General features: G+C 68.2%; 109 protein-coding genes and 3 pseudogenes (2 of these 112 only partly in view). 56 read left to right on the forward strand and 56 right to left on the reverse strand.

What is annotated here, in order from left to right:
- The 5 genes and pseudogenes from MRS60_RS15835 to MRS60_RS15855 all read left to right on the forward strand — a co-directional run.
- A protein-coding gene (locus tag MRS60_RS15835; RefSeq protein WP_105389560.1) for an EAL domain-containing protein crosses the window boundary here: on the forward strand, positions 1 to 974 show its 3' portion. It extends 877 nt beyond the left edge of the window; the window shows 974 of its 1851 coding nt (coding positions 878–1851); its start codon lies off the left edge, out of view; its stop codon occupies positions 972 to 974.
- Positions 975 to 1352: 378 nt separating this feature from the next.
- Entirely contained in the window at positions 1353 to 2372 is a 1020-nt protein-coding gene (locus MRS60_RS15840; protein ID WP_034179221.1) for a LacI family DNA-binding transcriptional regulator, read from the forward strand.
- The gene (locus MRS60_RS15845) at positions 2369 to 3649 is read left to right on the forward strand and encodes an AGE family epimerase/isomerase (protein ID WP_105389559.1); all 1281 of its coding nucleotides are present in this window, start codon (positions 2369 to 2371) and stop codon (positions 3647 to 3649) included. The genes MRS60_RS15840 and MRS60_RS15845 overlap by 4 nt, the downstream gene beginning before the upstream one ends.
- Positions 3646 to 4553 (forward strand): annotated as a pseudogene (locus tag MRS60_RS15850) (carbohydrate kinase family protein). Before MRS60_RS15845 ends, MRS60_RS15850 begins: the two are co-directional and overlap by 4 nt.
- A gap of 149 nt (positions 4554 to 4702) precedes the next feature.
- Positions 4703 to 4924 (forward strand): hypothetical protein, encoded by a 222-nt coding sequence (locus MRS60_RS15855; RefSeq protein ID WP_034179224.1) that lies wholly within the window; start codon positions 4703 to 4705, stop codon positions 4922 to 4924.
- A gap of 25 nt (positions 4925 to 4949) precedes the next feature.
- Here MRS60_RS15855 and MRS60_RS15860 read toward each other — a convergent pair whose 3' ends face one another.
- On the reverse strand, positions 4950 to 5144 hold the full coding sequence (locus tag MRS60_RS15860) for a DUF2905 domain-containing protein (protein ID WP_031399528.1): 195 nt from the start codon (positions 5142 to 5144) through the stop codon (positions 4950 to 4952).
- Between the two features lie 7 nt (positions 5145 to 5151).
- The gene (locus MRS60_RS15865) at positions 5152 to 6348 is read right to left on the reverse strand and encodes a class I SAM-dependent methyltransferase (RefSeq protein WP_131946109.1); all 1197 of its coding nucleotides are present in this window, start codon (positions 6346 to 6348) and stop codon (positions 5152 to 5154) included.
- Between the two features lie 13 nt (positions 6349 to 6361).
- Here MRS60_RS15865 and MRS60_RS15870 point away from each other — a divergent pair, with 13 nt between their 5' ends.
- From MRS60_RS15870 to MRS60_RS15910, 9 genes and pseudogenes are all read left to right on the forward strand, one after another.
- Positions 6362 to 7105, forward strand: a complete 744-nt coding sequence (locus tag MRS60_RS15870) for an SDR family oxidoreductase (RefSeq protein ID WP_243564976.1) — start codon at positions 6362 to 6364, stop codon at positions 7103 to 7105.
- Positions 7106 to 7180: 75 nt separating this feature from the next.
- Complete coding sequence (locus tag MRS60_RS15875) at positions 7181 to 7585, forward strand: dihydroneopterin aldolase (RefSeq protein ID WP_034179227.1); 405 nt, start codon at positions 7181 to 7183, stop codon at positions 7583 to 7585.
- The gene (ttcA, locus tag MRS60_RS15880) at positions 7582 to 8574 is read left to right on the forward strand and encodes a tRNA 2-thiocytidine(32) synthetase TtcA (RefSeq protein ID WP_034179228.1); all 993 of its coding nucleotides are present in this window, start codon (positions 7582 to 7584) and stop codon (positions 8572 to 8574) included. Before MRS60_RS15875 ends, ttcA begins: the two co-directional genes overlap by 4 nt.
- Before the next feature lie 134 nt (positions 8575 to 8708).
- Positions 8709 to 10070 (forward strand): bifunctional UDP-N-acetylglucosamine diphosphorylase/glucosamine-1-phosphate N-acetyltransferase GlmU, encoded by a 1362-nt coding sequence (gene glmU / locus MRS60_RS15885; RefSeq protein WP_243564977.1) that lies wholly within the window; start codon positions 8709 to 8711, stop codon positions 10068 to 10070.
- Between the two features lie 54 nt (positions 10071 to 10124).
- Entirely contained in the window at positions 10125 to 11942 is a 1818-nt protein-coding gene (gene glmS, locus MRS60_RS15890; RefSeq protein WP_105389554.1) for a glutamine--fructose-6-phosphate transaminase (isomerizing), read from the forward strand.
- A gap of 130 nt (positions 11943 to 12072) precedes the next feature.
- Positions 12073 to 12435: pseudogene (locus MRS60_RS15895) on the forward strand (type II toxin-antitoxin system RelE/ParE family toxin); the annotation flags it as partial.
- Positions 12431 to 12751, forward strand: a complete 321-nt coding sequence (locus MRS60_RS15900) for a helix-turn-helix domain-containing protein (RefSeq protein ID WP_243565626.1) — start codon at positions 12431 to 12433, stop codon at positions 12749 to 12751. The pseudogene MRS60_RS15895 and the gene MRS60_RS15900, both read left to right, overlap by 5 nt.
- 92 nt (positions 12752 to 12843) lie before the next feature.
- Positions 12844 to 13323: a hypothetical protein gene (locus tag MRS60_RS15905; protein WP_243565627.1), complete on the forward strand. Its 480-nt coding sequence runs from the start codon at positions 12844 to 12846 to the stop codon at positions 13321 to 13323.
- A complete protein-coding gene (locus tag MRS60_RS15910; protein ID WP_034179233.1) occupies positions 13323 to 13541 on the forward strand; it encodes a hypothetical protein in 219 nt (72 codons plus the stop codon). The genes MRS60_RS15905 and MRS60_RS15910 overlap by 1 nt, the downstream gene beginning before the upstream one ends.
- A gap of 91 nt (positions 13542 to 13632) precedes the next feature.
- Here the strand turns inward: MRS60_RS15910 and MRS60_RS15915 are convergent, their stop codons facing one another.
- Together MRS60_RS15915 and MRS60_RS15920 are read right to left on the reverse strand one after the other, a co-directional pair.
- Positions 13633 to 14469: an FTR1 family iron permease gene (locus tag MRS60_RS15915; protein ID WP_243564978.1), complete on the reverse strand. Its 837-nt coding sequence runs from the start codon at positions 14467 to 14469 to the stop codon at positions 13633 to 13635.
- A gap of 12 nt (positions 14470 to 14481) precedes the next feature.
- Positions 14482 to 14814: a cupredoxin domain-containing protein gene (locus MRS60_RS15920; RefSeq protein WP_034179235.1), complete on the reverse strand. Its 333-nt coding sequence runs from the start codon at positions 14812 to 14814 to the stop codon at positions 14482 to 14484.
- Positions 14815 to 15161: 347 nt separating this feature from the next.
- On the opposite strand from MRS60_RS15920, the gene MRS60_RS15925 reads away from it, so the two are divergent.
- A complete protein-coding gene (locus MRS60_RS15925) occupies positions 15162 to 15362 on the forward strand; it encodes a heavy-metal-associated domain-containing protein (protein WP_021162112.1) in 201 nt (66 codons plus the stop codon).
- Between the two features lie 49 nt (positions 15363 to 15411).
- Here the strand turns inward: MRS60_RS15925 and MRS60_RS15930 are convergent, their stop codons facing one another.
- Both MRS60_RS15930 and MRS60_RS15935 read right to left on the reverse strand, forming a co-directional pair.
- Positions 15412 to 16902, reverse strand: a complete 1491-nt coding sequence (locus MRS60_RS15930) for an aldehyde dehydrogenase (protein WP_034179236.1) — start codon at positions 16900 to 16902, stop codon at positions 15412 to 15414.
- A gap of 83 nt (positions 16903 to 16985) precedes the next feature.
- The gene (locus MRS60_RS15935; RefSeq protein ID WP_034179449.1) at positions 16986 to 17537 is read right to left on the reverse strand and encodes a cupin domain-containing protein; all 552 of its coding nucleotides are present in this window, start codon (positions 17535 to 17537) and stop codon (positions 16986 to 16988) included.
- 413 nt (positions 17538 to 17950) lie between these two features.
- Here MRS60_RS15935 and MRS60_RS15940 point away from each other — a divergent pair, with 413 nt between their 5' ends.
- The 11 genes from MRS60_RS15940 (at position 17951) to MRS60_RS15990 (ending at position 30864) form a co-directional block, all read left to right on the forward strand.
- Positions 17951 to 18175, forward strand: a complete 225-nt coding sequence (locus MRS60_RS15940; RefSeq protein ID WP_072437498.1) for a hypothetical protein — start codon at positions 17951 to 17953, stop codon at positions 18173 to 18175.
- 292 nt (positions 18176 to 18467) lie between these two features.
- Positions 18468 to 19253, forward strand: coding sequence for a gamma-glutamyl-gamma-aminobutyrate hydrolase family protein (locus MRS60_RS15945; RefSeq protein ID WP_243564979.1), 786 nt, complete (start codon positions 18468 to 18470; stop codon positions 19251 to 19253).
- A 28-nt stretch (positions 19254 to 19281) separates the two neighbouring features.
- On the forward strand, positions 19282 to 20619 hold the full coding sequence (locus MRS60_RS15950; protein WP_034179238.1) for a glutamine synthetase family protein: 1338 nt from the start codon (positions 19282 to 19284) through the stop codon (positions 20617 to 20619).
- Between the two features lie 38 nt (positions 20620 to 20657).
- Complete coding sequence (locus MRS60_RS15955; protein ID WP_243564980.1) at positions 20658 to 22091, forward strand: aspartate aminotransferase family protein; 1434 nt, start codon at positions 20658 to 20660, stop codon at positions 22089 to 22091.
- A gap of 61 nt (positions 22092 to 22152) precedes the next feature.
- Positions 22153 to 23268, forward strand: coding sequence for a polyamine ABC transporter substrate-binding protein (locus MRS60_RS15960; RefSeq protein ID WP_034179240.1), 1116 nt, complete (start codon positions 22153 to 22155; stop codon positions 23266 to 23268).
- 188 nt (positions 23269 to 23456) lie between these two features.
- On the forward strand, positions 23457 to 24611 hold the full coding sequence (locus MRS60_RS15965; protein ID WP_034179241.1) for an ABC transporter ATP-binding protein: 1155 nt from the start codon (positions 23457 to 23459) through the stop codon (positions 24609 to 24611).
- A gap of 10 nt (positions 24612 to 24621) precedes the next feature.
- The gene (locus MRS60_RS15970) at positions 24622 to 25608 is read left to right on the forward strand and encodes an ABC transporter permease subunit (protein WP_243564981.1); all 987 of its coding nucleotides are present in this window, start codon (positions 24622 to 24624) and stop codon (positions 25606 to 25608) included.
- Positions 25605 to 26444 carry an ABC transporter permease subunit gene (locus MRS60_RS15975; RefSeq protein WP_034179243.1) on the forward strand — a complete coding sequence of 280 codons (840 nt, stop codon included), beginning with the start codon at positions 25605 to 25607 and terminating at the stop codon, positions 26442 to 26444. The genes MRS60_RS15970 and MRS60_RS15975 overlap by 4 nt, the downstream gene beginning before the upstream one ends.
- Before the next feature lie 101 nt (positions 26445 to 26545).
- Positions 26546 to 28120, forward strand: coding sequence for a DUF3138 family protein (locus MRS60_RS15980; protein WP_034179244.1), 1575 nt, complete (start codon positions 26546 to 26548; stop codon positions 28118 to 28120).
- A 112-nt stretch (positions 28121 to 28232) separates the two neighbouring features.
- Positions 28233 to 29537, forward strand: a complete 1305-nt coding sequence (locus tag MRS60_RS15985; RefSeq protein WP_243564982.1) for an NAD(P)/FAD-dependent oxidoreductase — start codon at positions 28233 to 28235, stop codon at positions 29535 to 29537.
- 25 nt (positions 29538 to 29562) lie between these two features.
- Positions 29563 to 30864, forward strand: a complete 1302-nt coding sequence (locus MRS60_RS15990; RefSeq protein ID WP_243564983.1) for an NAD(P)/FAD-dependent oxidoreductase — start codon at positions 29563 to 29565, stop codon at positions 30862 to 30864.
- A gap of 123 nt (positions 30865 to 30987) precedes the next feature.
- On the opposite strand, the gene MRS60_RS15995 is transcribed toward MRS60_RS15990, so the two are convergent.
- From MRS60_RS15995 to MRS60_RS16035, 9 genes are all read right to left on the reverse strand, one after another.
- Positions 30988 to 31653, reverse strand: coding sequence for a DUF799 domain-containing protein (locus MRS60_RS15995; protein ID WP_034179247.1), 666 nt, complete (start codon positions 31651 to 31653; stop codon positions 30988 to 30990).
- 10 nt (positions 31654 to 31663) lie between these two features.
- The gene (locus MRS60_RS16000) at positions 31664 to 32107 is read right to left on the reverse strand and encodes a DUF4810 domain-containing protein (RefSeq protein WP_034179248.1); all 444 of its coding nucleotides are present in this window, start codon (positions 32105 to 32107) and stop codon (positions 31664 to 31666) included.
- A 66-nt stretch (positions 32108 to 32173) separates the two neighbouring features.
- Positions 32174 to 32845: a CsgG/HfaB family protein gene (locus tag MRS60_RS16005; protein WP_200882387.1), complete on the reverse strand. Its 672-nt coding sequence runs from the start codon at positions 32843 to 32845 to the stop codon at positions 32174 to 32176.
- 393 nt (positions 32846 to 33238) lie between these two features.
- On the reverse strand, positions 33239 to 34594 hold the full coding sequence (gor, locus tag MRS60_RS16010; protein ID WP_243564984.1) for a glutathione-disulfide reductase: 1356 nt from the start codon (positions 34592 to 34594) through the stop codon (positions 33239 to 33241).
- 244 nt (positions 34595 to 34838) lie between these two features.
- Positions 34839 to 35066 carry a hypothetical protein gene (locus MRS60_RS16015; RefSeq protein WP_034179450.1) on the reverse strand — a complete coding sequence of 76 codons (228 nt, stop codon included), beginning with the start codon at positions 35064 to 35066 and terminating at the stop codon, positions 34839 to 34841.
- 374 nt (positions 35067 to 35440) lie between these two features.
- Positions 35441 to 36562 carry a porin gene (locus MRS60_RS16020; RefSeq protein ID WP_034179251.1) on the reverse strand — a complete coding sequence of 374 codons (1122 nt, stop codon included), beginning with the start codon at positions 36560 to 36562 and terminating at the stop codon, positions 35441 to 35443.
- A gap of 494 nt (positions 36563 to 37056) precedes the next feature.
- Complete coding sequence (locus tag MRS60_RS16025; RefSeq protein WP_243564985.1) at positions 37057 to 37776, reverse strand: YoaK family protein; 720 nt, start codon at positions 37774 to 37776, stop codon at positions 37057 to 37059.
- A gap of 58 nt (positions 37777 to 37834) precedes the next feature.
- The gene (locus MRS60_RS16030; protein WP_034179253.1) at positions 37835 to 38362 is read right to left on the reverse strand and encodes a chromate transporter; all 528 of its coding nucleotides are present in this window, start codon (positions 38360 to 38362) and stop codon (positions 37835 to 37837) included.
- On the reverse strand, positions 38359 to 38985 hold the full coding sequence (locus MRS60_RS16035) for a chromate transporter (RefSeq protein WP_034179254.1): 627 nt from the start codon (positions 38983 to 38985) through the stop codon (positions 38359 to 38361). The genes MRS60_RS16030 and MRS60_RS16035 overlap by 4 nt, the downstream gene beginning before the upstream one ends.
- 96 nt (positions 38986 to 39081) lie before the next feature.
- On the opposite strand from MRS60_RS16035, the pseudogene MRS60_RS16040 reads away from it, so the two are divergent.
- Together MRS60_RS16040 and MRS60_RS16045 are read left to right on the forward strand one after the other, a co-directional pair.
- Positions 39082 to 39964: pseudogene (locus MRS60_RS16040) on the forward strand (transcriptional regulator GcvA).
- A gap of 700 nt (positions 39965 to 40664) precedes the next feature.
- Positions 40665 to 40997: a hypothetical protein gene (locus MRS60_RS16045; protein ID WP_243564986.1), complete on the forward strand. Its 333-nt coding sequence runs from the start codon at positions 40665 to 40667 to the stop codon at positions 40995 to 40997.
- A 45-nt stretch (positions 40998 to 41042) separates the two neighbouring features.
- Here MRS60_RS16045 and MRS60_RS16050 read toward each other — a convergent pair whose 3' ends face one another.
- The 13 genes from MRS60_RS16050 to flgB form a co-directional block, all read right to left on the reverse strand.
- The gene (locus MRS60_RS16050; RefSeq protein WP_034179259.1) at positions 41043 to 42350 is read right to left on the reverse strand and encodes a solute carrier family 23 protein; all 1308 of its coding nucleotides are present in this window, start codon (positions 42348 to 42350) and stop codon (positions 41043 to 41045) included.
- Positions 42351 to 42621: 271 nt separating this feature from the next.
- A complete protein-coding gene (flgL, locus tag MRS60_RS16055; RefSeq protein ID WP_034179260.1) occupies positions 42622 to 43857 on the reverse strand; it encodes a flagellar hook-associated protein FlgL in 1236 nt (411 codons plus the stop codon).
- Positions 43858 to 44158: 301 nt separating this feature from the next.
- On the reverse strand, positions 44159 to 46090 hold the full coding sequence (gene flgK, locus MRS60_RS16060) for a flagellar hook-associated protein FlgK (protein ID WP_034179261.1): 1932 nt from the start codon (positions 46088 to 46090) through the stop codon (positions 44159 to 44161).
- A gap of 193 nt (positions 46091 to 46283) precedes the next feature.
- Complete coding sequence (locus MRS60_RS16065; protein WP_034179262.1) at positions 46284 to 47039, reverse strand: flagellar brake protein; 756 nt, start codon at positions 47037 to 47039, stop codon at positions 46284 to 46286.
- Positions 47040 to 47283: 244 nt separating this feature from the next.
- Complete coding sequence (flgJ, locus tag MRS60_RS16070; protein WP_034179263.1) at positions 47284 to 48282, reverse strand: flagellar assembly peptidoglycan hydrolase FlgJ; 999 nt, start codon at positions 48280 to 48282, stop codon at positions 47284 to 47286.
- On the reverse strand, positions 48283 to 49461 hold the full coding sequence (locus MRS60_RS16075) for a flagellar basal body P-ring protein FlgI (RefSeq protein WP_175749015.1): 1179 nt from the start codon (positions 49459 to 49461) through the stop codon (positions 48283 to 48285). It abuts the gene before it with no gap.
- 5 nt (positions 49462 to 49466) lie between these two features.
- Positions 49467 to 50156, reverse strand: coding sequence for a flagellar basal body L-ring protein FlgH (gene flgH / locus MRS60_RS16080; RefSeq protein ID WP_034179264.1), 690 nt, complete (start codon positions 50154 to 50156; stop codon positions 49467 to 49469).
- A gap of 21 nt (positions 50157 to 50177) precedes the next feature.
- Positions 50178 to 50966: a flagellar basal-body rod protein FlgG gene (gene flgG, locus MRS60_RS16085; RefSeq protein ID WP_034179265.1), complete on the reverse strand. Its 789-nt coding sequence runs from the start codon at positions 50964 to 50966 to the stop codon at positions 50178 to 50180.
- A gap of 318 nt (positions 50967 to 51284) precedes the next feature.
- Entirely contained in the window at positions 51285 to 52043 is a 759-nt protein-coding gene (gene flgF, locus MRS60_RS16090; protein WP_034179266.1) for a flagellar basal-body rod protein FlgF, read from the reverse strand.
- 19 nt (positions 52044 to 52062) lie between these two features.
- On the reverse strand, positions 52063 to 53304 hold the full coding sequence (gene flgE / locus MRS60_RS16095) for a flagellar hook protein FlgE (RefSeq protein WP_034179267.1): 1242 nt from the start codon (positions 53302 to 53304) through the stop codon (positions 52063 to 52065).
- Positions 53305 to 53331: 27 nt separating this feature from the next.
- On the reverse strand, positions 53332 to 54072 hold the full coding sequence (gene flgD / locus MRS60_RS16100) for a flagellar hook assembly protein FlgD (RefSeq protein WP_243564987.1): 741 nt from the start codon (positions 54070 to 54072) through the stop codon (positions 53332 to 53334).
- A 55-nt stretch (positions 54073 to 54127) separates the two neighbouring features.
- Complete coding sequence (gene flgC / locus MRS60_RS16105) at positions 54128 to 54553, reverse strand: flagellar basal body rod protein FlgC (RefSeq protein ID WP_006485701.1); 426 nt, start codon at positions 54551 to 54553, stop codon at positions 54128 to 54130.
- 42 nt (positions 54554 to 54595) lie between these two features.
- Positions 54596 to 55084, reverse strand: a complete 489-nt coding sequence (gene flgB / locus MRS60_RS16110; protein ID WP_034179269.1) for a flagellar basal body rod protein FlgB — start codon at positions 55082 to 55084, stop codon at positions 54596 to 54598.
- Positions 55085 to 55288: 204 nt separating this feature from the next.
- On the opposite strand from flgB, the gene flgA reads away from it, so the two are divergent.
- The 3 genes from flgA (at position 55289) to MRS60_RS16125 (ending at position 57576) form a co-directional block, all read left to right on the forward strand.
- Complete coding sequence (gene flgA, locus MRS60_RS16115; RefSeq protein ID WP_243564988.1) at positions 55289 to 56611, forward strand: flagellar basal body P-ring formation chaperone FlgA; 1323 nt, start codon at positions 55289 to 55291, stop codon at positions 56609 to 56611.
- 118 nt (positions 56612 to 56729) lie between these two features.
- A complete protein-coding gene (gene flgM / locus MRS60_RS16120) occupies positions 56730 to 57059 on the forward strand; it encodes a flagellar biosynthesis anti-sigma factor FlgM (RefSeq protein ID WP_243564989.1) in 330 nt (109 codons plus the stop codon).
- A gap of 76 nt (positions 57060 to 57135) precedes the next feature.
- Positions 57136 to 57576, forward strand: a complete 441-nt coding sequence (locus MRS60_RS16125) for a flagella synthesis protein FlgN (protein WP_034179272.1) — start codon at positions 57136 to 57138, stop codon at positions 57574 to 57576.
- 49 nt (positions 57577 to 57625) lie between these two features.
- Here MRS60_RS16125 and MRS60_RS16130 read toward each other — a convergent pair whose 3' ends face one another.
- On the reverse strand, positions 57626 to 59476 hold the full coding sequence (locus MRS60_RS16130) for a M24 family metallopeptidase (protein ID WP_243564990.1): 1851 nt from the start codon (positions 59474 to 59476) through the stop codon (positions 57626 to 57628).
- Between the two features lie 430 nt (positions 59477 to 59906).
- Between MRS60_RS16130 and MRS60_RS16135 the strand changes: the two genes are divergently transcribed.
- Positions 59907 to 60707 (forward strand): helix-turn-helix domain-containing protein, encoded by an 801-nt coding sequence (locus MRS60_RS16135; RefSeq protein ID WP_243564991.1) that lies wholly within the window; start codon positions 59907 to 59909, stop codon positions 60705 to 60707.
- Positions 60708 to 60758: 51 nt separating this feature from the next.
- Here MRS60_RS16135 and MRS60_RS16140 read toward each other — a convergent pair whose 3' ends face one another.
- The 4 genes from MRS60_RS16140 to MRS60_RS16155 form a co-directional block, all read right to left on the reverse strand.
- Positions 60759 to 62000, reverse strand: a complete 1242-nt coding sequence (locus MRS60_RS16140) for a multifunctional CCA addition/repair protein (protein ID WP_034179275.1) — start codon at positions 61998 to 62000, stop codon at positions 60759 to 60761.
- Positions 61997 to 62644 carry a glutathione S-transferase family protein gene (locus MRS60_RS16145; RefSeq protein ID WP_034179276.1) on the reverse strand — a complete coding sequence of 216 codons (648 nt, stop codon included), beginning with the start codon at positions 62642 to 62644 and terminating at the stop codon, positions 61997 to 61999. The genes MRS60_RS16140 and MRS60_RS16145 overlap by 4 nt, the downstream gene beginning before the upstream one ends.
- A 64-nt stretch (positions 62645 to 62708) precedes the next feature.
- A complete protein-coding gene (locus MRS60_RS16150) occupies positions 62709 to 63668 on the reverse strand; it encodes a complex I NDUFA9 subunit family protein (RefSeq protein WP_105389535.1) in 960 nt (319 codons plus the stop codon).
- A gap of 348 nt (positions 63669 to 64016) precedes the next feature.
- Positions 64017 to 65969 (reverse strand): lytic transglycosylase domain-containing protein, encoded by a 1953-nt coding sequence (locus MRS60_RS16155; protein ID WP_034179278.1) that lies wholly within the window; start codon positions 65967 to 65969, stop codon positions 64017 to 64019.
- A gap of 8 nt (positions 65970 to 65977) precedes the next feature.
- Here MRS60_RS16155 and MRS60_RS16160 point away from each other — a divergent pair, with 8 nt between their 5' ends.
- Entirely contained in the window at positions 65978 to 66586 is a 609-nt protein-coding gene (locus MRS60_RS16160) for a 5-formyltetrahydrofolate cyclo-ligase (protein WP_051983605.1), read from the forward strand.
- A gap of 86 nt (positions 66587 to 66672) precedes the next feature.
- Here the strand turns inward: MRS60_RS16160 and MRS60_RS16165 are convergent, their stop codons facing one another.
- Positions 66673 to 67185, reverse strand: a complete 513-nt coding sequence (locus MRS60_RS16165) for a winged helix DNA-binding protein (RefSeq protein ID WP_034179280.1) — start codon at positions 67183 to 67185, stop codon at positions 66673 to 66675.
- 148 nt (positions 67186 to 67333) lie between these two features.
- Between MRS60_RS16165 and pxpB the strand changes: the two genes are divergently transcribed.
- Genes pxpB through pxpA form a run of 3 tightly spaced genes read left to right on the forward strand, consistent with a single transcriptional unit; the run spans position 67334 to position 69874 of the window.
- A complete protein-coding gene (pxpB, locus tag MRS60_RS16170) occupies positions 67334 to 67990 on the forward strand; it encodes a 5-oxoprolinase subunit PxpB (RefSeq protein WP_034179281.1) in 657 nt (218 codons plus the stop codon).
- Positions 67987 to 69054 carry a biotin-dependent carboxyltransferase family protein gene (locus MRS60_RS16175; protein ID WP_243564992.1) on the forward strand — a complete coding sequence of 356 codons (1068 nt, stop codon included), beginning with the start codon at positions 67987 to 67989 and terminating at the stop codon, positions 69052 to 69054. The genes pxpB and MRS60_RS16175 overlap by 4 nt, the downstream gene beginning before the upstream one ends.
- 55 nt (positions 69055 to 69109) lie before the next feature.
- Complete coding sequence (gene pxpA / locus MRS60_RS16180; RefSeq protein WP_034179283.1) at positions 69110 to 69874, forward strand: 5-oxoprolinase subunit PxpA; 765 nt, start codon at positions 69110 to 69112, stop codon at positions 69872 to 69874.
- Between the two features lie 559 nt (positions 69875 to 70433).
- Here the strand turns inward: pxpA and MRS60_RS16185 are convergent.
- The 10 genes from MRS60_RS16185 to MRS60_RS16230 form a co-directional block, all read right to left on the reverse strand.
- The gene (locus MRS60_RS16185) at positions 70434 to 71579 is read right to left on the reverse strand and encodes a TraB/GumN family protein (RefSeq protein ID WP_034179284.1); all 1146 of its coding nucleotides are present in this window, start codon (positions 71577 to 71579) and stop codon (positions 70434 to 70436) included.
- Entirely contained in the window at positions 71572 to 72588 is a 1017-nt protein-coding gene (locus MRS60_RS16190; RefSeq protein WP_034179285.1) for a peptide ABC transporter ATP-binding protein, read from the reverse strand. Before MRS60_RS16190 ends, MRS60_RS16185 begins: the two co-directional genes overlap by 8 nt.
- Positions 72585 to 73583 carry an ABC transporter ATP-binding protein gene (locus tag MRS60_RS16195; protein ID WP_034179454.1) on the reverse strand — a complete coding sequence of 333 codons (999 nt, stop codon included), beginning with the start codon at positions 73581 to 73583 and terminating at the stop codon, positions 72585 to 72587. The genes MRS60_RS16190 and MRS60_RS16195 overlap by 4 nt, the downstream gene beginning before the upstream one ends.
- Positions 73584 to 73585: 2 nt before the next feature.
- On the reverse strand, positions 73586 to 74503 hold the full coding sequence (locus MRS60_RS16200) for an ABC transporter permease subunit (RefSeq protein WP_034179286.1): 918 nt from the start codon (positions 74501 to 74503) through the stop codon (positions 73586 to 73588).
- Positions 74504 to 74507: 4 nt separating this feature from the next.
- On the reverse strand, positions 74508 to 75518 hold the full coding sequence (locus MRS60_RS16205; RefSeq protein WP_034179287.1) for an ABC transporter permease subunit: 1011 nt from the start codon (positions 75516 to 75518) through the stop codon (positions 74508 to 74510).
- Positions 75519 to 75636: 118 nt separating this feature from the next.
- Positions 75637 to 77265: an ABC transporter substrate-binding protein gene (locus MRS60_RS16210; protein WP_034179288.1), complete on the reverse strand. Its 1629-nt coding sequence runs from the start codon at positions 77263 to 77265 to the stop codon at positions 75637 to 75639.
- Between the two features lie 321 nt (positions 77266 to 77586).
- Positions 77587 to 78894, reverse strand: a complete 1308-nt coding sequence (locus tag MRS60_RS16215; protein WP_111015898.1) for an MFS transporter — start codon at positions 78892 to 78894, stop codon at positions 77587 to 77589.
- Positions 78895 to 79081: 187 nt separating this feature from the next.
- Positions 79082 to 79393, reverse strand: coding sequence for a high-potential iron-sulfur protein (locus MRS60_RS16220; RefSeq protein ID WP_014895772.1), 312 nt, complete (start codon positions 79391 to 79393; stop codon positions 79082 to 79084).
- Positions 79394 to 79531: 138 nt separating this feature from the next.
- Positions 79532 to 80641 (reverse strand): NAD(P)/FAD-dependent oxidoreductase, encoded by a 1110-nt coding sequence (locus tag MRS60_RS16225; protein WP_131947910.1) that lies wholly within the window; start codon positions 80639 to 80641, stop codon positions 79532 to 79534.
- Between the two features lie 145 nt (positions 80642 to 80786).
- Positions 80787 to 81767 (reverse strand): AAA family ATPase, encoded by a 981-nt coding sequence (locus MRS60_RS16230; RefSeq protein WP_034179292.1) that lies wholly within the window; start codon positions 81765 to 81767, stop codon positions 80787 to 80789.
- 229 nt (positions 81768 to 81996) lie between these two features.
- On the opposite strand from MRS60_RS16230, the gene MRS60_RS16235 reads away from it, so the two are divergent.
- The 8 genes from MRS60_RS16235 to MRS60_RS16275 all read left to right on the forward strand — a co-directional run bounded on the left by MRS60_RS16235 (position 81997) and on the right by MRS60_RS16275 (position 90127).
- The gene (locus MRS60_RS16235) at positions 81997 to 82716 is read left to right on the forward strand and encodes a nitroreductase (RefSeq protein WP_207921107.1); all 720 of its coding nucleotides are present in this window, start codon (positions 81997 to 81999) and stop codon (positions 82714 to 82716) included.
- Positions 82717 to 82862: 146 nt separating this feature from the next.
- Entirely contained in the window at positions 82863 to 83351 is a 489-nt protein-coding gene (locus MRS60_RS16240) for a hypothetical protein (RefSeq protein ID WP_034179293.1), read from the forward strand.
- Between the two features lie 5 nt (positions 83352 to 83356).
- Complete coding sequence (locus MRS60_RS16245) at positions 83357 to 84172, forward strand: endonuclease/exonuclease/phosphatase family protein (protein ID WP_034179294.1); 816 nt, start codon at positions 83357 to 83359, stop codon at positions 84170 to 84172.
- Between the two features lie 342 nt (positions 84173 to 84514).
- Positions 84515 to 85285 carry a ferredoxin--NADP reductase gene (locus MRS60_RS16255; protein WP_034179295.1) on the forward strand — a complete coding sequence of 257 codons (771 nt, stop codon included), beginning with the start codon at positions 84515 to 84517 and terminating at the stop codon, positions 85283 to 85285.
- Between the two features lie 416 nt (positions 85286 to 85701).
- A complete protein-coding gene (gene rqpS / locus MRS60_RS16260; protein ID WP_243564993.1) occupies positions 85702 to 86517 on the forward strand; it encodes a quorum system sensor histidine kinase RqpS in 816 nt (271 codons plus the stop codon).
- Between the two features lie 7 nt (positions 86518 to 86524).
- On the forward strand, positions 86525 to 87181 hold the full coding sequence (gene rqpR / locus MRS60_RS16265; RefSeq protein WP_034179297.1) for a response regulator transcription factor RqpR: 657 nt from the start codon (positions 86525 to 86527) through the stop codon (positions 87179 to 87181).
- 226 nt (positions 87182 to 87407) lie between these two features.
- Complete coding sequence (locus tag MRS60_RS16270) at positions 87408 to 88814, forward strand: amino acid permease (RefSeq protein WP_034179298.1); 1407 nt, start codon at positions 87408 to 87410, stop codon at positions 88812 to 88814.
- 287 nt (positions 88815 to 89101) lie between these two features.
- On the forward strand, positions 89102 to 90127 hold the full coding sequence (locus tag MRS60_RS16275; RefSeq protein WP_034179299.1) for an XdhC family protein: 1026 nt from the start codon (positions 89102 to 89104) through the stop codon (positions 90125 to 90127).
- 76 nt (positions 90128 to 90203) lie between these two features.
- On the opposite strand, the gene MRS60_RS16280 is transcribed toward MRS60_RS16275, so the two are convergent.
- From MRS60_RS16280 to fliE, 6 genes are all read right to left on the reverse strand, one after another.
- On the reverse strand, positions 90204 to 90938 hold the full coding sequence (locus MRS60_RS16280) for a PepSY-associated TM helix domain-containing protein (RefSeq protein WP_243564994.1): 735 nt from the start codon (positions 90936 to 90938) through the stop codon (positions 90204 to 90206).
- Positions 90939 to 91207: 269 nt separating this feature from the next.
- A complete protein-coding gene (locus MRS60_RS16285; RefSeq protein ID WP_034179301.1) occupies positions 91208 to 91525 on the reverse strand; it encodes an EscU/YscU/HrcU family type III secretion system export apparatus switch protein in 318 nt (105 codons plus the stop codon).
- Positions 91522 to 92880, reverse strand: a complete 1359-nt coding sequence (locus MRS60_RS16290; RefSeq protein ID WP_243564995.1) for a flagellar hook-length control protein FliK — start codon at positions 92878 to 92880, stop codon at positions 91522 to 91524. The genes MRS60_RS16285 and MRS60_RS16290 overlap by 4 nt, the downstream gene beginning before the upstream one ends.
- 137 nt (positions 92881 to 93017) lie before the next feature.
- On the reverse strand, positions 93018 to 93350 hold the full coding sequence (locus MRS60_RS16295) for a flagellar protein FliT (RefSeq protein ID WP_034179303.1): 333 nt from the start codon (positions 93348 to 93350) through the stop codon (positions 93018 to 93020).
- On the reverse strand, positions 93347 to 93781 hold the full coding sequence (gene fliS / locus MRS60_RS16300; protein WP_034179304.1) for a flagellar export chaperone FliS: 435 nt from the start codon (positions 93779 to 93781) through the stop codon (positions 93347 to 93349). The genes MRS60_RS16295 and fliS overlap by 4 nt, the downstream gene beginning before the upstream one ends.
- Positions 93782 to 94082: 301 nt before the next feature.
- Positions 94083 to 94427 (reverse strand): flagellar hook-basal body complex protein FliE, encoded by a 345-nt coding sequence (gene fliE, locus MRS60_RS16305; protein WP_034179305.1) that lies wholly within the window; start codon positions 94425 to 94427, stop codon positions 94083 to 94085.
- A 250-nt stretch (positions 94428 to 94677) separates the two neighbouring features.
- On the opposite strand from fliE, the gene fliF reads away from it, so the two are divergent.
- From fliF to MRS60_RS16335, 6 genes are read left to right on the forward strand one after another with little or no spacing between them, the layout of a single operon-like run.
- Positions 94678 to 96444: a flagellar basal-body MS-ring/collar protein FliF gene (fliF, locus tag MRS60_RS16310; protein ID WP_034179306.1), complete on the forward strand. Its 1767-nt coding sequence runs from the start codon at positions 94678 to 94680 to the stop codon at positions 96442 to 96444.
- Entirely contained in the window at positions 96434 to 97429 is a 996-nt protein-coding gene (fliG, locus tag MRS60_RS16315; protein ID WP_034179307.1) for a flagellar motor switch protein FliG, read from the forward strand. The genes fliF and fliG overlap by 11 nt, the downstream gene beginning before the upstream one ends.
- Positions 97422 to 98105, forward strand: coding sequence for a flagellar assembly protein FliH (fliH, locus tag MRS60_RS16320; RefSeq protein WP_034179308.1), 684 nt, complete (start codon positions 97422 to 97424; stop codon positions 98103 to 98105). The genes fliG and fliH overlap by 8 nt, the downstream gene beginning before the upstream one ends.
- The gene (fliI, locus tag MRS60_RS16325; protein ID WP_243564996.1) at positions 98099 to 99652 is read left to right on the forward strand and encodes a flagellar protein export ATPase FliI; all 1554 of its coding nucleotides are present in this window, start codon (positions 98099 to 98101) and stop codon (positions 99650 to 99652) included. The genes fliH and fliI overlap by 7 nt, the downstream gene beginning before the upstream one ends.
- A 5-nt stretch (positions 99653 to 99657) precedes the next feature.
- Positions 99658 to 100116: a flagellar export protein FliJ gene (gene fliJ / locus MRS60_RS16330; RefSeq protein WP_072437578.1), complete on the forward strand. Its 459-nt coding sequence runs from the start codon at positions 99658 to 99660 to the stop codon at positions 100114 to 100116.
- Between the two features lie 31 nt (positions 100117 to 100147).
- Complete coding sequence (locus tag MRS60_RS16335; RefSeq protein ID WP_243564997.1) at positions 100148 to 101527, forward strand: flagellar hook-length control protein FliK; 1380 nt, start codon at positions 100148 to 100150, stop codon at positions 101525 to 101527.
- Positions 101528 to 101581: 54 nt separating this feature from the next.
- Here MRS60_RS16335 and MRS60_RS16340 read toward each other — a convergent pair whose 3' ends face one another.
- A complete protein-coding gene (locus tag MRS60_RS16340) occupies positions 101582 to 103222 on the reverse strand; it encodes a GMC family oxidoreductase (RefSeq protein ID WP_243564998.1) in 1641 nt (546 codons plus the stop codon).
- A 223-nt stretch (positions 103223 to 103445) separates the two neighbouring features.
- Here MRS60_RS16340 and MRS60_RS16345 point away from each other — a divergent pair, with 223 nt between their 5' ends.
- Both MRS60_RS16345 and MRS60_RS16350 read left to right on the forward strand, forming a co-directional pair.
- The gene (locus MRS60_RS16345) at positions 103446 to 103910 is read left to right on the forward strand and encodes a hypothetical protein (RefSeq protein WP_243564999.1); all 465 of its coding nucleotides are present in this window, start codon (positions 103446 to 103448) and stop codon (positions 103908 to 103910) included.
- Between the two features lie 39 nt (positions 103911 to 103949).
- Positions 103950 to 105392 (forward strand): coniferyl aldehyde dehydrogenase, encoded by a 1443-nt coding sequence (locus MRS60_RS16350; protein WP_034179314.1) that lies wholly within the window; start codon positions 103950 to 103952, stop codon positions 105390 to 105392.
- Between the two features lie 72 nt (positions 105393 to 105464).
- Here the strand turns inward: MRS60_RS16350 and MRS60_RS16355 are convergent, their stop codons facing one another.
- Together MRS60_RS16355 and MRS60_RS16360 are read right to left on the reverse strand one after the other, a co-directional pair.
- Complete coding sequence (locus MRS60_RS16355) at positions 105465 to 106487, reverse strand: serine/threonine protein kinase (protein ID WP_081938356.1); 1023 nt, start codon at positions 106485 to 106487, stop codon at positions 105465 to 105467.
- Between the two features lie 56 nt (positions 106488 to 106543).
- The gene (locus MRS60_RS16360; RefSeq protein ID WP_011353523.1) at positions 106544 to 106756 is read right to left on the reverse strand and encodes a hypothetical protein; all 213 of its coding nucleotides are present in this window, start codon (positions 106754 to 106756) and stop codon (positions 106544 to 106546) included.
- 814 nt (positions 106757 to 107570) lie between these two features.
- Here MRS60_RS16360 and MRS60_RS16365 point away from each other — a divergent pair.
- Positions 107571 to 108452, forward strand: a complete 882-nt coding sequence (locus MRS60_RS16365; protein ID WP_105389634.1) for a DMT family transporter — start codon at positions 107571 to 107573, stop codon at positions 108450 to 108452.
- A 302-nt stretch (positions 108453 to 108754) separates the two neighbouring features.
- Entirely contained in the window at positions 108755 to 108940 is a 186-nt protein-coding gene (locus MRS60_RS16370; protein WP_014895742.1) for a hypothetical protein, read from the forward strand.
- A 108-nt stretch (positions 108941 to 109048) separates the two neighbouring features.
- Here the strand turns inward: MRS60_RS16370 and mgrA are convergent, their stop codons facing one another.
- The gene (gene mgrA / locus MRS60_RS16375; protein WP_243565000.1) at positions 109049 to 110092 is read right to left on the reverse strand and encodes an L-glyceraldehyde 3-phosphate reductase; all 1044 of its coding nucleotides are present in this window, start codon (positions 110090 to 110092) and stop codon (positions 109049 to 109051) included.
- Between the two features lie 186 nt (positions 110093 to 110278).
- On the opposite strand from mgrA, the gene MRS60_RS16380 reads away from it, so the two are divergent.
- On the forward strand, positions 110279 to 110485 hold the full coding sequence (locus MRS60_RS16380) for a DUF3185 family protein (protein ID WP_034179318.1): 207 nt from the start codon (positions 110279 to 110281) through the stop codon (positions 110483 to 110485).
- Positions 110486 to 110629: 144 nt separating this feature from the next.
- Here MRS60_RS16380 and MRS60_RS16385 read toward each other — a convergent pair whose 3' ends face one another.
- Positions 110630 to 111403, reverse strand: a complete 774-nt coding sequence (locus MRS60_RS16385) for a phytanoyl-CoA dioxygenase family protein (RefSeq protein ID WP_243565001.1) — start codon at positions 111401 to 111403, stop codon at positions 110630 to 110632.
- 353 nt (positions 111404 to 111756) lie between these two features.
- Here MRS60_RS16385 and MRS60_RS16390 point away from each other — a divergent pair, with 353 nt between their 5' ends.
- On the forward strand, positions 111757 to 112098 hold the full coding sequence (locus tag MRS60_RS16390) for a hypothetical protein (protein WP_034179320.1): 342 nt from the start codon (positions 111757 to 111759) through the stop codon (positions 112096 to 112098).
- Positions 112099 to 112208: 110 nt separating this feature from the next.
- Here MRS60_RS16390 and metK read toward each other — a convergent pair whose 3' ends face one another.
- On the reverse strand, positions 112209 to 112723 hold the end of the coding sequence (metK, locus tag MRS60_RS16395; RefSeq protein WP_006482984.1) for a methionine adenosyltransferase. 673 nt of this gene lie beyond the right edge of the window; only the last 515 of its 1188 coding nucleotides appear in the window; its start codon lies beyond the right edge, outside the window — the gene reads right to left on this strand; the stop codon is at positions 112209 to 112211.

Raw genomic sequence — 112723 nt, forward strand, 5'->3', positions numbered from 1 at the left:
ACGCGACCAGCAACGACGTGCTCGACCTGTTCAACCGGATGCCCGACCTGCACGCGGTCGCGCTCGTCGAACGCGGGCGGCCCGTCGCGCTCGTGAATCGCCGCGGCTTCATCGACCGCTTCGCGCTGCCGTATCACCGCGAGGTGTTCGGGAAGAAGCCGTGCCTGCAGTTCGCGAACGACGCGCCGCTGATGATCGACAACGCGACGACGTTCGAGCAGCTCGCGATGCTGCTCGCGAGCCACGACCAGCGCTATCTCGCGGATGGCTTCGTGATCACCGAACACGGCCGCTACGTCGGGCTCGGCACCGGCGAGAGCCTCGTGCGCGCGGTGACCGAGATGCGCATCGAAGCCGCGCGCTACGCGAACCCGCTGACGTTCCTGCCCGGCAACATCCCGATCAGCGCGCATATCGACCGCCTGCTCCAGCGCGATGCCGGCTTTCATGCGTGCTACGTCGACCTGAACCAGTTCAAGCCGTTCAACGACCAGTACGGCTATTGGCAGGGCGACGAAGTGCTGAAGTTCGCGGCGACGGTGCTGGCCGGCGTGTGCGACCCGCAGCGCGACTTTCTCGGGCACGTCGGCGGCGACGATTTCCTCGTGCTGTTCCAGCGCGACGACTGGCACGTGCGCGCGACCGACGCGATCGCGCGCTTCAACGACGGCGCGCAGCGCTTCTACACGCAGGCCGACCGGCAGGCAGGCGGGCTGCGCGGCGAGGACCGACACGGCAACCCGGCGTTCTTCGGCTTCGTGACGATGGCGATCGGCGCGGTCGGCGTGCCGGCCGGCGCGCATGGCGCGAAGCGCTACGGCAGCGACGAGATCGCGTCGGTCGCGGCACTCGCGAAGCGGCGCGCGAAACAGCAGCCGGGCGGGCTCGCGGTCGTCGATCTCGACGCGGGCCGCGCCGCGCTGCGCAATCGCGGCGAACTGCCGGCCGCAGCGGTGACGGTGGCGGCGGACTGAACGGCGGGCAATCGTCGAGCGCGGATACGGCTGCGCTCCGGGCGACGGAGACGGGTGCCCGCCCGTCAACCAGCCGAATCGCTGCGCATCGGCTGCCGGCTGCCCGTACAGGTCGCCGGGCACGCTGCGCAGACGCTCGAAACAGCCCGTTTTCCAGCATATTCCCGCCCCTTTCCCGCCAGTCGCCCGCGCCGCCGGGTGCACGCACGACTACCTTGCCTTTTTCGCGTTTTGTTTAGTATTTTTAGTAACGGCGTTTTCGCAGATTAGCGCTTAAAAACCCGTTACTCACGGGTATTCCCCGGTTATCCGGCCCGAATTTCGCGATATGTTTTACTATACAATCGCTTTCACCCTAAACAAACCGAACCCCGAACGATGGGCACCACCATTCGCGATGTCGCGCGGGCGGCAGAGGTCTCGATCGGCACCGTCTCCCGCGCGCTGAAAAACCAGCCGGGCCTGTCGGAAGCAACGCGTGCGCGCATCGTCGAGATCGCGCAGCAGCTCGGCTACGATCCCGCGCAGTTGCGGCCGCGCATCCGCCGGCTCACCTTCCTGCTGCACCGCCAGCACAACCGCTTTCCCGCGAGCCCGTTCTTCTCGCACGTGCTGCACGGCGTCGAGGACGCATGTCGCGAGCGCGGCATCGTGCCGACGCTGCTCACGGTCGGCCCGAACGACGACGTGCTGCGCCAGATGCGCCCGCACGCGCCCGACGCGATCGCGGTGGCCGGCTTCATCGAGCCCGAGACGATCGAGGCGCTCGCCGCGACCGGCCGGCCGCTGGTGCTGATCGACCTGTGGGCGCCCGGGCTGCGCTCGGTCAACATCGACAATGCGACGGGCGCCGCGCTCGCGATGCGCCACCTGCTCGCCACCGGGCGCTCGCGGATCGCGTTCATCGGCGGCTCGCCCGCGCACTACAGCATCGCGCAGCGCGCGATCGGCTACCGGCGCGCGTTCTTCGAGGCCGGGCGGCTGTTCGATCCCGCGTACGAAGTGACGATCGACGCGGGGCTCGATCCCGACACCGGCGCCGCGCGCGCGATGGAGCAATTGCTCGACGCGCCGGGCCCGCGCCCCGACGCCGTCTTCGCATACAACGACGCGGCCGCGCTGGCCGCGCAGCGCGTGTGCACCGCACGCGGCCTGCGGATTCCGGACGACATCGCGATCGTCGGCTTCGACAACATCCCGGCCGCCGCGCACGCGAGCCCGCCGCTCACGACGCTGTCGGTCGACAAGGAAGCGCTCGGCCGCCGCGGCGTCGAACTGCTGCTCGCCGAAGCGCCCGAGCGCACCGAGATCTCCCTGCCCGTCGAGCTGATCGTGCGGGCCAGCAGCCAGCCCGCCGGCTCTCCGGCACTCGATACCGCCACGGTCACCGAATCATGAACATGCCCCCGGTCCAACCCTGCACGGCCGCGCCGGCCGCCCACACGCAAGCCGCGCCGCTCGTCGCGAATTTCCGCGATCCGTCGTTCCTGCTGTCGCATATCGAAGACACGCTGCGCTTCTACGCGACGAACGCGTTCGACCCGACGGGCGGCTTCTATCACTACTTCCGCGACGACGGCAGCATCTACAACCGCACGTCGCGCCACCTCGTCAGCAGTTGCCGGTTCGTCTTCAACTACGCGATGGCGTACCGGCATTTCGGCGATCCGCGCCATCTCGACTACGCGCGCCACGGGCTGCGCTTCCTGCGCGACGCACACTGGGACGACGAACTGCAGGGCTACGACTGGGAACTCGACTGGCGCGACGGCGCGAAGCGCGCGACGCTCGACGGCACGCGCCACTGCTACGGGCTCGCGTTCGTGCTGCTGGCGGCCGCGCACGCGACGATGGCCGGCATCGACGAGGCGCGTCCGCTGATCGCGGCGACCTACGAACTGGCCGAGCACCGCTTCTGGGATGCGGCCGCGGGCCTGTATGCGGACGAAGCGACGCCGAACTGGATCGTGTCGTCGTACCGCGGCCAGAACGCGAACATGCACATGACGGAGGCGCTGCTCGCGGCCTACGAGGCGACCGGCCACCTCACGTACCTCGATCGCGCGGAAAAGCTCGCAAGCCACGTCACGCAGCGCCAGGCCGCGCTGTCGGGCGGGCTCGTGTGGGAGCACTACCATGCGGACTGGTCGGTCGACTGGGACTACAACAAGGAAGACAGCTCGAACATCTTCCGCCCGTGGGGCTTCCAGCCCGGGCACCAGACCGAATGGGCGAAGCTGCTGCTGATCCTCGAGCGGCACCGCCCGCTCGACTGGCTCGTGCCGCGCGCGGCCGAACTGTTCGATGCGGCGCTCACGCACGCATGGGACGCCGATCACGGCGGCCTGTACTACGGCTTCGGTCCCGACTTCACGATCTGCGACCACAACAAGTACTTCTGGGTGCAGGCGGAAACCTTCGCGGCGGCCGCGATGCTCGGCGCGCGCACCGGCAGCGAGCGCTTCTGGGACTGGTACGACGAGATCTGGCGCTATAGCTGGGCGCATTTCGTCGACCACCGCTACGGCGCGTGGTACCGGATCCTCACCTGCGACAACCGCAAGTACAGCGACGAGAAGAGCCCGGCCGGCAAGACCGACTATCACACGATGGGCGCGTGCTACGACGTGCTCGCGACCCTCGCGCGCGCGGCGCGCAGCGAGCCGACGCAATGAGCGGCGGCACGTTTCCGGCTTTCGTGTCGGCAGGCGACATCCTGACCGACATGGTGCGCGCGGGCGATGCGCAGTGGACGTCGGTGCCGGGCGGCGCCGGCTGGAATGTCGCGCGCGCGGTCGCGCGGCTCGGCGTGCCGAGCGCGCTCGCGGGCTCGATCGGCGAGGACTGCTTCTCCGACGTGCTGTGGCGCACGAGCGACGCGGCCGGGCTCGACCTGCGCTTCCTGCAGCGCGTCGCACGGCCGCCGCTGCTCGCGATCGTCCACGAGACGCGCCCGCCCGCGTACTTCTTCATCGGCGAAGCGAGCGCCGATCTTGCGTTCGATCCCGCGCGGCTGCCGGCCGGCTGGACCGACCACGTGAAATGGGCGCATTTCGGCTGCATCAGCCTCGTGCGCGAACCGCTCGCGGGCACGCTGGCCGCGCTCGCGGCCGACCTGCACGCGCGCGGCGTGAAGATCAGCTTCGACCCGAACGTCCGCAACCTGATGACGGCCGCGTACCGGCCGACGCTGGAGAAGATGGCTGCGCTCGCCGACCTGATCAAGGTGTCCGACGAGGACCTGCGGCACCTGTTCGGCGGCGACGGCCCCGACGCGGTTGCGGCGGTGCGCGCGCTGAACCCGCGCGCGGCCGTGCTCGTCACGCGCGGCGCGCAGGCGGCGACGCTCTACGCGGACGGCGACGTGCACGAGGCCAGCCCGCCGCGCGTCGAGGTGGCCGACACCGTCGGCGCGGGCGACGCGTCGATCGGCGGCATGCTGTTCAGCCTGATGGCCGCGCCGCAGCGAGCGTGGCGCGAGCATCTCGCGTTCGCGCTGGCGGCGGCGCCGCCGCGTGCCGGCACACGGGCGCGCACGCGCCGACGCTCGACGAGGTCGTCGCGCTGATCGAGGGCTGATCGTCGAAGGATGATCGGACGGCGACCGGGCGCTGACCGGCCGCCGCGACCGGACACCGCGACCGGACACCGTTCGGTCACCGATAAGCCGCGCTGTACATGCTGCGCCGCAGTGCTACGATGAAGTGTCCTTTTGCGGGAGAGGCACGATGGACACGAACACGTTCACGAAGGGCATCTACACGGCCAAGGCGCATACCCAGCATTCGGCCAACGGGCAGTTCCAGGGTTACGTGATCCTCGCGCGGGACGACGGGGACGACACCGAGAACACGCGCTACGACGTCCACTCGACGAGCCCCAGCGAGGAAGAAGCGTTCGACGAGGCGAAGGCGCTCGCGCACCGGATCCTCGGCGAGATCGAGATGTAACGCACACCGCCCTTTCCGGCGCGGCTCAGAGCAGCCGCGCCACCATCGATACCAGCATCGTCAGCACCAGCGTCGACATGAACGGGAACGGGTAGCGCCGCCCGCCGAGCGTCAGCGTGACGTCGCCCGGCATCCGCCCGATGCCGAGCTTGCCGAGCCACGGCCAGCAGCGCGTCAGGATCATCACCGCGACGAACGACGTCATCAGCCAGCGCAGCATGCCGGCCTCAAAGCACGTGCGAGCGGTCGCCGCGCGCGAACGCGTCGAGCGTGCCGTCGATGCCGCGCGAAAAAGCGATCACCTTGAACAGCTCGCCCATCTCGGCTTCGGAGATCAGCTTCTGCACCGCGTTCGCGGCCGGCAGAAACTGCCGGATATCCGACGGATCGATCGCGGCCAGCGCGTCGGTGATGCCCGCGTTCAGCAGGAAGCGCGCCTGCGACGTGTAGCCGAGCAGGTCGGCGCCGGCGGCGACGGCCGCGTCGTAGATGCCGGTGAATTCGACGTGCGCGGTGATGTCCTGCAGGCCCGGGTACAGGAACGGGTCGTCGTGCGCGTGGTGGCGGTAGTGGCACATCAGCGTGCCGCGGTCGCGCTGCGGATGGTAGTACTCGTGCGCGGGAAAGCCGTAGTCGACCAGCAGCACCGCGCCGCGCGCGAGCATCGTGCAGACGGTGCGCGTGAACGCCAGCGCGGCCTCGTGCGTCTCGGTCACGTAGCCGTCGGCGACATCGTCGATAAGCCCCGCGAGCACCGGCGGCCGGCTGGCCGGCGCGGCCGGCCGGTCCTCGAACACGAACGCGTGCCGCGCGTCGAGCGCGACGCCGCGCTCGTGCCATGCGCCGCCTGCCTTCGCGAACAACCGCACCGGCATCGCATCGAGCACCTCGTTGCCGACCACGACGCCCTCGAACCGCTCGGGCAGCGCGTCGAGCCAGCGCACCTTCGCGGCGAGCGCCGGCGCGGCGGCCGCGATCGTGTCGCGCTGCCGTTCGCGCAGTTCTCCGGACAGGTCGACGATCAGGTATTCGTCGAGTGCGGCGCCCAGCGCGTCGAGCGCCGCGAGCAGCCCGGCCGCGAGCTTGCCCGTGCCGGCGCCGAATTCCATCACGCGGCGCGTGCCGCTCGCCGCGAGCGCTTCCGCGACCGGTTGCGCCAGGGTTTGCGCGAACAGCGGCGACAGCTCGGGCGCGGTGACGAAGTCGCTGCCGTCGTCGGCGCGGCGCCCGAACTTGCGTGCGCCGCCGCTGTAATAACCGAGGCCCGGCGCGTACAGCGCACGCTCCATGAAGCGGTCGAACGGCAGCCAGCCGCCGGCCGCCGCAATCTCGTCGCGCAGTTGCGCGGCAAGGGTTTCGGACTGCGCGAGCGCGTCAGGGCCGGGAGCAGGTAAACTAGCGGGTTCGTGAGCTTTCGGGTTCATCCCGGCATTGTAAATGACCGTTTCAGCCGATACGTCGACCCTGCGCGTGGTGCTCGTCGCGGGCGCCCTGGGCAGCGCGGCCGACGCCGCGTCGATCGGTCGTGCGCTCGCAACGGAATTCGCGCGCCGCGGCTGGGACGTCGCGCTGCAGCGCAGCCACGGCGCGCCGCACGCGGCCGCCGATGCGATCGTCGCCGAAGTCGCGGCGCTCGGCCGCCGCGCGGCCGTGCTCGGCGCCGATCTGGCCCTGGAAACCGACGCGGCCGCACTGGTCGCCGCGTGCGGCGCGGCGCTCGGCCGGCCGGCGTGCGCGGTGTTCGTGAGTGCCAGTGCGGGCGCCGACGACGCGCTCACGGTGGACGGCGCGTCGCTCGCCGCCGCGCTCGCGCGCAACGTGACGGCGCCGCTCGCGCTCGCCCGCGCGCTCGCCGATGCGACGCCCGACGCCGCGCGCGAACACGAAGCGCTGCGCGCGTGCGCGATCCACGTGCTGGACCAGGCGCTGTTTCACCCGGCGCCGGCGCAGTTGTCGCACGCGCTGATGCAGGCCGCGCTGAACCGCGCGACGTCGGCGCTGGCGCTGGCGCTCGCGCCGAAGGTGCGGGTCGCGGCGCTGGTGCGCGGCCACGCGGCGCACGCGGACGACATCGCGACGGCCGCCTGCTATCTCGCGAGCGCGCCCGGCGTCACGGGCGCGACGCTGACCGTCGACGGCGGCGAGCACCTCGTGCCGCCCGCCGCCGGCCCGAATGAATGAACCGCGGGCGCGCGGCCTGACTGCCGCCGCCCGCGCCGCTTTGCGTGCGCGCACGCCAATTTGACTGGGACGACCATGTTTTCCGCTCTCCTGCACCCCCGCCTCGCGGATTGCCGCAGGCTCTACCTGCGCGATTACGAGGTGCACATCAACATCGGTGCCTTCGAACACGAGAAGCGCGGCGAGCAGCGCGTCGTCATCAACGTCGACCTGTTCGTGCCGCTCGCGCTGTCCACCCCCGTCGACGATCGTCTCCATGAAGTCGTCGACTACGACCTGATGAAGCAGAGCGTCGCGCAATGCATCGCGCGCGGCCACATCCACCTGCAGGAAACGCTGTGCGATGCGATCGCCGCGCACCTGCTGGCGCACGATGCCGTGCGCGCGGTACGCGTCTGTACCGAGAAACCGGACGCCTATCCGGACTGCGACGCCGTCGGCGTCGAAGTCTTTCGCATCAAGGACGAGGAGCGCGCATGAACGCCCCCCACATGAACGACACGGCGGCCGACGCCGCCACCCTCGACGCGGCCGCCCCGGCCGGCCGCCAGGCGCTGACGCGCCGCGAGCAGAAGGAAGCGTACGAGAACAACAAGCTGTTCAAGCGGATCGTGCGCCAGGTCGGCCAGGCGATCGGCGACTACAACATGATCGAGCACGGCGACAAGGTGATGGTCTGCCTGTCGGGCGGCAAGGACAGCTACGCGATGCTCGACGTGCTGCTGCGCCTGCGCGAGCGCGCGCCGATCGACTTCGACATCGTCGCGGTGAACCTCGACCAGAAGCAGCCGGGCTTCCCCGAGCACGTGCTGCCCGAGTACCTGAAGCAGGTCGGCGTGCCGTTCCATATCGAGAACCAGGACACCTACAGCATCGTCAAGCGGCTCGTGCCCGAGGGCAAGACGACCTGCTCGCTGTGCTCGCGGCTGCGCCGCGGGATCCTGTACCGCGTGGCCGGCGAGCTCGGCGCGACCAAGATCGCGCTCGGCCACCACCGCGACGACATCGTGCAGACGCTGCTGCTCAACATGTTCTATGGCGGCAAGCTGAAGGGGATGCCGCCGAAGCTGCAGTCGGACGACGGCAAGAACATCGTGATCCGCCCGCTCGCGTACGTGAAGGAAACCGATCTCGAGAAATACGCGGAGCTGCGCGAATTCCCGATCATCCCGTGCAACCTGTGCGGCAGCCAGCCGAACCTGAAGCGCGCGGAAATGAAGGCGCTGATCCGCGAATGGGACAAGCGCTTCCCGGGCCGCGTCGAGAACATGTTCAACGCGCTCGCGAAGGTCGTACCGTCGCACCTGATGGATACGACGCTGTTCCCGTTCACGTCGCTGCGCGCGACCGGCGTTGCCGATCCGCAGGGCGACATCGCGTTCGACGAGGAACCGTGCGCGTCGGGCGACGACGCCGCGGCGCCGGGCGCCGCGCAACCGATCTCGATCGTCCAGTTCGACGACCTGTAAGCGGGGTCGGAAGACCCGCCGGAACGGGCCGCCCAGCCCTTTTCCGGCGCTGTCGCCCCGCCGCGACAGGCCCGGAACGACAGGGGCCGCATGCTAAAATGGACGGCTTCGAACTCCTCTGACAAGCTGGCGCCATGAATATCGTGATTTTGGCGGCAGGCACCGGCAAGCGCATGCGCTCCGCGCTGCCGAAAGTGCTTCACCCCCTGGCCGGCAGGCCGCTCCTCTCCCACGTCATCGACACCGCGCGCACGCTGCAGCCGTCCCGGCTCGTCGTCGTCGTCGGGCACGGCGCCGAGCGGGTCCAGGCTGCCGTCGCCGCACCCGACGTCCAGTTCGCGGTGCAGGCCGAGCAGCTCGGCACCGGCCACGCGGTGCGCCAGGCGCTGCCGCTGCTCGATCCCGCGCAGCCGACGCTCGTGCTGTACGGCGACGTGCCGCTCACCCGCGCGTCGACGCTGCGGCATCTCGTCGACGCCGCGCGCGACGGCCGCTACGGAATTCTGACCGTCACGCTCGACGATCCGACCGGCTATGGCCGCATCGTGCGCGACGCGGCAGGCTTCGTCACGCGCATCGTCGAGCAGAAGGACGCGTCGCCGGAAGAGCTGAAGATTGCCGAGATCAACACCGGTATCATCGTCACGCCCACGGCCCAGCTGTCGATGTGGCTCGGCGCGCTGAAGAACGAAAACGCGCAGGGCGAGTACTACCTGACCGACGTCGTCGAGCTCGCGATCGAGGCCGGCTTCGAGGTCGTCACGGCGCAGCCCGACGACGAATGGGAAACGCTCGGCGTGAACAGCAAGGCGCAGCTCGCCGAGCTCGAGCGCATCCACCAGCGCAATGTCGCGGAAGCGCTGCTCGTCGACGGCGTCACGCTCGCCGATCCGGCGCGCATCGACGTGCGCGGCACGCTGCGCTGCGGCCGCGACGTGTCGATCGACGTGAACTGCGTGTTCGAAGGCAACGTGACGCTCGCCGACAACGTGACGATCGGCGCGAACTGCGTGATCCGCAACGCGTCGGTCGGCGCCGGCACGCGCATCGACGCGTTCACGCACATCGACGGCGCCGAGCTCGGCGCGAACACCGTGATCGGCCCATACGCACGGCTGCGCCCCGGCGCGCAGCTCGCGGACGAAGCGCACGTCGGCAACTTCGTCGAGGTGAAGAACGCGGTGATCGGCCACGGCTCGAAGGCGAACCACCTCACGTACATCGGCGATGCCGACATCGGCGCGCGCGTGAACATCGGCGCGGGCACGATCACCTGCAACTACGACGGCGCGAACAAGTTCCGCACCGTGATCGAGGACGACGTGTTCGTCGGCTCCGACACGCAGCTCGTCGCGCCCGTGCGCGTCGGCCGCGGCGTGACGGTCGCGGCCGGCACGACGATCTGGAAGGACGTCGCCGACGGCCTGCTCGTATTGAACGAGAAGACCCAGACGACGAAGAGCGGCTACGTCCGCCCGGTCAAGAAGAAGAGCTGAACCCTTTGCGGGCGCCCCGATGGCGCCCGCGTCGACCTACAGGATTGACCATTCATGTGCGGCATTGTCGGCGCAGTTGCGCAGCGTAATATCGTTCCGGTGCTGATCGAAGGATTGCGGCGCCTCGAATACCGTGGCTACGACTCGTGCGGCGTCGCCGTGCTCGAGCCGGGCGCGCCGAAGCGCGCGCGCAGCGTCGCGCGCGTCGCCGATCTCGACGCGCAGGTGCGCGAATCGCACCTCGAAGGCACGACCGGCGTCGCGCATACGCGCTGGGCGACGCACGGCGCGCCCGTCACGCACAACGCGCACCCGATCTTCTCGTCGGACGCGCTCGCGCTCGTCCACAACGGCATCATCGAGAACTTCGAGCCGCTGCGCGAAGCGCTGCGCGCGAAGGGCTACGAATTCGTGTCGCAGACCGACACCGAAGTGATCGCGCACCTCGTGCACAGCCTGTATCGCGGCAACCTGTTCGACGCGGTGCGCGAAGCCGTGCAGCAGCTGCACGGCGCATATGCGATCGCCGTGATCCACAAGGACCAGCCGCACACCGTCGTCGGCGCGCGCCAGGGTTCGCCGCTCGTCGTCGGCCACGGCGACGGCGAGAACTTCCTCGCCTCCGATGCGCTCGCGCTCGCCGGCAGCACCGACCGCTTCACGTTCCTCGAGGAAGGCGACGTGTGCGAGCTGTCGCTCGACGGCGTGAAGATCGTCGACCGCCACGGCGCCACCGTGCAGCGCGAAATCCGCGTCGTCAGCGCCTACGGCGGCGCGGTCGAGCTGGGCCCGTATCGCCACTTCATGCAGAAGGAAATCTTCGAGCAGCCGCGCGCGATCGGCGATACCGTGCCGCAGACCGAAGCCTTCGACGCGACGCTGTTCGGCGACGCCGCGCCCGCCGCGTTCGCGGACATCGACAGCCTGCTGATCCTCGCGTGCGGCACGAGCTACTACTCGGGCCTCACCGCGAAGTACTGGCTCGAATCGATCGCGAAGATCCCGACCCAGGTCGAGATCGCGAGCGAGTACCGCTACCGCGAATCGGTGCCGAACCCGCGCCAGCTCGTGCTCGTGATCTCGCAGTCGGGCGAGACGGCCGACACGCTCGCGGCGCTCAAGCATGCGCAGTCGCTCGGCCATACGCATACGCTCGCGGTCTGCAACGTCGCGACGAGCGCGATGGTGCGCCTGACCGAGATGCAGTTCCTGACGCACGCGGGCACCGAGATCGGCGTCGCGTCGACGAAGGCGTTCACGACGCAGCTGGTCGCGCTGTTCGTGCTGGCCGCGACGCTCGGCAAGCTGCGCGGGCATGTGGACGCCGCGCAGGAAGCCGAATTCCTGAAGCAGCTGCGCCACCTGCCGGCCGCGCTGAACAGCGTGCTCGCGCTCGAGCCGCAGATCATCGCGTGGTCGGAGGAATTCGCGCGCAAGGAAAACGCGCTGTTCCTCGGCCGCGGGCTGCACTACCCGATCGCGCTCGAAGGCGCGCTGAAGCTGAAGGAAATCTCGTACATCCATGCCGAGGCCTATCCGGCCGGCGAACTGAAGCACGGGCCGCTTGCGCTCGTCACGGAAGCGATGCCGGTCGTCACGGTCGCGCCGAACGACACGCTGCTCGAGAAGCTGAAGTCGAACATGCAGGAAGTGCGGGCGCGCGGCGGCGAGCTGTACGTGTTCGCCGATGCCGATACGCAGATCGTCAACGACGACGGCCTGCACGTGATCCGGATGCCGGAACACTACGGGCAGTTGTCGCCGATCCTGCACGTCGTGCCGCTGCAGCTGCTCGCATATCACACCGCGTGTGCACGCGGCACCGACGTCGACAAGCCGCGGAACCTCGCGAAATCGGTGACGGTGGAGTAAGGCAGGACGACCGGGATGGCCCCCGCCGGGCCGTCCCGGCCGCGTATCGGTGGGAAGCAGGCCATTCGGCCAGGTCGAAATATGTACCACGTAGTGGTATATAATCCTGTGCTAACTCGACCGGCCCGACATGCCTGCTTCCGTACGACGCGTCTTCAAGACGAAGTGGTTTCACAAGGCAGCCAGAAAAGCAGGAATCGCCGATGCCGAACTCTGCCGCGCCGCGCGGGAACTGGCGCGCGGCCAGGGCGTCGAGCTCGGCGGCAACGTCTGGAAAAAGCGCCTGGACGGGAATCGGCAGCGCGGGATCGTGCTGAGCAAGGTCGGGCAAGCGTGGGTTTTCGTGTTCCTGTTCGCAAAACGCGACAGGGACGACATCGACGAACGCGAACTGCGCGCCTTCAGAGAGCTCGCCGTGGATGTCGGGCGCCGCACCGACGCCGATATCGCGACGCTGATCGCACTGAAAGAGCTTGTGGAGATTTGCAATGGCCAAGAGTCGATTCAAGAGCGACGCAACGGAGGCGATCCACAGCGCCGCGTCGGGCCTCTATCGTGCGAGCCTGATCGACAAGAAGACGATGCGCGAATACGACGATCTCTGCATCGAAGCCGCCCCGCAGTTCGATCCGCAAGCGATCGCCCGCATCCGCAAATCCGTCAACGTCAGCCAGAGCGTGTTCGCGCTCTACCTGAATACGACGACGTCGACGATCCGCCAATGGGAACAGGGCGACAAACGGCCGAGCGGCATCGCCGCGCGGATGCTCCAGATCGTCGAGAAACACGGGCTCGAGGTGTTCTCCTGAGCCGGCTTCCCCGAATGCGCATAAGCGGCCGACCGAACGCGGTCCGCACCGGACACCGCGACGCGAGCCGCAACGAATATGACGGAGAGACAATGGTAAGACTGTTTGGATGCGGATTGCTGGCGCTGACGTTCGCGTCGACGGGCTGGGCCGCCGAGCACTACGTCGAGGTCTGGAACCCGCCCGAGGCGCGGAAGCCGGCGGCGCATACGCCGGAAGCCCGTATGCCGGAAGCCCGTACACCGGCCGCGCACGCGAGCGCCGACGCGCGCGCCGGCAAGAGCGCCGAGAAGCACGCGAGCGCAACGCCGAAAGCCGCCGCGAAGCCGCACAAGCGTCGAGTCACGCAAACCGTGAAAGCCGGCTCGCCTCGCCCGCCCGCCGCGGCCGAGGCGCCGGCCGCACCGCGCCCCGTCGCTCAGCCCGCGCCGGGCCGTCTCACGGTGATGCAGCCTGCCGGCCCCGACGAAACGCATGCGCTCAATTTCTCCGACATCCCGCGGCAATACACGCCGGATGGCAACGTGCTGCGGGTCGGCACGCACAACCGCTCCGCGGAGGTGACTCGATAATGGAAGCGCAAACCTACCTCGGCTACCAGATCTGGGGCCACGCGATCCTGCAGCAGGACGAGATCCTGCAGCCCGAACGCTTCGCGGCGAGCGGCACGATCACGCAGAACAACAAGCTCGTCGAAGCGTCCGGCGTGCTTGGCGTATTCGACACCGAGGACGACGCGCGCGAGGCCGGGCTCGAATGGGCTCGCGCGTGGATCGACAGCCACCGCTGACCGGCGCGCAGCCGACCGCGGGCTGACCGCGAGCCGCAAACGAAAGAAGGGGCGTCATGGACGCCCCTTCTTTCGTTCCAACCCGGAAAACTCACACGACAGGCCGCGGCGGCCTCATCGTCGCCTGCGGACGACCGACGAGCCGCGTCAGCACGACGATCGCCGCCAGCGTCGCGACGTACGCGGCGATCTGGATGCCCGCCGGACGCGCGGTATAGCCGATCAGCGTATGCAGCGCCTTGCCGACGATGCTCGACTCCTTGAGCAGCCACGACGTGTCCCAGATCGCGTCGCCCCACGACGGCACGAGGCCGGCCGCCAGCAGGAAACCGACGCACTGGCTCGCCATCCCGGCCGCCAGCAGCACGATCAGCCCGTTGGTGACGGAGAACAGGCGCTTCAGCGGAATCTGCAGCAGTCCCGCATACATCGCATAACCGAGCCCGGCGCCGCCGAGCACGCCGAGCAGCCCGCCGGCGATCATCTGCGGCGTCTGCCCCGGATCGCCCGCGGCGATGCCGTACAGGAACAGCACGGCCTCGGAGCCTTCGCGCAGCACCGCGACGCCGACCACGATCGCCAGCCCCGTCAGCGGCCGGCTGCCGGCCGCGACGGCCCGGCCGACTTCGCCCATGTGCAGCGCCATCTCGCGGCCGTGCCGGCTCATCCAGATGCAGTGCCAGGCCAGCATCAGCGTCGCGACGAACATCACGCCCGCGTTGAATACCTCCTGCCCCATGCCGGACGCCCACTGCGAGATCACGTCGGCGAACGCCGCGATCAGGCCCGCGCCGACCACGCCGCCGACGAGCCCGCCGCCGACCCACCAGCCGCGCCGCGGCACGCCCTTCGTGGCGGCCATCACGATCGAGACCACCAGCGCGGCCTCGAGCACTTCACGAAAGACAATCAGCGCGGTAGACAGCATGGCGGGATTCGCTTACTTGACGGTCAGGTGGGTCTTCGACTGCGCTTCGTGATACTCGTCGTGAAACTCGTAGGTACCGGCCTTCAGCGGCCCGACCAGGATCTCGGCCGACTTGCCGGCGGGAATCACCTTCTCGGCCTTGAAGTCGTCGCTCTCGAATTCCGCGGGCGTCGCATCGAGGTTCTTCACGACGAACTTCACTTTCTTGCCGGCCGGAATCGTCACGCCATCGGGCGAAAACTTGTGGTCCTTCAGCGTCAGGTTGACGACGTCGTCGGCGGCGAATGCGGTGGCGGCCGACGCGCCCAGCAGGACAGCGGCGAAACCCAGTGCGAAACGGTTCATGTGTGTAATGAAATGAAATATCGAAGAATATTGATACTAAGATCGATTCGCATTTCCATATCGCGTACCCTTACCGGCATTATGGAGATAGCGCTTCACAAGTGCGTGCCGCGCCTTGCCAGGCAAGGCGCTCATCGCACGGCGACGGCCGCGCATCCGAGTCAATCGGGAAAGATTCCGACTGACGCATGCGACTGCCCTTCTATTTGTCTGACCTCACCCTGACGAATCATTTCGCCGCGCCGGGCGACAACGCATGCATCCGGCTGCATGAATGCGCTTGACCTTCCCACCATGGCAAGCTTCATGCTGGCCATGTTCGTCAATCGTCCACTCAGGAGAACACGATGGAATTCGAAGTCCAGGACATGACCTGCGGCGGCTGCGCCAATGCAATCACGCGCGCGGTGACGGCCGCCGATCCCGCCGCGAAGCTCGACATCGACGTCGCGGCAAAGATCGTCAAGGTCGAATCGGCGCAAGGCGCCGAGCGCGTGCAGTCGATCATCGAAGCCGCCGGCTTCCACCCCGCGCTGCGCACCGCATAACGCGGGCTGCGGGCACACTGCCAAACGGCGATGCGCCCGCGGCATCGCGTCAGCGCAGCCGGATCAGCGTCGACTTCAGCTCGGTGTACTTCTCGAGCGCATGCAGCGACTTGTCGCGGCCGTTGCCCGACTGCTTGTAGCCGCCGAACGGGAAGTTCATGTCGCCGCCCTCGTCGTAGCAGTTCACCCACACCGTGCCCGCGCGCAGCCGGCGCGACACGTCGTGCGCGGTCGTCAGGTTCGACGTCCATACGGCCGCGGCCAGCCCGTATTCGGTGTCGTTAGCGATCCGCACGGCCTCGTCGACGTCGTCGAACACGATCACCGACAGCACGGGCCCGAAGATCTCCTCGCGCGCGATCTTCGCGTCGGGCTTCACCTCGAACACCGTCGGCTCGACATAGAAGCCGCCCGTCTCCGCCTTCACGCGCGCACCACCCGTGACGAGCCTGCCTTCGCTGCGCCCCGCCTCGATATAACCGAGCACGCGCTCGAGCTGGATGCCGTCGACGATCGCGCCCATCGACACCGACGGATCGAGCGGATTGCCGGGCACGTAAGCCCGCGCGGCCGCCACGAGCTTCTCGATGAATACGTCCTTGATGTCGCGATGCACGAGCAGCCGCGAGCCGGCCGTGCACATCTCGCCCATGTTGTAGAAGATCGCGCCGGCCGCAGCCTGCGCAGCGCGATCGAGATCGGGACAATCGGGCAGCACGATGTTCGGCGACTTGCCGCCGAGTTCGAGCCATGCGCGCTTCAGATTCGACTGCGCGGCGTACTGCATGATCAGCTTGCCGACCGCCGTCGAGCCGGTGAACGCGATGCAGTCGACGTCGCGATGCAGCGCGAGCAGCTTGCCGGGTTCGCCCGCGCCCGGCACGACGTTGAACACGCCTGCCGGGATGCCGGCTTCGTACGCGAGCTGCGCGACGCGGATCGCGGTCAGCGGCGATTTCTCCGACGGCTTCAGCACCACGCTGTTGCCGGCCGCGAGCGCGGGGCCAAACTTCCATGCGGCCATCAGGATCGGGAAGTTCCACGGCACGACGGCCGCCACCACGCCGACCGGCTCGCGCGTGACGAGGCCGACGAGGTGATGATCGGCCGGTGCGACTTCGCCGCCGACCTTGTCGATCGCTTCCGCAAACCACTCGACGCAATATGCGGCGCCCGGCACGTCGACCGTCGTCGTGTCGCCGATCGGCTTGCCCGCGTCGAGCGTCTCGAGCAGCGACAGCTCGTCGAGATGCTCGTGCATCAGCGCGGCCCAGCGCAGCAGCACTGCCTTGCGCGCACGCGGGTTCAGGCCGGCCCACACGCCCGCGTCGAACGCGCGGCGCGCGGCCGCCACCGCCGCGTTCACGTCGGCTTCGCCGCATTCGGCGACCTTCGCCAGCACGCGGCCGTCGATCGGGCTCACGCAGTCGAACGTCTTGCCGCCGTGCGCGTCGCGCAACGCGCCGTCGATGAATGCGCGCCCTTCGATCTCGAGCGACGCCGCCTTGTCCTGCCAGTCAGCCAAAGTCAACTTGTTCATCAGGATGCCTTATGTTGTGGCATTCGCGGTGCGACGCGCCGCGCGCATCATGCGCGGCCGGCCGCGAATGCGGTGACGCGCGGTCAGAAGGTTGCCGGCGAATTGGCCGAGACGACCTCGCAGATCTGTTCCGCGCTGGGATTGCGAAAACGGTGCGGCAAACGGCTTTCGAAGTAGTAGCCGTCTCCGGGGTCGAGCAGCCACGTCGCGCCGTCGACGGTCAGCTCGAGCCGGCCCGACACGACGACGCCGCCCTCGTGCCCCGCGTGCACGAGCATCTCGGGCCCCGTATCGGCATGCGGCTGGTAGATCTCGCGCAGGATGCACATGTTGCGATCCTTCACGCTCGCGCCGACCAGATGAAACGCGAGCGTGTCGTTGCCGAGGTTCGGCATCTCGTCGCGACGCGATACGACCGTGCGCGATTCGACGAGCTCGAACGTGAAGAACTCCGCGAGACTCATCGGGATGCATTCGAGCAGCTTCTTCAGCGAGCCGACCGACGGGCTCACGCGGCCCTGTTCGATCAGCGAGATCGTGCCGTTGGTCACGCCGGCGCGCTTCGCGAGTTCGCGCTGCGACAGGCCATGCTTGTTGCGCACGAAACGCAGGCGCTCGGCGACTTCGGTGGACATCGATTCGGTTTCGGACACGATAAGTGCGATGACAAAGTGAAACGACGCGGTGGACAGCCGTTGAATATTCTAATCACTTTATGCCGTGCATCAGCGGGGAAAACCCTGAAAGGCGTTCGAAATAATGAACACCTTGCCGATTATTCCTTTTGCGAATCTTTTGTTTTCACTGCTCGGGAAAGCCCTGATACGGGACCGTTAAAAAACATTTGACGCCGTTTTTGGCTCGTATATGCTGGCTCTCAGGTCAGCGTCATTTGGCTTTCACAGGCAGCAAAACGCGTTATTGCAACGCAAAAATTGATGCCCATCAATGTAAATGACGCGTAACCGGCGCCTTGATTATTTTAAACGCCCAGCGCGTCGAAACGGTCAGGTGTTCAATACTTTCAACAACCCAGTCGAGTGTAATCGTGAGAGTCCGTGGCCCTCTGGTGAGGTGGGATCGAAGCGTGGCGCGAAGTTCGCGCAGCGCGGCGTCCCCTTCCGATGGCAGTTGCGGCTGGCATAGTCCTCGCCTGCAGCATCTGTCGATCTACACCATCCTGTCCCGTCGTTCCGTTCGGCGCCACAACGCCGTTTCCGCACGCGCATTCGTCGCCGTCGATACCGACGAAGTGGCGTCGCTGCTGCCGTAGCGCCTCTCCTTTCTTTACGTCGTTCGTTTCGTCTGCCGATTCGCCAACCGCATCGTCCATGCGGTGACGGAACGCGTTCGCGCATTCGTTGCCGCGTCGCCCGCGTCACGTATCGCAACCCAACGAACGACGGCCTGATCGTCGCGCGCAGCGCGGATCGCCACGCCATCCCGCTGCGCCCATTCACCAGCGGCCTTGCGCTCTGCGCCAGGCTGCGGGGCCGTGTCGCGCCTGCGTTTTGCAATATCCGAAACGACGCACGCCACAGCCCTACGGATTACTGAGTGACGTCATGGAAAGGAAACCCCTCGTCGGCATCACCGCCGACCACACGCAAATCGGCGCACACGCGTCGCATACGGTCGGCGACAAATATGTCGCCGCGATCGTCGACGGCGCGCAGGCGCTCGCGATGGTGCTGCCCGCGCTCGGCGAGCGCCAGTCGGCTGACGACATCCTCGACACGGTCGACGGCTTGTTGTTTACCGGCAGCTACTCGAACGTCGAGCCGCACCTGTACGGCGGCGAGCCGAGCGCACCCGGCACGAAGCACGATCCGGCTCGCGATGCGACGACGCTGCCGCTGCTGCGCGCGGCGATCGCCGCAGGCGTGCCGGTGCTCGCCGTCTGCCGCGGCTTCCAGGAGCTGAACGTCGTCTACGGCGGCACGCTGCATCAGCGCGTGCACGAAGTGCCGGGCCTCGCCGATCACCGCGAGGACAACGCCGCGCCGATGGACACGCAATACGGCCCCGCACACGTCGTGCACCTGACGCCCGGCGGCAAGCTGCATGCGCTCGCCGGCGGCCGCGATGAAGTGCGTGTGAACTCGCTGCACCAGCAGGGCATCGCGCAGCTCGGCTCCGGCCTCGCCGTCGAGGCCGTCGCGCCGGACGGCCTGATCGAGGCCGTCAGCGTCGTCGATGCCCCGGCTTTCGCACTCGCCGTGCAATGGCACCCGGAATGGCGGCATGCGCAGGATCCGCTGTCGAGCGCGATCTTCCGCGCCTTCGGCGACGCCTGCCGCGTCCGCCGCACTGCCCGCACGCGCGCCACGGCCGCCGCCGCGCTCGCCTGAGCGCGCCGACCCACTTACGAGAACAGACATGCAAGACATCGAAAGTTTTCTGAAGCAACACCGGATCACCGAAGTCGAGGCGATCATTCCCGACATGGCCGGCATCGCGCGCGGCAAGATCACGCCGCGCAACAAGTTCACGTCCGGCGAGTCGATGCGGCTGCCGCAGGCCGTGATGGTGCAGACCGTCACCGGCGAATATCCGGAAGACGGCTCGCTGACCGGCGTGACCGATCCCGACATGGTGTGCGTGCCCGACGAGTCGACCATCCGCCTGATCCCGTGGGCCGTCGATCCGACCGCGCAGGTGATCCACGACTGCGTGCACTTCGACGGCTCGCCGGTCGAGATCTCGCCGCGCTACGTGCTGCGCCGCGTGCTCGAGCTGTACAAGGCGAAGGGCTGGAAGCCCGTGGTCGCACCGGAGCTCGAGTTCTATCTGGTCGACATGAACAAGGACCCCGACCTGCCGCTGCGCCCACCGGTCGGCCGCACGGGCCGCCCCGAAACGGGCCGCCAGTCGTATTCGATCGAGGCCGTCAACGAGTTCGATCCGCTGTTCGAGGACATCTACGAGTACTGCGAAGCACAGAACCTCGACATCGACACGCTGATCCACGAAGTCGGCGCCGCGCAGATGGAGATCAACTTCATGCACGGCGACGCGCTGTCGCTGGCCGACCAGGTGTTCCTGTTCAAGCGCACGGTGCGCGAGGCCGCGCTGCGTCACAACATGTACGCGACGTTCATGGCCAAGCCGATGGAAGACGAGCCGGGTTCGGCGATGCACGTGCACCAGAGCATCGTCGACGAGGAAACGGGCCAGAACCTGTTCACGTCGCAGGAAACCGGCGGCGCGACGTCGATGTTCTACAACTACCTCGCGGGGCTGCAGAAGTACACGCCGGCGCTGATGCCGATCTTCGCGCCATACATCAACTCGTATCGCCGGCTGTCGCGCTTCATGGCCGCGCCGATCAACGTGCAGTGGGGCTACGACAACCGCACGGTCGGCTTCCGCATCCCGCACTCGGGCCCGTCGGCGCGCCGCATCGAGAACCGCATCCCGGGCGTCGACTGCAACCCGTATCTCGCGCTCGCCGCGACGCTCGCGGCCGGCTACCTCGGCATGACGCAGCGCCTGGAGCCGACCGAGCCGCTCGTCAGCGACGGCTACGACCTGCCGTACCAGCTGCCGCGCAACCTCGAGGAAGGGCTGACGCTGATGGCCGCGTGCGAGCCGCTCGGCGAGATCCTCGGCCACAAGTTCCTGAAGGCGTATTTCGCGCTGAAGGAAACCGAATACGAAGCGTTCTTCCGCGTGATCAGCTCGTGGGAACGCCGCCATCTGCTGCTGCACGTCTAAGCGCGCGCACAACCGCCATACGGAATCACGGAGGAAACATGACTTACCGCAACGAATCTGCCTGGATCCAGCCGGCCGCGCCGGCCGCCGCGCCGCGCGCGACGCAGGCACGCTCGACCGCCGAATACCGCGCGCTCGACGCCGCGCACCACATCCACCCGTTCTCGGACATGGGCGCGCTGAACCGCGCGGGCAGCCGCGTGATCGTGAAGGCCGACGGCGTCTACCTGTGGGACTCGGACGGCAACAAGGTCATCGACGGGATGGCCGGCCTCTGGTGCGTGAACGTCGGCTACGGCCGCAAGGAACTCGCCGACGCCGCGTATCGCCAGCTGCAGGAACTGCCGTTCTACAACACCTTCTTCAAGACGACGCACCCGCCGGTGATCGAACTGTCGGCAATGCTCGCGGAAGTGACGCCCGCCGGCTTCAACCACTTCTTCTACTGCAACAGCGGCTCGGAAGGCAACGACACCGTGCTGCGCCTCGTGCACCAGTACTGGCGCGTGCAGGGCAAGCCGCAGAAGAAGTACGTGATCTCGCGCAAGAACGGCTACCACGGCTCGACGATCGCGGGCGCCACGCTCGGCGGCATGGGCTACATGCACGAGCAGATGCCGTCGAAGGTCGAGCACATCGTGCACATCGACCAGCCGTATTTCTTCGGCGAAGCACAGCCGGGCGAAACGCTCGAGGCGTTCGGCCTCGCGCGTGCGCAGCAGCTCGAAGCGAAGATTCTCGAACTCGGCGCGGAGAACGTCGCGGCGTTCATCGGCGAGCCGTTCCAGGGCGCGGGCGGCGTGATCTTCCCGCCGTCGACGTACTGGCCGGAAATCCAGCGGATCTGCCGCAAGTACGACATCCTGCTGGCGGCCGACGAAGTGATCGGCGGCTTCGGCCGCACCGGCGAATGGTTCGCACACCAGCACTTCGGCTTCGAGCCGGACCTGATCACGATGGCGAAGGGCCTCACGTCGGGTTATGTGCCGATGGGCGCGGTCGGCATTCACGAGCGTGTTGCACGCCCGATCATCGACAACGGCGAATTCAACCACGGCCTCACGTACTCGGGCCATCCGGTGGCCGCGGCCGTCGCGGTCGCGAACCTGAAGCTGCTGCGCGACGAAGGGATCGTCGAGCGCGTGAAGAGCGACACGGGCCCGTACTTCCAGGCGCTGATGCGCGAAACCTTCGCGCGTCACCCGATCGTCGGCGAAGTGCACGGTCACGGCCTCGTCGCGAGCCTGCAGCTCGCCGAAGCGCCGGCCGAACGCCGCCGCTTCGCGAACGGCGGCGACGTCGGCACGATCTGCCGCGACTTCTGCTTCAACGGCAACCTGATCATGCGTGCGACCGGCGACCGGATGCTGCTGTCGCCGCCGCTCGTGATCTCGCGTCAGGAAATCGATGAACTCGTGTCGAAGGCGAAGAAGGCCGTCGATGCAACCGCCCAGCAACTGGGTATTTCGTAACGGCCTTGCCTACAGGCGTGCGGCGGGCGCCGCACGCTGCCATAACCAGGGGAACTCCACCATGCGTGCCTGCTTTCTTCGCCAAGCCTGTTCCGTTGCCGCCCTCGCCGCCGCGGCAGCGTTCACGTCGGTCGCCAGCCCGTCGGCGCGTGCCGACGAGCTGAATGTCTACAACTGGTCCGACTACATCGCACCGGACACGATCCCGAACTTCCAGAAGCAGACGGGCATCCACGTCAAGTACGACAACTACGACAGCGACGATACGCTGCAGGCGAAGCTGCTTGCCGGCAGTTCGGGCTACGACATCGTCGTGCCGACGTCGAACTACATGGCCAAGCAGATCCAGGCCGGCGTGTACCAGAAGCTCGACAAGTCGAAGATCCCGAACCTCGCGAACCTCGACCCGCTGCTGATGAAGATGATCTCCGACGCCGATCCGGGCAACCAGTACGGCGTCCCCTGGGCCTACGGCACGGACGGCATCGGCTACAACGTGCAGGCAGTGAAGAAAGCGCTCGGCGACAACGCGCCCGTCGACAGCTGGGCACTGGTGTTCGATCCGGCCAACATGGCGAAGCTGAAGGGCTGCGGCGTATCGTTCCTCGACCAGGCCGTCGACGTGTTCGCCGCCACGCTGCAGTACATGGGCAAGGATCCGAACAGCAAGAACCCCGGCGACTACCAGGCTGCATTCGAAGTCCTGAAGAAAGTCCGCCCGTACATCACCCAGTTCAACTCGTCCGGCTACATCAACGACCTCGCGAACAACGACGTGTGCGTCGCGCTCGGCTGGTCGGGCGACATCGGCATCGCGCACCGCCGCTCGTCGGAAGCGAAGCGCTCGTACGACATCAAGTTCTCGAACCCGAAGGAAGGCGGTCTGCTGTGGTTCGACGTGATGGTGATCCCGAAGGATGCGCCGCACCCCGAGGCCGCGCTGAAGTGGATCAACTACGTCTCCGACGCGAAGGTCAACGCGGCGATCACCAACACGGTGTTCTACCCGACCGCGAACAAGGCCGCGCACCAGTTCGTCACGCCGGCCGTCGCGCAGGACCCGACCGTCTATCCGCCTGAAGACGTGCTGAAGAAGATGGTGCTGATGAAGCCGATGCCGGCCGACATCCTGCGCCTCGAGAACCGTCTGTGGGCGCAGCTGAAAACCGGCCACTGATCGCCGTGCATCACGGCGGCGCAGGCATCGCTCCACGCCTGCGCGCCTGAGATACGCGGACCTCCGTCCGCCCGCGCGCGCCGCGCGCACTGTTCCATCCGGCACGAGCCGTTGTCCGCGAGTCGCGTTGCGCGCCTCGTGCGGGGACGCTCACGCCTGCAATCCGTGAAGAACGAATGGTGACTCCCATGCAATCGATACCCTCTTCCGCTGCTGCACGACAGATTCAACCGGCCGCCGCGGCCCGTACGCAAAACGACGCCTTCGTACGCATCGAAAACGTCGTGAAGAAATTCGGCGACAGCACGGCCGTCGACAACGTGAACCTGACGATCGCGAAGAACGAATTGTTCGCACTGCTCGGCAGCTCGGGCTGCGGCAAGTCGACGCTGCTGCGCATGCTCGCCGGGCTGGAAACGGCGACCTCCGGCAAGATCTTCGTCGACGGCGAAGACCTCGCGTCGCTGCCGCCGTACCGCCGCCCGGTGAACATGATGTTCCAGTCGTACGCGCTGTTCCCGCACATGACGGTCGAATCGAACGTCGCGTTCGGCCTGAAGCAGGAAGGCACGCCGAAGAACGAGATCAAGGAGCGCGTGGCCGACGCGCTCGCGCTCGTGCAGATGAGCAAGTACGCGAAGCGCAAGCCGCACCAGCTTTCCGGCGGCCAGCAGCAGCGCGTCGCGCTCGCGCGCTCGCTGGTCAAGCGCCCGAAGCTGCTGCTGCTCGACGAGCCGATGTCCGCGCTCGACAAGAAGATCCGCCAGAAGACCCAGCTCGAACTCGTGAACATCATCGAGAAGGTCGACGTGACCTGCGTGATGGTCACGCACGACCAGGAAGAGGCGATGACGATGGCGAGCCGCCTCGCGGTGATGAGCGAAGGCAGGATCGTACAGATCGGCTCGCCCGGCGAAGTGTACGAATTCCCGAACAGCCGCTTCTCGGCCGAATTCATCGGCTCGACGAACCTGTTCGAAGGGCGTGTCGTCGAGGACGAGCCCGATCACATCTTCGTCGAAAGCGACGACCTGGAAGCACGCATGTACGTGAGCCACGGCGTGACCGGCCCGCTCGGGATGCCGGTCGGCATCTCGGTGCGCCCGGAGCGCGTGCACGTATCGCGCGACAAACCGGGTTCGAAGCACAACTGGGCGCGCGGCGTCGTCACCGATATCGCATACATGGGCAGCTACTCGCTGTATCACGTGCGCTTGCCGAGCGGCAAGACGGTCGTGTCGAATCTGTCGAGCTCGCACCTGATGACCGACAGTGCGCCCTCCTGGAACGACGACGTGTTCGTGTCGTGGTCGCCGGCCAGCGGCGTCGTGCTGACGCAATGAGGACGACACGATGAGAACCTCCGCTTCCACTCCGTCCGCGCCGGTGTCGACCTGCGCCGCGAGCACCAGCGCCGGCCGGTCGCGTCCGGGCCGCTTCGCCGCGCTGTCGCGCTTCCTGCCGTCGGGCCGCAGCGTCGCGATCGGCGTGCCGTTCCTGTGGCTCGCGGTCTTCTTCGCGCTGCCGTTCGTGCTGGTGCTGAAGATCAGCTTCGCCGATCAGGTGATGGGCATTCCGCCGTACACGTCGCTCGTCGAGTTCAAGGACGGCGTCGTGCACTTCGCGCTGCAGCTGTCGCACTATGCGTTCCTGCTGAAGGACGACCTGTACATCGCGACCTACCTCAGCTCGCTGAAGATGGCCGCCGTGTCGACGGTGCTGTGCCTGCTGATCGGTTATCCGATGGCGTACTACATCGCGCGCGCCGAGCCGAACCGGCGCAACGTGCTGATGATGGCCGTGATGCTGCCGTTCTGGACGTCGTTCCTGATCCGCGTTTACGCATGGATCGGCATCCTGAAGGATGACGGCCTGCTGAACCACACGCTGATCGCGCTCGGCATCATCCACACGCCGCTGCGGCTGTACCACAGCGATGCTGGCGTCTACATCGGGATGGTCTATTCGTACCTGCCGTTCATGGTGATGCCGCTGTACGCGCACCTCGTGAAGATGGACCTCACGCTGCTCGAAGCCGCGTACGACCTGGGTGCCAAACCGTGGGTCGCATTCACGCGGATCACGCTGCCGCTGTCGAAGAACGGGATCATCGCAGGCAGCCTGCTGGTGTTCATCCCGGCGGTCGGCGAGTACGTGATTCCGGAGCTGCTCGGCGGCGCCGACACGCTGATGATCGGCCGCGTGATGTGGGATGAATTCTTCAACAACATGGACTGGCCGATGGCGTCCGCGGTGACGGTCGCGATGGTGATGCTGCTGCTGGTGCCGATGGCGCTGTTCCAGTACTACCAGGTCAAGGAACTGGAGGACGCGAAATGATCAAGCCGAGCAAACCGCTGTCGACGGGCGTTCTCGCCTTCGGCTTCCTGTTCCTGTACATCCCGATCATCAGCCTGGTCGTGTACTCGTTCAACGAGTCGAAGCTGGTGACGGTGTGGTCGGGCTTCTCGCTGAAGTGGTACGCATCGCTGTGGCAGGACGACGAGCTGCTGAGCGCCGCGTGGCTGTCGCTGAAGATCGGCCTCTTGACGGCCACCGCGTCGGTCGTGATCGGCACGTGGGCAGGTTTCGTGCTCGCGCGCTTCGGCCGCTTCAGGGGCTTCACGCTGTACACGGGGATGATCAACGCGCCGCTGGTGATTCCGGAAGTGATCCAGGGCATCTCGCTGCTGCTGCTGTTCGTTGCGCTGGAGCAGATGTTCGGCTGGCCGAAGGGCCGCGGGATGGTGACGATCTGGATCGGCCACGTGATGCTGTGCGTGTCGTACGTGGCGATCATCGTGCAGTCGCGCGTGAAGGAGATGAACAAGTCGCTGGAAGAGGCCGCGCTCGATCTGGGTGCGACGCCGCTGAAAGTGTTCTTCGTGGTGACGCTGCCGCTGATCTCGCAGGCGCTGCTGTCGGGCTGGCTGCTGTCGTTCACGCTGTCGATCGACGACCTGGTGCTGTCGGCGTTCCTGTCGGGGCCGGGTTCGACGACGCTGCCGCTGGTGGTGTTCTCGCGCGTGCGGCTCGGGCTGAACCCGGAAATGAATGCACTGGCGACGCTGTTCATCACGGCCGTGACGATCGGCGTGATCGTCGTGAACCGGATGATGATCGCGCGCGAACGGCGCCGCGTGGCCGACATGAAGGCGGCGTTCGCGGTGGCGTGAGCCTCCCCTTTTCTTTTCATCGATAACAAGACCCGCGCGCCGCGCCCTGCGGCGCGCGAACCGATCGCACTTTGACTGGCGCACGACAAGGAGAATCCGCAATGAAGAAGAAACTGATCTGCCTGCTGGTGGCCGGCGCGTTGCCGGGCATCGCGCTGGCCGACTCGACATCCGCCGAGATCAAGGCGCTGCAGGCGCAGGTCGCGGCGCTGCAGAAACAGATGAAGGCCATGCAGGCGCAGCTCGCCGCGAAACCGGGCGGCGCCGCTGTCGCGCAAGCCGGTGCGAAGACCGGCGCGGCGCCGGTTGCGGCGGCCGTCGATCCGGGCTCGCCGGACTACGGCAAGGCGCAGGCCACACTGACCAACGACGAGGTCAGCGACATGAAGCAGCAGATCGCGAACCAGCAGCTGAAGGTCGACTCGCTGACCGACGCGGCCAGCACGGGCCCGCTCGCCGGCCTGTCGGTGACGGGCTACATCGATCCGACCTACATCTACAACCGCGCGGCCGGCACGTCGTCGTTCCTGTTCGCGAACCACGAGAACGCGTACAACTACTTCAACAGCACGTTCGGCGATCTCTACCTCGACATCAAGAAGACGTTCGGCGTCGGCCCGATGGCGCCGTCGGCCGAGATCACGCTGATGCCGAACCGCGGCAACGGCATCACGCTGCTGCAGAATTCGCGCGGCTCGATCACCGACAACCTGCTGAACACGGCGGTCATCAACGTGCCGATCACCGCCACCACGACGCTGGTCGCCGGCCTGATCCCGAGCTTCGGCGGCTACGAGGTGCAGCAGTCGAACCAGATGCTCACGCTCACGCACAACCTGCTGTACGATTTCTCGGATCCGGGCAGCTACGTCGGTGTCGGCGCGAACTACACGAAGGGCAACTGGGCGTGGAAGTTCTTCCTCGGCAACGAGCAGTACCGCACGTACGGTTCGGTCACGCAGACGGGCACCAACGCGCTCGGCGATCCGATCAGCACCAGCAACAAGGTGCCGACCTTCACCGCGCGCGCGGACTACACGTGGTCGAGCGCGCTCGATATCGGCGGGTCGTTCAACATCGGGCGGCAGACGCTGGCGAGCGCGATCGACGATCAGGGCGTCGTCCACTACGGCCCGGGCGGTGCGGCACCGAGCGCATACGGTTCGTTCTTCTTCGGCGAACTCGACGCGACCTACACGCTTGCCGATATTCAGTACAACGCCGAAGTCGACTACGGCCGGCAGCAGCATGCGGCGTTCAACGGCGGGCTCGCGCAGTGGTACGGCCTGTCGCTGCTCGCGCACCGCAAGTTCAACGCGCCGGTGGTCGGCCGCATGGGCGTGACGCTGCGCTACGACCTGCTCGCCAACACGAAGAACGGCGGCGGCGGCGGCGGTATCGCGCTGAACGGTCAAGGTATGGATACATCCAACGGCTTCGGCATCGATGCGGACTGCCTCGCGATGTCGAAGGCCGGTGGCGGCCTGGGCTTCGAGTGCAAGGGGGCCGTGCGCCAGGACGTCGCGCTCGACCTGCTGTTCTATCCGACCCAGCAGATCACCGTGAAGGTCGAATACCGGCACGACTGGGCGAACAACAAGGTGTTCCTGCGCAACGACGGTTCGTACGGCAAGTCCAACGACCTGCTCGCGACGCAGTTCATCTATTCGTTCTGACGCAGCACACGCGGGACGCCGTGCCGCGCGCACGGCGTCCCGCGCCGTTTTTGCCGGCCGGATCGAGGTGCGTCGCGCACCGTCCGCCGGTCGTAAAGAGGGAGTCGATTTGATGACGCAGTCTTTCACCCGCCGCGCCGATGCACTCGCGCGCGACTCGTACTACGAAGCGACGGTCACGCGGCCCGTGATCGACGATCCTTCGCTCGACGACACGATCGACGTCGACGTCTGCGTGATCGGCGCCGGCTTCGCGGGCCTGTCGACGGCGCTCGACTGCCGGGCGCGCGGGTTGTCGGTCGCCGTGATCGATGCGCACCGGCCCGGCTGGGGCGCATCGGGCCGCAACGGCGGCCAGGCGATCACCGGCTTCGCGAAGGACGAGGAGATCGAGCGGCAGCTCGGCACCGACGGCGCGCGCGCCGCGTGGGCGCTGTCGCTCGACGGCGTCGCGCTGATCGCCGAGCGGATCGCGCGCTACGGGATCGACTGCGACTTCACGCGCGGCTACCTGACGGTTGCGACGAAGCCGCGCCGCATCGACGACCTGCGCGCGTGGATGGACGCCGCGACGTCGCGCTGGGGCCATCCGTCGCTCGCGTGGCTCGACACCGGCGAGATCCGCGCGCGCATCGCGTCGACGCGTTACCTGGCCGGCGTGCACGATCCGCTGTCGGGCCACCTGCATCCGCTCAAGTATTGCCTGGGCCTCGCCGATGCCGCACGCCGCGAAGGCGTCGCGCTGTATGCGCACACGCCCGCGCTCGACATCGTGCGCGGTGCGCGGCCCGTCGTGCGCACGCCGTCGGGCGAGGTGCGCTGCCGCTACGTCGTGTCGTGCTGCAACGCGGGCCCCGGCGGCGTGCTGCCGGCCGCGACCGCCGCGCGCATCGCGCCGATCGCGTCGTACATCATCGCGACCGAGCCGCTCGGCCAGACACGCGCCGACGCACTGATCGCGCGGCGCGAAGCCGTGTGCGACAACAACTTCTTCCTCGACTATTTCCGGCTGTCGGCCGACCACCGGATGCTGTTCGGCGGCCGTGCGAATTCGGCCGGCGCGTCGCCCGCGACGCTCGCCGAAACGATCCGGCAACGGATGGTCGGCGTGTTCCCGCAGCTCGGCGACGTGCGCGTCGACCACGCGTGGGGCGGCTTCGTCGACGTCACGCGCAACCGCGCGCCGGATTTCGGCGCGCTCGATCCGAACTTCTACTACGTGCAGGGTTTCAGCGGGCACGGCGTCGCGCTCACCGGCATCGCCGGACGCGCGGTCGCCGGCGCGATCGCGGGCGACACGCGCGCGTTCGACCTGTTCGCGCGCATACGCCACCGGCGCTTCCCCGGCGGAGACGCATGGCGGCAGCCCGCGCTCGAACTCGGGATGCTGTACCACCGCGTGCGCGAGCTGTTCTGAGCCCTCTTTCTCCGTTCTCCTGATCATGCAGATTTTCGCCAACCAGCCGCACGTCGCGTCCTACTACGCGGCGACCGCCAACGATACGACCCGCCACGCGCCGCTCGCCGGCACGACCGACGCCGACGTGTGCGTGATCGGCGCGGGCCTCACGGGCCTGTCCGCCGCGCTCAACCTCGCCGAGCGCGGCCACTCGGTGACCGTGCTCGAAGCGTCGCGGGTCGGATGGGCGGCGAGCGGCCGCAACGGCGGCCAGTTGATCGGCGGCTTTGCATGCGACATCGACACGTTCGGGCAATTCATGCCGGAAGGCGACGTGAAGCGCATCTGGGACATGGGGCTCGAAACGCTGTCGCTCGTGAAGTCGCGCATCGCGCAGCACGACATCGACTGCGCGCTGATGCCCGGCTACCTGACCGCCGCGAACACCGGGCGCGACGCCGATGCGCTGAAGCGCTGGCGCGACGACGCCGCGAAGCGCTTCGGCTACGACCGCTTCCATTTCGTCGAAGCCGACGAACTCGGCGACTACGTGCAGTCCGCCCGCTATTGCGGCGGCCTGTACGACCCGGACAGCGGCCACCTGCATCCGCTCAACTACACGCTCGGCCTCGCCCGTGCGGCGACCGGCGCAGGCGTGCGCATCCACGAGGACAGTTGTGTGACGCGCGTGCGCGACGTCGCGGGCGGCCACGTCGTCGAGACGAGCGGCGGCAACGTTCGCGCGCGTTTCGTCGTGCTCGCATGCAATACCTACGTCGGCACGCTCGCGCCCGCGCTGTCGAAGAAGATCATGCCGGTCGGCACCTACGTGATCGCAACGGAACCGCTCGGCGAAGCGCGCGCCGCCGCACTGATGCCCGCGCGCGCGGCGATCTGCGACAGCCGCTTCGTGCTCGACTATTTCCGGCCGGCACCCGACACGCGGCTCGTGTGGGGCGGCAAGGTCAGCTATTCGACACGAGAGCCGCGCGATCTCGCGGCCGCGATGCGCGCGGACATGCTGAAGACGTTCCCGCAGCTCGCGGACGTAAAGGTCGACTACGCATGGGGCGGCTTCGTCGACATCACGATGAACCGCGCACCGCACTTCGGCCGCGTCGCGCCGACGATGTACTTCGCGCAGGGATTTTCGGGGCACGGCGTGAACACGACCGCGCTCGCGGGCAAGCTGATCGCCGAGGCGATCGACGGACAGGCGAGCCGCTTCGACCTGTTCGGCAAGATCCGGCATCGCGACTTCCCCGGCGGCGCGGCACTGCGCACGCCGGCGCTGGTGCTCGCGATGAGCTGGTACCGGCTGCTCGACGCGTTCGGCGTGCATTGAGCCGCTGCGCGGCGCCGGCCGCTTTTCGCATTTTTCCGGCCGCATCGACGCAAAACGGCCGCGCACGTTACGTGCGCGGCCGCTTCGTTTCCGTGCCCCTATGCAGCGGGCAGCCTGCGTCGATCAGTCGGTGCCGTACTTCGGCGAATGCGGCCCATACAGCAACCCGTTCGGCGGCCCGGCCGACAACAGCCGGTTGCTCGTGAACGCGGCGATGTCGTGACTCTGATCCATCAGCGTGTTCGCGATCTGCTTGACCGCGGCCACCACGAGCATGCCGATCAGGCCGCCGCCGCCGTTGTTGCCGCCCTCGTCGCTGCTCGCGCTCGCCCGGCCCTGCCACAGCACGTCGCCCGTGCGCAGGTCGACGAGCTTCGCCGACGCGGACACGACCGTTGCGCTCGCGAGAATCCGGTACACGGTGCCGTACTGCGAGACCTTCGAATACAGCGCGGCGTCCGCACCGAAGATCTCGCGCAGCTTCGCGGGCGGCGTTCCCTGGATCTCGGCCGCGTTGGTCAGGCCGTTCTGCTTGAACGTCTCGTCCATCACCGCGACCGGCACCACGTAATAGCCGGACTCGGCGAGCGGCAGCGTCATTTGCGACAGCACCCCGTAGGTGGCCGCGACGTCGGAGGTCTCGTTGATCGGCGGCAGCACGAGGATCGAGCGCGGCTGGCTCTTCTTGAACGCCGTGTAGTCGGGTCGTTTCACCGGCTGTGCGCACGCGCTCAGCAGCGCGACGATCGACAGCACGGACATCAGCTTGAATGAGAGTGTCTTGAACATGGCGGGCACGTCACTGTTTGGCGGAATTCGAATCGGCGTTCTTCTGGCCGGCGATCGTCTGGCCGGCGGCGCTCTGCCCGGCAGCCTTCTGATCCGCGGGCTTCGCTGCGCCGGCTTTCTTCTTCAGCAGGAAATCCATGAAGGTCGACGATTCCGGGAACAGCTGCTTCTCGGCCTGCAGTTCCTGCTCGGCCTGCTGCTCGTTGCCGACGCTCGCGTACAGCATCCCGAGATGCGCATGGAAGCCCGGCGGCGGCGTATGGCCCTTGCCGCGGATGTCCTGCAACGCCTTTTCAAGCGCGTCGATCTGCTCCTGCGGCGACTTCTGCCCCTTGAAGTATTCGTACACTTGCGGCTGGTAGCCCGTCCACTGATAGAGCGGCGGCGTGGAGCTCGCGCAGCCGGCGAGCAGCAATGCGGCGGCCGTCGCCGGCAGCCAGTTACCCCGTTTCATGGTCTTTTCTCTTTGATGTCGTGGTGAATCGATCGCATGCGGCGCCGGCCCCGGCGCCTGCAGCGCTTACTTCGCGGTCTTCAGCGCACCGGCGTCGACCTGTTCGGCGAGATGGTTCACGGCCTCCTGGATCGCGAGGTCGAGCACCTTGCCGTTGAGCGTCGAGTCGTAGCCGGCCGTGCCGCCGAAGCCGATCACCTCGCGGTTCGACAGGCTGAACTCGCCCGCGCCCTGGCTCGACGCGACGACTTCCGACGTCGTCGTGTCGACGATGTTCAGGTTGACCTTCGCGTACGCGACCTGCGTCTTGCCGCGGCCGAGGATGCCGAACAGCTGGTGATCGCCGACGTCCTTGCGGCCGAATTCGGTCACGTCGCCCGTCACCACGTAGTTCGCGCCCTTCACCGCCTGCGCCTTCTTCATGAAGCCGGCTTCCTGCTTGATCTCGTCGAGGTTCTCGCGATCGAGCACGTTGAAGCGCCGGCTCTGCTGCAGGCGCGTGACGAGAATTGTCTTCGCCTGTCCGCCGAGGCGGTCGATGCCGTCGGAGAAGATGCCGCGCATGTAGCTCGAGCGGTTGTCGAACTTGCCGACCGCGATCGCAACGGGCTTGCCCGCATAAGGCTTCTGCGCGCTGCTCACGGCCGGCACGTCGAGCGTGCGCGACGATTCGGTCGCGCAGCCGGACAGCGCTGCGACAACCGCTGCCGCCACGAGTACGGTGCGTCGTGTCTGGATTTTCACTGCTGGTCTCCTTGCGTGGAAAGATTGCCCGGAGCGGGCGTGTCGGTGCGGACGTGCGCGCATCGATGCGACGCACGCGCGGCCTGATTCATCGCCGGACTGGCGACTACGACATTCGAAGGAAAGGTGCGCGCAACAGGCGTGTTGCGGCGAAAAGCGGAAAGGCGGCAGAACACGCGACATGCGCGTGCGCGCCCGTTACCCCGTTATTGCGGATGCTGCGCTGTTGATCGCGCATGATACGGCCCCCCGTATGGTTTTGCGCGATGATACCAAACGTGTTTATCGAGACGGAACGTCTTTTAGACAATTGAAGAAATTTTGTGTGGCGGCGGCACGGCGGCGGCGATCGCCCGGAATCGACCCTGGACGAACCCGGTCGCCGCGCTAGTCGGCCACCTTCTGCCGCATCGTCACGAATTCCTCGGCCGCGGTCGGATGGATGCCGATCGTGTCGTCGAACTGCGCCTTCGTCGCGCCCGCGCGAATCGCGATCGCGATCCCCTGGATGATCTCGCCCGCATCGCGGCCGACCATGTGCGCGCCGATCACGCGCTGGCTGTCGCGCGCGACGACGAGCTTCATCAGCGTGCGCTCGTCGCGGCCCGACAGCGTGTGGCGCAGCGCCTTGAACGACGTGCGGTAGATGTCGACGTCGCCGTACGCGCGACGCGCATCGGCCTCGGTCAGGCCGACCGTCGCGACCTCGGGCTGGCTGAACACGGCCGACGGCACCCATTCGTGATCGGCCGCGACGCGCGCCCCGCCGAACAGCGTGCGCGCGAGCAGCCCGCCGTCGCGCGTCGCCACCGGCGTGAGCTGCGGCCGCGACGTGACGTCGCCGATCGCATGGATCGACGCGACCGACGTCGCCGAATACGCATCGACCGCAATCGCGCCGCGTGCGTCGAGCATCACGCCCGCCTGCTCGAGCCCGAGCCCGTCGACATTCGGCACGCGTCCGGTCGCATAAAGCACCGCGTCGTACGGCCCGTGCTGCGCGTCGCCGACGCGCACGCTCAGCGTGCCGTCGTCCGCGCGGGAAATCGATTCGACCACCGTGCGCGCGTGGATCGCGACGCCCTGCTTCGTCATCTCGTCGGTCAGGAATTGACGCACGTCGTCGTCGAAGCTGCGCAGGATCTTCTCGCCGCGATAGAACAGGTCGACGTGACTGCCGAAGCCGTTGAAGATGCCCGCGAACTCGACCGCGATATAACCGCCGCCGACTACCGCGATGCGCGTGGGGCACGTCTCGAGCGACAGCGCCTCGCGCGACGTGATCGCGTGTTCGATGCCGGGCCGATGCGGCAGCGACGGACGCGAGCCGGTCGCGATCGCGATGTGGCGCGCTCGGATCGTGCGTTCGCCGATCGCGACGGTATGCGCATCGACGAGCGTCGCGCGCCCCGCGTGCATCTCGACGCCCGATTGCCGCAGCAGGTTGATGTAGATGTCGCTCAGCCGATTGATCTCGCGATCCTTCGCGGCGATCAGCGCGGGCCAGTCGAGCGTGCCGGCGCCGAAGGTCCAGCCGAAGCCCTTCGCGTCCTCGACTTCGTGCGGGTAGTGCGATGCGTAGACGAGCAGTTTCTTCGGAATGCAGCCGCGCAGCACGCAGGTGCCGCCGATCTGCTCTTGTTCCGCTATGCCGACGCGCGCGCCGTATGACGCCGACATCCGTGCGAGCCTCACGCCGCCCGAGCCGGCCCCGATGACGAACAGGTCGTAGTCGAAATCCATCGCATTGCCTCATCGCAGTTCGGATGACGGCACGATAGCAAGATTCCGGAATTCTTGCGGCGCACGGCACGACCCGGCGCGCGTCCAACAAAAAACGGCGAGAAGCGTCGCCTCTCGCCGGTCAAACCAGCTGCCGGGTGTGCCATGCGTCACCGATCGACCACATGCCCGGCCTGCCGGCCGCGCGGCACCGGTCCGCCCGGGCGCGCGAGGAGCGCGCCAGCGGCCGAACCGGCCGCCATGCTCATGCCTGCGACGTGTCGCTGCCGTCCGTCGCCTGCGTATCGTCTGCCGCCTGTTCGGGCTGCTCTTCCTTCTTCTCGAGCATGCCCTCGATCGCTTCGGCGCCCTTGAAGCCGGCAACGGCCGCTGCCGCCTTGGTCAGCAGGCCCGCATCCGGATCCAGCTTTTCCGCGGCTTCGACTGCCGCCACTGCACCGGCGATTTCGCCCACGGTGTTCAGGATACCCATCGTCATCCCCTTTCAAGAAATCGTGAGGCCGATCGTCCCACGAAAAAAACCGGCAGACCGTGTCTGTCATCACCGGATACACAAGTTACGCACCAGGCCGGCCGCGCTCGGCGAGCGCCACCGGAACGACGCACGCGCATGCACGACGGCACGCGGCGGGCGATGCACGCAGCGTAGCGGAAAGCCTTCGCGCGTACTGTAAAAGTATGTTCTGGAATGCCGACGGATCGCTTACGGCGCGGGGAATCCGTGATGAAGCGATTGCCGAATAGTCGTGTGCGCTGATGAATGCCGCATGACAAAAAAAAGAGGCTCCTTGCGGAGCCTCTTCGATGCGTGCCGGACGCATGCCGGCGCGTGCGTTCCGACGTTCGTCAGAAGATATTGCGCAGGCCGATCGCGATGCCCGTCTGGTTGCTGCGGCCCGGCAGCTCGACGTTCGCCGCGCCGTTCGTCTTGTTGAAGTCGACGGTGCCGTAGATTTCGGTGCGCTTGCTCAGCGCGTACTCGGCGATGCCGACGATCGCGTAGCGGTTGCCGCTCGCGAGCGTGCCGTTCGCGGTCATCGCATTGCGCATGTGGTCGTAGTAGAACGCGCCCGTCAGCGTCAGCGGCGTGCTGACCTGCCAGCTCACGCCCGCGAACGGACCGTCGTCGATCCGGCCCGTGCCCTTCGCGACCGGAATCGTCTGCTGCGCGAGCAGGCTGTCGACGAAGCCGGTGTCGTCCTTCGAGCGCAGGTAGCCCGCGTAGACCTTCGCCTTGCTGAACGCGTACACGACGTTCGCGTGGTAGATGGTCTGCTTGCGCGCCGAGTTGTCGCTGTTCTGCTGCGCGCCGGCCGCGATGCTGAGCGGGCCCATCACGTACGACAGCGACACGCCCCACGCATTACCCTTGCCGAGCGAACCCGGAATCTGGCCCGAGAAGCCGCCGGCGCCGGTCGATTCGTAGTTGGTGCCCGTCGAGTACATCGCCTTCGCGGTCAGGCCCGCGAACTTGCCCGTGTACTTGATCTGGTTGTCCGCATACAGGCCGCCGCCGAGTGCGACCGGCAGCCATGCATTTTCGAGGTAGTTGCCGACCGTCAGCGGATCGTAGGTATCCGACAGCAGATCGAACAGCGGCGTCTTCTGGCGGCCGAGGGTCACCGTGCCGTACGGGCTCTGCAGGCCGACGTATGCCGCACGGTTGAACAGGCGGCCGCTGTCGGCAAATGCGCCGTTCTGCAGGTTCACGCCGCTTTCGAGGTTGAACACGGCCTTCAGGCCGCTGCCGAGGTCCTCGGTGCCGTAGATGCCGAAGCGGCTGTTGGTGATCGCGCCGTTGGACATCGACAGCAGTCCGTCATTCTTGGCGTTCGCGTTGGTCAGGTAGCGGACGCTGACGTCGGCGACGCCCCAGAGCGTGACCGAGCTTTGTGCGGCCGCGTACTGGCTGGCGAATGCGAGCGCGGCGCCCCCTGCGATGACTGCGAGTCGGGTGGTCTGCTTCATGAGCTTTCCTTTTTGTAGGTGTCTCCGTTCATTGCCGGCCGCGTGCGCAGCCGGGTGGCGATCGCACACGTTTTTGGCGCGCGCGATGTGGCTTGAATCATATGACGACTGCAATCTCTGAAAGAAATTGAAACGCGCGGTAATCGCGTGACTGTCGCCCGGGAACAACGTTTCCCGCGCCGCGCCGCGCCGCGCCGCGCCGGGCATGCGTCGCGCGGCGGCGGGACGGGTCGCGACGGTGTCGGCGTGTGCGCGCGGTACTGTAAGGATCGACGAGGGTGCGGCGCGGTAAAGGGGCGTGTCGCGGCGGGCCGGTTGGTGTGGTCGATGCAACCGGAATGTGTCGCGAACGCCTGCAGCGGGCGCGGCCGGTGCAACCGGCCCGCGTTCGGGTGCGCCGGCGGATCGGTGGATCGGTGGATCGGCGTGTTGATGAAGCGGCGACGCGGTAAATCCGGAACGCGGCACCAACGGCTGCCGGGTGATGCACGCCGTCAGGCCGTCTGCGCCGCTCCGTCTTCGTCGCGACCACCATCGCCGTTCCCCGCGCGACGCCACGCGCGCCGCACGATCTCCGCGAACGCGCCCGCAAGCAGCAGCACGGCGCCCCACAGCGCGACGTCCGGCGCAAGCCGCGTCACGAGGCCGCCGGCCACCGCGCCGGCCAGGAAGCAGAAGCTGATCGTCGCGAGCAGCGCCGAGTCGTGCAGCGCACCCGCGTCATAGCGCGGGATCAACCCGACGAACAGCTTCTGCGCGGCACGCCGCAGGTTGCCGGTCGTCATCACCGACGTGTACGACAGTTCCTCGAGATGGGTGAACGACAGCGTCTGCAGCGTCGCGACGAACGAGATGCCCGGAATCAGCCACGCGCTCGCCGCGCCGACGAGGCCGCTCGCGGCGACGCCGAGAAACGCGATCTCGACGATCAGGCTCGCGAACGCTGTGTGCCGCATCCAGCCGCGCTGCGCGGCGAGACCGAGCAGGTGCGCGACGAATACCGCGATCACGAAGCCGACGAGCGGCGGCACGTGATGCAGCGCGGCGGCCCATTCGCCGGCCGACAGGTTGATGCCTAACAGCGCGACGTTGCCGGTCATCGTGTTCGCGAACACGTGGCCGTGGCCGACATACGTGTATGCGTCGAGGTAGCCGCCGGACAGCGTCAGCAACGCGGCGACGGTGAGATTGCGGCTGGCGCCGTCGAGATCCATCGATCCTCCCGTGAATATTCGCGCCAGTATGCGGGACGGGAGATGGCTTGTCCTTCGTTCACTGCCCGAAGCCCGTGAGCCCGATCAGCGCGCCGCCCGCGAGCAGCCACAGCGGATGGATGCGCGTGCGCCACGCGAGCAGCGCGCATGCGGCCGTGATGCCCCACTGGATCGCCGTGCGGTTCGACGCGTCGGAGATCAGCACCGCGCTCGCCGCGACGAGCCCGGCCGTGACGGGCATCATCCCCTGCTGCACGTAGCGGCGCCACGGCCGGTCGCGAAAGCGCTCCCATGCATGCAGCGCAAGCACCGTAACGATCGACGACGGCCCGAACTTCGCGAGCGACGCGACGAGCAGCCCGGCCCAGCCGGCCACGTGCCAGCCGACCAGCGACACGATCATCATGTTCGGCCCGGGCGCCGCCTGGGCCAGCGCGAACAGCGCGGTGAACTCGTGCGCGCTCATCCAGTGATGCACGTCGACGACCTGCCGCTGCATCTCCGGCAGGATCGTATTGCCGCCGCCGAACGCGAGCAGCGACAGCTGGCTGAAGATCGTCGCGATCGCGACGAGCGTGTCGTTCATGGCCGGCCTCCGGGCTGCGCGTCGCGCGCGGCCGCCTGCGCCGGCTGCGGCGTGCCCGCATCGCGGCGCCGCGACGCGAGCCAGACGCTGACGGGCGTCAGCACGAGCATCGTGGTCAGCAGCGGAATGCGCAGCACCGCGATCGCGACGAACGCGAGCGCCGCGATGCCGGCCGCCGCGCGCGCGTGCCGCAGCGGCTTCGCGACCTTCACGGCCATCGCGACGAGCAGCCCGGCGGCCGCGGCGGCGAGCCCCGCGAACAGGTGCTGCACATGCGGATCGTTCTGCGTCTTCGCATACAGCACGCCGAGCGCGACGACGACGAGCGTCGGGCCCGCGATCAGCCCGAGAATGCCCGCGAACGCGCCGGCGATGCCGCGAAAGCGCATGCCGACGGCGACCGACAGGTTGATCACGTTGCCGCCCGGCAGGAACTGGCACAGACCGAGCAGATCGGTGAATTCGTCGGCGGACAGCCACTTGCGCTCGTCGACGATCGTGCGCCGCGCAAACGGCAGCGCGCCGCCGAACGACATGAGGCCGAGCGACAGGAAGCCGGTGAACAGCTCGGCGAGACCAACGCTGCGAGGTGACGCGGCAGGTTGCGGGGAAACGGATTGCATGGGGCTCCTCATCAAACGGTCAGCCGAGGTTACCGCCGTTCAGGATCCCGGCAAAACGATTTTATCGGCGCGCCCTTGTGATCTAGAATCACAAGCATGGCACGCGATCTCCCGCCCTTTTCCGCGCTTCGGGCCTTTGAAGCCGCGGCACGACATGAAAGCTTCAGCGCCGCCGGCGACGAGCTACATGTGACTCACGGTGCCATCAGCCGGCAGATCGCCGCGTTCGAGGCGTGGCTCGGCAAGCCGGTGTTCCACCGCTACGGCAAGCGCGTGAAGCTGACCGACGAAGGCCGTCGTTACCTGGACACCGTGCGTGCGGCGTTCGACAGCATCGCGCACGCGACCGAGCAGTTGCGCAACACGGGTGCCGCGCGCGTGCTGCGCATCAATGCGCTGCCGACCTTCGCGATGAAATGGCTGCTGCCGCGCCTGTCGCGGTTCCAGCGCGACGTGCCGAACGTCGAACTGAAGCTGTCGACGTCGAACGCGCCGCTCGATGCGCTCGACGGCTTCGATGTCGCGATCCGCCGCGGCCCCGGCCACTGGCCGAACTGCACGAACGGCCACTTCCTCGACGAAAGCGTGATTCCGGTCTGCAGCCCGGCGCTGCTCAAACGCGCGCCGATCGCGCGCGCGGACGACCTCGCGCGGCACGTGCTGCTGCATTCGGATACGCGGCCGGAAGGCTGGCGCGACTGGTTCGCGGCGGCCGGCGTCGCGATGAAGGGGCGCAAGCGGCAGTCGTTCGACCACTTCTACCTGGCGCTGCAGGCGGCCGTCGACGGGCTCGGCGTCGCGCTCGGCCCGCTGCCGCTGATCGACGACGAGCTCGCGAGCGGCCGGCTCGTGATGCCGCTGCCGGGGCCGCGCATCGCGACGCGCAGCTACTGGTGGATCACGCCGCGCGCCGGCCGACGATCCGCTCGTCGCGCAGTTCTGCGCGTGGCTGGAAGCGCAGTCGAATGTGAACGCATGACGCGCCGCGCACCCGACGCCTGATCGAAACGGCAGCGATGCGCCGCCGCCCCTCCCCGCACGCGTTGCAAGACTGAAACCGTTCCGCATGCGGCGCGTCCGTTTCTCCTGCGGAATCGCCGTCGCGCCGCACCTGCGATCCCCCGTCGGTCCGGCCGTTCCGCACCAGGCCCGGCGCACCGCCGACCGGCTCCGCCGCCGCAGGTTTCACGCCTGAAACATTGCCGCCTCCGACCCATTGCACGGCTGCAGGCAGCGACCGCTCAGCCCCTGTCCGCGCGGCAATCCGCGCGGTGGCCCGCTGCTTGCTCATACAGCCGTGCAGACAAAAGCAACTGCACGGCCGAGCGGCTCGATGCAGGCGACAAACAATCAAGAAGTCGGGGAAATCATGTCGAAAATCATTTCGGCCGTCACACGGCTGCTGTCTCGCATCACAGCTCCTTTCACTGCTCCTGTCACGCATCCACTGATGCCGACGGCGCGACTTCGCACCGTCGAGATCCGATGCGCCGACACGGTCCGCACCGTCACCCGATGCCGCGACGCGTCGATTCGATAGGCGAACCCCGGGAAACCCCTGCCGCGCGCATACGCGCCGCGACGACGCCCCGCGGCGCCGAGGCCAGGGCTGCCGAGCCCCAGGCGCCGCGACGGTCCAGGCGTATGCGCGGATCAAGGCGACCAGTCCGACCCAGCTCGTGGTCGCGAACAAGGACACGAGCATCGGCAACCTGAGCGTGCCGAACGCCAACAACCCCGCCGGGACGACGCTCGCGGTCCAGACCAACGACCGGGCCGGGTACACGGTGCTGGTGCAGGTTGCCGCCGCCAGCCAGTCGCAGTTCAGCTCGATCGAGATCACTGGAATCGGCGGCAAGGTCGTGCTGCCGGCGACCGGCGGCAAGATCGCCGTGCCGTATACGGCGCTGAACACGACCTTCAGGGTGACCTATCGCTTCGTGTTCGCGCCGAAGGCGAAGGACGGGACCTTCGCATGGCCGATTACGTTTTCGGTGCAGCCCAACCCGTGACGTGCGACGCTCGCCGGGGCTCGCGGCCATGATCCGCGCGGCGGCTCACAGCACCGGGCCCGGCTCCTTTTCCTTGCGCAGGATCGCGTACAGGATGATCGCGCCGAAGGTCGCGGTGCCGATCCCGCCGAGCGCGAAGCCGCCGAACTTCAGCGAGAAGTCGCCCGCGCCGAGCACCAGCGTGACGGCCGCGACGATCAGGTTGCGGTTGTCGGAGAAGTCGACCTTGTTGACGACCCAGATCCGCGCGCCCGTCACCGCGATCAGCCCGAACACGACGATCGACACGCCGCCGAGCACCGGGCCCGGGATCGTCTGGATCACCGCGCCGAATTTCGGCGAGAAGCCCAGCCCGATCGCGATCAGCGCGGCGACCGCGAACACCAGCGTCGAATAGATCCGCGTGACGGCCATCACGCCGATGTTCTCCGCGTAGGTGGTCACGCCCGTGCCGCCGACGCTGCCCGACACGATCGTCGCGAGCCCGTCGCCGATGAACGCACGGCCGACGTAGCGGTCGAGGTTTTGCCCCGTCATCGCGCTGACGGCCTTGATGTGGCCGAGGTTCTCGGCGACGAGGATCACCGCGACCGGCGCGAGCATCAGCATCGCGTGCGGGTCGAACACCGGCGTACGGAACGCCGGCACGCCGAACCACGCCGCATGCCCGACGATCGCGAAGTCGATCGGCTTGCCGAGGCCCATCCCGTTGGTCGCGATCGCGTAGATCGCGTACGCGATTGCGAGCCCGACGAGGATCAGCAGGCGCTGCATCATCCCGCGCGCGAACACCGCGACGCCGCCGACGCACAGCACCGTGACGAGCGCCATCACCGAATCGAAGGTCGACGCCGACACGCCCTTGACCGCGATCGGCGCGAGGTTCAGCCCGATCACCGCGACGACCGCACCGGTCACGACGGGCGGCATCAGCGTCTCGATCCAGCGCGTGCCGATCGCCTGCACCAGCGCGCCGAGCGCGACGTACACGACGCCGCACGCGACGATCCCGCCGAGCGCGACCGGAATGTTCGGGTTCGGGCCGCTGCCGCCGTAGCCCGTCACCGCGATCACGAGGCCGATGAACGCGAAGCTCGAGCCGAGATAGCTCGGCACGCGCCCGCCGACCAGCACGAAGAACAGCAGCGTGCCGATGCCCGACATGAAGATGCACAGGTTCGGGTCGAAGCCCATCAGCAGCGGCGCGAGCACGGTCGAACCGAACATCGCGACGACGTGCTGCACGCCCATCGCGACCATCTGCGGCCACGCCAGGCGCTCGTCGGGGCCGACCACGCGCGAGGCCGCGCCGGTCGGTTGGACCCGCCAGCGCGGGAAGTAGGAATCGGACATGGGGAAAGCGCTCCTGTCGGTCTGTCGCCGGCTGCGGAGGGCGCGCCGGTCTGGAATCTGGCGCGAGTTTACGGAGCGGGAATAAGGCTGGCAAGCGCGGCAAGCGCGAACGGGCCGCCGGAAAGCTCGGGCGCGGCTCGCCGCATGCGCGAACCGGTGCGCGGCCGCGCGGCCCGGTGAAGCAGCCGCCCATGCGTTGCGCGAGGGTGGCGGCGGATGGCGCCGGCGGCGATGCAAGCGTGCGCTCGCATCGTCGCCGGCGCGCCGTGCATCACGGATTGATGTACTGGAACAGCGACAGGTTCTGAAGCTGCGCGTAAGCCTTCTGCGAGCCCGTCAGCGCGTTCTGCATCTGCAGGAACTGGCTGATCGTCGACACCATGTTGGTGCTCGTCAGGTCGGCCAGGTTGCTGGTGACCTGCAGCGTGTTGGTCTGGTTCACCGTCTGCATCGCCTTGATTTCCTGCTCGCGGCCGCCGACCGACGCCTGCACGGTGAGGACGTTCGTCATCATGTTGTTCAGCTTCGTCGTGCCGGTGGTCATCGCGTTCGCGAGCGCGGCCGCGACAGTCGTGTTGCTGCTGATCGGCACCTTCAGCGCGGCGATCATCGTGTCGAGCGCCGCGAACACGTCGGTGCCGGCCTGCGGCGCGGGCGTGACCGTGAACGTGTCGCCGGGCGCGGGCGTGCCCGACACCGGCACCGACAGGCCGCTGCCGAGCGCGATCCCCGCGCCGGCCGAATACGGCTGTGCGGCGGTCGTGGTCGGCGGCACGACGGAATTGTCGGTGACCGTATAGGTCGGCGCGGCCGCCGTGCCGGCGAACGCGATCGTGAACTGGTGCGTGTTGGTCGCGGCCGACGGGCTCGTGATCGACACCGCGCCGATCGTGCCCGTACCCGTGTTGCCCGCGCCGGCGAGCGGCACCGGCTGGCTGCCGAGCATCGGCACCGACAGGAACACGTTCGCGCCGTTGTCGCCCTGCGAGATCGCGCGCGTGTCGGCGATCTGCACCTGCCGCGTGCCCATGTCGCCGCTGTAGGTCACGCCGCCGCCCGACGCGTTCGAGAACGGCGCCGTGGTCGACTGGAAGCCCGAGAACAAGTAGTTGCCCGAGCCGTCCGTCGAGTTCGCGAGCGTCAGCAACTGGTCGCGATAGCCCTGCAGCTGCGTCGACAGCGCCGAGCGGTCGCTGTCTGACAGCGAGCCGTCGCCGGCCTGGATCACGACCGTATGAATGCTGTTCAGCAGGTTGTTGACGCTGATGAGCGTCTGGTCTTCCTTCTGCAGCGACGACAGCGCGGCGTTCTGGTTCGACGCGTACTGCGACAGCGTCGCCGACGTCATCGACAACTGCACGGCCTGCGCCGCGCCGAGCGGGTTGTCGGCCGGCGTCGCGAGGCTCACGCCGCTCGAGATCTGCTGGTACAGCTGCGACAGCTGCGCCTGCTGGTCGCTCATCTGAGCGACGTTCTGCTGGTAGAACTGGGTGGTGGAAATCCGCATCGCTTCGATCCTTAGGGTCTGTTCGCGTATGGAACGCGCATGCGTTGCCACGAGAAGGGCCGCTCGCGAGGCGCGCGACGCTGCGAATACTGGACGTATTCGCAAGGAGCGCAACGCAGCGAGCGGCCCTTCTCGTGGCAACCCCAAATTAAAAAATTCATGTCACGGAAATGCCCGAAATCGCCCGTATGGCGGCGTCGTTCGTCGCTTGTTTGGCGCGGCCAAACGGCGCTCCTCACTTCTTGCCCTACACGCGATTTCGGGCATTCGCATGTGCGTTCCATACGCGAACAGCCCCTAATCAGTTGAACAGGCCGAGCACGGTCTGGAACAGCGTCGACGCGGTCTGGATCACCTTCGCGTTCGCCTGGTAGAGCTGCTGGTACTGCATCAGGTTGGCCGCTTCCTCGTTCTGGTTCACGCCCGACACCGACTGCTGCGCCTGCGTGATCTGGCCGACCAGCGCGGTCTGCGCGGCGCTCGACGACTTCAGCTGGCTCGTCGTATTGCCGATGCTGTTCACGTAGTTCGCGTATGCGCCCGTCAGCGTGGTCGAGCCGTTGCCGAACGATTTCGAGTTGACGAGCTTCGACAGCGCGAGCGCGTTGCTGCCGTCGTTCGTGCCGCCCGTGTTCGGCGCGACCGTGAACGTGTCGCCCACCGCCGGCGTGCCCGACACCGTCACCGTGACGCCGGCCGTCAGCGTGATCGGCGTGCCGGACTGGTACGGCTGCGCGCCGGTGGTCGTCGGCGGCACGGCCGTGTTGTCCGTGACCGTATAGGTCGGCGCGGCCGACGTCCCACCCATCGTGATCGTGTACTTGTGCGCGTTGGCCGCGGCCGCCGCGCTCGTGACCGACAACCCGCCGATCGTCCCGGTGCCCGTGTTCGTCGTGGTGGCCGACGGCACGTACGGCGCCGCCGCCGCGATCGCCGAGCCGTTCGACGTCGCGAGGCCGAAGCCGTTCAGCGCGCCGCGCGTCGGCTGCACGGTGAACTTGTCGCCGGCGCTCATCGAGCCCGACGTGAACGAGAAGTTCAGCCCGCCGATCGACGCCGGCATCGACGCCGACGAGCCGACCACCGTGCCGCTCGCGCGGTCGGTCAGCGTGTAGTTCGTGCCGTCGTACGACAGCGTGTAGTCGCCCGTGGTCGGCTGCGATGCGTTCGCGAACGACACGGACAGCGCCGCGTTGCCGGTGTTGCCCTGGTTCGCGTAGATGATCGGCGAGCCGGTCGCGAACAGGTTGCCGCCGACATTGCCCGACAGGTCGATGCCGAGCGCATTCTGCGCGTTGACCTGCGCGGCGAAGCTGGTCGCGATCGCGCCGAGCTGCGCCTGCGCGGGGTCGAGCGTCTGGCTGCGGAACGCGAGCAGGCCGCCGAGCGTGCCGCCCGACAGCGACGCGTCGGACAGGAACTGGTTCGGCCCCTGCGGGGTCGCGCCGGCGATCCCCTGCGACACGACGGTCAGCTCGCTCGGATCGGACGGCGACGTGACGGTCGCGAGCTGGTAGCTCTTGTCCGCGACGACGAGCGGCGTGCCGCCCGCGAGAAACACGCTGTAGCCGTCGCTGTTGCGCACGACCTGCACGCCCGCGAGGTTCGACAGGTTCGACACCGCGAGGTCGCGCTGGTCCATCAGCTGGTTCGGCGGCTGGCCCTGGCTGCTCGCGGACGCGATCTGCTGGTTCAGCTGCGCGATCTGCGCGGTGTACGCGTTGATCTGCGTGACGGTGCTCGTGAGCTGCGTGTTCACGCTCTGGCGCAGCGCGTCGTACTGCTGGCCGGCCGCCGTGATCTGGTTCGCGAGCGTCTGCGCGTTGCTCATCGCGGTCTGCCGCACCGACGAGTCGGACGCGCTGTTCGCGACGTTCTGCAGCCCCGTGAAGTAACTCGTGATCGCGGTCGAGATGCCGGCCGTCGGGCTGCCGACGTAGTTGTTCAACTGCGTGACGAGCGAATACCACGTCGACAGCGCGCCGCCCTGCGTCTGCGCGCCGTTCAGCTGGTCGCTCAGGTACTGGCTGTACTGCCGCTGCACGGTGACGGTGTTCACGCCCTGAGGCATGTAGCCGCTGCTCGTGTACTGGCCGCTCGCCTCGGCATAGACGGGTCGTTCGACCGAATAGCCCGGCGTCGCGGCGTTGCTGATGTTCTGGCCGGTCGTCGTGAGGCCCCAGAGCGCGGCATTCAGGCCGCTGACGCCGAGGTTCATGAGTGAGTTGGACATGCGCGATCCTGATGAGCCGGCCGCGCTGCGGCCGCCGGGTTGCGTAACTCCCGGTATAACGGCCGCGGATCGAAAAAATTGAGGAAAAAATGCACGCGCGACGCGCGGGTGCGCAGCGCCGGTCGGAGCGTCAGGCCGGCGGGGCCGGCGGCGGTGCGCGGGCGGCCCGTGCGGGCCGGCGGCCGCGTGCGCGTCAGGCCCGCACGAGCGAGCGGCGCTTCATCTCGAGCTGCGTGATCAGCCGCTGCAGCGTGTTCTCGGCGCTGCCCGGCAGCGACATGTAGCGGAAGCCGAGCTGGTAGCGCCGCGACCCGTTCGGCATCTGCGTCGAGCGCTGCGACACGAGCTGCAGGTCGAGCGACAGCTTGCCGTGGCCGGTCAGCTCGAGCTCGACGTCGGGCAGCAGCGTGCCGACCTCGAGCGCCTCGACGCGTTCGTCCGCCGTGCGCAGCCCCACGCCGCCGAGCGACAGGTTGTGCACCTCGAACAGGAAGCTCTCGCCGTCCGGCAGCTTGCCGCGGCACAGGAACGGATCGACGATCGGCGCGTCGACCCGGAAATATTCACGGCGCTGGATGCACGTCAGGACTTCGGGGAAATCGGCGACGAACGCGGGCAGCCCCTCGTAGCGCGTCTCGCGCGGCGTGCCCGTGGTGAATTCGACGCGCACGCCCTCCGGCGACGCCGCGAACGTGCAGTGCGACGCGCCGAGGATGCCGGCGTTCTGCTCGGACAGCGCACCCCAGTCGAACGTGAACGTCCGCGCGCCGACGTCGACCTCGAGCAGGCGCGTGACGAGCTGGCCGCCCGGATACTGGACGGTCAGGAAATCGCCGCGGTTCACGAGGTTGCGCAGCTGCACGCCGATTTCCAGCGGATTGCGGCGGGCATAGTCGGGCCCGGAGTGGCCTGCGTCCAGGCTGGGGTCCGTCGACATTTCGATATTCATGGCTAGCCGGTCTTTCTTGTCATGGGCGCACGGACAACCGGTGCGCAATAAAACCGGGCCAGAACAAGGCCCGGTCGCAGGTCTCTCACACTTAGCGGCAGTGCTGACCGAAAGTTTAGATCGATTTCCCGTTTTTTTTCGCGCAAACGTTGAAACCGCGCGCGGCGGTATGCCGGGCGCGGTCCTGAGAGGGTAATCGACGGTGGGCCGGAGCCTGTTATCGGCGGGCGCAGGCCCTGGCCCGTCAGCCGATCTGCTGCATGATCGAGATCAGCTTCTTCGCGTAGTTCGGGTCGGTCGCGTAACCGGCCTTCTGCATCCCGTGCGCGAAGCCTTCGACGCTGCGGCTCGCGCTCAGCACGCCCGAGTAGCGCGGATTGTTCTTCAGCAGGTTCGCGTAATCGGTCATCGCGTGCTCGTACGAGTCGTACGCGCGGAATTTCGCGACCACGCGACGCGGCGTGCCGTTCACGTACTCGGTCGTCAGCGCCGACACGGTGCGGCCCGTCCAGCCCTTGTTCGCCTTGATGCCGAACACGTTGTAGCTGGTCGAGCCGTCGGCCGCGCGGATCTCGCGCTTGCCCCAGCCCGATTCGAGCGCGGCCTGGCCGACGATGAAGCGCGCCGGGATGCCGGTCGACGCACTGGCCGCCTGCGCGGGAGCCGCGAGCCGGTCGACGAACGCGTCGGCGTCCGGCGCGCCGCTCGCGCCCTTCAGCGGCGGCGTCAGCGCACTGCCGGCCGAGTAGCCGCGCGCGCCGGCGAGCCCGCCGTTGTTCCCGGCCGCGTTCGCGTACGCGCGCGCCATCGCGTTCATCGCGGCGAGGCTGCCTTCGTTGCCGGCCGTGCCGAGACCGCCCGCGCCCAAGCCGGCCGCGCCCATCCCGCCCGCGCCGACGCCGGCCGTGTCGCTGCCCGCGCCCTGCCCCGCATTGCGCAGCAGCTGCTTCATCAGCGCGTCGGCGACGCCGATCCCGCGCGTCGACATCTGCTGCGCGAGCTGCTGGTCGAGCATCGACGTGTACATCTTCGACGTATGCGAATCGAACAGCCCGCCGTCGGGCGACGCGTCGCGCATGCTCTTGAGCATCATCTGCGTGAACATCGCATCGAACTGGCCCGCGACGGCCTTCGCACCGGCCTGCGGCGACTGCTTCGCCTGCGCGCGCAGCGCGTCGAAACCCTGCACGTCGAGCGCGAAGCGCTGCGTGAGGTCGTTCGCGTTAGGAAGATTCGCTGCCATTTAGATGACCTCCAGGTCGGCGCGCAGCGCGCCGGCCGCCTTCATCGCCTGCAGGATCGACATCAGGTCCGCCGGCGTCGCGCCGAGCGTGTTCAGCGCCTTCACGACGTCCGCGAGGTTCGCGCCGGCCGTCACCATCTTCAGCGCGCCGTTGTCCTGCTTGAGCTGGATCTGCGACTGCTGCGCCACCACCGTCTGCCCGTTCGAGAACGGCCCCGGCTGCGACACGACCGGCTGCGTGTTGACGACGACCGACAGGTTGCCGTGCGCGACCGCGCAGCTCTGCAGCGTGACCATCTGGTTCATCACGATCGAGCCGGTGCGCGCGTTCAGGATCACCTTCGCCGCCGCCTTGTCCGGGCTCACGTCGAGGTTCTGCAGCCGCGCCATGAACGCGACCTGCTGCGCCGAGTCGGCCGGCGCCGCGAGCTGGATCGTGCGGCCGTCGAGCGCCGTCGCGGTGCCCGGGCCGAAGCTCGAATTGACCGCGGACACGATCCGCTGCGCGGTGCCGTAGTCCATGTCGTTCAGCTGCAATTGCAGCACGCCGTTCATCTGCGCGATCGCGTTCGGCACCGAACGCTCGACGATCGCGCCGCCGACGATCCGGCCGGCCGCGAGCTGGTTCACCTGCACGCGGCTGCCGTTCGCGCTGGCGCCCGCGCCGCCGACGGCCATGTTGCCCTGCGCGAGTGCGTACACCTGCCCGTCCGCGCCCTTCAGCGGCGTGAGCAGCAGCGTGCCGCCGCGCAGGCTTTTCGCGTTGCCGAGCGACGACACGGTCACGTCGAGCGCCTCGCCGGGCCGCGCGAACGGCGGCAGCGTGGCGGTCACCATCACGGCCGCGACGTTCTTCAGCTGCATGTTGTTCAGCGACGACGAACCGCCGTTGGCCGAGCCGTTGTTGATCGAGATGCCGAGGTTCGCGAGCATGTTCGCGAGCGTCTGCGTCGTGAACGGCGTCTGCATGGTCTGGTCGCCGGTGCCGTCGAGGCCGACGACGAGGCCATAGCCGATCAGCGGGTTGTCGCGCACGCCCTGGATCTGCGCGAGATCCTTCAGGCGTTCCGCGTGCGCGGGCACCGCGCCGAACACGCAGGCCGCGGCCGCGAACGCGACGGCGAGCCGCGCGAACGCTCGTGCGCGGGACGACAGGCGGTTGAACAGGGGCTTGTGCATCGTCATCACCACGGCGCGATGTTGAGGAAGAAGCGCTGCAGCCAGCCCATCGTCTCGGCTTCGTTGATGTAGCCCTTCGCCGAGTATTCGATCCGCGCGTCGGCGACCTGCGTCGAGTAGACCGAGTTCGCGCCCGAGATCGTGTTCGGGTTGACGATGCCCGAGAAGCGCACGAATTCGTTGCCCTGGTTGATCAGCATCTGCTTCTCGCCGCTGACGACGAGGTTGCCGTTCGGCAGCACGTTGGTGACGGTCACCGTGATCGTGCCGTTGAACGTGTTCGCCGCGCTCGCGCCGCCGGTCGCCGCGAACTTGTTGTTGCCGGCCGCCGACAGGTTCGCCTTCGCGAACAGCCCGCCGAGGAAGCCGGCCGTCGGCACGTCGAAGCCGGTGTTGCCCTGCCGGTTCGTGTTCGCGCCCGACGATTTCGTCGCGTTGATGTTTTCCGCGATCACGATCGTCAGGATGTCGCCGGTGTTGCGCGGCCGCTGATCCTCGAAAAGCGGCCGCCCCGCGTAGCCGGGGTTGTAGATCGAGCCGGGCGCCTGCATCGACATCGGCGCTGGCGGCTGCGCCGTCATCGGCTGCTGGATGATCGGATCGCGCGGGATCTGCGCGCAACCGGCGAGCGCCGCCACCGCGACCGCGCACGCGGCGCGGACGGTGGCTGACGAGGGGAGGCGAACCTGCTTCATGGCGACGACGGGGTGTTCCGGTTAGCTCTTCATCTGCGTGACGGTCTGCAGCATCTGGTCGGACGTGGTCACGGCCTTGCTGTTGATCTCGTAGGCACGCTGCGTCTGGATCATGTTGACGAGCTCCTGCACGACGTTCACGTTCGACGCTTCGACATAACCCTGGTTGAGCACGCCCGCGCCGTTCAGCCCCGGCTGCGACACGTTGGGCGCGCCCGACGACGTCGTCTCGGAGAACAGGTTCTCGCCGCGCGCCTCGAGGCCGGTCGGGTTGATGAAGGTCGCGATCTGCAGCGAGCCGATCTGCACCGCGTTGCCCGAGCCCGGCTGCGTGACCGACACGACGCCGTCCTTGCCGATCGTCAGCGACTGCGCGTTCTGCGGCACGGTGATCGCCGGCAGGATCTGGTAGCCGCTCGACGTGACGAGCTGGCCCTGCGCGTTGGTCTGGAACGAGCCGTCGCGCGTGTACGCATTGGTGCCGTCCGGCATCAGCACCTGGAAGAAGCCCGCGCCGTTGATCGCGACGTCCTTCGAGTTGCCGGTCTGCGTGAGGCCGCCCTGCGTGTACAGGCGCTCGGTCGCGACCTGCTGCACGCCGGTGCCGAGCTGCAGGCCCGACGGCAGCTCGGTCTGCTGCGTCGAGTTCGCGCCGGGCTGACGGATCGTCTGGTAAAGCAGATCCTCGAACACCGCGCGCGACGCCTTGAAGCCGTTCGTGCTGGTGTTCGCGAGGTTGTTCGAAATCACGTCCATCTGCGCCTGCTGCGCATTCATGCCGGTGGCGGCGATGTAGAGCGAACGGTTCACTTGTCGATTCTCCTGCGTGGGCTGGCATAGGGTCTGTTTACATATGGAACGCGCATGCGTTGCCACGAGAACGGCCGCTCGCGAGGCGCGCGACGCTGCGAATACTGGACGTATTCGCAAGGAGCGCAACGCGGCGAGCGGCCGTTCTCGTGGCAACCCCAAATTAAAAAATTCATGTCACGGGAATGCCCGAAATCGCCCGTATGGCGGCGTCGCTCGTCGCTTGTTTGGCGCGGCCAAACGGCGCTCCTCACTTCTTGCCCTACGAGCGATTTCGGGCATTCGCATGTGCGTTCCATATGTAAACAGACCCTAGGCTCAGCTGAAGTTGAGCAGCTGGTTTGCCGTCTGCTCGTTCTGGTCGGCCGTCTGGATCAGCTTCGACTGAAGCTGGAACGCGCGCGCGTTGTCGATCATCGCGACCATCGCGGACACCGGGTTGACGTTACTGCCTTCGATCGAATTCGGCGTGACGACCACGTTCGTGTCGGCATCGGCCGGATTGCCGTCGGCGGTGCGGAACAGCCCGTCGTTGCCGCGCGTGAGCGTGGCCGGATCGGGATTGACGAGCTTCATCTGGTCGACGATCGCGACCGCCGTCGGCGGGTCGCCCGGCATCAGCGCGGACACGGTGCCGTCCTTGCCGATCGTCACTTCCGCGTTCGGCGGCACCGAGATCGGGCCGCCGTTGCCGATCACCGGCAGGTTGCTCGCGTTGACGAGCTGGCCGTTCTGGTCGACGTGCAGGTTGCCGGCGCGCGTGTACGCCTCGCTGCCGTCAGCCGTCTGCACCGACAGCCAGCCGGCGCCCTGCACGGCGACGTCGAGCGGATTGCCGGTGCGCGTGATCGGACCCGGTGCGTAATCCGCGCCGGGCGTCGACGCGAGCACGTAGGTGCGTGTCGTCGTCGGGTCGATGTTGCTGCCGTCGCCGAAATTCATCGGCACCGCGCGATACGTCGCGAGCTGCGCGCGAAAGCCCGTCGTCGATGCGTTCGCGAGGTTGTTCGCGACGATCGCCTGCTGGTCGAGCGACTGCGACGCGCCCGTCATCGCCGTGTAGATCAGTCGGTCCATGGCTGCCGGTTATCCGCGCTTACAGGTTGATGAGCGTCTGGTCGACGGTCTGCTGCGTCTTGATCGTCTGCGCGTTCGCCTGGTAGTTGCGCTGCGCGGTGATCAGGTTGACGAGCTGCGACGTGAGGTCGACGTTCGAGTTCTCGAGCGCGCTGCCCTGCAGCGTGCCGTGGTTCGTGCTGCCCGGCGCCGAGATCTGCGGCACGCCCGATGCGGAGGACTCCGCATACTGGTTGCCGCCGAGGTTGACCAGCCCGTTCGGGTTGTTGAAGTTCGCGAGCGCGATCAGGCCGAGCACGGCGGTCTGGCCGTTCGAGTAGTTGCCGGTCAGCTTGCCGTCGGCGCCGATCGAGTAGGTCGTCAGCGTGCCGCTCGCGTAGCCGTCCTGCGCAAGGTTGTTCACGCCGTCCTTGCCGCCGTACTGCGTCGTGCCGGTCAGGTCGAGCGTGAGGCTCTGCGGCGTCACCGAGCCGTCGGTGTTCGGCACCGTGAACTGGAACTGGCCGAGCGACGCGGTCGGCCCGCCCGCGGCCGGCAGCGTCGTGCTCTGGATCGCGCCCGACGAATTGAACGTGACCGTGCCGAGATCGGTCGTGGCGCCGCCCTGGACGCCCGCGTACGCTTCCCACGTGCCGGCCGCCGACTTCACGAAGTACATGTTGACCGCCTGCGAACCGCCGAGCGAGTCGTACACCTGGATCGACGTCGAGTAGTTGTAGGTCGTGGTGTCGGTCGCGTTGAACGGCGTCTTGGCCGGCACCGTGTCCTGCGAGTTCAGGTTGAACTGGCCGGTGATCTTGGTCGTCGCGGTCGGCGCGATGTTGGACGTCGGCGCCTGCAGCGGCACGGTCTGCGCGGTGTTGATCACGCCGCCCGAGCCGGCCGCGTAACCCATCAGGTTGCGGCCCTGCGAGTCGACGATGAAGCCGTTCTTGTCGCGCTGGAACGTACCGTCGCGCGAGTACGTCGTCACGCCGTTGTTCGACATCTGGAAGAAGCCGTTGCCGTTGATCGCGACGTCGAGCGACGAGTTCGTCGTATTGATCGTGCCCTGGCCGAACTGCTGCTGCACCGACGCGAGCGTCGTGCCGATGCCGATCTGCGTGTTGACCGACGTCGCGACCGAGTTCGCGTACATGTCGGCGAACTGCGCGGTGCTCGACTTGAAGCCGACCGTGTTCGCGTTCGCGATGTTGTTGCCGATCACGTCGAGCGCGTTCGATGCGCCGGCGAGGCCGCTCAGACCCTGTTGATAACCCATTTCGGTCTCCGTTTCGGGAAAGCTGAATCAGTTGGACGTAGTGCCGCCGGACGACGACGTGTTCGGGAAAATCGACGCGACCTGGGTGAGCCCCACCGTCGTGCCGTTCGACAGCACGAGCCCCGCCGTGCCGTCTGCCTGCTTGATCACGCTCTGCACCTGTGCGGCCGCGAGCGTCGTGGCCGCCTGCGGCGTGCCGGCGCTGTTGGTATACGACGCGCTGATCGTGTACTTGCCGTCCGGCAGCGCATTGCCCGCCGCGTCGGTCGGCGTCCAGTTGAACGGCACGGTGCCGGCCGACTGCGCGCCCGCGTTGATCGTGTTCACGACGGCGCCCGCCGAGTTCTTCACGGTGATCGTCAGGTTCGACACCGAGCTCGCCAGCGACACGCCGAACGGCGACGCCGCGCCGCTCTTCACCGCGACGGCGTTGCCCGGCGCGAGCACGTTCGAGCCGATCAGCAGCGCGGCCTGCGTCTGCTGGCCGGCCGTGAGCTGCGTCGACAGCGACGTGAGCGACGTGTTCAGCTGCGCGATGCCGCTCACCGTGTTGATCTGCGCGAGCTGCGACGTCATCTGCGAGCTGTCGACCGGGCTCGTCGGATCCTGGTTCTGCAGCTGCGTGACGAGCAGCTTCAGGAACGTCGCCTGCAGGTCGCTCGCCGACGTGCCGTTGGTCGACGACACTTTGCTGGTGTTCATCGTGTCGGTCGGCAGGGTCGACACGTTCGTGCCGTTGCCGCCGATCGTCGTGCTGGAGGAAGTCATCCTGGGTGGCCTTCTATCGGAACTGTCGGGTCTGTAAGGTCGGTCGGCGCGCGGCTCACGAGCCGATCGTCAGCGTCTTGAGCATCAGCGTCTTCGCGGTGTTCAGCGTCTCGACGTTGGCCTGGTACGAGCGCGACGCCGAGATCATGTTCACCATCTCCTGCACCGGGTCGACGTTCGGCATCTGCACGTAGCCGTTCGCGTCGGCGGCCGGGTTCGCCGGGTCGTAGGTCGACTTCATCGGCGACGGGTCGTCCATCACCTTCGTCACGCGCACGCCGCCCACGCCCTGGCCGGACGCGGTGCGCGCGCCGCCCATCGGGTCGGTCGCGAACACGACCTGCTTGGCCTTGTACGGCTTGCCGTCGGGGCCGGTGGCGCTGTCGGCGTTCGCGAGGTTCGACGCGGTGACGTTCAGGCGCTGCGATTGCGCGGACAGCGCCGAACCGGCGACGCCGAAGATGTTCATCAACGAAGGCATGGAGGCTCCTTGTGCTTGTGCGCGGGTTCGGAAGCGGCGCGCTTACGAGTTCGTCGAGATCGCGGCGATCATGGCCTTGATCTGCTGGGTCATCACGGTCATCCCGGTTTCGTAGTGCAGCGCGTTGTTCGCGAACTGCACGCGTTCGACGTCGAGATCGACCGTGTTGCCGTCGAGCGACGGCTGCAGCGGCATCCGGTACTGCGCGCGGCCGTAGTCGTCGGCCGGGCCGCCCGTCGGGATCAGCTTCGCCGTGCCGGCCATGTGACCCGCCGCCGTCGACACCATCGACATGCCGCTCGTCACGCCGGCCGGCTGCGTCATCGGCAGTTGCGCGGCGTTGCTCGGCGCGAGGCCGCCGTTGGTCTGCTTCAGCGAGCGCGCGAGCGTCGACGCGAAATCGACGTCGCGGGCCTGGTAGCCGGGCGTGTCGGCGTTCGCGATGTTCGACGACAGCAGTTCCTGCCGATAGGCGCGCACGTCGAGCGCCTGTCGGCCGAACGCGAATTCCGCATCGAGTTTGTCCAGCATGTGTGCGTCTCTCCGTATGAAGCGCTGCACGCCCCTCGCGCCGGATGGCGACCCGAGAGGCTTTTTTCCATGACAGCGATGGTAGGCGCCGCACGCAACCGGCAATCGGGCGAATAACGCGGCAAAGCCCCCCTCTATTCATCGTTTGCGCGGCGGCCCCGCTCCCTAGAATGCAAATCGGATCAACGGATCGAGGACACGGCTATGACCGGCAGCGCACTTCGCGGCACGAACGGGCGGCTCACGCACGTCCGGCGTGCGTTTGCGCTCGCCGCGGCGCTGTGGATCGCCGCCCCGGCCGTGTATGCGGACGACGGGATGATCGTGATTCCCGGACGCGGCGAGACGGCCGAAACCGCGCTCGCGCACGCCAATGCGGCGAGCGGCGGGCAGTTCGGCGGGAATGCGGGGACGGGTTCGGGCGCAGGCATGGTGCCGGACGCGGGGCGCGCGGCGGCAGCTGCTGTCGGTGTGGGTGGTGCTGTCGGCGCTGTCGGCGCTGTCGGCGCTGTCGGCGCTGTCGGCGCGGGTGGTACTGCCGGCGCGGCCGGTGCTGCCACCGCCGGCTACGCGGCGCAGCCGGCCGGCACGATGGTCGTGACGAACGTTCCGCCGCCGGCCCCTGCACCGGCCCCCACGCCGATCCCCGTCTACGCAGCCGCTCGCGCGAACGCCGCCTACGGCGCGCCGCGCGCCGCCGATCCCAACGCCATCGCGACGGTCGTCGCCGGTACGGCCGAGCCTGCATCGAATCCCGCGCGGCCGGCGCCGCGGGCAATCGCCGCGCCCGTGGCGGCGGCCCGCGCCGCGTCAGCCGCGTCGGCGCCGCGTGCGCCGATGGCTTCCGCCAACCCGGCCCAGGCGGCCCAAGCGGCCCCTGCGGCCCAGCCCGCGACGCCGCCCGGCCAGCAGGACCCCGACTCGATCCGGCGCGCGGCCCTCGCGTTCCTGCAGCAGCAGATCGCGGGCCTGCCCGGCAAGACCACCGCGACAGTCACGACCGCATTTCCGCGCGGTCTCGCCGCGTGCACGACGCTCGAGCCGTTCCTGCCGACCGGCGCACGCCTGTGGGGCCGCACGACGGTCGGCGTGCGCTGCGCGGGCGAACGGCCGTGGACCGTCTACCTGCAGGCGAAGGTCGCCGTGCAGGCCACCTATTACGTCGCCGCGCGCCAGATCGCGCCCGGCGAGCCGCTGGGGGCGGCCGACCTGGTCGCCCGCGACGGCGACCTGACGGTGCTGCCGCTCGCGGTGATCACCGATCCGGCGCAGGCGGTCGGCTCGACCGCGCTCGCGCGCATCTCGGCCGGGCTGCCGCTGCGGCAGGACATGCTGAAGAGCGCGGCGTCGGTGTCGGCCGGCCAGACGGTGAGGGTCGTCGCGGCCGGCCCCGGTTTCACGATTTCGGCCGAGGGCAGCGTGCTCGCGAATGCGGCGCCCGGCCAGTCGGTGCGGGTGCGGATGGCGGCGGGCCAGATCGTCACGGCAATCGTCAAGGACGCCGGCACCGTGGAAATTCCGCTGTAGGGACGGATCCCGCCGCAAGATTGCAAAGAATTGTTTATTCGGAGAATTTCGGGCTCACGATGCTAAAGTTCGGGCCGACCCGGCCGTTATCTGGGTCAAACCGTACAGGAAACCCATCGTGAAGATCGATTCCACTCCGAAACCGAGCCCCCTCGCGCCGTCCGGCAGCGGCGCGGCCCGTGCACAATCCGGCGCGGCCCAGTCGTCCGCGCAGGCGGCCGACGCAGGATCGACCGGCGGCGACGCGACCGTGAACCTGTCGGGTCTGTCCGGCCAGTTGCGCTCGGCATCCGCGTCCGGCAACGCCGATATCGACACGGGCCTGGTCCAGTCGATCAAGGAAGCGCTGAACAACGGCACGCTGACGATCGACGCGAACAAGATTGCCGACGGCGTATTGAACACCGCCCGCGAACTGCTGCAACAGCAGCGCCCGCAGGGCAGCTGAGCCGGCCGCCTCGCGGCCGGTCCCCCGGTTTGCCGGCGCGCCGCACCCCGCGCTCCGGCGCGACGAGCATGACGCGATGAGAGAAGAGCTGCTGGCCACGGTCAACGACGAACACGCGACGGTCGAGGCGTTCGCGTCCCTGCTCGCCTACGAGGAAAAAGCGCTGACGACGGCGGAGCCGCTCGAGATGCTGCCCGGGATCGTCGAGAAGAAGAGCGAGCTGATCGACCGGCTCGCGCAGCTCGAACGCACGCGCGACACGCAGCTGTCCGCGCTCGGCTTTGCATCGGGCAAGAAAGGGATGGACCAGGCCGCCGAGCGCGATGCTCGCCTCGCCGGCCGCTGGCAGTTGCTGCAGCAGGCCGCCGAACGCGCGCGCCGGGCCAACGCGAACAACGGGATGCTGATCCGGATCCGGATGGACTACAACGAGCGCGCGCTCGCGGTGCTGCGCTCGGCGCCCGCACCGGCCGGCGTCTACGGCCCCGACGGGCGCGTGTCGGCGCTGACGCGCTGACGTCGCGCCGCGCGGCCGCCCGACGGCCGCGCGCCTGCCTTGCCTTTCCTTACAACAGCGGACACGCGGTGACCTGCGTGCCGCGCTCCACGCACAGCCGCTCGTAGTCGCACAGGTACGCGCGCTCGTCGTCGTCCAGCAGGTCGAGATCGATCAGGTCCCAGTCGTAGCCGACCGTCACGATGTTCTCGAACGTCACCGTATCCGGCTGCGCTTCGTCCGGCCGGATGATCACGATGTTCTCGATCCGCACGCCGCCCTTGCCCGGCACGTAGATGCCCGGCTCGAGCGAAATCACCGCATTCGGCACCAGCCCGTATTTCGCGCCCGGCGCGAAACGCACGCCGCCTTCGTGCACGTGGATCCCGACGCCGTGCCCGGTGCCGTGGCCGTAATCGTGGCCGTGATCGCGGCACACCTGCCGCACGAGCGCATCGACGTCGCCGCCCGTCGCCGAGGCCGGGAAGCGCGTGACGAGCCCCTTGATGCAGGCCTTCAGCGCGACCGTGTAGATCTCGCGCTGCCACGGCTGCGCGACCGTATCCGCGCGCGTGCGGCGCAGCACGACGCGCGTGCAGTCCGTCGCGAAGCCGGCTTCGTAGTACGCACCGCTGTCGAGCAGCACGAGTTCGCCTTCCGTCAGCTCGACGTCGGCGCTCGCCGCCGTGTAGTGCGCGAACGCGCTGTTCGCGCCGTTCGCCGCGATCGACGGAAACGTCAGTGCGACCGCCGAGCGCGCGCCGTACGCGTCGTTGATCGTGCGCGCCAGGTCGTATTCGGTGTGGCGTGCGCCCGGCTCGCCGGTCTTCGCCCAGCGCATCGTCTCGGCGATCGCCGCGGAGCTGCGCGCGAACGCGTCGCGGAACCGGTCGAGCACCGCCGGCGTCTTAGCGGCCCGCATCGCCTCGACCGGATTGAAGTCGGCATGCCGCGCGTGCGGCCACACGCGGCTCACCGCATCGACGAGCGCGCAGTTCACCGATTCGAAGCCGTAGCACACGTGATCGACCGCGAACTGCGCGAGAAAGCGCTCGAGCGCCGCGACGTCGCGCCGGATCACGTGCAGCGCCGGATACGACTCGAGCGCGACTTCGCAGCGGTCGCAGCCTTCCGGCAGGAACAGCGCGACCTCCCCGCCGACCGCGAACAGGAAGCCGAGATGCGACGACGCATTCGGGATGTGATAGCCGCGGCTGTTCAGCAAATACGCGAGATCGTCCGACGCGCAGGTGAAGAACGCGGCCTTGCCGTCGGCCGCGCCGGTATGCGCGGCGAGCTTGCGGTTCAGCGTGTCGAGGTTCTGCGCGACGCTCAGGCCCGTCATCGATTCCGGCAGCTCGAAGATCGGCCGCTCGACGACCCAGCCCGGCAGCGCGATCGCGCGGTCGATCTCGCGATCGGCGAGGCTCGTCCAGTCGAGCACCGCGGCCTGCGTCTGCTCGAGCAACCGGTCGCGCTGCGCGACGCTGATCCGCAGCCCGTCGTAGCCGACCCGCGCGAGCCGGCTCGCATGCGCGACCAGCCAGTCGGCCATCGCCTGCCAGATCGTCAGGTTCATCCCGAGCTTCTCGATGCGCACGCGCGCCGGATCGCACTGCTGCTCGGCCTGCAGGTGATAACGGCCGTCGACGAACAGCACGAACGGCGGCACGCCGAGCGCCCGCGCGGTCTCCGCGCTCAGGAAGATCCCGCAGCCGGCCGAGCCGTCGAAGCCCGACAGCGCGTAGCGCGGGTTATTGCTGCGCGGCAGGTACTCGGTGACGTATTCGTCCTGCGACGTGACCACCACCGCGTCGAGCCGCGCGGCGTCGAGCAGGCGCGACAGGCCGGCCTGCGTGTCGGCGACGGACGCGTCGTAGGGGGGAAGGCCGGAGAAGCTGTATTTCAGTCGATCGATCATCGGATGCCCACGTTATCCATGGTTGTCGGCGGCCGGCGGCGTGACGCGGCGGGGCGCATGCCTGAAGCAGGCTTGTCGCGGCACGGCGCCGATGGTCGGGCGACGCGCGGCACTGCACGCCGCCGGGCCGCTGTGCAGTGCCAGCGGCAGGTCCGCGGAAATTTTTGTCTCACTTAACTTTGTTTGATGCGCGCGACAGAATCTAGAGCACGCTGAAATTGAGGTCAAGCCAAAATTTTCGTAGGACTAAAATCGGCGACACGGTTCCGCACGCAGGCGCAGCGTGGCCTCGCCCGGCGACACCGCGCGGTACAATGCGCCGGCATCGTCGTCCCGACGGCCGTGCTTCGTGCGATGCGCGGAAAGCAACGTCCCGGCGACTGCACCGCCCCTCCGCTCGCCTCCCGACTCGTTGCCACGAAAGAGATTCATGGATTCAGACATCATGCGTATCGGCCAGCGCATTCGCCGCCTGCGCCGGGAAGCGAAGAAGACGCTGCTGGAAGTCGCGACCGAAGCGAAGCTGTCGGTCGGGTTCCTGTCGCAGGTCGAGCGCCATCTCACGGGCATCTCGCTGTCGTCGCTCGTCAATGTCGCGAAGGCGCTGGGCGTGCCGCTCGGCGCGCTGATCGACCAGCCGCGCCAGGCGCAGCCCGATTCGCACGAAGGCAGCCGCAAGCCGTACGCGGTCGACAGCGCGTCGCAGTGGTACGAACGGCTGTCCACCACGTTCGACGGCAGCCAGATCAACGCGGTCAAGGTGCAGATGATGGAAGGCTACCGCTCGGAATGGGTGTCGCACGGCGGCGACGAATTCGTCTACGTGCTGACCGGCCGCATCTGCTATACGGTAGGCAAGAAGGATTACCCGCTGGCGCCCGGCGACTCGCTGCACTTCGACGCGCGCAAGCGGCATCGCGTCGCCAACGTGGGCGACGGGCCCGCCGAACTGATCGTGGTCGGCACGCTGCCGCTGTTCGACGACAGTTGCGCCGAATTCGTGTCCGCGACGATGGAAATCAGGCAGCCCGAGCCCGGCGTGCGCATTGCGCCGGGCGAGCCGCGCGCGAGCCGCCGCGAACCGGCGCCGAAACGCGGCCGCGACGCCGATCCGGCACGGCCGGCCGGCGCGGCGGAAAAGAAGGCTGCGGCCAAGCCGCGCGCATCGGTCGGCAAACGTCCGGCGACCGCAACCCCGGCGCGCAAGGCAGCCGCGCGCAAGAAGCCGTAACGGCTGGCGGCCGCGCGCCGCCCGCCACCCGCCGCCGTCATACCTGCCGCCTTATTCGCCGATCGCGAGCGCCTGCGCGACGGCCTGGATCCGCGCGCGATGCACGGCATCCTTGATCTTCTCCGCCTCGTTGCCGATGCCGCGCGCGATCGCGCCGGCATCGACGCTGCGCGCGGCCGCGAGCGCCACGCGCAGCCGCTCGGCCTGCGGATAAGGCTGCGCGTCGAGCCCGAGCCGCCCGCGCGCATCCGATTCGCAGGCCTGCAGCATCTCGGCGAAACGCGCCGGCTTGCGCAGCGCGTCGCTGCGCTCGAACAGCCGTACCAGCGCGGCCGCGCCCATCTCCATCACGCGATGCAGGTTGCCGTGCTCGCGTGCGACCACGAGCGCCAGATCGCGGCAATCGTTCGGCACGCGCAGCCGCTCGCACAACGGCTTGAGCAGGTCGACGCTGCGGCCCTCGTGGCCGACGTGGCGCGGCAGCACGTCCGCCGGCGTCGTCGCCTTGCCGAGATCGTGCGTGAGCGCCGCGAAGCGCACCGGCAGCGAATAGCCCTGCTTCGCCGCGTAGTCGACGACCATCATCACGTGCACGCCCGTATCGACTTCCGGGTGATAGTCGGCGCGCTGCGGCACGCCCCACAGCGCATCGACCTCGGGCAGGACGCGCGCGAGCGCGCCGCAGTCGCGCAGCACCGCGAACATCCGCGACGGCTTCGCCTCCATCAGCCCGCGCGCGATTTCCTGCCACACGCGCTCGGGCACCAGCGCGTCGGCCTCGCCTGCGTCGACCATCCGCCGCATCAGCGCGAGCGTTTCGTCGGCGACCGTGAAATCCGCGAACCGCGCGGCGAAGCGCGCAATCCGCAGGATCCGCACCGGATCCTCGACGAACGCGTCGCTCACGTGCCGGAACACGCGCGCGCGCAGGTCGGCCTGCCCGTCGAACGGGTCGATCACGGGCCCGACCAGCGCGCCCTCCGGGCTCACCTCGCGCGCCATCGCGTTGATCGTCAGGTCGCGCCGCGCGAGATCCTCGTCGAGCGTCACGTCCGGCGCGTAATGGAACTGGAAGCCGTGATAGCCGGCCGCCGTCTTGCGCTCGGTGCGCGCCAGCGCGTATTCCTCCTGCGTGTGCGGATGCAGGAACACCGGAAAATCCTTGCCGACCGGCCGGAAGCCCTGCGCGGCCATCTGCTCGGGCGTCGCGCCCACCACCACGTAGTCGCGGTCCTGCACGGGCACGCCGAGCAATTCGTCGCGGATCGCACCGCCTACTGCGTAGATGTTCATGGCTGCGGCTCGTATTCGGCGATCACGTTGGTCTCGCGGCGCGCCGCGTCGATCCACCGCTGCACCGCCGGCAGCGCCGTCACGCGCGCCGCGTAGCCGGCCGCGTCCGGCGACAGGCCCGGCTCGTACGTGTTGAAGCGCATCACGACGGGCGCATACATCGCATCGGCGATCCCGAACTCGCCGAACAGGAACGGCCCGCCCGACGCCTCGAGGCACGCGCTCCACAGCGCGTCGATGCGCGCGACATCGGCGAGCGCGTCGGGCGTCGCGCCGCGCCCCGGCATCGACGCGCGCACGTTCATGCCCATCTGCGTGCGCAGCGCCGCGAAGCCCGAATGCATCTCGGCCGCGATGCAGCGTGCATGCGCGCGTTCGAGCGGATCGGCCGGCCACATCGGGAACTGCGGATAGCGCTCGGCGAGCGTCTCGGCGATCGCGAGCGAATCCCAGATCGCGACGCCGTGGTCGTCGACCAGGCACGGCACCTTGCCGGACGGCGAATACTCGAGGATGCGCGCGGCCGTGTCGTCGCGGCGCAACTCGACCGCGATCTCGTCGAACGGGATGCCGAAATGCACGAGCAGCAGCCACGGGCGCATCGACCACGACGAGTAGTTCTTGTCTCCAATGACGAGTTTCATGACGGTGTTCCGGAAAACGCGAAGGTGGAAAGGAAGAGGCTGAACGACGGCATCCCGGCCGCGCCTAGCGGCGCGAGCGGAACCAGTCGAACCGCGACCGCTCCGCGGCCTTGCCGAGATACGCGGGCGCAATGCTTTCGAGACTCGCGGGCGAGATCCCGAGTTCCGGCGCGAGCGGCCCCGACAGCACGTTCGGCACCGACATCGACGCGAGATTGTCGCGCGTGAGTACCGGTTCGCCGGGCAGGCACTCGAACACGCTTGCCTGCAGCCGCGCGAGCGCGTCGGGCAGCCGCACGATGCGTGCCTGCCGGCCGACCAGCGTGCCGCAATAGCGCACCAGCTGCTCGAGCGTATAGACGGTCGGGCCGCCGAGCTCGTAGGTCTTGCCGTGCGCGGCCGCGAGATCGAGCGTGTTGACGAACGCGCGCACGACATCGCCGACGAACACCGGCTGGAAGCGCGCGTCGGGCATCGCGAGCGGCAGCACGGGCACCGTGCGCTGCAGGTTCGCGAACGTATTGAGGAATGAGTCGCCGGGGCCGAACACGACCGACGGGCGGAAGATCGTCAGCTCGAGCGAATCGGTCGCCGCGATCGCATGCAGCGCCGCTTCGCCGTCGCCCTTCGAGCGCTGGTACATGCTCGCGCCGTGCGAATCGGCGCCGAGCGCGCTCATGTGCAGCAGGCGCCGCACGCCGACCTCGGTGCACGCGCTCGCGAGCGCGGCCGGCAGCGCGACGTGCGCGCGCTCGAAACCGGGCCCGTACGGCGTGCCGCGGCCGCCGTGCAGCACGCCGACCAGATTGATCGCCGCGTGCGCGCCGGCGACGAAGCGCGCGAGCGTGCGCGTGTCGAGCGCTTCGAGCTCGACGATCTCGACCGGCAGCATCTGCAGATGGCGCGCGTGGTCGCGCCGCCGCGTGCCGATCCGTACCTGCTTGCCGGCGTCGATCAGCGCATTGACGAGCCGGCTGCCGATGAAGCCGGTGCCGCCCAGCAGCGCGACGGTCTGACGATCCATGTTCGACACTCCTAGGGCCTGTTCACGCTAATAACGGACTTTCGCTGGCCGCCAGAAGGGCCGAGCGCAAGGACTGCGACGAAGCGAATACTCGACGTATTCGCAAGGAGCATGACGCAGCGATCGGCCCTTCTGGCGGCCAGCCCCATTCATGACTTTTTCCCGGTCAGGGGAACGTGCCTTGCCGGCCGCATTGCGGCGTCGCGCGTCGCTTGTCCGGCTCGGTCAAACGGCGCCTCCTTGCTTCTTGCACCGCAGCCGGCAAGGCACGTTCGCAAGTCCGTTATTAGCGTGAACAGGCCCTTAAGAACACTGCCGCGTCTCGCGCGGCAGTGTGAAGATTGCGGATCAGGGCGAGATCATGCCTAGACGTTTCTTCAACGACTGCGGTTTGCCCTCGAAGAGCGCCGCGTAGTAGACGGTATTCGACAGCACGTTCTTCACGTAGTCGCGCGTCTCGTTGAACGGAATCGTCTCCGCGAAGATCGCGCCTTCGACCGGCTGCGTCAACACCTGGCGCCACTGGCGCGGCCGGCCCGGGCCCGCGTTGTAGCCGGCGGTGGCCAGCACCGGCGAGCTGTCGAAGTTGTTGTAGATGTCCGCCAGATACCAGGTGCCGAGCTGGATGTTGGTATCGATGTCGTGCATCTGTGCGCGCGTGATCGTGCCCATGCCGAGCTTCTTCGCGACGAGCTGGGCGGTGGCCGGCATCAGCTGCATCAGGCCGCCCGCACCCACCGACGAACGCGCGCTCGTGATGAAGCGCGACTCCTGGCGGATCAGCCCGTACGCCCACTCGATGTCGAGGCCCGTCGATTGCGCATAGCGCTCGACGATGTTGCGGTACGGCGACGGGTAGCGCAGCGTGAAGTCGTGCTCGGCCTTCGTGCGGTCGGCCGTGTTGACCGTGCGGTCGAGCAGCTCGACGCGCTTGCCGTACTCGGCGGCCGCGAGCAGCTGGCGATCGGTCATCCCGCGCAGCGGCCAGTTCCATTCGCGGTTGCCTTCGAGGCGCAGGTTCAGCGCGTAGAAGCGCTGTGCGAGCGCGAAGCCCGGAATCTTGCCCATCGCGTCGATCTCGGCGTCGCTCACCTTCGTGCGCGGCGGGACCGTCGTGCGCTGGCCGAGCTCTTCGCCGGCGAGCTGCCCGTAGAAGTTGAACTGGCCCGCGACCTGCTCGAATTCCTGGTTCGCCTGCAGCGTGTCGCCGCTCTGCTTGAGCGCGCGCGCATGCCAGTAGATCCACGCCGGATCGCTGCGCAGCGACGGCGGCATCTGCTCGATCGACCAGCGCACCATCGGCCAGTTGCCGGCGAGCAGCGCGGCGCGCGTGCGCCATTCGTAGCCCGGGTTCGACAGCGGCGCGTTCGCGGATTTCGCGTACCAGACCGACGCGAGCGGCGAGCGCTTGATCGCGCCCTGGTAACCGATCGCGCCCCATGCGATCGCCTGCTCCTGTTTCGTGAGCGAGCCGGCGACCGACGTCAGCATCCCGGCGGCCGCGTCCGGATCGTTGCGCGCCATGCGGCCGAGCGCGATCAGCGCGAGCTGGTGCGACGTCGCGTCGGGGCCGACGCCGCGCGCGAGGAACAGCGGCGGCGCGCTCGTCGCCTGGTCGAAGGCGACCGGGCGCGGGCCGAGCGCGTCGACGATCTTGCCGCCGAGCGTCGTGTAGTTCTGCTCGTACGCGAGGCGCGCCTGCTGCCACACGTCGTCGCTCGTGAACTGCTGGTTGACCGTGAGCGCGGTGATCAGGTCGACGCAAGCGTCGCCGTAATTCTTCGGCTCGACGAGCAGCGCGCGCGCCGCATCGGCGACGTTCTCGCCGCGCGCCGCGCGCGATTCGAGCGCGTAGCACCTGACCTGCGTGTCGTCGTCGAGCACGAAGCGCTTGTATTGATCGTCGAAGCTGCGCCAGTCGTGGCGCGCGCCGAGCACGAGCAGGTAGTCGTTGCGCAGGCGGTCGGCGATCGCCTGGCCGTCGTAGCGCTGCAGGAACGACTGCACCGGCGCGTCCGGCGCGTCGACGCGCGCACGGCCCGTCGAATCGAACAGCTGCGGCTTGATCTGGAAATACTCGACGTAGGACGGGACCGGATAGTTCGGGATCATCGACGCAAGCTGCGCGGCTTTCGCGGCGTCGTTGCGGCGTGCGGCTTCGCGAAGCTGCACGAAGATCTGGTCATCCCCGGCGACCGTGTCGTCGCCCGGCGCGGCGCACGCGGCCGTGCCCGCGACCAGCGCGGCCGCCGAAAGCGTCAGCGCGACCGCGCGATATACTCGGAAAAGGCTGTTCGACATCGTTTTGAATGGAGCACGAATTGAGCGAAAGCATAGCACGCCACCCTGTGCCGAACCCGAAGGCTGCACTGCGCAAAACGCTGTCCGGCGCACGTCGCGACGCCGCGTCGCAGCCCGCCGCGAACGCCGCGCTCGACGCGCGGCTGCGCACGCTGCTCGACCGGCTCGCGCCGCGCACGGTCGGGTTCTACTGGCCGCTGCCGGGCGAATTCGATGCGCGCGATGCGGTGCTCTCATGGTGTGCGGCAGGCGCCGGCCGGCGCGCCGCGCTGCCCGTGATCGGCGAGCGGCACACGCCGCTCGCGTTCCATGCGTGGGACGCACACACGCCGATGCGCGAGGGTCATCACCGGATTCCGGAACCGGCGGCGGGAATCGTCGTCGTGCCCGACCTGCTGCTGATTCCCTGCGTGGGATTCGATCCGCAGCGCTACCGGCTCGGCTACGGCGGCGGCTACTACGATCGCACGCTCGCCGCGTGGCCGGGCGACACGCTGCCGGTGACGGTCGGCATCGCGTATGAAGCGTGCCGCGTCGACGCGCTGCCGGCCGAAGCGCACGATCTCGCGCTGCGCTGGATCGTGACCGACGGCGCGCTCTATCCGGCCGCCGGATGACGCGGCGCGCGGCGCCACGGCCGTCGCCGCACGCCCGTCAGCGCAACGCCGCGCGCAACACTTTCCGCAATCGTTTACAGCGACGTTTACAACGACGCCGCCGCGCGCGCGGCCGTGTCGTACAGGCCCGATGCGTGGCGCAGCAACTGCGCCGCGTCGCCGATCTGCTCGTTGGTGAGCCCGCTGTCCTTCAGCGTCTCGATCAGGCAGTGCTCGCGCACCTCGCGATACTTCAGGCACAGGTCGCGGCCCGCGTCGGTCGCGAAGAAGAACACTTCCTTGCCGTTTTTCTCGCTCTTCACGTAGCCGCGCGCGATCAGTTTTTTCAGCGCATAGGTCGCGACGTGCGTATCCTCGATATTGAGCACGAAGCAGATGTCGGCGAGCTTCTTCTTGCGTTCGCGATGGCTCACGTGATGCAGCAGCGACACCTCGACCGCCGTCATGTCCTTCGCGCCGGCCGCCGACATGCAGCGCACCATCCAGCGGTTGAACGCGTTGCCGGCCATGATGAGCCCGTATTCGAGCTCCGACAGCTCCGCGCTCGAATCGGAAACGAGGTGTTCGGATGACACGATCTTGGTCGGAGAACGCTTCATGGAAAGGCGGCGCAAGCAGGATGTCAGGGTGTGCCGAGTGTACGTCAGAAGCCCCTGTATACGGGCTAGGCGAAAACGCTTATTGGTAAGTTGTCGATATTTTGTTGACAATGTGCGCTAACATTGCCGTCCGAACCGTGCCAGTCCGATGACGCAACCCCGCTTTTATCCGCTCGGCGATGCCGCCCTCGTCTGCGAGGTGCCGCCGCCCGCCACGCTCGATTGCCAGCGCCGCGTCTGGGCCGTTGCCGAGGCCGCGCGCGCGTGGCCCGACGTGATCGACGTCGTGCCGGGCATGAACAACCTGACCATCGTGTTCGACCCGCTCGCCGCGACGGCCGAGTCGCTCACGCCGGCGCTGCGCGACGCGTGGGAGACCGCCGACGTCGAGCACGCGGACGGTCGCGACGTCGAGATCCCGGTCGAATACGGCGGTGCCGCCGGCCCCGATCTGGCGGCCGTCGCCGCGCACACGGGCCTGTCGGCCGACGAGGTCGTCGCGCGCCACGCGGCCGGCGAATACGTCGTGTTCTTCATCGGCTTCCAGCCGGGTTTCGCGTATCTCGGCGGCCTCGACGCGTCGCTGCATACGCCACGCCGCGCGGCGCCGCGCCTCGAGGTGCCGGCCGGCTCGGTCGGCATCGGCGGCGCGCAGACGGGCATCTACCCGGCCACGTCGCCCGGCGGCTGGCAGTTGATCGGCCGCACGTCGCAGGTGCTGTTCGATCCGGCGCGGCCGCAGCCGACGCTGCTGCTGCCCGGCGACCGCGTGCGCTTCACCATTGCAGGAGTCGACGCACGATGACCCAGAGCAACGCACCGGGCACCATCGAGGTGGTGCGGGCCGGCCCGCTGTCGACCGTGCAGGATCTCGGGCGCCGCGGCGCGCGCCATCTCGGCGTCGCGCAGGGCGGCGCGCTCGACGGCCTCGCGCTCGAGGTCGGCAACCGGCTCGTCGGCAACCGCCCCGACGCGGCGGCCGTCGAGATCACGATCGGCCCGACCGCATTCCGCTTCACGCGCGCCACCCGCATCGCGATCACCGGCACCGAGTTCGGCGCGGCGCTCGACGGCCGGCGCGTGCATTCGTGGTGGAGCCTGCCGGTCGAAGCCGGGCAGATGCTCGTGCTGCCGGCCGCGAAACGCGGGATGCGCGGCTACCTGTGCATCGCGGGCGGCATCGACGTGCTGCCGATGCTCGGCTCGCGCAGCACCGATCTCGCGTCGCGCTTCGGCGGCCTCGGCGGCCGCACGCTGCGCGACGGCGATCGGCTCCCGGTCGGCGTGCCGCCGGCCGGCGCGGGCTGCCTCGCGGCCGACGCGCCCGAATTCGGCGTGAAGGCGCCCGCGTGGTGCGCGTTCGCGCGCGTCGACGAGCCGCCGCGCCGCCACCGCCCCGCGCATGCGCCGTGGGCGATGCCCGTGCGCGTACTGCCGGGCCCCGACTACGCGTCGTTCGCAGCCGATTCGCAGCAGGCGTTCTGGGACGACGAATGGCTCGTCACCGCGAACAGCAACCGGATGGGCTATCGCCTCGCCGGCGCCGAGCTCGTGCGCGAGCGGCCGGCCGAGCTGCTGTCGCACGCGGTGCTGCCCGGCACGATCCAGGTGCCGCCGAACGGCCAGCCCATCGTGCTGATGCACGACGCGCAGACCACCGGCGGCTATCCGAAGATCGGCACGGTGATCCGCGCCGACCTGTGGAAGCTCGCACAGGCGCGGCTCAACCTGCCGATCCGCTTCGTGCGCACGACACCCGACGCGGCGCGTGCCGCCCTCGCCGCGGAACGTGCGTATCTGCGGCAGATCGACATCGCGATCGACATGCGCGAGGAAGCGCGCCGCCGCGCCCAATCGCGCGCGGCGTGACAATGGCGGAAGCGGTACGGAAGACGCGCCACGCAATCAGTGGACGAGGAACATCATGGAAATCGATCTGAATGCCGATCTCGGCGAAGGATGCGGATCGGACGAGGCGCTGCTCGACCTCGTCACGTCGGCGAACATCGCATGCGGCTGGCACGCGGGCGGCGCCAATGCGATGCGCGACTGCGTGCGCTGGTCCGTGCAGAAAGGCGTGTCGATCGGCGCGCACCCGAGCTTTCACGATCCGGAGAATTTCGGCCGCAAGGAAATGCAGCTGCCGGCCGGCGACATCTACGCCGGCGTGCTGTACCAGCTCGGCGCGCTGTCGGCGATCGCGCAGGCCGAAGGCGGGCGCATCGCGCACGTGAAGCCGCACGGCGCGCTGTACAACCAGGCCGCGCGCGACCCGATGATCGCCGATGCCGTGGTGTCTGCGATCCACGATTTCGATCCGTCGCTCGCGGTGTTCGGGCTCGCGAACAGCGTGTTCGTCGCGGCCGCGCGGCAGGCGGGGCTCGCCGCGGTGGAGGAAGTGTTCGCCGATCGCGGCTACCGCGCCGACGGCTCGCTCGTGCCGCGCAGCCAGCCCGGCGCGCTGATCGACGACGAAGAGGCGGTGCTCGCGCGCACGCTCGACATGGTGCGCAACCGGCACGTGCGTGCATTGAGCGGCGAATGGGTGCCGCTGAACGCGCAGACCGTCTGCCTGCACGGCGACGGGCCGCATGCGCTGGCGTTCGCGAAGCGGATCCGCGCGGCGCTCGAGGCGGCGGGTGTCGACGTCGTGGCACCTGGCGCGCTACAGGCCGACGAAGGCGCGTGACGCGTATCCGTCGCGTGACACGTGCATTGCACGCATCCGTCGCCCAAAAGAAAAAAGCGCCCTCGTGGCGCTTTTACGTTGGCGCAATCGCTGCGGCTTCGCCGTCTGTCGATTCGCCCCCCGAAACCGTCTTTCGACGGTGACCGGAAAAACATTCCGGATTAAAAAACGTCCGCCATCGCCCGATCACTGCATTCCCCGGTCAGACGACGGAACGTTGCTTATCTGCAAGTCGGCCCGCATGCATTTGTTGTGTCCGACGATGATTGGCCCCGCCGTGCATGCAGACACTCCGCGGCCGGCACGCGCTTCACGTGCCGGCAACGCTAACCCCGCGCTTTATTTCTGCTACCCCGTAGAACTTATCTATTCTTTTCATTTTTTCAACTTGTGGGGTGAAGAATAGATATTGGCAGAACAGGATGTCAATCGTTTCAAACGCTATTTTCCGACGATTCAAGGGTTTTCCTTATCGATTGCCGCGGCCGCACCGGCGCCTCGCGACGTGCGCGCGATGGCAATCAAACAGGGGAAGATCGGTGCATGCCGCCGGGCGCGATCAGTTCGCGTCGACCCGGTATCCTTGCTGGCGCAACAATTCGAGCACGCCGCGCGAGCCGCCCAGATGCAGCGCGCCGATCGCGACGAACAGCGGCCGGTTCGGCGCGGCGATTGCCGTCATCCGTGCAACGAAGCGCCGGTTGCGCTCGTACAGGATCTTGTTGTCGATCGACGCCGACAACGCCTTCGAACGCGCGAGCCGCTCGCTCTTCGCGACGGCCCAGGCCGAGATCGCGTCGGCGTCGCCAATTCGCCACAGCCGGTGCAGCGCCTTGATGTCGTCCGCGTTCTGCGCGGGTGTCTGCACCATGTCCTGCGCGAGCATCTCGCGCTGCTCGGCCAGCGTCAGCCCGGTGAACGCGCGCATCTGTTCGGCGAGCGTCTCGAGCCCGATCACGCGGCCGCCCTTCTTCTTCAGGAACACGTTCTGCAGTTGCGCCTCGGTGCCGTATTCGGTCTGCAGGCCGGCCGACAGCGAATCGTAGGTCTCGACGACGAGCGCCGCGAGCCACGGCCGCATCTTGCGGATCTCGGCGAGCGCGGCCGGGTTGCCGCGCAGGCGCGCCGCGAGCCGCTGCCACAGCGGCTCGGGCAGCAGGCGCTGCAGGCACGGGTAGCGGCACACGCCGTACTTCGACACGTCGTCCTGCGATTCGAGCAGGTCGTCGGGCGACAGTTCGAGCGCGAGCGTCGGCGACGCGGCGAGCGCCGCGAGGATGCGCGGCCGGAACGGCTGCGCGCTCGGGTAGTCGGACGGGTCGCCCGTGTGCAGCGTGCCGAGCACGTAGAGCGTGACCTTGCCCCTGGTCGCGACGTAGAACGGCATGCGCGCGGGCTGCACGCGCACCGCGCCGCTCGCGACCGTGCCGTTCGACACGGCAGGCGCGTGAAAGCCCGGCAGGCTCATGCCGGGCGGCGGGACTTGCGACGGATGAATCGGCGAGGTGGCCGGCGCGCGCCCTTCGGCGCGCGCGGCCTCGACGGGAACCGCGAGGCTGGCCGCCACGCACGCACCGGCCAGCGCCGCGCCCGTAACGGTGCGCACGCTCCAGCGCCGCGCGTAGCGGTACGCGCGCATCACGCGCGCGCTGCTTGCCCCCGAACGGCGCGCGCCGGACACGCGCGCCGCCAACGCTTCAGGCATTCGCCTCCCCTACCTCCTCGGCGCGATGGCAGGCCACGCGCCGTCCGTCGACCTCGCGCAGTTGCGGCTCCTCGACGCGGCAGCGCTCTACCGCATACGGGCAGCGCTGGTGGAACGCGCAGCCCGACGGCGGATTGAGCGGCGACGGCAGTTCGCCCTGCAGCTTGATCTGCACGCGGCGGTCTTCCTCGAAGATCGCCGGCGTCGCCGACATCAGCGCGCGCGTGTACGGATGGCGCGGCCGCGCGTAGATCGTCTCCTTGTCGCCGAGCTCGGCCACGCTGCCGAAGTACATCACCATCACGTCGTCCGCGACATGCTCGACCACCGACAGGTTGTGCGAGATGAACACGTAGCTCGTCTTGAACTGCTCCTGCAGATCCATGAACAGGTTCAGGATCTGCGCCTGGATCGACACGTCGAGCGCGGACACCGGCTCGTCGGCGACGACGATCCGCGGATCGAGGATCATCGCGCGCGCGATCGCGACACGCTGCCGCTGGCCGCCCGAGAACATGTGCGGATAACGCTTCGCGTGCTCGGGCCGCAGGCCGACCGTGCGCATGATCTGCGCGATGCGCTGCGCGCGCTCGGCGGCCGTCAGGTTCGCGTTGATCTCGAGCGGCTCGGAGAGCGTCTGCTCGACGGTCTTGCGCGGGTTGAGCGACGCGAACGGGTTCTGGAACACCATCTGCACGCGGCGGCGCAGGTCGGCGACCCGGTGGCGGTCCGCGCCCGCGACGTCCTTGCCATCGATCGACAGGTGGCCGGACGTCGGCGTCTCGATCATCGTCAGCTGCCGCGCGAGCGTCGACTTCCCGCAACCGGATTCGCCGACGACGGCGAGCGTCTTGCCGCGCTTCAGCGAAAACGACACGCCGTTGAGCGCCTTCACCGTGCCCTGGCCGAACATGCCGCGCTTGACCGTGTAGTGCTTCGCGAGCTGGTCGGCGACCAGTACGACGTCGTCGTCGTGCGGCGTGGCGCGCGTTTCGTGGACTGCGTTCATCGTGCGCCTCCCGTCAGGTCGAGGTTGGAAACATGGAGCGGCTTGATGCAGCGTGCGCGCATCGCATCGTTGCCGGACACCAGCGTGTCGAGCGCCGGCCGCGCCTTGCGGCAATCGTCGACCACGTACTTGCAGCGCGGCGCGAACAGGCATCCGGACGGGCGATCATCGCGGCCCGGCACCATGCCGGGCAATGCGGCAAGGCGACGCGCCCCCTTATTGTGCTCGGGAATCGCCGCGAGCAGCGCTTCGGTGTACGGATGATGCGGCGTGCGGAAGATCTCGGGCACGCTGTTGGTCTCGATGATCTCGCCCGCGTACATCACCGCGACGCGCTGCGCGACCTCCGACACCACTGCCAGGTCGTGCGAGATCAGCACGAGCGCCATCCCGCGCTCCTTCTGCAGCTTCACCAGCAGATCCATGATCTGCGCCTGGATCGTCACGTCGAGCGCGGTGGTCGGCTCGTCGGCGATCAGCAGCTTCGGGTTGCACGCGACGGCCATCGCGATCATCACGCGCTGGTTCATCCCGCCCGACATCTGGTGCGGGAACGACGCGATGCGGTTCTTCGCATCGGGAATGCCGACCTGGTCGAGCAGTTCGAGCGCGCGCCGGTGCAGCGCGTCGCCGCGCAGGCCTTCGTGCAGCTTCAGCACCTCCTTGATCTGGTAGCCGACCGTATAGCTCGGGTTCAGGCTCGTCAGCGCGTCCTGGAACACCATCGCGATGTCCTTGCCGACGATCTTGCGGCGCGCCTTCGCCGACGCCTTCAGCAGGTCGACGCCGTTGAACGTGACCTCGTCGGCCGTCACCTTGCCCGGCGCGTCGATCAGGCCCATCAGCGCCATCATCGTCACGCTCTTGCCCGAGCCCGATTCGCCGACGACGCCCACCACCTCGCCCGGCGCGATCGACATGTTGATCCGGTCGACCGCGGGGAGACCGTTGAAGTTCACCGCGAGATTGCGGATGGTCAGAAGATCTTGGCTCATGTTCATGCCATCCGCTTCAGTTTGGGATCGAGCGCGTCGCGCAGCCCGTCGCCGAGCAGGTTGATCGCGAGCACCGAAATCAGGATCGACAGGCCCGGCATCGTCACGATCCACCATGCGTTGTCGATGTAGTCGCGCGCGGATGCGAGCATCGCGCCCCACTCGGCGGTCGGCGGCTGCACGCCGAGGCCGAGGAAGCCGAGCGCGGCCGCGTCGAGGATCGCCGACGAGAAGCCCAGCGTCGCCTGCACGATCAGCGGCGCCGTGCAGTTCGGCAGCACCTGCGAGAACATCAGGCGCAGCGTGCCGGCACCGGCCACGCGCGACGCCGTCACGTATTCCTTCTGCAGCTCGCCGAGCGCCGACGCGCGCGTGAGGCGCACGTAGGCAGGCAGCGCAACGATCGCGATCGCGAACATCGTGTTGGTGAGGCCCGGGCCGATGATCGCGACGACCGCGACCGCGAGCAGCAGCGACGGCAGCGCGAGCAGCACGTCCATGATGCGCATCACGGGCGTGTCGGCCCACTTCTGGAAGAACGCGGCGACGAGCCCGAGCACGATGCCGGGGATCAGCGCGAGCACGACCGACACGAAGCCGATCCAGAACGACATCCGCGCGCCGAACATCAGCCGCGAAAGAATGTCGCGGCCCGCTTCGTCGGTGCCGAGGATGAATTTCCAGTTGCCGCCGTCGAGCCATGCGGGCGGGATCTTCACGTAGTCGCGGTATTGCTCGACCGGGCTGTGCGGCGCGATCAGCGGCGCAAGCAGCGCGACCAGGATCAGCGCGATCACGACGATGCCGGCGCCGACGGCGCCGCGGTTGCGCGAGAAGTTGGCCCAGAACTCGCGCAGCGCGAGCGCACGGCCGCCGGCCGGCGCGGATTCGCTCGGCAGGGTGTTTTGCAGATTGCTCATGGAATTACCTCGTGTGGCGGATGCGCGGATTCAGCACGCCGTACAGCAGGTCGACGACCAGGTTCACGACGATCACGAGCGTCGCGATCAGCAGGATGCCGCCCTGGACGACCGGATAGTCGCGGCGGCCGATCGCATCGATCAGCCACTTGCCGACACCGGGCCACGAAAAGAGCGTCTCGGTCAGCACGGCGCCCGCGAGCAGCGTGCCGATCTGCAGGCCGATCACGGTGACGACCGGGATCAGCGCGTTGCGCAGCGCATGCACGACCACCACGCGCACGGGCGACAGCCCCTTCGCGCGTGCGGTGCGGATGTAGTCCTCGCGCAGCACTTCGAGCATCGACGAGCGCGTCATCCGCGCAATCACCGCGAGCGGGATCGTGCCGAGCACGATCGCGGGCAGGATCAGGTGGCTGACCGCCGACTTGAACGAGCCTTCGTCCGGCGCGAGCAGCGCGTCGATCAGCATGAAGCCCGTCGGGTGCGGAAAGTCGTATTCGACGGCGATGCGCCCCGACACGGGCGTCCAGCCGAGGTACGACGAAAACACCATGATGAGGATCAGCCCCCACCAGAAGATCGGCATCGAGTAGCCGGTGAGCGCGGTGCCCATCACGCCGTGGTCGATGACCGAACCGCGCCGCAGCGCGGCGATCACGCCGGCCGGCAGGCCGACGGCGAGCGCGAACACCAGCGCGCACAGCGACAGCTCGACGGTCGCCGGGAAGCGCGCGAAGAACTCGCCCGCGACACTGGTGTTGGTGATGATCGACGTGCCGAGATCGCCGTGCAGCGCACGGCCGATGTAATGGACGTACTGCAAGGGCAGCGGCTGGTCGAGCCCGAGGCGTTTCATCGCCTCCGCGTGCATGGCGGGATCGACGCCGCGCTCGCCCATCATCACTTCGATGGGGTCGCCCGGTATCAGGTGAATCAGCGCGAACGCGAGGATGGTGATGCCGATGAAGGTCGGGATCACCATGCCCACGCGGCGCAACACGAATCGGAGCATGATGCTTCTCGTATTTTCTTGTGGGAAATGTGCGACCGGCGACGGGGGGCTTTTGGCCTCCCGCCGCCGGATGATTTCAAGCCGGTCTTCTCAAGGACGACAGCTTACGCCGGTCGTATTACTTCACGCCGACGCCGTCGAAGCGCGCATAGCCGAGCGGCTCGATGCGCATGTCGACCACGTTCTTGCGCACCGGCTGGTAGACCGTCGAGTTCGCGATCGGCGAGAACGGCAGCTGTTGCGCGAAGATCTGCTGAGCCTGCGTGTAGAGCTTCGTGCGCGCGTCCTGGCCCGTCGTCGTGCGGCCCTTCTGGACCAGCTCGTCGAACGGCTTGTAGCACCAGTGCGAGAAGTTGTTGCCCTTGATCGCCTCGCAGCCGAGCAGCGTGCCGAGCCAGTTGTCCGGATCGCCGTTGTCGCCGGTCCAGCCGATCAGCATCGTGTCCTGCTCGCCGCCGTGCGCGCGCTTGATGTACTCGCCCCATTCGTACGTGACGATCTTCGCCTTCACGCCGATCTTCGCCCAGTCGGCCTGGATCATCTCGGCCATCAGGCGGGCGTTCGGGTTGTACGCGCGCTGCACGGGCATCGCCCACAGCGTGATCTCGAAACCGTTCGCATAGCCGGCCTTCGCGAGCAGCGCCTTCGCCTTCGCGGTGTCGTACGCGGCCATCTTCAGGTTCTTGTCGTACGACCATTGGGTCGGCGGCATCGGCGCGCTGGCCGCCTGGCCCGCACCCTGGTAGACGGATTCGAGGATCGCCTTCTTGTTGATCGCCATGTCGAGCGCCTGACGCACTTCGAGCTTGTCGACCGGCTTGTGCTCGACGTTGTACGCGAGATAGCCGAGGTTGAAGCCCGCCTGCGACGGCATGTCGACGTTCGAGTCGGCCTTCAGCGTCGCGATGTCGGCCGGGCGCGGATAGCTCATCACCTGGCATTCGTTGCGCTTGATCTTCTGCACGCGCACGCCCGGATCCGGCGTGATCGAGAAGATCAGCTTCGACAGCTTCACTTCGCCCTTCTTCCAGTAATCAGGATTGCCGTCGAATCGGATCGTCGCGTCCTTCGTGTAGCTGCGGAAGATGAACGGGCCCGTGCCGACCGGCTTCTGGTTGATGTCGGCGGCCTTGCCGGCCTTCATCAGCTGGTCGCCGTATTCGGCCGACAGGATCGACGCGAATTCCATCGCCATGTTCTGGATGAACGGCGCGTTCGGCTCGGACAGCGTGAACTTCACGGTGTACGGATCGACCTTCTCGACCTTCGTGATCAGCTTGTCGAGGCCCATGTCGGTGAAGTACGGGAACGACACCGGATACGCCTTGCGGAACGGCTGGTTCGGGTCGAGCATGCGCTGGAACGAGAACAGCACGTCGTCCGCGTTGAATTCGCGCGTCGGCTTGAAGAAGTCGGTCGTGTGGAACTTCACGCCGTGGCGCAGGTGGAACGTGTACACCTTGCCGTCGGACGACACGTCCCACTTCTCGGCGAGGCCCGGCTCGACCTTGGTGCCGCCGCGCTCGAATTCGACGAGGCGGTTGTAGACGGTGAACGTGGCGGCGGTGAAATCGACGCCGGTCGTAAATTGCGCGGAATCAAAACCCGCCGGGCTGCCTTCTGAGCAGTAGACGAGCGTTTTGTTCGGGATCTGTGCGAATGCAGAGCCCGCGACGCCGAGCGATGCCGCTGCCACGCCTGCAATGGCGGTAACACGCAGGGTGTGCAACAGACGGTTGTATTCCATGTTTCCTCCAGGTCTCCAGATCGGAACCGGTCCCGCCAGGGTCCGGCGTACGCGGATATTACTTGAGCTAGCGATTCTACAACAAGCTGGAGAAAAAACTCTTCTAGACGCGCCCGCACGGGTTTTTGCCGATGTCTCGCACGGGTAAAAAATGCGAAAACGCGCGCGAGCGACAGTTCCGTTCATTCCGCGCATGTTTCGTTCGACAACTAAACAATTCGGGCGCGAATGCGAAGGTTCGGCGCGCGGTTTCCCGTGTCTGGCCGCACATCATTGCGTTTTGCGAAACGATTCGATGACGGTCTTCTCCCTGTCACGCCGTCACGCCGGCGCGTCAAGATCGGCGCTGCGCGCGGGCACGAACGCGACCGCGACGATCGACAGCGCGAGCCCGGCCATCACGTAGTAGGTCGGCGCCAGCGGCGTACCCGTGACCTTGATCAGCCACGTGACGATGAACTGCCCGAAGCCGCCGAACAGCATCACCGCGACGTTGTACGCGATCGACAGCCCGGTCGAGCGCACGTTGGCCGGGAACAGCTCGGCGATCATCGCGCCGAACGGCCCGTAATAGCCTGCGAGCGTCACCGACAGCACGGCCTGCACCGCAATCAGCCGCCCGATGCTCGGCGCCGCGTCGAGCCACGCGAACAGCGGATACATCAGCACGAGCGTCAGCGCGAGCGACCACAGCGACAGCCCCTTGCGGCCGATGCGGTCCGACCACGCGCCCGCGACCGGCGACAGCACCATCAGCAGCAGGTTGCCGACGATCACCGCGTAGAACGATTCCGAGTACGGCAGCTTCAGCTGCTTCACCGCGAAGGTCGGCAGATAGCTGATCAGCACGTAGATCGTCACCGTCAGCGCGATCACCGAGCCGAGCCCGCACAGCACCTCGCGCGGGTGGCGCGTGAACACTTCGCCGAGCGTCGCGCGGCGCGCGCTCTGCTGCGCATGCAGGAATGCTTCGGAATCGGCGAGATGGCGGCGGATGTAGAAGCCGATCGGGCCGATCACGAGCCCGAGGACGAACGGCACGCGCCAGCCCCAGCTGTGCAGCGCGTCGTGCGACAGCCCGCGCGTGACGGCCGCGCCGACGAGCGCGCCGATCAGCAGCGCGGCCGCCTGGCTCGCCATCTGCCAGCTGCCGTAGAAACCGCGTTTCGAGAACGGCGCGGCCTCGATCAGCAGCGCCGTCGCGCTGCCGAATTCGCCGCCCGCGGAGAAGCCCTGCAGCAGGCGGCCGAGCACGATCAGGATCGGGCCGCCGATGCCGATCGCCGCATAGGGCGGCGCGATCGCGAGCAGGAAGATGCCGAACGTCATCAGCAGGATCACGAGCGACAGCGCGGCCTTGCGGCCGGCACGGTCCGCGTACAGCCCGAATACGATGCCGCCGATCGGGCGCATGAAGAACGCGACGCCGAACGTCGCGGTGGTCAGCAGCAGCGACGAGTATTCGCTGGAGGTCGGGAAGAACAGCTCGGCGATCACGACCGTCATGAAACCGAACACCGTGAAGTCGTACCACTCGAGCGCGTTGCCGATCACGGCGGCCACGACCGCGCGCCGATTCAGCGCACGCTCGGGCCGGATCGTTTTCGTTGAATTCGCAATCGTCGCCATGCGTGCCTCATCCTCGTGAATTCGCCGTGTCGGGCGGCGCGGCGCAGTGTGCCGCGCCGCGCTGGTTTGCAGCGAGTGTAGAAAGCGACGGAACCGTTTTCAAGCAATAAAAACGCCCGCCGTCTTTCGACGGCGGGCGTTTTGCGGTTTTCGCCACATTGCGGCATCGCACGATGCCGCACGGGCCTCAACCCATCTTCGAGAATGCGCTGCACCAGCCCTTCGCCGACACCTGCTTGCCGGGGAAGGCGCCGCACGGGCCCGAAGCGGAACCCTTCTTGCCCTGGTACAGCATGCAGGCCGCGCAATCCTGGCCCGCTGCGTATTTCGGGTACTTCGTCTTGTCGACCTTCGTGGCATCGGCCTTGTAGCCGAGCGCCACCGCGGTCGGATCGGTTTCCGACAGCATCGGCGCATCGGCCAGCGCTTCACGCGACAGCGCCAGCGCGGACACGACGCCAACGCTCGAAATCAGGAAACTCCGACGGGATGTTTTCATGGGGACTCGCTCCAACGTTATCGGTTTGAAAGCTGTTCTGGCGACAGCCGTTCGACAGAATAACCGCCAAGCGAATAAATGTGCGCGCCGAAATGCCGGAGATAAGGGATTTCACACGGCGCGACGCGCACGGGCGCGTCAGCCGTATGCGGCCATGTCGCCGACACGCTGCGCGAGCGCGAGCGACGCGGTGAGCCCCGGCGACTCGATGCCGAACAGGTTCACGAGCCCGCGCACGCCGTGCTGCGCGGCGCCCTGCACGATGAAATCGGCCGGCGGCTCGCCGGGCCCCGCGACCTTCGGCCGAATGCCCGCGTACGCCGGCTGCAGCGCACCGTCGGGCAGGCCCGGCCAGAACGCGCGGATCGACGTGTAGAACGCGGGGGCGCGCGCCGGATCGACTTCGTAGCGCAGCGAATCGCACCATTCGACATCCGGCCCGAAGCGTGCCTGCCCGGCAAGATCGAACGTCAGGTGTACGCCGAGCCCCGCGCGGTCGGGCATCGGGTAGACGAGATGCGAGAACGGCGCACGGCCCGACAGGCTGAAATAATTGCCGCGCGCGAGATAGAGCGGCGGCACCCAGTGCGGGTCGAGGCCGCGCGTGCGGCGCGCCAGCGCCTGCGCACCGAGGCCCGCGCTGTTGATCACGCAGGCGGCCTCGATCTCGGCGGGCGTATCTCCGCCCGTGCGCACGACGAAGCGCCCGCCGCGCAGCACGTCGATCGACTCGACCGGGGATTTCAGCGCGCACACGGCGCCGTCGCGTTCCGCGGCGCCGAGCAGCGCGAGCATCAGCTGGTGGCTGTCGACGATGCCGGTGGACGGCGAGAACAGCGCTTCCACGCATTCGAGCGCGGGCTCGAGCGTCTGCGCCTCGACGCGCGTGAGCGGCAGCAGGTCGAGCACGCCGTTTTCGGCGGCACGCGCGGCGATCGCCTTCAACTGCTTCACCTGCGCGACGCTCGTCGCGACCAGCAGCTTGCCCGTGCGCCGATACGGCACGTGATGCGTGTCGCAGAATTCGTACAGCAGATCGCGACCGCGCACGCACGACATCGCCTTCAGCGAACCGCGCGGATAGTAGAGCCCCGCGTGGATCACTTCGCTGTTGCGCGAGCTCGTGCCCGTGCCGATCGCGTCGGCGGCCTCGAGCACGAGCGTCTCGCGCCCGCGCGCGGCCAGTTCGCGTGCAATCGCAAGGCCGACGACGCCCGCGCCGATCACCACACAATCCATCTGCTCCATGACGTTTCGCGCTGCTAACGCGTCGAGGGGAGAGAAGAGAATTGTACGTCCCGGTTCGCAAGCCTGCCGAAAGCATGTGTGCCGCGTCGCGACGACACTGCGCACGATTCGGCGCGCACACCTCGGCCGTGCGCGCGCCGCCGGTTCAGAAGCCGATCGGCCTGCGCTTCGCGGCCCCCTCGTCGGCACGGATGTCGTGCGGCCCGATCGCGTCGCGACCGTCGAGCCGCGCGGCGCCGAAGGCATGCAGCAGCGCGCGGCGCATCGTGCGCGGCGGCGTCGCGGCCAGCACGTCGAGCGCGTCGTCGCCGAGCGTGTCGGGGAAGCGCCGACCCCATGCGTGCGACGTGCGGATCTCGTCGTAGATCGTCTGCGCGATCCGGCGCGCACCGGCCGCATCGGGCGGCGCGATCTCGTACACGTTCATCCGGTTGAGCAGCGGCTCCGGAATCGCCTGCGCTTCGTTCGCGGTCGCGACCCAGATCACGTTGCCCGCATCGATCGGCACTTCCGCGAATTCGTCGACGAACGCGCGCGCGGTGTCGTGCTCGAGCAACGCATACAGCGCGCCGAGCGGATCGTATTGCGCATCGCTGCCGGCCTTGTCGATCTCGTCGACCGCGATCACCGGGTTCGCGTAGCTGCCGTTCACGAGCGCGTCGAACACCTTGCCGGGCTTCGCGTTCTTCCATTGCGACGACGCGCCCGACAGGATCCAGCCGGCCGTCAGCGAACTCATCGGCACGTAGTGGTACGCGGTGCCGAGCAGTTGCGCGAGCGCCTTCGCGAAATGCGTCTTGCCGATGCCGGGCGGCCCGAGCAGCAGGATCGGCATCAGTTCGAGCCGGTCGTCCGTTTCGAGGCACAGCGCGACCTGCTTGCGCACGTCGTCGAGCGGCTCGGTGAAATTCGGCAGCGCGTCGCCGAGCGCGTCGAACGACGGCATCCGGTTCGGCTTCACGCAAAAGCGCAGATTCCCCGTCTTGAGCATCCTTTCGTAGGTGGCGCGCAATGCATCGCTCGCGCTCTCGTTCAGGTCGCTCAGCGCCGTCTCGACCTGCTCGAGGTCGTACACCGTGCTGAAGGACGCCACCGCCAGTTCCTGTTTCACCATCGCCGTCGTCATACCAACCTCGCTGCCGCTTGCTGTCGCACAACCATCAGACCCTTACGATTTCAGTGTAGCGGGCCCGTATCCGCGCGCAAGCAAGCAGCCGTGCGAGTCTGCTGCTAACACCCGGCGTGCGCTGCACGGCTGCGCGGCGCGGCGTATGATCGTCGGTTCACCCACCCGCCTCAAGGCTTCGCCGGCGGCGCCCGCGCGGCGCGTCGCGCCCCGTCCCGAAGGTATGCCGATGTCCGCCCCCACCGCTTTCCCGCGCATCGACGCCGATGCGATCGCCGCCGTCGACGCGGCGCTCACGTCGCGCCGCGCGATCCGCGCGTTCCTGCCGACGCCCGTGCCGCGCGACACGCTCGAGGCGATCCTCGAAGCCGCGAGCCGCGCGCCGTCCGGCACCAACATCCAGCCGTGGCGCGTGTACGTTGCGACAGGCGCCACGCGCGATGCGCTCGCCGCCGCGCTGACCGCGGCCCACGACGATCCCGCGCGCGACGAGAAATACGTCGCCGAGTACGACTACTACCCGCGCGAATGGGTGTCGCCGTATCTCGACCGGCGCCGCAAGGTCGGCTGGGACCTGTACGGGCTGTTGAACATCGGCCGCGACGAGAAGGCGCGCATGCACGCGCAGCACGCGCGCAATTTCCGCTTCTTCGATGCGCCGGTCGCGTTGTTCTTCACGCTCGATCGCGTGATGTCGTACGGCGCGTGGCTCGATTGCGGGATGTTCCTGCAGGGCGTGATGACGGCCGCACGCGCACGCGGGCTCGATACCTGCCCGCAGGCCGCGTTCGTGCCGTTTCACCGGATCGTCGCCGAACATCTCGGCATTCCCGCCAACGAACAATTCGTCTGCGGCATGTCGCTCGGCCATGCGGACCCAGACGCGATCGAGAACCGCCTCGTCACCGAACGCGCGCCCGTCGCCGAATTCGCACGCTTTTTCGCTTGAAAATGCATGACGCGCACCTACCTTTCGGACAGGACCATATTGCGCGACGAACCTGTCGCGGCGCGTCCTGTCACATCACGATCGAAATCGATCGGGCGTAAGATGTGCGTCCGTTCCCCGCTATTCCGCGTTTCCGGAGACGTTTCATGCTGAAACACGGCCTGGCCGTCCTGCTCGCGAGCCTCGCGCTCGCCGCCCATGCGCAGAGCCCCGCACCGGCCTCCGTCGCGTGGGAGATCCAGGTAGTGCGCGACGGTCAGACGATCGACACGTTCCAGCAGCGCACCACCGTGGGTCAGACCCGCACCGATACCCATCGCTATCCGTCCGCCGTGCCGGTCGGCTGCGGCAACGCCGCGCGCGTCGTGCCGACCGAGCGCTCGCGCTCGGTGACGGTCGCGCCGCTCACCGTCGACACCGGCGCGAACACGGTGTCGCTCGCGCTCGACGTGCAGGAAACGCTCGACGACGAAAACGCGACGCGTGGCGATCCGTGCGTGCCCGCGTCGCCGCGACAGATCGTCGCGAGCCACCCCGGCCTGTCGGTCGGCAGCGACGCGTGGACCGACTGGACGCTCGTCGAGCAACGTCCGCACCTCGTGTACCGCGTGCGCGCGCACGTCGCGAAGGACTGAGCGTCATGTCCGCAGACGCCCTGTCCCTGCCGTTCGCCGAACCGCACGCCGCCCCCGACGAAATCACCGCGGTCAGCTGGAACCTGCACAAGGGCCGCTCGCCGCTCGGCTTCACCGCATGGAACGCGATGCGCAACTGGATGCAGTCGACGCACGCCGACGTGTATTTCCTGCAGGAAGCGATGGCGCGCCGCATGCCGCGCCCCGTGCTCGCGCCCGGCTTCGGCGCGCCGATGGACGACGAGGTCGACGACGTATGGCACTGCCAGGCCACCGAGATCGCGCATGCGCTCGACTGGCAGATCGCGCTCGGGCCGAACGTGTTCAAGCCGTCGTGGCGGCACGGCAACGCGATCCTGTCGCCGCATCCGCTCGATCTCGGCGGCCGCTGGGACATCTCCGCGCACCGCTTCGAACGGCGCGGGCTGCTCGTCGCGCGCGCGACGCTCGCGGGTGCGCGCCCGGTCACGCTGCTGTGCGCGCACCTCGCGCTCACGCGCGCGGCGCGGCTGCGCCAGATGCACTGGATCGCGCACTGGATCGTGCGCAACGCGGGCGACGGCCCGCTGATGCTCGCCGGCGACTTCAACGACTGGCGCAACGATTCGGTCGCGCTGTTCGGCGAGATCGGGATGTCCGAGGTCGCGACGCTGCTCGGCGAATCGGGCCGCACCTTCCCCGCGTTCTCGCCGGCGCTCGCGCTCGACAAGATGTTCGTGCGCGGCCTGACGCCGCTCGAATGGCGCGCGCCGTCCGGCGAGGCCGCGTGGCTGTCGGACCACCTGCCGTACATCGCGCGCCTGCGCCTCGATCCGCAATAACGACACGATCGCAATCCGCCGCCAGCGCGGCTGCCGGCGCGTGCGGCGCCCGCTCGGCACGCTGTGCGGCGTGGCGCTCGTCGGCTTCGGCGCGAAACCCGCGGCCGATCGACGAAAGTCAGTTGAAAGAATTCGTTGCGCCAAATCCGCGCAGCCACGCGGGTCAAGCCCGCGATCAGCGCCAACAGGGTAAAATAACCAGTTCGTCAATCGTCTGTCATCGAGAAGGCGCGTGTCCGACGCGCCGGCCGGCCGATCCTCGATCGGGCCGTCGCACTCGGTTTTTTTGCCCGTTTTTGGGCCCGTTACACGCGTTCGCTACGCGCGTCCGTTTTCAAAGCCATGAGCAAATACGACACCGCCACCGTCCAATCCGTCCACCACTGGACCGACACGCTTTTCAGCTTCACCTGCACCCGTGAGGCGAGCCTGCGCTTCAACAACGGCGAATTCACGATGGTCGGCCTCGAGGTCGATGGCAAGCCGCTCGCGCGCGCCTACTCGATCGTCAGCCCGAACTACGAAGAGCACCTCGAATTCTTCAGCATCAAGGTCCAGAACGGCCCGCTGACGTCGCGCCTGCAGCACCTGAAGGTGGGCGACACGGTATTGATCGGCAAGAAGCCGACGGGCACGCTGGTCGCCGACAACCTGCTGCCGGGCAAGACGCTGTGGATGCTGTCGACGGGCACGGGCCTCGCGCCGTTCATGTCGATCATCCGCGATCCGGACATCTACGACCGCTTCGACAAGGTGATCCTCACGCACACGTGCCGCCTGAAGGGCGAGCTCGCGTACATGGACTACATCAAGCACGACCTGCCGGGCCACGAGTACCTGGGCGACATCATCAAGGAAAAGCTCGTCTACTACCCGACGGTCACGCGCGAAGCGTTCGACAACGAAGGCCGGATCACCGACCTGATCGCGACGGGCAAGCTGTTCACGGATCTCGACGTCCCGCCGTTCTCGCCGGAAAACGACCGCGTGATGCTGTGCGGCAGCACCGCGATGCTGAAGGACACGACCGACCTGCTGAAGCAGGCCGGCCTCGTCGAAGGCAAGAACAGCGCGCCGGGCCACTACGTGATCGAACGCGCATTCGTGGACTGATCCGCCCCGAAATTTGTGCCGCATCAAAAAACCGGAGCAAAAGCTCCGGTTTTTTTTCGTCCCCACTTGGCGAATTCGTAACAAACTGGGACCATCTCATCTCAAATAGTTACATTTGGATACGTCATCGCCCGGTGCTTGGGTGTCAGTGTTTTTCCTACAACAGCTTCATCCGGATTGTTCACATTTACCCTTAAATGTCCGCCCGACATGACTTTTACGGAATTTTTGAGATATTATTCGGCGCTCGTGGTCGCCGTTCGGACGGGTGTTGAAGGGTCGGATGCAAACGTTACAAAATGTAACTTTTGTTACCTCGGCATGGAGCGATTCCCTGGCGGCGACCGTCATCGAAACGACAGTCGTTCCACGCAGCCAGCCGGTGTCTGAACCGCTTTCTGACAGCAGGGAGAGTCATGGATACGTCGCTTAACGCGCCCCTGGGCGCCCACGCCCCGTTCCCGTCGCGGCAGCTCGTACAGGGCTGCGCCGCTACTCCGCCCATTGCCGAAGCCGCGTCGAAACGCAACGCCTCCGCTGCGCGCATCGCCGCGCTGTCCGCCCAGCTGCTTGCCGCCGACGAAGCCGCGCGCCGCCATCTGGCCGGCGAGCTGCACGACGGGCTCGGCGCCGAACTCACCGCCGCGCGTTTCGCGCTCGCAAACGTTCAAACGTGGCTGCCGGCCGACGCGCCGGACGGCTGCGTGCGCGCGCTGGAGCTTGCCCAGCAGGCGCTCGACGCCGCGACCGACGCGAATCGCCGGCTGATCGACGAACGCGACACGCCGACGCTCGACGCGGGCGTGGTCGGCGCGCTGTCGTCGTGGGTCGACAGCCATGCGGCGCGCACGGGCCTGCGCACCAGCTTCGTGTGCGCGGCCGACGCGCGCCTGACGAAGATCGCCGGCGCCAGCGCGCTCGCGGTGTTCCGCGTCGCACAGGAAGCGCTGTCGAACGTCGCGAAACACGCACGGGCGAAGTCGGTCGACGTGCGGATCGTCACCGACGGCTCGCACCTGTCGCTGATCGTCGCCGACGATGGCACCGGTTTCGCCCGGGGCCGCCGCACCGGCTACGGCCTCGCCGGCATGCGCGCACGCTGCGAAGCGTTCGGCGGCAGCTTCGAGACGGCCACGCCGGAAACCGGCCACGGCACGCGCGTCACCGCGCGCTTCGCGTGGGATTCGCTGCTCGCGACGCCCGTCGCGGCACGCCGCGCGTCGCGTTCGTGAGGTCGTCATGAGCCTGAACATCCTGCTCGTGGACGATCACGCGATCGTCCGGCAAGGGGTCCGCCAGTTGCTGATCGACCGCGGCATCGCGCGCGACGTCACCGAGGCCGAGACCGGCGGCGACGCGATGGCTGCCGTCGACCGGCAGGAATTCGACGTGATCCTGCTCGACATCTCGCTGCCGGACACGAACGGCATCGAGGTGCTCAAGCGCCTCAAGCGCAAGCTGTCGCGCACGCCGGTGCTGATGTTCTCGATGTACCGCGAGGACCAGTACGCGGTGCGCGCGCTGAAGGCCGGCGCCGCCGGCTACCTGTCGAAGACGGTCAACGCCGCGCAGATGATCGGCGCGATCCAGCAGGTCGCGGCCGGCCGCAAGTACGTGAGCCCCGCGATGGCCGAGGCGCTCGCCGAATACGTGTCGTTCGAGAACGAGCCGCTGCCGCACGAGAAGCTGTCCGACCGCGAATACCAGACGCTCTGCATGCTCGCGTCGGGCAAGCGGCTCACCGACATCGCGAACACGCTGTCGCTGTCCGTGAAGACGGTGAGCGTGTACCGGTCGCGGCTGCTCGAGAAGATGCGGCTGTCGAACAACGCGGAGCTCACGTTCTACGTGATGAGCAACCGGCTCGTCGACATGTCGCCCACGGCCGGCGCCTGATTCAACGGATTCGCCCGATACATCGGATTCGTACGATTCAACGGCGCGGCGCACGCCGCGTCGCGCTCGACCGCCGCCCGTTTTCGCGCGCAAGCGCTTGTTTTATCGGACGATTCCGCGCCGCGCCGCTGCGCCGCAGCGGGCCTTGTCCGCCAAATCGGCTAAAATTGCGGGTTTTCACTCAGTCAGCGCCGCCGCGCTCGCGCGCGCTGGCAATTCATCCGCAATGTCCCTCTTCCGCAAGAAAAACGTCGATCGCATGATCGCCGGCGCGCACGCCGCCGGGCTCAAGAAAGCGCTCGGCGCGATCGACCTCACCTTCCTCGGCATCGGCGCGATCATCGGCACCGGCATCTTCGTGCTGACCGGCACCGGCGCCGTGCAGGCCGGCCCGGCACTGATGCTGTCGTTCGTGATCGCCGCGATCGCATGCGGCCTCGCGGCGCTGTCGTACGCGGAATTCGCGTCGACGATCCCCGTCGCCGGCTCGATCTACACGTATTCGTACGCGACGCTCGGCGAGCTCGCCGCATGGATCATCGGCTGGGACCTGATGCTCGAGTACGGCCTCGCGGCGTCGGCCGTGTCGGTCGGCTGGTCGGGCTACCTGCAGTCGCTGCTGCAGGGCTTCGGGCTGTCGCTGCCGACCGTGCTGACGGCGGCACCCGGCGCGGTGCCGGGCGTCGTCACGTGGTTCAACCTGCCCGCGTTCCTCGTGATGCTCGTGATCACGACGCTGCTGTCGATCGGCATCCGCGAATCGACCCGCATCAACAACATCATGGTGTTCATCAAGGTGTCGGTCGTGCTGCTCGTGATCGCGGTCGGCCTGTTCCACGTGACGCCCGCGAACTGGAAGCCGTTCATGCCGCACGGCTGGAACGGCGTGTTCGGCGCTGCGGCCGTGATGTTCTTCGCGTTCATCGGCTTCGACGCGGTGTCGTCGGCGGCCGAGGAAGTGAAGAATCCGAAACGCGACCTGCCGATCGGCATCATCGCGTCGCTCGCGGTGTGCGCGGTGCTGTACGTGACGGTCGCCGCGGTCGCGACCGGCATCGTGCCGTCGGCCCAGTACGCGAACATCTCGCACCCGATCTCGTACGCGCTGCAGGCCGCCGGCGAGAAGTGGGTCGCAGGCTTCATCGACCTTGGCGCCGTGCTCGGCATGCTGACCGTGATCCTCGTGATGAGCTACGGCCAGACCCGCGTGATCTTCGCGATGTCGCGCGACGGGCTGCTGCCGGCGACGCTGTCGCGCGTGCATCCGCGCTACGCGACGCCGTTCCTGACGACCTGGCTCGTCGGCCTGTTCTTCGGGCTGATCGCCGCGCTCGTGCCGCTCAACGTGCTCGCCGAGCTGATCAACATCGGCACGCTCGCGGCGTTCTCGATGGTGTCGATCGCGGTGCTCGTGCTGCGCCGCACGCACCCCGACCTGCCGCGCGCGTTCCGCTGCCCGGGCGTGCCCGTGGTGCCGATCCTCGCGGTCGCGTCGTGCCTGTTCCTGATGCTGAACCTGCAGCCCGTCACGTGGGCCGCGTTCGGCATCTGGCTCGTGATCGGCCTCGTGATCTACTTCCTGTACTCGCGTCACCACTCGAAGCTCGCGCACGGTCACCACGACGCGCACTGACCTCCGCCGCTGCGCGCGCACGCCGCGCGCAGCGGTGCGACACCGCGCCGGGCCGTAACCGGCCTCGTGCGGCACGCCCCTTCCCCGCCGCATCAGCCGCCGCCGGACACGCGCCGCCGTGCCCTTCCCGCGCGCGATCGTGTCCGATCGTCGCGATCTCTTGCCCGATCCTCCGGATTTGCCCGCACGACTTGCACGCTGCCTGCACACGCGCGCCGGGCGGTTCATAATCCCGCCATCGAACGACGGCCCGGACCGGCGGGCCGCCCGGCAACAGGAAAAAGATGATGGAAAGCGTCGATCTCGATGTACTGAAATCCAGCGCGCGCTGGCTCGAAGAAGGGCGCCGCGTGCTGCTCGTGACGGTCGTGAAGACGTGGGGCTCGTCGCCGCGCCCCGAAGGCGCGATGCTCGCGGTGCGCGAGGACGGGCTCGTGGTCGGGTCCGTGTCCGGCGGCTGCATCGAGGACGACCTGATCGCCCGTGTGCACGCAAGCGGGATCGCGGCCGACGCGCGCCCGGAAGCGCTCAAGTACGGCGTGACGGCCGAGGAAGCGCACCGCTTCGGGCTGCCGTGCGGCGGCACGATCCAGCTCGTGCTCGAGCCGCTCACGCGCGACAGCGGGATTGCCGCGCTGTGCGCTGAAGTCGAGGCCGGCCGCCTCGTCACGCGCACGATGACGCTCGCGACCGGCCGCGCGTCGCTGTCGCCCGCGCAGGCGGCCGACGGGCTCGCGTTCGACGGCGAACGGCTCGTGACGATCCACGGGCCGCGCTACCGGATGCTCGTGATCGGCGCGGGCCAGTTGTCGCGCTATCTGTGCCAGATCGCGGTCGGGCTCGACTACCAGGTGACGGTGTGCGATCCGCGCGAGGAATACACGGATGCGTGGGACGTGCCGGGCACGCGCGTCGTGCGCACGATGCCCGACGATACGGTGCTCGACATGAAACTCGATGCGCGTTCGGCCGTGATCGCGCTCACGCACGATCCGAAGCTCGACGATCTCGCGCTGATGGAGGCGCTGAAGACGCCCGCGTTCTACGTGGGCGCGCTCGGCTCGCGACGCAACAACGCGGCGCGGCGCGAGCGGCTACGCGAGTTCGACCTGAACGAAGCGGAACTGGGCCGGTTGCACGGGCCGGCCGGCATCTACATCGGCAGCCGGACGCCGCCGGAAATCGCGATCTCGATCCTCGCCGAGATCACCGCCGCGAAGAACAACGTGTCGCTGCCGACGATCCTGCAGGTCGAGGGCGCAAAGGCCGCGCGAGAAATCGCGGCGAACAGCGGCGCGGCCTGCGGCCTCTGATCCGCACTGGCTAGCCGCTTCGGCCGAGAACCGGACGAAGCGGCTCGCGCCGGCGGCAGGCCGGCGCGAGCGCCGATCAGGTCAGGCCGGCCGCGAGCGCCGCGGCGACCGAACCCACCACCAGCACGACGCCGACCGTGCGGCGCTTGTTCAGCTCGGTCCACAACAACACGCCCGTCAGCGACAGCAGGATCAACGAACCCGCGATCGTGTCCATCAGCAGCACCCAGCCGAGGTTCATCCCGACGCCGCGATGCAGGTTGTTCAGCGTCGTCAGGAACGTGTTGTCCGTGCGCTTCACCGACACATAGCCATTGCCGACCCAGTATTCGGCCTGCAGGTTCCGGTGCGGGCCGAACAGGCCGAACTGCCAGTGCTCGGGCTGCATCACGCGCTGGTCGCCCCATGCGACGGCCTGCGCGGGATCCCTGCGGATGCGGCCGGGCCGGCCGTCGAAATGCAGTTCCTGCTGCAGCCATTTCGTCATCGCGGCGGGCGTCTTCGGCACCGGATCGGGCAGCGCGATCTGCATCTGCTCGACCTGCGGCTCGCCGGTCGAAATCTTCAGCGGCGGCGCGCGGTGGTTCAGCACCACGCCCGTCACGCCGAACAGCAGCCCGAGCACCGCACCCCACAGCCCGACCCAGCCGTGCACCTTGCGCAGCCACTTGATGAAGGTCGCGCGACGCGAGCGCTGGCGGCGCGCGGCCAGTTCGTCGTCGGTCAGCGGGCGGGCCGCCGGATGCAGCACGGTGACGCCCGCGCGCGGCATACCCGCCTTGGGAGAGTCGATCGTTTCGGGCGCGTTCACGCGAAAGTATCCATTCGTTCAAAACAACGGGCGGCGCGCAGAGATCGCACGCCGCCCGGGCAACATGAAAATGAGAATGGATATCATTACATAAATCGAATTCCGGCTCAATCGGTCCGGCTGCGCTGCGGCGCGCTCGACGAGCGAAGAAACGCCGACGAAGCGAACACGTTGCATCGAAATATCGCTCGATAGGCGACCAATGCCGGCCGAATGACCCCGCAAGGTCGAGACAGCGTTTCGTAAGAAGCGGCGCGATGGCGCGCCGTTCAGCGCAGCGGCGGCAGCGGAAAGCGCGGTGCGGCGGCGTCCGGCCCGGGTTCGGTGCGATCGAGCGCGTACAGCCACGCGAGCAGGTCCGCGACGGCCTGGTAGAGCTGCGGCGGAATCCGGTCGTCGAGGTCGACCTGCATCAGCAGCGACACCATCTCCGGCGCGGTATGCACGTACAGCCCCGCATCGTGTGCTCGCGCGACGATCATCTCCGCGAGCACGCCGTAGCCCTTCGCGACCACGCGCGGCGCCGCATCGCCGCCTTTCGGGTCATAGACGAGCGCGGCCGCGCGCTTGCGGGACGACATGCTCATTGCGGCACCTCGTCGTCGGCGCCCGGTACGCGCGTGCCCGGCCCGCCCGCCGCACCGCGCGCATACGCGGCGGCCGCCGCCTGTGCGGCAAACAGGTCGAAGCCGTCCGGCCCGTCGTCGACCGCGCGGATCGACAGCCCGCCTACCCGTAGCCCCGATCCCTCGAGCCGCTGCCGCAGCGCGGCCTCGTGCCGCGTGAGGCGGTCGGCGCCCGTCTGGTTCGCACGCAGCCGCGCGACGAGCTGCGCGCCGTTCAGCACCAGCTCCGCGTCGACCGTACCGAGCGACGGCAACGTCAGCGTCAGGCGCGTGCGCCATGCAATGCCGTCGCCCGCGTCGTCACCGCCGCGCGGTGCGCGGCTGCCCGGATCGTCGGGTTCGATCGTCCAGTCGAGCCGCGCGCCGGGCCACGCCTCGCCGGTCCAGCGGAACTGGTCGGTCGCGAGCGCGTCGAGCTGTTGCCTGACGAGCGGCACCGCGGCCGGGTGCACGGGAGCGAGCGGCTGCGCCTGCGGGTCGGACGACGCGGCGGCCAGCCCGGCACGCGCCGGCGTCCAGCGCGGGTCGGCGTGCGCACCGAGCGGATCGGCGGTATCGGGCGGCAACGACGCGCCCTGCCGGGCGGCCGCCGGCAACGCCTGCGCGGCGTCGCGAGCGGGGGCGCCGCCCTGGGCCGGCGCGCCCGCTTGCGCAGTCGCCCGCGCGGTCGCCGGCAGCGGCGGGCGCTGCGCGAGCAGTTCGTCGAGCACGTCGGTCGAGCCGGGCTGCGCGGCATCCGGGTCGGCCGGCGCAAGCGCGGCCGTCAGGCGCGCCTGCGGCTCGCGCATCAGCGCCGCGAGCGGACGCTGGCCGGCCAGCCACTGCGCCAGATGGGATTCGTAGAAGAGGCCGCTCTCGCTCACCGCTTGGGCGAGCGCCGCACGCAACGCCGCGACCGGCAGCGGCGCGGCAGTTTCGCGCGCCGCCGCGGCGGACGACGCCGCAGCGGAAGAAGGCGTGGAAGACGCCGCCGCCGGATCGGACTCGGCCGGCGCACGCGCCGGCACGGCCGTATCGGTCAGCAGCACGGCGGGATCGGCCAGCAGCGGTGCGCGCCCGGCGATCGCGGGCGTTGCGTCGCCGCCCGCGCGCGAGATCGCGTCGAGCACGCGCCCGACGTCGGACAGCGCGGTCTGCGTGGAGGCTTGCGGCGCGACGGGCGGGCCGCCGGCCGGAGGCGAGGACGACGCGCCGGTGCCCGGCGTGCCGACCTGCGCGGTCGCGCCGCCGCCGGCGGGCGCCGATACGGTGCCGGTCAGCAGGCTGTCGAGGCGACTCGCCAGCAGCGCGGCCGCAACGGAATCGATACCGGTCATGATCGGAGCCTGCTCACCTCAGCCACATCGTTGCGAATCCGGGAGCGGCACGCCGGTGCCGCCCGCGGGAACAGCGCGCGTGCCGCGTGCGGTAACGGGCACGGGCGCCCCGCGCCCGTCTCCCCGAAAAACAGGCCCTACCCGCGCGCGCGGTAGAGATCGGTCAATACCTTGGTCGAGCGCCGCGCCTCGAACAGCGCGGACAGCCGCGCGACGTCCGGGCTCGCGAGATCGCGGATCGCGGCATCGTCGGCCAGGATGCGGCGAATCAGGTCCAGCTTGCGGCCGAGATCCGATTCGTCGAGCGCGACGCCCGGATCGGCTTCCTTCAGCCCGTCGACGAGCTGCATGAATTCGACCTGCAACCCCGGCAACGCGGCCCAGTCGGCGTCGCGCGCGGCGCACAGCATCCGGCCCGACACGGCTGCGAGCGCCTCGTAACGCGCGAAGTATTCGGCCTTGAGATTCATCGTGCTGCTTCCACTGCCTGTTGCGCGGCCATCCGCGCGACTTCCGGGGCGATGCCCGTCCATGCTTCCTCGAGCGTTGCGAGCAGTCCGTCGACCTCGACCAGCATCGCGTCGCTCGCCTGCGCGTTCGCTTCCAGCAGGCGCCGGCCGATATACGCATACAGCGCGTCGAGCCGGCCCGCGATCTCGCCGCCCGCGTCGCGGTTCAGCGACGCCTGCAGGCCGCTCTCGACGATCCGGATCGCCTTGCCGATCGCTTCGCCGCGCGCGGACACGTTGCCCTGCTGCAGGTGCATGCGCGCCAGCGCGATCGCCTGCCGCGCGCCCTGGTACAGCATCGCGATCAGCCGGTGCGGGGAGGCGCCCATCACCCCTGTCTCGACGCCGACACGCGCGTAGGCACTGGCTCCAGCGTGTCCTGGGGAAAACATGCGCTTCTCCTTGTCATGCCTTGGCTATACGGGAGCCGCCGCCGTGCATCGCACGACGCGGCCTTCTCCGGAGTTATCGGAAGGGATTTGAAAAGCTTTAGGCGCGCGGGGCCGCGGCCGGGCGCTGGATGCCGGCCCGCCGGCCCCGCCCGGCAAGGCTGGTTGGCCGTCGCCGGGTGGCCGTCCCCGGGATGCCCTTCGCCGGATAGCCGCCCCCGGGTGCCCGTCGTCGGATGGCCGCCCCCGGATGCCCGTCGTCGGATGGCCGCCCCCGGATGCCCGTCGTCGGATGGCCGCCCCGTCACACCGACATCTGCATGATGTCGTTGTAAGCGCTCACCAACTTGTTGCGGACCTGAAGCCCGAACTGGAAGCCGACGTTGGCTTTCTGCATGTCGACCATCACGTCGTTCAGCGACACGTTCGGCGCGCCGACCTCGAACGCCTGCGCCTCGCCGAGCGCGTGCTGCTGGTCGCCGCTGATCTTGTCGAGCGACGCCTTCATCGCGCTCGCGAACGTGCCGGCCGTCGCCGCGCCCGAGCCGGCAAGCGCCGCCGTCGGGCTCGCGACGCCGCCGGACGCCTGCGCGGCCATCGACTGCATCTGTTGCAACACCGAACCGATTCCGCTGACGTTCGCAGTCATGCTGTCCCCAGACATAAGAGAAGAGACCCGGACGCACCGGGCGTTTCCGCCAGCGCCGCACCACGCGCACCATGCCGGATCGCGAAAAAGGATAGCAGCGCGCCGCGCGGCAAAGCCGAGAAAGTACGGGGGAAACCCCGCTCTTTTCGGTCGATCGGAGTACGGCCCGGATCACGATAATCGCATCGTGTCATTGTCCGCCCGCTCGCCCGAGCGAGCTCAGTCGTCCCGCTCCGGAGAAACTCGACGCATGGATTCGCAGGCCAACTCGCTGATCAACCCCGACGCCCGCGCGGGCCTCGCCAGCCCGGCGCCCGGCGCCGCCGCGGCCGCCGCGTTGCCGGGCGCGGGCGTCGCCGGCGCGGACTTCGGGCTCGGCGGCTTCGCGGAACGCATTCCCGGCATCTCGCGGATGAAGGGCAACCCGAAGCTGCCGTTCCTGATCGCCGCCGCGCTCGCGATCGCCGCGATTACCGCGCTCGTGCTGTGGAGCCGGACGCCCGACTACCGCGTGCTGTACAGCAACCTGTCGGACCGCGACGGCGGCGCGATCATTACCGCGCTCCAGCAGGCAAACGTTCCCTACAAGTTCGCCGATGCCGGCGGCGCGATCCTCGTGCCGTCGAGCCAGGTGCATGAAACGCGCCTGAAGCTCGCCGCGATGGGGCTGCCGAAGGGCGGCTCGGTCGGCTTCGAGCTGATGGACAACCAGAAATTCGGCATCAGCCAGTTCGCCGAACAGATCAACTACCAGCGCGCGCTCGAAGGCGAACTGCAGCGCACCATCGAATCGATCAACGCCGTGCGCGGCGCGCGCGTGCATCTCGCGATCCCGAAACCGTCGGTATTCGTGCGCGACAAGGAAGCGCCGAGCGCGTCGGTGTTCGTCGACCTCTACCCGGGCCGCGTGCTCGACGAGGGCCAGGTCCAGGCGATCACGCGGATGGTGTCGTCCGGCGTGCCCGACATGCCCGCGAAGAACGTGACGATCGTCGACCAGGACGGCAACCTGCTGACCCAGCCGGCGTCGGCGTCCGGCCTCGACGCGAGCCAGCTCAAGTACGTGCAGCAGGTCGAGCACAACACGCAAAAGCGCATCGACGCGATCCTCGCGCCGATCTTCGGCGCCGGCAACGCGCGCTCGCAGGTCAGCGCGGACCTCGATTTCTCGAAGATCGAGCAGACGTCGGAAAGCTACGGCCCGAACGGCGTGCCGCAGCAGGCCGCGATCCGCAGCCAGCAGACCAGCAGCGCGACCGAACTCGCGCAGGGCGGCGCGTCGGGCGTGCCGGGCGCGCTGTCGAACACGCCGCCGCAGCCGGCTTCCGCGCCGGTCGTCGCCGGCAACGGCCAGAACGCGCCGCAGACGACGCCGGTCAGCGACCGCAAGGACCAGACGACCAACTACGAGCTCGACAAGACGATCCGCCATCTCGAACAGCCGATGGGCAGCGTGAAGCGGCTGTCGGTCGCGGTCGTCGTCAACTACCAGCCGATCGCCGACGCGAAGGGCCACGTGACGATGCAGCCGCTGCCGCCCGCGAAGCTCGCGCAGGTCGAGCAGCTCGTGAAGGACGCGATGGGCTACGACGAGAAGCGCGGCGACTCGGTGAACGTCGTGAACAGCGCGTTCTCGACCGCGAGCGATCCGTACGCCGACCTGCCGTGGTGGCGCCAGCCCGACATGATCGCGATGGCGAAGGAAGCCGCGAAGTGGCTCGGCATCGCGGCGGCCGCGGCGGCGCTCTACTTCATGTTCGTGCGCCCGGCAATGCGCCGCGCGTTCCCGCCGCCCGAGCCGGCCGTGCCGGCGCTCGCGGCGCCGGAAGATCCGGTCGTGCTCGACGGCCTGCCGGCGCCGGTCAAGGCCGACGACGAACCCGACTCGCTGCTGCTCGGCTTCGAATCCGAGAAGAACCGCTACGAACGCAACCTCGACTACGCGCGCACGATCGCCCGCCAGGATCCGAAGATCGTCGCCACCGTCGTGAAGAACTGGGTGTCCGATGAACGCTGAAGGCTTGACCAAGAGCGCGCTGCTGCTGATGTCGATCGGCGAGGAAGAGGCCGCTGAGGTATTCAAGTTCCTCGCGCCGCGCGAGGTGCAGAAGATCGGCGCCGCGATGGCCGCGCTGAAGAACGTCACGCGCGAGCAGGTCGAGAGCGTGCTGCAGGACTTCGTGAAGGAAGCCGAGGAACACACCGCGCTGTCGCTCGATTCGAGCGAATACATCCGCTCGGTGCTGACCAAGGCGCTCGGCGAGGACAAGGCCGGCGTGCTGATCGACCGCATCCTGCAGGGCAGCGACACGAGCGGCATCGAGGGCCTGAAGTGGATGGACTCGGGCGCGGTGGCCGAACTGATCAAGAACGAGCATCCGCAGATCATCGCGACGATCCTCGTGCACCTCGACCGCGACCAGGCGTCCGAGATCGCATCGTGCTTCACCGAGCGGCTGCGCAACGACGTGCTGCTGCGGATCGCGACGCTCGACGGCATCCAGCCGGCCGCGCTGCGCGAGCTCGACGACGTGCTGACCGGCCTGCTGTCCGGCAGCGACAACCTGAAGCGCAGCCCGATGGGCGGCATCCGCACCGCGGCCGAGATCCTGAACTTCATGACGAGCGTGCATGAGGAAGGCGTGCTCGAAAGCGTGCGCCAGTACGACGCCGATCTCGCGCAGAAGATCGTCGACCAGATGTTCGTGTTCGAGAACCTGCTCGACCTCGAGGATCGCGCGATCCAGATGGTGCTGAAGGAAGTCGAATCGGAAACGCTGATCATCGCGCTGAAGGGCGCGCCGCCCGCGCTGCGCCAGAAGTTCCTCGCGAACATGTCGCAGCGCGCGGCCGAACTGCTCGCCGAGGATCTCGACGCGCGCGGCCCGGTGCGCGTGTCCGACGTCGAGACGCAGCAGCGCCGCATCCTGCAGATCGTGCGCAACCTCGCCGAGAGCGGCCAGATCGTGATCGGCGGCAAGGCGGAAGACGCGTATGTCTGATTCGGCGAGCGATCGCGCGGGCACCCTCACCGCCTACCAGCGGTGGGAGATGGCGTCGTTCGACCCGCCGCCGCCCCCGCCGCCGCCCGACGACGCGGCAGCGGCCGCCGCCGCGCTCGCCGAGGAACTGCAGCGCGTGCGCGATGCCGCGCACGCCGAAGGCCATGCGGCCGGCCACGTCGAAGGCCAGGCGCTCGGCTACCGGGCCGGTTTCGAGCAGGGCCGCGAACAGGGTTTCGAGGCCGGCCAGGCCGCTGCGCGCGAACAGGCCGCGCAGCTCACAGCGCTCGCCGCGTCGTTCCGCGAGGCCGTGTCGAGCGCCGAGCACGACCTCGCCTCCGACATCGCACAACTCGCGCTCGACATCGCGCAGCAGGTCGTGCGCCAGCACGTGAAGCACGACCCGGCAGCGCTCGTCGCGGCCGTGCGCGACGTGCTCGCGGCCGAACCCGCGCTGTCCGGCGCGCCGCATCTCGCGGTGAATCCGGCCGACCTGCCCGTCGTCGAAGCCTATCTGCAGGACGATCTCGATACGCTCGGCTGGAACGTGCGCACCGATGCGTCGATCGAGCGCGGCGGCTGCCGCGCGCACGCCGCGACCGGCGAGGTCGACGCGACGCTGCCCACGCGCTGGCAGCGCGTCGCCGCCGCGATCGGCAAGGTGAGCACGTGGTGACGCGGTCGCCCGAATCGCTCGCGCATGACGGCATGACGCCGCTCGAGCGCGAACTCGCGCTCGCGTCGTTCGGCCCCGCTGGCGCGCACGACACCGCACACGACACGAAACCGCATGCGACCGCTTCAACGGCCGCCGCACACGACGCCGCGCCGCGCGCGCCGCACAATCCGCATCTCGCGCACTGGCGCACGCACCTGAACGGGCTCGCCGCGCGCAGCCACCGCGCGCTGCCGCTGCGGCCGTGCGGGCGCCTCACGCGCGCGGCGGGCCTCGTGCTCGAGGCGATCGGGCTGCGCCTGTCGGTCGGCGCCGAATGCACGATCGAATTGCCGCCCGGCAGCACGCTGCCGCACGCGGAAGCGGAAGTCGTCGGCTTTGCCGGCGACCGCCTGTTCCTGATGCCGACCACCGACGTCGCCGGCGTGCTGCCCGGCGCGCGCGTGTGGCCGCTCGAAAGCGCGCCCGTCGCCGATCCGCTCGCGGGCGCGAAGCGGCTGCCGGTCGGCTGGGAGATGCTCGGGCGCGTCGTCGACGCGTCGGGCCGCCCGCTCGACGGCCTCGGGCCGCTCGCATCGAAGGTCGACGCGCCGCTGTCGGCGCCGTCGATCAACCCGCTCGAACGAGAACCGATCCACCACGTGCTGGACGTCGGCGTGCGCGCGATCAACGCGCTGCTCACCGTCGGCCGCGGGCAGCGAATGGGCCTGTTCGCGGGCTCCGGCGTCGGCAAGTCGGTGCTGCTCGGCACGATGGCGCGCTATACGAGCGCGGAAGTGATCGTGATCGGGCTGATCGGCGAACGCGGCCGCGAAGTGAAGGAATTCATCGAACAGATCCTCGGCGAGGACGGGCTCGCGCGCTCGGTCGTCGTCGCGGCGCCGGCCGACGTGTCGCCGCTGCTGCGGATGCAGGGCGCGGCCTACGCGACGTCGCTCGCCGAATATTTCCGCGACCAGGGCAAGCACGTGCTGCTGCTGATGGATTCGCTGACGCGCTACGCTATGGCGCAGCGCGAGATCGCGCTGGCGATCGGCGAGCCGCCCGCGACCAAGGGCTATCCGCCGTCGGTGTTCGCGAAGCTGCCCGCGCTCGTCGAGCGCACCGGCAACGGGCCGGAGGGCGGCGGCTCGATCACCGCGTTCTACACGGTGCTGACCGAAGGCGACGACCAGCAGGACCCGATCGCCGATTCGGCGCGCGCGATCCTCGACGGCCACATCGTGCTGTCGCGCACGCTCGCCGAGGCCGGCCACTATCCGGCAATCGACATCGAGGCGTCGATCAGCCGCGCGATGACCGCGCTGATCGACGAAACGCATCTCGACCACGTGCGGCAGTTCAAGCAGATGCTGTCGCGCTACCAGCGCAATCGCGACCTGATCGCGGTCGGCGCGTACGCACCCGGACGCGACGCGCAGCTCGACCGCGCAATCGCGCTCTATCCGCGCATCGAGGCGTTCCTGCAGCAGGGCTTTCGCGAATGCGCGCCGTTCGCGTCGAGCCTCGCCGGGCTCGATGCGCTGTTCGACGCTTACGGAGGCTGATCACGATGGCTCACGGCTTTCCCCTTCAACTGCTGCTCGACCGCGCGCAGGAAGACCTCGACACGGCCGCGAAGCAGCTCGGCACCGCGCAGCGCGACCGCACCGCGGCTACCGAGCAGCTCGACGCGCTGCTGCGCTATCGCGACGAATACCACGCGCGCTTCGCGCAATCCGCGCAGCACGGGATGCCGGCCGGCAACTGGCGCAATTTCCAGGCATTCATCGACACGCTCGACGCCGCGATCGCGCAGCAGCGCAACGTGCTCGCCGCGGCCGAAGTCCGCATCGACGAGGCACGCCCGAACTGGCAACAGAAGAAACGCACCGTCGGCTCATATGAAATCCTGCAGGCGCGCGGCGTCGCGCAGGAAGCACGGCTCGACGCCCGGCGCGAACAGCGCGACGCCGACGAACACGCCGCGAAGATCCTGCGCATGCGGGCCGACGCGGCCCGCTCGTCGTAACCGACCACCGCATTCGAACGAGAGAACCGCCATGCCTCCCCTGCCCCTGCTCGGCGTGCTGATCGACACCGCCGGCGCCGCACTCAAAGCCGCCCGCGGCGCGGGTTCGTCCGGCACCGCCGCCGGCAACGATGCCGCGACCGCCAAGGCCGCCGTGCCGTTCGCGCAGACGCTGAAGCAAAGCGTCGCCACGCGGCGCGACGCGACGAATCCCGCCACGCCGGATGCGTCGACGACGCAGGCTTCATCGAAGCCGGCCGCCGGCACGAAGCCGTCCGGCACCGACGACGACCAGTCGACCGACGCCGCGAACGCCACCACCAACCCCGACGCCGGCGCACTCGCGGCCGCCGCGGCCGTGCAGGCACAACTGCAGGCGCGCACGGACAACGCGACGCCGGCCGATGCCGCTACCGCCGCCGCCGCTACCGTCACCACGGCCGCCGCTACCGCGCAAAAGACGGCCGTGTCCGGCCAGCCCGATGCGACGGCCGCGCTGGCGGACCACGCGGCCGGGGATGCGGCCGCCCAGCCGGCCACGCCGGCGTCGACCCGCGACGCGCTGCAAGCGGCGCTCGCCAAGCTGACCGGCGGCTCGGGCGCAATCGCGACGCCCGCGAGCGGCACGACGGCTTCGACATCGGCACCGGCATCGTCTGCATCTTCTGCATCGACCGCCGCCGCACCACTGACGCCGAAGGTGCCGACGTTCGACCGCACGCTCGCCGACGCGAAAGAGGTGCTAGCCACGCAGCAGACGCCGACGCAGGCCACCGCGCAGGCGCTGCAGGCCGACGCGAACGTGCAGTCCGGCGCGCAACATGCGCTCGCGGCCGCCAGCGAAGCAACGGACCCGGCCGCCAGCGCGACGCTCGCGGCCGGCGCAACCGCTGCGGCCGCCGCGCAGGCGAACCTGCAGTTGTCGCCCGCCGCGAGCGCGATCGCCGCCGCCAATACGCACGTGCTCGCGCCGCACGTCGGCACCGCCGACTGGACGGACGCGCTGAGCCAGAAGGTCGTGTTCCTGTCGAATGCGCACCAGCAGAGCGCCGAGCTGACGCTCAACCCGCCCGATCTCGGGCCGCTGCAGGTGGTGCTGCGCGTCGCGGACAACCACGCGCACGCGCTGTTCGTGTCGCAGCACGCGCAGGTGCGCGACGCGGTCGAAGCCGCGCTGCCGAAGCTGCGTGAAGCGATGGAAGCGGGCGGGCTCGGGCTCGGCAGCGCGACCGTCAGCGACGGCGGCTTCGCGTCGCAGCAGCAGAACCCGCAACAGACCTTCGCCGGCGGCCAGTCGCCGCGGCGCGGGCACGGCGGATCGTCAGCCGTCGATGCACCCACCGACGCTGCGCAATCCGCACCGGCCGCCGCGAGCGTGAGCCGCGCCGGCCTCGTCGATACGTTTGCATAGGGCCTGTTCCCGCTAATAACGGGCTTGCGCCGGCCGCCGCCCGGTGCGCGCCGCTCAGCGGCCGTGCACCGCCGCGGCCGCCTCACCGCGCGACACACCGCCCTTGCGCGCGGCGACGATGAAGTCCGCCGCGCGTTCGCCGATCATCACCGACGGCGCATTCGTGTTCCCGCCGACCAGCGTCGGCATCACCGACGCATCCACCACGCGCAGCCCTTCGACGCCGCGCACGCGCAGTTGCGGATCGACGACCGCGCGCGCATCGGAGCCCATCCGGCACGTGCCGACCGGGTGATAGATCGTGTCGGCATGCGCGACGATCGTCGCGCGCAGCTCGGCTTCGCTCTGGTCCGCCCGCGTGTACAGCTCGCGCCCGCCCTGCGATGCGAGCGGTGCCTGCGACAGGATGCGGCGCATCGCCTGCGCGCCGCGCACGAGCAGGTCGAGATCGCGCGGATCGCTGAAGAAACGCGGATCGATCAGCGGCGCGTCGCGCGCATCGCCGCTCGCGAGCGCCACCGTGCCGCGGCTGAACGGCCGCAGCGCGCACACGTGCAGCGAATAGCCGAAGCCCCAGTGCATCTTGCGGTTGTGGTCGTCGACGAGCGCCGTGCAGAAATGCAGCTGCAGGTCGGGACGATCGAGCGACGGATCGCTCTTGATGAAGCCGCCGGCCTCCGCGACATTGCTCGTCATCATCCCCGTGCGGCTCGAGAAATAGCGCGCGAGCGCCGGCGTCATCTTCGCGATCCCGCGCAGGCACACGCCGACCAGTTCAGACGAATTCACGCGCGTGTTGATGATGAAGTCGATGTGGTCGATCAGGTTCGTGCCGACGTCCGGCGCATCCTGCACGACCGCGATCCCGTGCCGGCGCAATTGCTCGGCCGGGCCGATCCCCGAGCACATCAGCAGTTGCGGCGAATTGAACGCACCGGCCGACAGGATCACTTCCGCGCGCGCGCCGAGCGTCTCGACGCGGCCGTTGCGCGATATCGCGACGCCGACCGCGCGCTTGCCGTCGAAGCCGACGCGCAGCACCGTCGCATCGGTGATCACGTGCAGGTTCGGCCGGTTGCGACCATAGATGTAGGCACGCGCGACGCTGCAGCGCGAGCCGTCGCGATGCGTGACCTGATAAAAGCCGACGCCTTCCTGCGTCGCGCCGTTGAAGTCGTCGTTCAGCGGATAACCGGCCGCGTGCGCGGCCTGGATGAATCGTTCGGAGAACGGATTGCGAAAGCGCAGATCCGACACCGACAGCGGGCCGTCCGCGCCGTGCCACGCATCGGCGCCGCGCTCGTTGCCTTCCGCGCGGCGGAAATACGGCAGCACGTCCTGCCAGCCCCAGCCCGTTGCGCCGAGCTGCGCCCACTCGTCGTAGTCGCCCGGGTGGCCGCGCGTATAGATCATCGCGTTGATCGCGCTCGAGCCGCCCATCCCGCGCCCGCGCGGCTGGTAGCCGCGCCGCCCGCCGAGGCCCGGCTGCGGCACCGTCTCGTAGCCGTAGTTCGTGCCAAGCTTGAACGGCACCAGCGCCGCGATGCCGACCGGCATGTTGACGAGCAGGTTGCGCTCCGTATGCGAGCCGGCCTCGATCAGCGCGATCGTCGCATCGGGGCAGGCATCGGCGAGACGGCCTGCCAGGCTCGAACCGCCCGAACCGCCGCCGACGATGATGTAGTCGTATTGCATGTCACGTCTCCGTCGTGTCATGGAAGGCGCCCGGCATCGCCGCGCGACCGTGTCCCCTCTTGTAGTTCGGGCATTGTAGGAATGGCCGTCGTGCGCGCGGCGTGCGGATTCAAGAGCGATTCCTCTAAACGCCCGCGTGAACTAAATTTAAGATGTATCGATTCACTTCGCGCGATGCGCCGGCCACGAGAAGCCGATCCGTCGCGAAACGGGAGAGACGAAGATGCAGCGCCAGATTCTGCAGGCCGCGTGCCGACCGGGTTGCCCGGATGCGACGCGCGCGGCCCGCATTTCATTTCAAACGACTGCCCGCGCGGAGACCTGCGGCGACATGCGCGCGGCCGATCGAAATCGAACGGCACGTGTCGTCGCCGACCGTTTGGACGGCCGTCTGACTCAGCGGCACGATGTGCGGCAACCCGCATTGGAGTGCGCGTCGCGCTGCCCCGCTTCGTTGCACCGGCAGGCGCTCGCGCTGCAGCGTCGCATGTCCGGCAACAGTCGTATCGCGCGGCACGCGAACACGCCGCGGTGCGGTTTTCGGATGCGGATACCGTCGCGCGGATGCGACGCCCGCCGCGCGCTGCAACCGATTTTCGAGCATGCGTCGCATCAGGCCCCGCGCCGCGCGACGCGCACCACCCCGATCCGCGTCGCCGCGCTCGCCGAGCGCTCGCGTGCGGCGTGACGGCTGGCCGACCAGCCAGGCCCAACTGGAGGAGACAACATGAAGAACGACCTGCCCGAACTGGCACCGCAAGCACTGTCGCCGGCCGATGCGCTGACGTCGCTGCTGCGCGACCAGCGCGCGGCCTACCTGCGCGCACCGTACCCGGCATGGGAAACGCGCGTGCAGCACCTGCGCGCGCTGCGCACGATGCTGATCGACAACGCGGACGCGCTCGCCGAAGCGATCAGCGCCGATTTCGGCCATCGCGCGAAGCAGGAAGTGCTGCTGTCGGAAATCTGGATGGCGAAGGAAGAGATCGACGACGCGCTCAAGCACGGCAAGCGCTGGATGAAGCCGATCCGCAAGCCGATGAACAAGTGGCTGCGCCCGGCGCGCGCGAAGGTGATTCCGCAGCCGCTCGGCGTGGTCGGCATCGTCGTGCCGTGGAACTACCCGGTGCTGCTCGCGGCCGGCCCGCTGATCTGCGCGCTCGCGGCCGGCAACCGCGCGATCGTCAAGATGTCCGAACTGACGCCGCGCACGTCGGCGCTGTTCGAGCAACTGATCGCGAAGACCTTCACGCGCGACCACGTCGCGGTCGTGAACGGCGATGCGGAGGTCGGCGCCGCGTTCAGCGGGCTGCCGTTCGATCATCTGCTGTTCACCGGCTCGACGCAGGTCGGCCGCCACGTGATGCGCGCGGCCGCCGACAATCTCACGCCCGTCACGCTCGAACTCGGCGGCAAGTCGCCGGCGATCGTCGGACCGAATGCGCGCTTCGACGCGGCCGTCGACGCGATCGTCGCGGGCAAGACGCTGAACGCGGGCCAGACCTGCATCGCACCCGACTACGTGTTGCTGCCGCGCGGCATGGAAGCCGCGTTCATCGAGCGCGCGCGAGCACGATTCGCGAAGATGTATCCCGACCTGTCGACCAACGGCGACTACACGACGATCGTGTCGCCGCGCCATTACGCGCGGCTGCAGCAACTCGCGAGCGATGCGCAGGCGGCCGGCGCGCAACTGCACCCGCTGTCCGACGCGCAGTCCGACCCCGCGTCGCGCCGCTTCGTGCCGTGCGCGGTCACGCAGGTGCCGGCCGCGTCACAACTGATGCAGGAGGAAATCTTCGGGCCGCTGCTGCCGCTCGTGCCGTACGAGCGGCTCGACGAGGCGATTGCATACGTGAATGCGCGCCCGCGTCCGCTCGCGCTCTATCTCTTCGACGAGGACGGCGGCACGATCGACCGCGTGATGCACGAAACGATCTCGGGTGGCGTGTCGGTCAACGAAACGCTGATGCACATTGCGTGCGGCAGCCTGCCGTTCGGCGGCGTCGGTGCGAGCGGCATGGGTGCGTACCACGGCTACGACGGCTTCGTGACGTTCTCGAAGATGAAGCCCGTGCTCACGCAGCCGCGCCTGAACGCACGCAACCTGCTCGCGCCGCCGTACGGCAAGCGCTTCGCCGCGCTGATCAAGCTGATGCTGAAGTTCTGAGCCGGACGGGCCGCGCGCATTGCGCCGCGGCCCGCGCTAGCCTGCCGCGCGGCGCCGGTGCCGCGCGCGCCGTCACACGGGCCAGAGCGGCCCTTCCTGCATCGCGCCGATCTGCTCGCGCAGTTCGAGCACGCGCGCTTCCCAGTAACGATGCGTGTTGAACCACGGAAACGCGGCCGGGAACGCGGGATCGTCCCAGCGCCGTGCGAGCCATGCCGCGTAGTGGATCAGCCGCAGCGTGCGCAGCGCTTCGACGAGATGCAGCTCGCGCGGCTCGAATTCGCAGAAATCCTCGTAGCCGGCCAGCAGGTCCGCCAGCGCGCGCGACGCGCCTTCGCGATCACCCGGCAGCAGCAGCCACAGATCCTGGATCGCGGGCGCCATCCGGCTGTCGTCGAAATCGACGAAATGCGGGCCGCCATCGGTCCACAGCACGTTGCTCGGATGACAGTCGCCGTGCGTGCGCAGCAGGCGGATCTCGCCCGCACGTTCGAACGCGGCCTCGACACCTTCGAGCGCGAGCGTGACCGCCGTCTCGTACGCGGGTCGTACGTCATCCGGAATGAAATCGTGCGCGAGCAGGTAGTCGCGCGGCTCGTAGCCGAACGTATCGATATCGAGCACGGGACGCGCGACATACGGCTGCGTCGCGCCGACCGCATGAATCCGGCCGATGAAGCGGCCGAGCCATTCGAGCGTGTCGCTGCGATCGAGATCGGGTGCGCGGCCGCCGCGCCGCTCGAAGATCGAGAAACGGAAGCCGTCGAACGCGTGCAGCGTGCGGCCGTCGAACGTGCGCGCAGGCACCGCCGGAATCTCGCGCTCGGCGAGTTCGGCGACGAACGCGTGCTCTTCGAGGATCGCATCGTCCGACCAGCGCGCCGGGCGGTAGAACTTCGCGACGACCGGCGGGCCGTCTTCGATGCCGACCTGGTAGACGCGGTTTTCGTAGCTGTTGAGGGCGAGCAGGCGCCCGTCGGTGCGCAGGCCGGCCGGCATCAGCACGCTGTCGAGCGCGTCGAGCACGCACTCGGGCGTGAGGCCGGCGAACGGCGGGCCGGCGGGAGAAGCGGGAGCGGAAGTGGCGTCTGTCATGCCCCGCATTGTGCCGCCAGCCGGGCCGAAAGACGAGCGTCCGGTGCGGTGTTCGCTTAGTGGAGCGCCGCGCCGGCCGGCAGCACGGATTCGCCGGTGTCGATCAGATCCTCGAGAAAGAACGGCTCGGTGTTGAGTTCTTTCGACTCACCCGGCACGCCCGCGTACCAGGTCACCATGGCCATGTCGCCCAGGACGCGCTGGACGATGCCGCGCGCGCCCTTCGGCACCGCGATATGGGTAGTGCAGACAATCGACCCGACATGCATGATGGTTCCCCACTCTTGAATCTTGAAACCCGGCCCGCTGGCGAGCCGGCAAATGCGCGATCCGCGCTGCTCTCGACGGAGCGTTGCGCGTAATCCCATTGTTCACGGTTTATCGAAGCGCGAAAAGAAGAAGAAGCAGGCGAAGTGCCGCGAATTCGTCAAATGTCTCCAATCAACCACTGCGCCGCGCGTGCGCTTGCACGGGCGGACACCCCCATCATACCCTGTCGAATGTGACTGCCCGCCGAATCCGCCCGGCGCCGCGGCGCACCCGCGATCGACGCAATGCGCACATCGTTTGCCGCGTGCCGGGCCGCCAGGAGATTTCGCGTGACCGAGCCTGCGGCGCCACGCCGCTTGCCTCGCACGCTACAGCCTCCTTCCCCCGTCTCGAACACGGCTCGCGCAGCCACCGCGCACAAGCGTCGCCCGGCATCACCTCAACGCGTCTTTCGCCATGCGGGGCCGCCGAACACTTGTTGCGCCGGATGCCGGCCTTGCAGTACCTTTGACGTTCATTCGCGTTCAACCGCATTCCGACACGATGCATCCGCTCTCGTCCGCCCGCGCAAAATCCCGGCCGCAGTTCGACTCGCGGCCGCAGGCGTGCGCGCATCCGTCGGTCCTCCCGCCTCCTGTCGCACCGCCGCTCGTCGGCGCCGCGCCGCCCCCTCCGGCGGCACGCGCCGGCTGACCAGCCGGCTTCCGTTTCGTCTTTCATTCGCCCGTCAGCTTCCGTTCGTGCGTCGTGACGCACGACTCCCTGCTGCACGCGCGGATGGAACGTTCCGATCCGTTCGACAGGTGGATTCACATGGTTTCGTTCAAACGCGCGCTTGCCGCGCATGGAGCGACGTCGCTCTTCGTGCTGCTGTGGAGCAGCGGCGCGATCTTCGCCGAACTCGGTCTGCGTCACGCATCCGCGTTCGTCTTTCTCACCGCGCGTTTCGCGCTCGCGTCGCTCGTGCTGCTCGCACTGGCCTTCATGCGCAAACGCTGGCTGCCGCCGCGCGGCGAGCGGCGCATGGCCGCGCTGACCGGCTTGCTGATGATGGGCGGCTATTCGATCTTCTATCTGCTCGCGCTCGAGCGCGGGATCGCGCCGGGTGTGCTCGCAACGATCCTCGGCGTGCAGCCGATCCTCACGCTGGCGATCGTCGAGCGGCGCTGGCAGCCCATGCGCGTCGCGGGGCTCGCGCTGTCGCTGGCCGGCCTCGCGCTCGTCGTATGTCGCGGCGTGGGCGATGCCGGCCTGCCGCTCGCGGGCATCGCGTGCGCGCTCACGGCACTCGTCGCGCTGACCGTCGGCTCGCTGCTGCAAAAGCGCGTACGCGCGGCACCCGCCGACGTGCTGCCGCTGCAGAATGCGATCGGCCTCGCGCTGTGCGTGGCGATCGTGCCGTTCCGGCCGATTTCGTTCGACATGAGCTGGGCGTTCGTCGTGCCGCTCCTGTGGCTCGGCATCGTGATTTCGGTGATCGCGCAACTGCTGTTCTACCGGTTGATGCAGCGCGGCGATCTCGTCAACGTGACGAGCCTGTTCTATCTCGTGCCCGTCGTCACCACGCTGATGGATGCCGTGTGGCTCGGCAACCGGCCCGAACCGCTCGCGCTCGCCGGCATGGGCGCGATCATCGCGGGGCTCGCGCTCGTGTTCCGCGCGCCGGCCGCACGCACGCAACCCGATCGCACGTAAGCGGACAGGCCGCCGCGCCCGCAAGTGCGACGGCCTGCATCGGACACATACGATAATTCCGCGCAAATCGAAAGGAACGGGAAAGATGCGTGCAAGGCGTTCGTCGAACTTGCGGGAAAAATGCGCGACTCGCGAGGCTTTCCGCTGATTTTTAATGGTTCGGATAGCGAAAACATCGCCGGGTTGCCTATACTCGAATTGACCGTCCCGCTCGCAATCGGGTCGGACCAATACTAGAAACACCCGGCATGGGGCCGAAGTAAGTGCTGAAGCGCTGACTCCGGCCGACACTGGAGACACGCATGACCACCTATTTCACGATCGGCGACTTCATCCTGTTGATCCCGATGGCGCTGGCCGGAGCGCTATTTCTCGGCGCGGTGCCGTGCGCAACCGAATTCCGCCACAACCTGCTGCGCGTGCTGGGCGTCATCCTCGGCGTCGGCGTCGCGGTATTGCTGGTCGAAGGTCTGCCTGCGCTGCTCTAGCCTCCCCCCCGTGCCTGACGCGCATCGCTGCGCCGCAACGATGCGACGTGCTGCCTGCAAGCCGGTGATACCGGCATGCGATGTTTCGCATGCCGTATCGACTGCCGGTCAGATCGCCTGATCGGTGGACGGCTTTTCCCACAGATTGATGCCGCCTTCCGTCGCGTAACGATCGATCTCCGCGAGTTCCTCCGCCGAGAATTCGAGGTTCTTCAACGCGCCGACGTTTTCACGCACCTGCTCGGCACGGCTCGCGCCGATCAGCGCGGACGTCACGCGGCCATTGCGCAGCACCCATGCAAGCGCCATCTGCGCGAGGCTCTGGCCGCGCCGCTCGGCGATCGCGTTGAGCTTGCGCACATGATCGAGGTTATCCGCGCTCAGGTGATCCTGCTTCAGCGAGCCGCCGCCCGGCTTGTTCACGCGCGCATCGGCCGGCACGCCGTTCAGGTACTTCGACGTGAGCAGCCCCTGCGCGAGCGGCGTGAACGCGATGCTGCCCGCGCCGACGTCGTCGAGCGCGCCGAGCAGGTCGCTCTCGATCCAGCGGTTCAGCATGTTGTACGAAGGCTGGTGGATCAGCAGCGGCACCTTGTACTGCGCGAGCAACTCGGCCATCTCGCGCGTCTTCGCCGCCGAATACGACGAAATGCCGATGTAGAGCGCCTTGCCCTGCTGCACGGCCGACGCGAGCGCGCCCGCCGTTTCCTCGAGCGGCGTGTGCGCGTCGAAGCGGTGCGAATAGAAGATGTCGACGTAGTCGAGCCCCATCCGCTGCAGGCTCTGGTCGAGACTCGCGAGCACGTACTTGCGAGACCCGCCGCCGCTGCCGTACGGCCCCGGCCACATGTCCCAGCCGGCTTTCGTCGAGATCAGCAGCTCGTCGCGATACGGCAGGAAATCCTCCTTCAGCAGCCGGCCGAAGTTGGTTTCGGCGCTGCCGTACGGCGGTCCGTAGTTGTTCGCGAGATCGAAGTGGTTGATGCCGAGGTCGAACGCGGTGCGCAGGATCTCGCGCTGCGTCGAGATCGGCGTCGAGTCGCCGAAGTTGTGCCACAGGCCGAGCGACAGGGCAGGCAGTTTGAGCCCGGATTTGCCGCAGGTGCGGTATTGCATGTCCGTATAACGTTCGGAAGCTGCTTCGTAGGCCATGAGTATTTCCCGTCAGGACGTCGGAGGGAGGGGCGCGCGCCGGCCGCGCACAGGGCGCGACGGCGGCGAAGAAAAACGCACGACGGCTATGGTAACGAAGGCGGCCGATGCGCGCACGGCGATGGACGCGACCGCGGTCGTCGCCTACACTGCGGCGTCTCGAATCACCGTTTCAGCGAGGTTGGTATGTCCCGCGTCATCTCGGTTGCGCTGCTCGTCGGCGGCGTCGTGCTGCTGTATTTCGGCGGCCAGTCGTTCCATTCGATCAACGACAACATGTCGCGCCTCTTCACCGGCTCCCCCGCCACGAAGACGATCCTGCTGATCGTGGGCGGCGCCGTCGCTTCGTTCGTCGGCCTGATCGGCCTCGCGATGCCGGGCGGCAAGCGCTGATCGCGCAGCCGCGCGAACGGCCCGCGTCACCCTGATCGGGCCGCGCAAAACGAAACGGGCGGCCAGGCCGCCCGTTGCTTCATTCGCCCGCGATGCGCCGCATCGCGTGATCGTCGCGGCCTCGCCGCGCCGACCGATCCGCACCTAGAACTGCACTTCCGGCTTCGCCGCCGAGCGCGTGCCGGGCACCGGCCGGTTGCTCGCGCCGTGATACGTATACACCAGCGAGAACTTTACCTGGTCGGAACGGTTCTGCCCGGCCGAATGCAGCGTGTTGCTGTGGAAGAACACGACGTCGCCCGCCCGGAGCGACGGGCACGTAGCCGCATCGATCATCTTCCGGTTCTCCGGCAGGTCGCTGCGGAAGAACTTCGCATCGTCGAACGCTTCAGGCCCGAATTCGGCCGTATGCGAACCCGGCACGAGCCACAACGCGCCGTTCTCGTTCGTTTCCGGCCCCAGCGCGAGCCATACCGACACCATGTCCGAACGCTCGAACGCCCAGTAGCGGAAGTCGCGATGCCAGCCCGTCAGGCTGCCGTACGCGGGGTGCTTGGTCATCATGCAGTTGTGATGTGCGCGCGACAGCACGGGCTCTTCGCCGAAATACTCGCGCATCCACGCGCCGATTTCGGGTGCGACCGCGCGCTCGGCGAATGCCGGATCGCGCGAGTACGCATCGAGCAGCCGCCGCACCGTGTGCCCGCCTGGCGCATGCTTCGACTCGGGTGCGCCCGGGTAGCGCAGGTCCGCCTCGAATTCGATCGGCTCGGCAGCCTCCTGCAACTGCCGCTCTGCGATCCGTTTAAGCGCCGCGCACTGCTGCTCGCCGACGAGGCCACGCGCGACGACGAATCCGCGTTCGCGCAATTCCGCGACTTGCGCGCGGATCGATTCCGACTGCAATGGAGACGACATGGGATGCCAGACGTTTATTGTGTGAATGTGACGATTGTAAATCGGCGCCGGATGCCGCGAACAGCGCCATTGTCGTACGCAGGGGCATGCCAATCGCCGATTTGATCTGGCGCAAGGGAACTGTGCGGCGCGGCGTTGGCCTCACCGACAGGCGGTATGCGGCACACGCCTTGCGGCACAAGGGTTTATCGCGACTTTTGCCGGTCATGAATCCCCTGTAGCCTGACGCGGCCTGTCAATTCTGGCGGGCGCGGCGCGCAGCGGCTTTCGATATGATCCGTTGCGCAATCCGAGGCCGTTCATACCAGTGCGCTCTTCAAGGGCGCCATCCATACAAGCGAAGCATCGTTCACATGCCATTCCGTCTGACTTCCCGTCTCAGCCGCGCTGCGAAGCGCGTCGCGCCGTCCGCTCCTGCCCGCCCGCTGCGCCATCACCGCGCACGCACGCAGGCGCTGGCCGAGCGCGCGCCCGCGCACAGCCGGCTCGACGGCATCCGTGCGTGGTTCCACGCGTTTTTCTCGATGATGAGTGCGCAGACGTTCGCACGCCGTGCCGGCCTGCGCTCGCTGCTGCAAAAGCCGTCGTCGCTGCGCGCGCTCGCGCTGCGCCGCGCGCTCGGCCCGCAGCGGCGCGTCAACCGGCCGCGCCGCCTCGCGGCCAGCAACGGCTGGTTCGGGTTCGGTGCGCGCTGAAGCAGCGCCGGCGGGCACTGCCCGCCATGATCGCCGCCGTTGTGCCGGCGATCGGAATCCATAAAAAAACCCCGGCATTGCCGGGGTTTTTTGTTTCGGGCGAACGACGCTTACGCGACGCGTGCCGTCGGCTCCACGCCGGCCGCTTCGGCCAGTGCGAGCGCCTTGTCGGTCGCTTCCCACGAGAATTCCGGCTCTTCGCGGCCGAAGTGGCCGTAAGCAGCGGTCTTCTCGTAGATCGGGCGCAGCAGGTCGAGCATCTTGATGATGCCCTTCGGACGCAGGTCGAAGTGCTCGCGCACGAGCTTCGTGATCACCGCATCCGACACGCGGCCCGTGCCGAACGTGTTGACCATCACCGAGGTCGGCTCGGCAACGCCGATCGCGTACGACACCTGGATCAGCGCGCGCGACGCGAGGCCGGCGGCGACGATGTTCTTCGCGACGTAGCGGCCTGCATACGCAGCCGAACGGTCGACCTTCGACGGATCCTTGCCCGAGAACGCGCCGCCGCCGTGCGGTGCGGCACCGCCGTACGTATCGACGATGATCTTGCGGCCCGTCAGGCCGCAGTCGCCCTGCGGGCCGCCGATCACGAACCGGCCGGTCGGGTTCACGAGGAACT

Origin of the sequence: Burkholderia pyrrocinia, assembly GCF_022809715.1 — a bacterium.
Lineage (GTDB): Bacteria > Pseudomonadota > Gammaproteobacteria > Burkholderiales > Burkholderiaceae > Burkholderia > Burkholderia pyrrocinia_C.

Coding starts and splice junctions, on each gene's coding strand:
- MRS60_RS15840 (WP_034179221.1), top strand. CDS start 1,353: ATGGGCACCACCATTCGCGATGTCGCGCGGGCGGCAGAGGTCTCGATC.
- MRS60_RS15845 (WP_105389559.1), top strand. CDS start 2,369: ATGAACATGCCCCCGGTCCAACCCTGCACGGCCGCGCCGGCCGCCCAC.
- MRS60_RS15855 (WP_034179224.1), top strand. CDS start 4,703: ATGGACACGAACACGTTCACGAAGGGCATCTACACGGCCAAGGCGCAT.
- MRS60_RS15860 (WP_031399528.1), bottom strand. CDS start 5,144: ATGCTGCGCTGGCTGATGACGTCGTTCGTCGCGGTGATGATCCTGACG.
- MRS60_RS15865 (WP_131946109.1), bottom strand. CDS start 6,348: ATGAACCCGAAAGCTCACGAACCCGCTAGTTTACCTGCTCCCGGCCCT.
- MRS60_RS15870 (WP_243564976.1), top strand. CDS start 6,362: ATGACCGTTTCAGCCGATACGTCGACCCTGCGCGTGGTGCTCGTCGCG.
- MRS60_RS15875 (WP_034179227.1), top strand. CDS start 7,181: ATGTTTTCCGCTCTCCTGCACCCCCGCCTCGCGGATTGCCGCAGGCTC.
- ttcA (WP_034179228.1), top strand. CDS start 7,582: ATGAACGCCCCCCACATGAACGACACGGCGGCCGACGCCGCCACCCTC.
- glmU (WP_243564977.1), top strand. CDS start 8,709: ATGAATATCGTGATTTTGGCGGCAGGCACCGGCAAGCGCATGCGCTCC.
- glmS (WP_105389554.1), top strand. CDS start 10,125: ATGTGCGGCATTGTCGGCGCAGTTGCGCAGCGTAATATCGTTCCGGTG.
- MRS60_RS15900 (WP_243565626.1), top strand. CDS start 12,431: ATGGCCAAGAGTCGATTCAAGAGCGACGCAACGGAGGCGATCCACAGC.
- MRS60_RS15905 (WP_243565627.1), top strand. CDS start 12,844: ATGGTAAGACTGTTTGGATGCGGATTGCTGGCGCTGACGTTCGCGTCG.
- MRS60_RS15910 (WP_034179233.1), top strand. CDS start 13,323: ATGGAAGCGCAAACCTACCTCGGCTACCAGATCTGGGGCCACGCGATC.
- MRS60_RS15915 (WP_243564978.1), bottom strand. CDS start 14,469: ATGCTGTCTACCGCGCTGATTGTCTTTCGTGAAGTGCTCGAGGCCGCG.
- MRS60_RS15920 (WP_034179235.1), bottom strand. CDS start 14,814: ATGAACCGTTTCGCACTGGGTTTCGCCGCTGTCCTGCTGGGCGCGTCG.
- MRS60_RS15925 (WP_021162112.1), top strand. CDS start 15,162: ATGGAATTCGAAGTCCAGGACATGACCTGCGGCGGCTGCGCCAATGCA.
- MRS60_RS15930 (WP_034179236.1), bottom strand. CDS start 16,902: ATGAACAAGTTGACTTTGGCTGACTGGCAGGACAAGGCGGCGTCGCTC.
- MRS60_RS15935 (WP_034179449.1), bottom strand. CDS start 17,537: ATGTCCACCGAAGTCGCCGAGCGCCTGCGTTTCGTGCGCAACAAGCAT.
- MRS60_RS15945 (WP_243564979.1), top strand. CDS start 18,468: ATGGAAAGGAAACCCCTCGTCGGCATCACCGCCGACCACACGCAAATC.
- MRS60_RS15950 (WP_034179238.1), top strand. CDS start 19,282: ATGCAAGACATCGAAAGTTTTCTGAAGCAACACCGGATCACCGAAGTC.
- MRS60_RS15955 (WP_243564980.1), top strand. CDS start 20,658: ATGACTTACCGCAACGAATCTGCCTGGATCCAGCCGGCCGCGCCGGCC.
- MRS60_RS15960 (WP_034179240.1), top strand. CDS start 22,153: ATGCGTGCCTGCTTTCTTCGCCAAGCCTGTTCCGTTGCCGCCCTCGCC.
- MRS60_RS15965 (WP_034179241.1), top strand. CDS start 23,457: ATGCAATCGATACCCTCTTCCGCTGCTGCACGACAGATTCAACCGGCC.
- MRS60_RS15970 (WP_243564981.1), top strand. CDS start 24,622: ATGAGAACCTCCGCTTCCACTCCGTCCGCGCCGGTGTCGACCTGCGCC.
- MRS60_RS15975 (WP_034179243.1), top strand. CDS start 25,605: ATGATCAAGCCGAGCAAACCGCTGTCGACGGGCGTTCTCGCCTTCGGC.
- MRS60_RS15980 (WP_034179244.1), top strand. CDS start 26,546: ATGAAGAAGAAACTGATCTGCCTGCTGGTGGCCGGCGCGTTGCCGGGC.
- MRS60_RS15985 (WP_243564982.1), top strand. CDS start 28,233: ATGACGCAGTCTTTCACCCGCCGCGCCGATGCACTCGCGCGCGACTCG.
- MRS60_RS15990 (WP_243564983.1), top strand. CDS start 29,563: ATGCAGATTTTCGCCAACCAGCCGCACGTCGCGTCCTACTACGCGGCG.
- MRS60_RS15995 (WP_034179247.1), bottom strand. CDS start 31,653: ATGTTCAAGACACTCTCATTCAAGCTGATGTCCGTGCTGTCGATCGTC.
- MRS60_RS16000 (WP_034179248.1), bottom strand. CDS start 32,107: ATGAAACGGGGTAACTGGCTGCCGGCGACGGCCGCCGCATTGCTGCTC.
- gor (WP_243564984.1), bottom strand. CDS start 34,594: ATGGATTTCGACTACGACCTGTTCGTCATCGGGGCCGGCTCGGGCGGC.
- MRS60_RS16015 (WP_034179450.1), bottom strand. CDS start 35,066: ATGGGTATCCTGAACACCGTGGGCGAAATCGCCGGTGCAGTGGCGGCA.
- MRS60_RS16020 (WP_034179251.1), bottom strand. CDS start 36,562: ATGAAGCAGACCACCCGACTCGCAGTCATCGCAGGGGGCGCCGCGCTC.
- MRS60_RS16025 (WP_243564985.1), bottom strand. CDS start 37,776: ATGGATCTCGACGGCGCCAGCCGCAATCTCACCGTCGCCGCGTTGCTG.
- MRS60_RS16030 (WP_034179253.1), bottom strand. CDS start 38,362: ATGAACGACACGCTCGTCGCGATCGCGACGATCTTCAGCCAGCTGTCG.
- MRS60_RS16035 (WP_034179254.1), bottom strand. CDS start 38,985: ATGCAATCCGTTTCCCCGCAACCTGCCGCGTCACCTCGCAGCGTTGGT.
- MRS60_RS16050 (WP_034179259.1), bottom strand. CDS start 42,350: ATGTCCGATTCCTACTTCCCGCGCTGGCGGGTCCAACCGACCGGCGCG.
- flgL (WP_034179260.1), bottom strand. CDS start 43,857: ATGCGGATTTCCACCACCCAGTTCTACCAGCAGAACGTCGCTCAGATG.
- flgK (WP_034179261.1), bottom strand. CDS start 46,090: ATGTCCAACTCACTCATGAACCTCGGCGTCAGCGGCCTGAATGCCGCG.
- MRS60_RS16065 (WP_034179262.1), bottom strand. CDS start 47,039: ATGAATATCGAAATGTCGACGGACCCCAGCCTGGACGCAGGCCACTCC.
- flgJ (WP_034179263.1), bottom strand. CDS start 48,282: ATGGCAGCGAATCTTCCTAACGCGAACGACCTCACGCAGCGCTTCGCG.
- MRS60_RS16075 (WP_175749015.1), bottom strand. CDS start 49,461: ATGCACAAGCCCCTGTTCAACCGCCTGTCGTCCCGCGCACGAGCGTTC.
- flgH (WP_034179264.1), bottom strand. CDS start 50,156: ATGAAGCAGGTTCGCCTCCCCTCGTCAGCCACCGTCCGCGCCGCGTGC.
- flgF (WP_034179266.1), bottom strand. CDS start 52,043: ATGGACCGACTGATCTACACGGCGATGACGGGCGCGTCGCAGTCGCTC.
- flgE (WP_034179267.1), bottom strand. CDS start 53,304: ATGGGTTATCAACAGGGTCTGAGCGGCCTCGCCGGCGCATCGAACGCG.
- flgD (WP_243564987.1), bottom strand. CDS start 54,072: ATGACTTCCTCCAGCACGACGATCGGCGGCAACGGCACGAACGTGTCG.
- flgC (WP_006485701.1), bottom strand. CDS start 54,553: ATGCCTTCGTTGATGAACATCTTCGGCGTCGCCGGTTCGGCGCTGTCC.
- flgB (WP_034179269.1), bottom strand. CDS start 55,084: ATGCTGGACAAACTCGATGCGGAATTCGCGTTCGGCCGACAGGCGCTC.
- flgA (WP_243564988.1), top strand. CDS start 55,289: ATGACCGGCAGCGCACTTCGCGGCACGAACGGGCGGCTCACGCACGTC.
- MRS60_RS16125 (WP_034179272.1), top strand. CDS start 57,136: ATGAGAGAAGAGCTGCTGGCCACGGTCAACGACGAACACGCGACGGTC.
- MRS60_RS16130 (WP_243564990.1), bottom strand. CDS start 59,476: ATGATCGATCGACTGAAATACAGCTTCTCCGGCCTTCCCCCCTACGAC.
- MRS60_RS16135 (WP_243564991.1), top strand. CDS start 59,907: ATGGATTCAGACATCATGCGTATCGGCCAGCGCATTCGCCGCCTGCGC.
- MRS60_RS16140 (WP_034179275.1), bottom strand. CDS start 62,000: ATGAACATCTACGCAGTAGGCGGTGCGATCCGCGACGAATTGCTCGGC.
- MRS60_RS16145 (WP_034179276.1), bottom strand. CDS start 62,644: ATGAAACTCGTCATTGGAGACAAGAACTACTCGTCGTGGTCGATGCGC.
- MRS60_RS16150 (WP_105389535.1), bottom strand. CDS start 63,668: ATGGATCGTCAGACCGTCGCGCTGCTGGGCGGCACCGGCTTCATCGGC.
- MRS60_RS16155 (WP_034179278.1), bottom strand. CDS start 65,969: ATGTCGAACAGCCTTTTCCGAGTATATCGCGCGGTCGCGCTGACGCTT.
- MRS60_RS16160 (WP_051983605.1), top strand. CDS start 65,978: ATGGAGCACGAATTGAGCGAAAGCATAGCACGCCACCCTGTGCCGAAC.
- MRS60_RS16165 (WP_034179280.1), bottom strand. CDS start 67,185: ATGAAGCGTTCTCCGACCAAGATCGTGTCATCCGAACACCTCGTTTCC.
- pxpB (WP_034179281.1), top strand. CDS start 67,334: ATGACGCAACCCCGCTTTTATCCGCTCGGCGATGCCGCCCTCGTCTGC.
- MRS60_RS16175 (WP_243564992.1), top strand. CDS start 67,987: ATGACCCAGAGCAACGCACCGGGCACCATCGAGGTGGTGCGGGCCGGC.
- pxpA (WP_034179283.1), top strand. CDS start 69,110: ATGGAAATCGATCTGAATGCCGATCTCGGCGAAGGATGCGGATCGGAC.
- MRS60_RS16185 (WP_034179284.1), bottom strand. CDS start 71,579: ATGCCTGAAGCGTTGGCGGCGCGCGTGTCCGGCGCGCGCCGTTCGGGG.
- MRS60_RS16190 (WP_034179285.1), bottom strand. CDS start 72,588: ATGAACGCAGTCCACGAAACGCGCGCCACGCCGCACGACGACGACGTC.
- MRS60_RS16195 (WP_034179454.1), bottom strand. CDS start 73,583: ATGAGCCAAGATCTTCTGACCATCCGCAATCTCGCGGTGAACTTCAAC.
- MRS60_RS16200 (WP_034179286.1), bottom strand. CDS start 74,503: ATGAGCAATCTGCAAAACACCCTGCCGAGCGAATCCGCGCCGGCCGGC.
- MRS60_RS16205 (WP_034179287.1), bottom strand. CDS start 75,518: ATGCTCCGATTCGTGTTGCGCCGCGTGGGCATGGTGATCCCGACCTTC.
- MRS60_RS16210 (WP_034179288.1), bottom strand. CDS start 77,265: ATGGAATACAACCGTCTGTTGCACACCCTGCGTGTTACCGCCATTGCA.
- MRS60_RS16215 (WP_111015898.1), bottom strand. CDS start 78,894: ATGGCGACGATTGCGAATTCAACGAAAACGATCCGGCCCGAGCGTGCG.
- MRS60_RS16220 (WP_014895772.1), bottom strand. CDS start 79,393: ATGAAAACATCCCGTCGGAGTTTCCTGATTTCGAGCGTTGGCGTCGTG.
- MRS60_RS16225 (WP_131947910.1), bottom strand. CDS start 80,641: ATGGAGCAGATGGATTGTGTGGTGATCGGCGCGGGCGTCGTCGGCCTT.
- MRS60_RS16230 (WP_034179292.1), bottom strand. CDS start 81,767: ATGACGACGGCGATGGTGAAACAGGAACTGGCGGTGGCGTCCTTCAGC.
- MRS60_RS16235 (WP_207921107.1), top strand. CDS start 81,997: ATGTCCGCCCCCACCGCTTTCCCGCGCATCGACGCCGATGCGATCGCC.
- MRS60_RS16240 (WP_034179293.1), top strand. CDS start 82,863: ATGCTGAAACACGGCCTGGCCGTCCTGCTCGCGAGCCTCGCGCTCGCC.
- MRS60_RS16245 (WP_034179294.1), top strand. CDS start 83,357: ATGTCCGCAGACGCCCTGTCCCTGCCGTTCGCCGAACCGCACGCCGCC.
- MRS60_RS16255 (WP_034179295.1), top strand. CDS start 84,515: ATGAGCAAATACGACACCGCCACCGTCCAATCCGTCCACCACTGGACC.
- rqpS (WP_243564993.1), top strand. CDS start 85,702: ATGGATACGTCGCTTAACGCGCCCCTGGGCGCCCACGCCCCGTTCCCG.
- rqpR (WP_034179297.1), top strand. CDS start 86,525: ATGAGCCTGAACATCCTGCTCGTGGACGATCACGCGATCGTCCGGCAA.
- MRS60_RS16270 (WP_034179298.1), top strand. CDS start 87,408: ATGTCCCTCTTCCGCAAGAAAAACGTCGATCGCATGATCGCCGGCGCG.
- MRS60_RS16275 (WP_034179299.1), top strand. CDS start 89,102: ATGGAAAGCGTCGATCTCGATGTACTGAAATCCAGCGCGCGCTGGCTC.
- MRS60_RS16285 (WP_034179301.1), bottom strand. CDS start 91,525: ATGAGCATGTCGTCCCGCAAGCGCGCGGCCGCGCTCGTCTATGACCCG.
- MRS60_RS16290 (WP_243564995.1), bottom strand. CDS start 92,880: ATGACCGGTATCGATTCCGTTGCGGCCGCGCTGCTGGCGAGTCGCCTC.
- MRS60_RS16295 (WP_034179303.1), bottom strand. CDS start 93,350: ATGAATCTCAAGGCCGAATACTTCGCGCGTTACGAGGCGCTCGCAGCC.
- fliS (WP_034179304.1), bottom strand. CDS start 93,781: ATGTTTTCCCCAGGACACGCTGGAGCCAGTGCCTACGCGCGTGTCGGC.
- fliE (WP_034179305.1), bottom strand. CDS start 94,427: ATGACTGCGAACGTCAGCGGAATCGGTTCGGTGTTGCAACAGATGCAG.
- fliF (WP_034179306.1), top strand. CDS start 94,678: ATGGATTCGCAGGCCAACTCGCTGATCAACCCCGACGCCCGCGCGGGC.
- fliG (WP_034179307.1), top strand. CDS start 96,434: ATGAACGCTGAAGGCTTGACCAAGAGCGCGCTGCTGCTGATGTCGATC.
- fliH (WP_034179308.1), top strand. CDS start 97,422: ATGTCTGATTCGGCGAGCGATCGCGCGGGCACCCTCACCGCCTACCAG.
- fliJ (WP_072437578.1), top strand. CDS start 99,658: ATGGCTCACGGCTTTCCCCTTCAACTGCTGCTCGACCGCGCGCAGGAA.
- MRS60_RS16335 (WP_243564997.1), top strand. CDS start 100,148: ATGCCTCCCCTGCCCCTGCTCGGCGTGCTGATCGACACCGCCGGCGCC.
- MRS60_RS16340 (WP_243564998.1), bottom strand. CDS start 103,222: ATGCAATACGACTACATCATCGTCGGCGGCGGTTCGGGCGGTTCGAGC.
- MRS60_RS16345 (WP_243564999.1), top strand. CDS start 103,446: ATGCAGCGCCAGATTCTGCAGGCCGCGTGCCGACCGGGTTGCCCGGAT.
- MRS60_RS16350 (WP_034179314.1), top strand. CDS start 103,950: ATGAAGAACGACCTGCCCGAACTGGCACCGCAAGCACTGTCGCCGGCC.
- MRS60_RS16355 (WP_081938356.1), bottom strand. CDS start 106,487: ATGACAGACGCCACTTCCGCTCCCGCTTCTCCCGCCGGCCCGCCGTTC.
- MRS60_RS16360 (WP_011353523.1), bottom strand. CDS start 106,756: ATGCATGTCGGGTCGATTGTCTGCACTACCCATATCGCGGTGCCGAAG.
- MRS60_RS16365 (WP_105389634.1), top strand. CDS start 107,571: ATGGTTTCGTTCAAACGCGCGCTTGCCGCGCATGGAGCGACGTCGCTC.
- MRS60_RS16370 (WP_014895742.1), top strand. CDS start 108,755: ATGACCACCTATTTCACGATCGGCGACTTCATCCTGTTGATCCCGATG.
- mgrA (WP_243565000.1), bottom strand. CDS start 110,092: ATGGCCTACGAAGCAGCTTCCGAACGTTATACGGACATGCAATACCGC.
- MRS60_RS16380 (WP_034179318.1), top strand. CDS start 110,279: ATGTCCCGCGTCATCTCGGTTGCGCTGCTCGTCGGCGGCGTCGTGCTG.
- MRS60_RS16385 (WP_243565001.1), bottom strand. CDS start 111,403: ATGTCGTCTCCATTGCAGTCGGAATCGATCCGCGCGCAAGTCGCGGAA.
- MRS60_RS16390 (WP_034179320.1), top strand. CDS start 111,757: ATGCCATTCCGTCTGACTTCCCGTCTCAGCCGCGCTGCGAAGCGCGTC.